The sequence below is a fragment of the Caballeronia sp. ATUFL_F1_KS39 genome (assembly GCF_023630985.1).
Taxonomy (GTDB): Bacteria; Pseudomonadota; Gammaproteobacteria; order Burkholderiales; family Burkholderiaceae; genus Caballeronia; species Caballeronia zhejiangensis.
The window spans coordinates 57,672-171,326 of the sequence record NZ_JALQDZ010000035.1 but is presented as its reverse complement, the minus strand read 5'-3'; the positions used below and the strand labels follow the sequence as shown (position 1 = coordinate 171,326).

107 protein-coding genes and 1 pseudogene (2 of these 108 running past the window's edge) are annotated in these 113,655 nt (G+C 63.8%); 37 read left to right on the top strand and 71 right to left on the bottom strand.

Annotated features, from left to right (window positions below):
* The 7 genes from bcsA to NCR93_RS15860 all read left to right on the top strand — a co-directional run.
* Positions 1-2,130 carry the 3' portion of a UDP-forming cellulose synthase catalytic subunit gene (gene bcsA, locus NCR93_RS15890; RefSeq protein WP_033537141.1) on the top strand. It extends 87 nt beyond the left edge of the window, so 2,130 of the gene's 2,217 nt are visible here — the last part of the coding sequence; the start codon falls outside the window, past its left edge; it ends in the stop codon at positions 2,128-2,130.
* 2 nt (positions 2,131-2,132) lie between these two features.
* Complete coding sequence (bcsB, locus tag NCR93_RS15885) at positions 2,133-4,622, top strand: cellulose biosynthesis cyclic di-GMP-binding regulatory protein BcsB (RefSeq protein ID WP_008353640.1); 2,490 nt, start codon at positions 2,133-2,135, stop codon at positions 4,620-4,622.
* A 1-nt stretch (position 4,623) separates the two neighbouring features.
* A complete protein-coding gene (bcsZ, locus tag NCR93_RS15880; RefSeq protein WP_175979199.1) occupies positions 4,624-5,766 on the top strand; it encodes a cellulose synthase complex periplasmic endoglucanase BcsZ in 1,143 nt (380 codons plus the stop codon).
* On the top strand, positions 5,760-10,265 hold the full coding sequence (locus NCR93_RS15875) for a cellulose synthase subunit BcsC-related outer membrane protein (protein ID WP_175979198.1): 4,506 nt from the start codon (positions 5,760-5,762) through the stop codon (positions 10,263-10,265). Before bcsZ ends, NCR93_RS15875 begins: the two co-directional genes overlap by 7 nt.
* A 70-nt stretch (positions 10,266-10,335) precedes the next feature.
* Positions 10,336-11,289, top strand: coding sequence for a LysR family transcriptional regulator (locus NCR93_RS15870; RefSeq protein WP_175979197.1), 954 nt, complete (start codon positions 10,336-10,338; stop codon positions 11,287-11,289).
* A gap of 401 nt (positions 11,290-11,690) precedes the next feature.
* Complete coding sequence (locus NCR93_RS15865; protein WP_175979196.1) at positions 11,691-13,904, top strand: TonB-dependent receptor; 2,214 nt, start codon at positions 11,691-11,693, stop codon at positions 13,902-13,904.
* A gap of 63 nt (positions 13,905-13,967) precedes the next feature.
* Entirely contained in the window at positions 13,968-14,651 is a 684-nt protein-coding gene (locus NCR93_RS15860) for a Fe2+-dependent dioxygenase (protein WP_008353646.1), read from the top strand.
* Between the two features lies 1 nt (position 14,652).
* On the opposite strand, the gene NCR93_RS15855 is transcribed toward NCR93_RS15860, so the two are convergent.
* Positions 14,653-15,612: a LysR family transcriptional regulator gene (locus tag NCR93_RS15855; protein ID WP_033537142.1), complete on the bottom strand. Its 960-nt coding sequence runs from the start codon at positions 15,610-15,612 to the stop codon at positions 14,653-14,655.
* 133 nt (positions 15,613-15,745) lie between these two features.
* Between NCR93_RS15855 and NCR93_RS15850 the strand changes: the two genes are divergently transcribed.
* The 3 genes from NCR93_RS15850 to NCR93_RS15840 all read left to right on the top strand — a co-directional run bounded on the left by NCR93_RS15850 (position 15,746) and on the right by NCR93_RS15840 (position 20,070).
* On the top strand, positions 15,746-17,824 hold the full coding sequence (locus NCR93_RS15850) for an FUSC family protein (RefSeq protein ID WP_239295026.1): 2,079 nt from the start codon (positions 15,746-15,748) through the stop codon (positions 17,822-17,824).
* A gap of 269 nt (positions 17,825-18,093) precedes the next feature.
* Positions 18,094-19,590: a succinyl-CoA:acetate CoA-transferase ScpC gene (scpC, locus tag NCR93_RS15845; protein WP_175979195.1), complete on the top strand. Its 1,497-nt coding sequence runs from the start codon at positions 18,094-18,096 to the stop codon at positions 19,588-19,590.
* A 123-nt stretch (positions 19,591-19,713) separates the two neighbouring features.
* Positions 19,714-20,070: a host attachment protein gene (locus tag NCR93_RS15840; RefSeq protein WP_175979194.1), complete on the top strand. Its 357-nt coding sequence runs from the start codon at positions 19,714-19,716 to the stop codon at positions 20,068-20,070.
* 51 nt (positions 20,071-20,121) lie between these two features.
* Here NCR93_RS15840 and NCR93_RS15835 read toward each other — a convergent pair whose 3' ends face one another.
* The 5 genes from NCR93_RS15835 to NCR93_RS15815 form a co-directional block, all read right to left on the bottom strand.
* On the bottom strand, positions 20,122-21,510 hold the full coding sequence (locus NCR93_RS15835; protein ID WP_175979193.1) for an FAD-binding oxidoreductase: 1,389 nt from the start codon (positions 21,508-21,510) through the stop codon (positions 20,122-20,124).
* Between the two features lie 408 nt (positions 21,511-21,918).
* Entirely contained in the window at positions 21,919-22,593 is a 675-nt protein-coding gene (locus NCR93_RS15830; RefSeq protein WP_175979192.1) for a DUF799 domain-containing protein, read from the bottom strand.
* A gap of 9 nt (positions 22,594-22,602) precedes the next feature.
* Positions 22,603-22,965: a DUF4810 domain-containing protein gene (locus NCR93_RS15825; RefSeq protein WP_008353656.1), complete on the bottom strand. Its 363-nt coding sequence runs from the start codon at positions 22,963-22,965 to the stop codon at positions 22,603-22,605.
* A gap of 28 nt (positions 22,966-22,993) precedes the next feature.
* Entirely contained in the window at positions 22,994-23,677 is a 684-nt protein-coding gene (locus tag NCR93_RS15820; protein WP_175979191.1) for a CsgG/HfaB family protein, read from the bottom strand.
* Positions 23,678-23,862: 185 nt separating this feature from the next.
* A complete protein-coding gene (locus tag NCR93_RS15815; RefSeq protein ID WP_175979190.1) occupies positions 23,863-28,728 on the bottom strand; it encodes an NAD-glutamate dehydrogenase in 4,866 nt (1,621 codons plus the stop codon).
* A 221-nt stretch (positions 28,729-28,949) separates the two neighbouring features.
* Here NCR93_RS15815 and NCR93_RS15810 point away from each other — a divergent pair, with 221 nt between their 5' ends.
* A complete protein-coding gene (locus NCR93_RS15810; RefSeq protein WP_175979189.1) occupies positions 28,950-29,375 on the top strand; it encodes a cupin domain-containing protein in 426 nt (141 codons plus the stop codon).
* Here NCR93_RS15810 and NCR93_RS15805 read toward each other — a convergent pair.
* Both NCR93_RS15805 and NCR93_RS15800 read right to left on the bottom strand, forming a co-directional pair.
* Entirely contained in the window at positions 29,372-29,866 is a 495-nt protein-coding gene (locus NCR93_RS15805; RefSeq protein ID WP_175979188.1) for an LEA/WHy family protein, read from the bottom strand. The genes NCR93_RS15810 and NCR93_RS15805 overlap by 4 nt on opposite strands.
* A gap of 27 nt (positions 29,867-29,893) precedes the next feature.
* A complete protein-coding gene (locus tag NCR93_RS15800; protein WP_008353661.1) occupies positions 29,894-30,409 on the bottom strand; it encodes a metal-dependent hydrolase in 516 nt (171 codons plus the stop codon).
* A gap of 252 nt (positions 30,410-30,661) precedes the next feature.
* Between NCR93_RS15800 and NCR93_RS15795 the strand changes: the two genes are divergently transcribed.
* Complete coding sequence (locus tag NCR93_RS15795) at positions 30,662-31,168, top strand: M48 metallopeptidase family protein (RefSeq protein ID WP_008353662.1); 507 nt, start codon at positions 30,662-30,664, stop codon at positions 31,166-31,168.
* A 16-nt stretch (positions 31,169-31,184) separates the two neighbouring features.
* Here NCR93_RS15795 and NCR93_RS15790 read toward each other — a convergent pair whose 3' ends face one another.
* From NCR93_RS15790 to nthA, 5 genes are read right to left on the bottom strand one after another with little or no spacing between them, the layout of a single operon-like run.
* Positions 31,185-31,886 carry a 4'-phosphopantetheinyl transferase family protein gene (locus NCR93_RS15790; RefSeq protein WP_175979187.1) on the bottom strand — a complete coding sequence of 234 codons (702 nt, stop codon included), beginning with the start codon at positions 31,884-31,886 and terminating at the stop codon, positions 31,185-31,187.
* Positions 31,883-32,269 (bottom strand): tautomerase family protein, encoded by a 387-nt coding sequence (locus NCR93_RS15785; RefSeq protein ID WP_008353665.1) that lies wholly within the window; start codon positions 32,267-32,269, stop codon positions 31,883-31,885. Before NCR93_RS15785 ends, NCR93_RS15790 begins: the two co-directional genes overlap by 4 nt.
* Positions 32,270-32,291: 22 nt before the next feature.
* Complete coding sequence (locus NCR93_RS15780; protein WP_175979186.1) at positions 32,292-33,089, bottom strand: nitrile hydratase accessory protein; 798 nt, start codon at positions 33,087-33,089, stop codon at positions 32,292-32,294.
* Positions 33,086-33,748, bottom strand: coding sequence for a nitrile hydratase subunit beta (nthB, locus tag NCR93_RS15775; RefSeq protein ID WP_250532259.1), 663 nt, complete (start codon positions 33,746-33,748; stop codon positions 33,086-33,088). Before nthB ends, NCR93_RS15780 begins: the two co-directional genes overlap by 4 nt.
* Positions 33,745-34,404 (bottom strand): nitrile hydratase subunit alpha, encoded by a 660-nt coding sequence (gene nthA, locus NCR93_RS15770; protein WP_175979184.1) that lies wholly within the window; start codon positions 34,402-34,404, stop codon positions 33,745-33,747. Before nthA ends, nthB begins: the two co-directional genes overlap by 4 nt.
* Before the next feature lie 124 nt (positions 34,405-34,528).
* Between nthA and NCR93_RS15765 the strand changes: the two genes are divergently transcribed.
* A complete protein-coding gene (locus NCR93_RS15765) occupies positions 34,529-34,723 on the top strand; it encodes a DUF1059 domain-containing protein (protein WP_008353669.1) in 195 nt (64 codons plus the stop codon).
* A gap of 16 nt (positions 34,724-34,739) precedes the next feature.
* Here NCR93_RS15765 and NCR93_RS15760 read toward each other — a convergent pair whose 3' ends face one another.
* The 5 genes and pseudogenes from NCR93_RS15760 to NCR93_RS15740 all read right to left on the bottom strand — a co-directional run bounded on the left by NCR93_RS15760 (position 34,740) and on the right by NCR93_RS15740 (position 38,627).
* On the bottom strand, positions 34,740-35,633 hold the full coding sequence (locus NCR93_RS15760; RefSeq protein WP_372492554.1) for a GNAT family N-acetyltransferase: 894 nt from the start codon (positions 35,631-35,633) through the stop codon (positions 34,740-34,742).
* Between the two features lie 139 nt (positions 35,634-35,772).
* On the bottom strand, positions 35,773-36,012 hold the full coding sequence (locus tag NCR93_RS15755) for a hypothetical protein (protein WP_008353671.1): 240 nt from the start codon (positions 36,010-36,012) through the stop codon (positions 35,773-35,775).
* A gap of 299 nt (positions 36,013-36,311) precedes the next feature.
* Positions 36,312-36,818 carry a cupin domain-containing protein gene (locus NCR93_RS15750; RefSeq protein WP_175979183.1) on the bottom strand — a complete coding sequence of 169 codons (507 nt, stop codon included), beginning with the start codon at positions 36,816-36,818 and terminating at the stop codon, positions 36,312-36,314.
* A 23-nt stretch (positions 36,819-36,841) separates the two neighbouring features.
* A complete protein-coding gene (locus NCR93_RS15745; protein ID WP_175979182.1) occupies positions 36,842-37,636 on the bottom strand; it encodes an alpha/beta fold hydrolase in 795 nt (264 codons plus the stop codon).
* A pseudogene (locus NCR93_RS15740) lies at positions 37,633-38,627 on the bottom strand (M14 family zinc carboxypeptidase). The gene NCR93_RS15745 and the pseudogene NCR93_RS15740 overlap by 4 nt, the downstream one beginning before the upstream one ends.
* 251 nt (positions 38,628-38,878) lie before the next feature.
* Between NCR93_RS15740 and NCR93_RS15735 the strand changes: the two are divergent.
* Positions 38,879-39,130, top strand: a complete 252-nt coding sequence (locus tag NCR93_RS15735; RefSeq protein ID WP_033537146.1) for a DUF4148 domain-containing protein — start codon at positions 38,879-38,881, stop codon at positions 39,128-39,130.
* 11 nt (positions 39,131-39,141) lie between these two features.
* Here NCR93_RS15735 and NCR93_RS15730 read toward each other — a convergent pair whose 3' ends face one another.
* The 4 genes from NCR93_RS15730 to NCR93_RS15715 all read right to left on the bottom strand — a co-directional run bounded on the left by NCR93_RS15730 (position 39,142) and on the right by NCR93_RS15715 (position 42,096).
* Positions 39,142-40,323 (bottom strand): acyl-CoA dehydrogenase family protein, encoded by a 1,182-nt coding sequence (locus NCR93_RS15730; RefSeq protein ID WP_175979181.1) that lies wholly within the window; start codon positions 40,321-40,323, stop codon positions 39,142-39,144.
* Positions 40,324-40,404: 81 nt separating this feature from the next.
* Entirely contained in the window at positions 40,405-40,785 is a 381-nt protein-coding gene (locus NCR93_RS15725; RefSeq protein ID WP_008353680.1) for a nucleotide pyrophosphohydrolase, read from the bottom strand.
* Positions 40,786-40,858: 73 nt separating this feature from the next.
* Positions 40,859-41,839 (bottom strand): 2-dehydropantoate 2-reductase, encoded by a 981-nt coding sequence (locus NCR93_RS15720; protein ID WP_175979180.1) that lies wholly within the window; start codon positions 41,837-41,839, stop codon positions 40,859-40,861.
* A gap of 68 nt (positions 41,840-41,907) precedes the next feature.
* Positions 41,908-42,096, bottom strand: a complete 189-nt coding sequence (locus NCR93_RS15715; protein ID WP_008353682.1) for a DUF2970 domain-containing protein — start codon at positions 42,094-42,096, stop codon at positions 41,908-41,910.
* Between the two features lie 318 nt (positions 42,097-42,414).
* Between NCR93_RS15715 and NCR93_RS15710 the strand changes: the two genes are divergently transcribed.
* The 5 genes from NCR93_RS15710 (at position 42,415) to NCR93_RS15690 (ending at position 45,367) form a co-directional block, all read left to right on the top strand.
* The gene (locus NCR93_RS15710; RefSeq protein ID WP_175979179.1) at positions 42,415-42,849 is read left to right on the top strand and encodes an Hsp20/alpha crystallin family protein; all 435 of its coding nucleotides are present in this window, start codon (positions 42,415-42,417) and stop codon (positions 42,847-42,849) included.
* A 13-nt stretch (positions 42,850-42,862) separates the two neighbouring features.
* Entirely contained in the window at positions 42,863-43,267 is a 405-nt protein-coding gene (locus tag NCR93_RS15705; RefSeq protein WP_175979178.1) for an Hsp20/alpha crystallin family protein, read from the top strand.
* 179 nt (positions 43,268-43,446) lie between these two features.
* A complete protein-coding gene (locus NCR93_RS15700) occupies positions 43,447-44,193 on the top strand; it encodes an ABC transporter substrate-binding protein (protein ID WP_249798641.1) in 747 nt (248 codons plus the stop codon).
* 126 nt (positions 44,194-44,319) lie between these two features.
* Entirely contained in the window at positions 44,320-44,916 is a 597-nt protein-coding gene (locus NCR93_RS15695) for an H-NS histone family protein (RefSeq protein ID WP_008353686.1), read from the top strand.
* A gap of 190 nt (positions 44,917-45,106) precedes the next feature.
* The gene (locus NCR93_RS15690) at positions 45,107-45,367 is read left to right on the top strand and encodes a hypothetical protein (RefSeq protein WP_008353687.1); all 261 of its coding nucleotides are present in this window, start codon (positions 45,107-45,109) and stop codon (positions 45,365-45,367) included.
* 45 nt (positions 45,368-45,412) lie between these two features.
* On the opposite strand, the gene NCR93_RS15685 is transcribed toward NCR93_RS15690, so the two are convergent.
* The gene (locus tag NCR93_RS15685) at positions 45,413-46,828 is read right to left on the bottom strand and encodes an aminotransferase-like domain-containing protein (RefSeq protein ID WP_175979176.1); all 1,416 of its coding nucleotides are present in this window, start codon (positions 46,826-46,828) and stop codon (positions 45,413-45,415) included.
* A 148-nt stretch (positions 46,829-46,976) separates the two neighbouring features.
* On the opposite strand from NCR93_RS15685, the gene aptA reads away from it, so the two are divergent.
* Complete coding sequence (aptA, locus tag NCR93_RS15680; RefSeq protein ID WP_175979175.1) at positions 46,977-48,305, top strand: omega-aminotransferase AptA; 1,329 nt, start codon at positions 46,977-46,979, stop codon at positions 48,303-48,305.
* A 54-nt stretch (positions 48,306-48,359) separates the two neighbouring features.
* Here aptA and NCR93_RS15675 read toward each other — a convergent pair whose 3' ends face one another.
* The 5 genes from NCR93_RS15675 to NCR93_RS15655 all read right to left on the bottom strand — a co-directional run bounded on the left by NCR93_RS15675 (position 48,360) and on the right by NCR93_RS15655 (position 54,069).
* The gene (locus NCR93_RS15675) at positions 48,360-48,809 is read right to left on the bottom strand and encodes a PaaI family thioesterase (protein ID WP_008353692.1); all 450 of its coding nucleotides are present in this window, start codon (positions 48,807-48,809) and stop codon (positions 48,360-48,362) included.
* Positions 48,806-50,269 carry an efflux transporter outer membrane subunit gene (locus tag NCR93_RS15670; RefSeq protein ID WP_175979174.1) on the bottom strand — a complete coding sequence of 488 codons (1,464 nt, stop codon included), beginning with the start codon at positions 50,267-50,269 and terminating at the stop codon, positions 48,806-48,808. The genes NCR93_RS15675 and NCR93_RS15670 overlap by 4 nt, the downstream gene beginning before the upstream one ends.
* A 27-nt stretch (positions 50,270-50,296) precedes the next feature.
* Positions 50,297-51,871 carry a DHA2 family efflux MFS transporter permease subunit gene (locus tag NCR93_RS15665; RefSeq protein ID WP_175979173.1) on the bottom strand — a complete coding sequence of 525 codons (1,575 nt, stop codon included), beginning with the start codon at positions 51,869-51,871 and terminating at the stop codon, positions 50,297-50,299.
* Between the two features lie 11 nt (positions 51,872-51,882).
* Complete coding sequence (locus tag NCR93_RS15660; RefSeq protein WP_175979172.1) at positions 51,883-52,974, bottom strand: HlyD family secretion protein; 1,092 nt, start codon at positions 52,972-52,974, stop codon at positions 51,883-51,885.
* 156 nt (positions 52,975-53,130) lie between these two features.
* Positions 53,131-54,069, bottom strand: a complete 939-nt coding sequence (locus tag NCR93_RS15655; RefSeq protein WP_175979560.1) for a LysR family transcriptional regulator — start codon at positions 54,067-54,069, stop codon at positions 53,131-53,133.
* A gap of 175 nt (positions 54,070-54,244) precedes the next feature.
* On the opposite strand from NCR93_RS15655, the gene NCR93_RS15650 reads away from it, so the two are divergent.
* On the top strand, positions 54,245-54,781 hold the full coding sequence (locus NCR93_RS15650; RefSeq protein ID WP_008353697.1) for a carboxymuconolactone decarboxylase family protein: 537 nt from the start codon (positions 54,245-54,247) through the stop codon (positions 54,779-54,781).
* Here the strand turns inward: NCR93_RS15650 and NCR93_RS15645 are convergent.
* The 3 genes from NCR93_RS15645 to NCR93_RS15635 form a co-directional block, all read right to left on the bottom strand.
* Positions 54,778-55,551 (bottom strand): slipin family protein, encoded by a 774-nt coding sequence (locus NCR93_RS15645; RefSeq protein ID WP_175979171.1) that lies wholly within the window; start codon positions 55,549-55,551, stop codon positions 54,778-54,780. The two genes, NCR93_RS15650 and NCR93_RS15645, sit on opposite strands and share 4 nt — an antisense overlap.
* Before the next feature lie 25 nt (positions 55,552-55,576).
* Positions 55,577-56,959, bottom strand: coding sequence for an NfeD family protein (locus NCR93_RS15640; protein ID WP_372492556.1), 1,383 nt, complete (start codon positions 56,957-56,959; stop codon positions 55,577-55,579).
* Between the two features lie 76 nt (positions 56,960-57,035).
* Positions 57,036-57,518, bottom strand: a complete 483-nt coding sequence (locus tag NCR93_RS15635; RefSeq protein WP_175979170.1) for a BON domain-containing protein — start codon at positions 57,516-57,518, stop codon at positions 57,036-57,038.
* Positions 57,519-57,642: 124 nt separating this feature from the next.
* On the opposite strand from NCR93_RS15635, the gene NCR93_RS15630 reads away from it, so the two are divergent.
* Both NCR93_RS15630 and NCR93_RS15625 read left to right on the top strand, forming a co-directional pair.
* Positions 57,643-58,062 (top strand): secondary thiamine-phosphate synthase enzyme YjbQ, encoded by a 420-nt coding sequence (locus NCR93_RS15630; RefSeq protein ID WP_008353705.1) that lies wholly within the window; start codon positions 57,643-57,645, stop codon positions 58,060-58,062.
* A 39-nt stretch (positions 58,063-58,101) separates the two neighbouring features.
* Positions 58,102-59,385, top strand: a complete 1,284-nt coding sequence (locus NCR93_RS15625; RefSeq protein ID WP_033537153.1) for an aspartate carbamoyltransferase — start codon at positions 58,102-58,104, stop codon at positions 59,383-59,385.
* A 148-nt stretch (positions 59,386-59,533) separates the two neighbouring features.
* On the opposite strand, the gene NCR93_RS15620 is transcribed toward NCR93_RS15625, so the two are convergent.
* The 9 genes from NCR93_RS15620 to NCR93_RS15580 form a co-directional block, all read right to left on the bottom strand.
* Positions 59,534-59,785, bottom strand: coding sequence for a hypothetical protein (locus NCR93_RS15620; RefSeq protein WP_175979168.1), 252 nt, complete (start codon positions 59,783-59,785; stop codon positions 59,534-59,536).
* 30 nt (positions 59,786-59,815) lie between these two features.
* Positions 59,816-59,995 carry a hypothetical protein gene (locus NCR93_RS15615; RefSeq protein ID WP_008353711.1) on the bottom strand — a complete coding sequence of 60 codons (180 nt, stop codon included), beginning with the start codon at positions 59,993-59,995 and terminating at the stop codon, positions 59,816-59,818.
* On the bottom strand, positions 59,979-60,254 hold the full coding sequence (locus tag NCR93_RS15610) for a BrnT family toxin (protein WP_175979167.1): 276 nt from the start codon (positions 60,252-60,254) through the stop codon (positions 59,979-59,981). The genes NCR93_RS15615 and NCR93_RS15610 overlap by 17 nt, the downstream gene beginning before the upstream one ends.
* Positions 60,255-60,363: 109 nt before the next feature.
* On the bottom strand, positions 60,364-61,128 hold the full coding sequence (locus tag NCR93_RS15605; RefSeq protein WP_239295030.1) for a CDP-diacylglycerol diphosphatase: 765 nt from the start codon (positions 61,126-61,128) through the stop codon (positions 60,364-60,366).
* 129 nt (positions 61,129-61,257) lie between these two features.
* Positions 61,258-62,721, bottom strand: a complete 1,464-nt coding sequence (gene hydA, locus NCR93_RS15600; RefSeq protein WP_175979165.1) for a dihydropyrimidinase — start codon at positions 62,719-62,721, stop codon at positions 61,258-61,260.
* A 746-nt stretch (positions 62,722-63,467) separates the two neighbouring features.
* On the bottom strand, positions 63,468-64,955 hold the full coding sequence (locus tag NCR93_RS15595) for an NCS1 family nucleobase:cation symporter-1 (RefSeq protein ID WP_175979164.1): 1,488 nt from the start codon (positions 64,953-64,955) through the stop codon (positions 63,468-63,470).
* A 73-nt stretch (positions 64,956-65,028) separates the two neighbouring features.
* Positions 65,029-66,315, bottom strand: coding sequence for an NAD-dependent dihydropyrimidine dehydrogenase subunit PreA (gene preA / locus NCR93_RS15590; RefSeq protein ID WP_175979163.1), 1,287 nt, complete (start codon positions 66,313-66,315; stop codon positions 65,029-65,031).
* 21 nt (positions 66,316-66,336) lie between these two features.
* A complete protein-coding gene (locus tag NCR93_RS15585) occupies positions 66,337-67,671 on the bottom strand; it encodes an NAD(P)-dependent oxidoreductase (RefSeq protein WP_175979162.1) in 1,335 nt (444 codons plus the stop codon).
* Between the two features lie 87 nt (positions 67,672-67,758).
* Positions 67,759-69,039: a Zn-dependent hydrolase gene (locus tag NCR93_RS15580; protein ID WP_008353719.1), complete on the bottom strand. Its 1,281-nt coding sequence runs from the start codon at positions 69,037-69,039 to the stop codon at positions 67,759-67,761.
* Positions 69,040-69,420: 381 nt separating this feature from the next.
* Between NCR93_RS15580 and NCR93_RS15575 the strand changes: the two genes are divergently transcribed.
* Positions 69,421-70,143, top strand: coding sequence for a TetR/AcrR family transcriptional regulator (locus NCR93_RS15575; RefSeq protein WP_075583504.1), 723 nt, complete (start codon positions 69,421-69,423; stop codon positions 70,141-70,143).
* Between the two features lie 178 nt (positions 70,144-70,321).
* On the opposite strand, the gene NCR93_RS15570 is transcribed toward NCR93_RS15575, so the two are convergent.
* From NCR93_RS15570 to NCR93_RS15490, 17 genes are all read right to left on the bottom strand, one after another.
* Positions 70,322-70,645, bottom strand: a complete 324-nt coding sequence (locus NCR93_RS15570) for a DUF4148 domain-containing protein (protein ID WP_033536343.1) — start codon at positions 70,643-70,645, stop codon at positions 70,322-70,324.
* Positions 70,646-70,963: 318 nt separating this feature from the next.
* On the bottom strand, positions 70,964-71,770 hold the full coding sequence (gene hutG / locus NCR93_RS15565) for an N-formylglutamate deformylase (protein WP_175979161.1): 807 nt from the start codon (positions 71,768-71,770) through the stop codon (positions 70,964-70,966).
* A gap of 8 nt (positions 71,771-71,778) precedes the next feature.
* The gene (locus NCR93_RS15560) at positions 71,779-73,158 is read right to left on the bottom strand and encodes a formimidoylglutamate deiminase (RefSeq protein WP_175979160.1); all 1,380 of its coding nucleotides are present in this window, start codon (positions 73,156-73,158) and stop codon (positions 71,779-71,781) included.
* Positions 73,159-73,189: 31 nt separating this feature from the next.
* Entirely contained in the window at positions 73,190-73,762 is a 573-nt protein-coding gene (locus NCR93_RS15555; RefSeq protein ID WP_175979159.1) for a HutD/Ves family protein, read from the bottom strand.
* Positions 73,763-73,764: 2 nt separating this feature from the next.
* Complete coding sequence (hutC, locus tag NCR93_RS15550; RefSeq protein WP_008353725.1) at positions 73,765-74,460, bottom strand: histidine utilization transcriptional repressor HutC; 696 nt, start codon at positions 74,458-74,460, stop codon at positions 73,765-73,767.
* Positions 74,457-75,986 (bottom strand): histidine ammonia-lyase, encoded by a 1,530-nt coding sequence (gene hutH, locus NCR93_RS15545; protein ID WP_008353726.1) that lies wholly within the window; start codon positions 75,984-75,986, stop codon positions 74,457-74,459. Before hutH ends, hutC begins: the two co-directional genes overlap by 4 nt.
* A gap of 122 nt (positions 75,987-76,108) precedes the next feature.
* Complete coding sequence (locus NCR93_RS15540; protein ID WP_008353727.1) at positions 76,109-76,588, bottom strand: GNAT family N-acetyltransferase; 480 nt, start codon at positions 76,586-76,588, stop codon at positions 76,109-76,111.
* Positions 76,589-76,756: 168 nt separating this feature from the next.
* Positions 76,757-77,134, bottom strand: a complete 378-nt coding sequence (gene crcB / locus NCR93_RS15535; protein ID WP_008353729.1) for a fluoride efflux transporter CrcB — start codon at positions 77,132-77,134, stop codon at positions 76,757-76,759.
* 33 nt (positions 77,135-77,167) lie between these two features.
* On the bottom strand, positions 77,168-77,416 hold the full coding sequence (locus NCR93_RS15530; protein ID WP_033536342.1) for a hypothetical protein: 249 nt from the start codon (positions 77,414-77,416) through the stop codon (positions 77,168-77,170).
* A 57-nt stretch (positions 77,417-77,473) separates the two neighbouring features.
* The gene (locus NCR93_RS15525) at positions 77,474-78,292 is read right to left on the bottom strand and encodes a M55 family metallopeptidase (RefSeq protein WP_175979158.1); all 819 of its coding nucleotides are present in this window, start codon (positions 78,290-78,292) and stop codon (positions 77,474-77,476) included.
* Positions 78,289-79,299, bottom strand: coding sequence for a DmpA family aminopeptidase (locus tag NCR93_RS15520; RefSeq protein WP_175979157.1), 1,011 nt, complete (start codon positions 79,297-79,299; stop codon positions 78,289-78,291). The genes NCR93_RS15525 and NCR93_RS15520 overlap by 4 nt, the downstream gene beginning before the upstream one ends.
* Complete coding sequence (gene gsiD / locus NCR93_RS15515; RefSeq protein WP_175979156.1) at positions 79,296-80,186, bottom strand: glutathione ABC transporter permease GsiD; 891 nt, start codon at positions 80,184-80,186, stop codon at positions 79,296-79,298. The genes NCR93_RS15520 and gsiD overlap by 4 nt, the downstream gene beginning before the upstream one ends.
* Before the next feature lie 7 nt (positions 80,187-80,193).
* Positions 80,194-81,114 carry a glutathione ABC transporter permease GsiC gene (gsiC, locus tag NCR93_RS15510; protein ID WP_008353734.1) on the bottom strand — a complete coding sequence of 307 codons (921 nt, stop codon included), beginning with the start codon at positions 81,112-81,114 and terminating at the stop codon, positions 80,194-80,196.
* Positions 81,115-81,160: 46 nt separating this feature from the next.
* On the bottom strand, positions 81,161-82,711 hold the full coding sequence (gene gsiB / locus NCR93_RS15505) for a glutathione ABC transporter substrate-binding protein GsiB (protein WP_008353735.1): 1,551 nt from the start codon (positions 82,709-82,711) through the stop codon (positions 81,161-81,163).
* A 49-nt stretch (positions 82,712-82,760) separates the two neighbouring features.
* On the bottom strand, positions 82,761-84,653 hold the full coding sequence (locus NCR93_RS15500; RefSeq protein WP_175979155.1) for a dipeptide ABC transporter ATP-binding protein: 1,893 nt from the start codon (positions 84,651-84,653) through the stop codon (positions 82,761-82,763).
* Positions 84,650-85,624 carry an isoaspartyl peptidase/L-asparaginase family protein gene (locus tag NCR93_RS15495; RefSeq protein ID WP_175979154.1) on the bottom strand — a complete coding sequence of 325 codons (975 nt, stop codon included), beginning with the start codon at positions 85,622-85,624 and terminating at the stop codon, positions 84,650-84,652. Before NCR93_RS15495 ends, NCR93_RS15500 begins: the two co-directional genes overlap by 4 nt.
* Complete coding sequence (locus NCR93_RS15490) at positions 85,621-86,595, bottom strand: MurR/RpiR family transcriptional regulator (RefSeq protein WP_033536341.1); 975 nt, start codon at positions 86,593-86,595, stop codon at positions 85,621-85,623. The genes NCR93_RS15495 and NCR93_RS15490 overlap by 4 nt, the downstream gene beginning before the upstream one ends.
* 218 nt (positions 86,596-86,813) lie before the next feature.
* Between NCR93_RS15490 and NCR93_RS15485 the strand changes: the two genes are divergently transcribed.
* Together NCR93_RS15485 and NCR93_RS15480 are read left to right on the top strand one after the other, a co-directional pair.
* Positions 86,814-88,079, top strand: coding sequence for a mechanosensitive ion channel family protein (locus tag NCR93_RS15485; RefSeq protein WP_008353740.1), 1,266 nt, complete (start codon positions 86,814-86,816; stop codon positions 88,077-88,079).
* Positions 88,080-88,266: 187 nt separating this feature from the next.
* The gene (locus tag NCR93_RS15480; protein WP_033536340.1) at positions 88,267-89,259 is read left to right on the top strand and encodes a LysR family transcriptional regulator; all 993 of its coding nucleotides are present in this window, start codon (positions 88,267-88,269) and stop codon (positions 89,257-89,259) included.
* 13 nt (positions 89,260-89,272) lie between these two features.
* Here NCR93_RS15480 and NCR93_RS15475 read toward each other — a convergent pair whose 3' ends face one another.
* Positions 89,273-89,569: a YciI-like protein gene (locus NCR93_RS15475; RefSeq protein WP_008353742.1), complete on the bottom strand. Its 297-nt coding sequence runs from the start codon at positions 89,567-89,569 to the stop codon at positions 89,273-89,275.
* A 150-nt stretch (positions 89,570-89,719) separates the two neighbouring features.
* On the opposite strand from NCR93_RS15475, the gene NCR93_RS15470 reads away from it, so the two are divergent.
* Positions 89,720-89,956 (top strand): hypothetical protein, encoded by a 237-nt coding sequence (locus tag NCR93_RS15470; RefSeq protein ID WP_008353743.1) that lies wholly within the window; start codon positions 89,720-89,722, stop codon positions 89,954-89,956.
* 140 nt (positions 89,957-90,096) lie between these two features.
* Complete coding sequence (locus tag NCR93_RS15465; protein ID WP_175979153.1) at positions 90,097-91,911, top strand: OmpA family protein; 1,815 nt, start codon at positions 90,097-90,099, stop codon at positions 91,909-91,911.
* Positions 91,912-92,008: 97 nt separating this feature from the next.
* Here NCR93_RS15465 and NCR93_RS15460 read toward each other — a convergent pair whose 3' ends face one another.
* Entirely contained in the window at positions 92,009-92,497 is a 489-nt protein-coding gene (locus NCR93_RS15460) for a hypothetical protein (RefSeq protein ID WP_175979152.1), read from the bottom strand.
* A gap of 204 nt (positions 92,498-92,701) precedes the next feature.
* Between NCR93_RS15460 and NCR93_RS15455 the strand changes: the two genes are divergently transcribed.
* Positions 92,702-92,953: a GlsB/YeaQ/YmgE family stress response membrane protein gene (locus NCR93_RS15455; protein WP_008353746.1), complete on the top strand. Its 252-nt coding sequence runs from the start codon at positions 92,702-92,704 to the stop codon at positions 92,951-92,953.
* A 65-nt stretch (positions 92,954-93,018) separates the two neighbouring features.
* Here NCR93_RS15455 and hutI read toward each other — a convergent pair whose 3' ends face one another.
* The 3 genes from hutI to NCR93_RS15440 form a co-directional block, all read right to left on the bottom strand.
* Positions 93,019-94,239 carry an imidazolonepropionase gene (gene hutI, locus NCR93_RS15450; protein WP_175979151.1) on the bottom strand — a complete coding sequence of 407 codons (1,221 nt, stop codon included), beginning with the start codon at positions 94,237-94,239 and terminating at the stop codon, positions 93,019-93,021.
* Positions 94,236-95,912 (bottom strand): urocanate hydratase, encoded by a 1,677-nt coding sequence (gene hutU / locus NCR93_RS15445; RefSeq protein ID WP_175979150.1) that lies wholly within the window; start codon positions 95,910-95,912, stop codon positions 94,236-94,238. Before hutU ends, hutI begins: the two co-directional genes overlap by 4 nt.
* A gap of 155 nt (positions 95,913-96,067) precedes the next feature.
* Positions 96,068-96,532, bottom strand: coding sequence for an Lrp/AsnC family transcriptional regulator (locus NCR93_RS15440; protein WP_008353751.1), 465 nt, complete (start codon positions 96,530-96,532; stop codon positions 96,068-96,070).
* Positions 96,533-96,661: 129 nt separating this feature from the next.
* Here NCR93_RS15440 and NCR93_RS15435 point away from each other — a divergent pair, with 129 nt between their 5' ends.
* Positions 96,662-97,285: a LysE family translocator gene (locus tag NCR93_RS15435; protein WP_175979149.1), complete on the top strand. Its 624-nt coding sequence runs from the start codon at positions 96,662-96,664 to the stop codon at positions 97,283-97,285.
* A 1-nt stretch (position 97,286) separates the two neighbouring features.
* On the opposite strand, the gene NCR93_RS15430 is transcribed toward NCR93_RS15435, so the two are convergent.
* A complete protein-coding gene (locus tag NCR93_RS15430; RefSeq protein ID WP_175979148.1) occupies positions 97,287-98,510 on the bottom strand; it encodes an ROK family transcriptional regulator in 1,224 nt (407 codons plus the stop codon).
* A gap of 172 nt (positions 98,511-98,682) precedes the next feature.
* Between NCR93_RS15430 and NCR93_RS15425 the strand changes: the two genes are divergently transcribed.
* Positions 98,683-98,892: a hypothetical protein gene (locus tag NCR93_RS15425; RefSeq protein ID WP_008353754.1), complete on the top strand. Its 210-nt coding sequence runs from the start codon at positions 98,683-98,685 to the stop codon at positions 98,890-98,892.
* Between the two features lie 10 nt (positions 98,893-98,902).
* Here NCR93_RS15425 and NCR93_RS15420 read toward each other — a convergent pair whose 3' ends face one another.
* From NCR93_RS15420 to NCR93_RS15410, 3 genes are all read right to left on the bottom strand, one after another.
* Positions 98,903-101,872: a putative bifunctional diguanylate cyclase/phosphodiesterase gene (locus NCR93_RS15420; RefSeq protein ID WP_008353755.1), complete on the bottom strand. Its 2,970-nt coding sequence runs from the start codon at positions 101,870-101,872 to the stop codon at positions 98,903-98,905.
* Between the two features lie 154 nt (positions 101,873-102,026).
* Complete coding sequence (locus NCR93_RS15415; protein WP_175979147.1) at positions 102,027-102,803, bottom strand: N-acyl amino acid synthase FeeM domain-containing protein; 777 nt, start codon at positions 102,801-102,803, stop codon at positions 102,027-102,029.
* Between the two features lie 554 nt (positions 102,804-103,357).
* Positions 103,358-103,780: a hypothetical protein gene (locus NCR93_RS15410; protein ID WP_008353757.1), complete on the bottom strand. Its 423-nt coding sequence runs from the start codon at positions 103,778-103,780 to the stop codon at positions 103,358-103,360.
* Positions 103,781-104,105: 325 nt separating this feature from the next.
* Between NCR93_RS15410 and NCR93_RS15405 the strand changes: the two genes are divergently transcribed.
* Positions 104,106-105,326, top strand: a complete 1,221-nt coding sequence (locus NCR93_RS15405) for an EAL domain-containing protein (RefSeq protein ID WP_144403698.1) — start codon at positions 104,106-104,108, stop codon at positions 105,324-105,326.
* 4 nt (positions 105,327-105,330) lie between these two features.
* Here the strand turns inward: NCR93_RS15405 and pip are convergent, their stop codons facing one another.
* The gene (gene pip, locus NCR93_RS15400) at positions 105,331-106,329 is read right to left on the bottom strand and encodes a prolyl aminopeptidase (RefSeq protein WP_175979146.1); all 999 of its coding nucleotides are present in this window, start codon (positions 106,327-106,329) and stop codon (positions 105,331-105,333) included.
* A gap of 153 nt (positions 106,330-106,482) precedes the next feature.
* Between pip and NCR93_RS15395 the strand changes: the two genes are divergently transcribed.
* The gene (locus tag NCR93_RS15395; RefSeq protein ID WP_008353761.1) at positions 106,483-107,196 is read left to right on the top strand and encodes a lysophospholipid acyltransferase family protein; all 714 of its coding nucleotides are present in this window, start codon (positions 106,483-106,485) and stop codon (positions 107,194-107,196) included.
* A 7-nt stretch (positions 107,197-107,203) separates the two neighbouring features.
* Here NCR93_RS15395 and NCR93_RS15390 read toward each other — a convergent pair whose 3' ends face one another.
* Together NCR93_RS15390 and pcaQ are read right to left on the bottom strand one after the other, a co-directional pair.
* The gene (locus tag NCR93_RS15390; RefSeq protein WP_235366236.1) at positions 107,204-107,722 is read right to left on the bottom strand and encodes a response regulator transcription factor; all 519 of its coding nucleotides are present in this window, start codon (positions 107,720-107,722) and stop codon (positions 107,204-107,206) included.
* 53 nt (positions 107,723-107,775) lie between these two features.
* Positions 107,776-108,714, bottom strand: coding sequence for a pca operon transcription factor PcaQ (gene pcaQ, locus NCR93_RS15385; protein ID WP_034471860.1), 939 nt, complete (start codon positions 108,712-108,714; stop codon positions 107,776-107,778).
* A gap of 115 nt (positions 108,715-108,829) precedes the next feature.
* Here pcaQ and pcaH point away from each other — a divergent pair, with 115 nt between their 5' ends.
* The 3 genes from pcaH to NCR93_RS15370 all read left to right on the top strand — a co-directional run bounded on the left by pcaH (position 108,830) and on the right by NCR93_RS15370 (position 110,539).
* Complete coding sequence (gene pcaH, locus NCR93_RS15380; protein WP_033536333.1) at positions 108,830-109,531, top strand: protocatechuate 3,4-dioxygenase subunit beta; 702 nt, start codon at positions 108,830-108,832, stop codon at positions 109,529-109,531.
* A gap of 6 nt (positions 109,532-109,537) precedes the next feature.
* Positions 109,538-110,146: a protocatechuate 3,4-dioxygenase subunit alpha gene (gene pcaG, locus NCR93_RS15375; protein WP_008353765.1), complete on the top strand. Its 609-nt coding sequence runs from the start codon at positions 109,538-109,540 to the stop codon at positions 110,144-110,146.
* Between the two features lie 87 nt (positions 110,147-110,233).
* Entirely contained in the window at positions 110,234-110,539 is a 306-nt protein-coding gene (locus NCR93_RS15370) for a DUF2288 domain-containing protein (protein WP_008353766.1), read from the top strand.
* Positions 110,540-110,587: 48 nt separating this feature from the next.
* Here the strand turns inward: NCR93_RS15370 and NCR93_RS15365 are convergent, their stop codons facing one another.
* Positions 110,588-111,676: an AI-2E family transporter gene (locus NCR93_RS15365; protein WP_033536337.1), complete on the bottom strand. Its 1,089-nt coding sequence runs from the start codon at positions 111,674-111,676 to the stop codon at positions 110,588-110,590.
* A gap of 174 nt (positions 111,677-111,850) precedes the next feature.
* Between NCR93_RS15365 and NCR93_RS15360 the strand changes: the two genes are divergently transcribed.
* A complete protein-coding gene (locus tag NCR93_RS15360) occupies positions 111,851-112,378 on the top strand; it encodes an OmpA family protein (protein WP_167561848.1) in 528 nt (175 codons plus the stop codon).
* Here NCR93_RS15360 and NCR93_RS15355 read toward each other — a convergent pair.
* Positions 112,368-113,655, bottom strand: partial view of an acetyl/propionyl/methylcrotonyl-CoA carboxylase subunit alpha gene (locus NCR93_RS15355; protein WP_175979145.1) — the 3' portion only. It continues 716 nt past the right edge of the window; the window shows 1,288 of its 2,004 coding nt (coding positions 717-2,004); its start codon lies beyond the right edge, outside the window; the stop codon is at positions 112,368-112,370. The genes NCR93_RS15360 and NCR93_RS15355 overlap by 11 nt on opposite strands.

Here is a 113,655-nt window from a genome sequence, read left to right as displayed (position 1 = left end):
AGCAGCCGGATCGTCGTGATCCTGCTCACGCTCTTCGCCGCGTTCGCGCTTTACTTCGTCGTCACGGTGCCGCTCGCGTTCGGCCAGCAACTCGCGTTCGCGACGATCTGCTTCGTCTGCGCGCTCGGCTTTCGCCGCCTGCAAGGCCAGTACGCGACGCTCGTGATGATCATGCTGTCGATCGTCGCGTCGGGCCGCTACATGTTCTGGCGGCTCACGGAAACGACTTACTGGGAACGTCCGCTCGACGCCGCGTGGGGCATGTTGCTCGTCGCCGCCGAAGTCTACGCGACCCTCGTGCTCATGCTCGGCTACTTCCAGACCGCGTGGCCGCTGAAGAGAAAGCCCTTGCCGCTGCCGGCCGACCGCAGCCAGTGGCCGACCGTCGACGTATTCATCCCGACGTACAACGAGCCGCTTTCCGTCGTGAAGCCGACGATCTACGCGGCGCTCGCGCTCGACTATCCGTCGGACAAGCTCGCGATCCACGTACTCGACGACGGCCGTCGCCCCGAATTCAAGACGTTCTGCGAGGAAGTGGGCGTCAACTGGACGATCCGCACGCATAACCGTCACGCGAAGGCGGGCAACATCAACGAGGCGCTCAAGATCACGAAGGGCGAATTCCTCGCGATCTTCGATTGCGATCACATCCCGACGCGCTCCTTCCTGCAAATCTGCCTCGGCTGGTTCCTGCGCGACAAGCTGCTGTCGATGCTGCAGACGCCGCACCATTTCTTCTCGCCCGATCCGTTCGAACGCAATCTCGGCACGTTCCGCAAGGTGCCGAACGAAGGCGAACTGTTCTACGGTCTCGTGCAGGACGGCAACGATCTCTGGAACGCGACCTTCTTTTGCGGCTCCTGCGCCGTGCTGCGCCGTTCGATGGTCGAGGAGATCGGCGGCATCGCGGTCGAGACCGTGACCGAAGACGCGCATACGGCGCTCAAGCTGCATCGGCTCGGCTATACGACCGCGTACCTCGCGATTCCGCAGGCCGCGGGTCTTGCCACGGAAAGTCTTTCAGGGCATATCGGGCAGCGCATCCGCTGGGCGCGCGGCATGACGCAGATCTTCCGCATCGACAATCCGCTTACCGGCAAGGGCCTCAAGATCGGCCAGCGGCTGTGTTATCTCAACGGCATGCTGCACTTCTTCTACGGCGTGCCGCGTCTCGTGTTTCTTACCGCGCCGCTGTCGTATCTGTTCTTCGGCGCGCATGTGATCGAAGCGGCGGCGAGCACCATCGCGATCTTCGCGCTGCCGCACATGATGCACGCGAGCATCACCAATTCGCGCATGCAGCGCAGCTTCCGCCATTCGTTCTGGGCCGAAGTGTACGAATCGGTGCTCGCGTCGTACATCACCGCGCCGACGCTGCTCGCCGTCATCAACCCGAAGCTCGGCAAGTTCAACGTGACGGCCAAGGGCGGGCAGATCGCGAAGGATTACTTCGACTGGTCCATCTCGCGGCCGTATCTGTTCCTGCTGCTCCTCAATCTGCTCGGCTTCGTCGCGGGCATCGTGCATATCGCCATCAACTGGCACGTGCGCAGCGAAGTGAACACGACCATCCTCAACCTCTGCTGGACGGTCTACAACATGCTGATTCTCGGCGCATCGGTGGCGGCGGCGAGCGAGCGCAAGCAGGTCCGCGCGACGCATCGCGTCACGATGAAAATGCCCGTCATGCTCAAGTTCTCGACCGGCCGCACGCTCGCCTGCGAGACCATCGATTATTCGGAAGGCGGCGTCGGCGTCGCGTTGCCGAGCAAGATCGAAGTGCCGATGCACGAGCGCGTCACCGTCTCGCTCTTTCGCGGCGACGAGGAATACGCGTTTCCGGCGACGGTCGGCTATACGGAGCCGGGGCGCGTCGGCCTGCGCTTCTCGCAACTCACGCGCGAGCAGGAATACGACTTCGTGAAGACCACTTTCGCGCGCGCGGACGCCTGGACCGGATGGTCGGAGGGACGCCGTCCGGACACGCCGTTGCGCGGCCTGTCGCATGTGCTGCTCGTCGGCACGCGCGGCATCGCGGGACTGTTCGAGCACTTGTACAGCGACCTTCGAACCTGGATGAACAAGCGCCCGGTCGATGTGAAGAAGCTGAAAACCAAAGACCAATAAAAATGGGCATCGGTATGTCGAAGTTGCGCGTTGAAAAAGAAACGGGCGAGCGCGCGCCGCGTTTTTGCGAACGACCCTTTGCACGCGCGCTGGCCGTCTTCGTGGCCTTGCAGACGGCGTTCGCCGCGCCCTTCGCGTCCATCGCGGCGGCGGCCGAAAGCGCTGCGGCAACCGGCGGCGCGCAGCAGGCGACCGGCGTCGGCGCCGTGCCCGCGCCGAGTCCCGCCGTCGTCTACAACCCGGCGTCGATTCAGCAAGCGCCGCTCGCGATGCCCGTGCCCGCGTTTTCCGGCAAGCCCGAGAAGCCGCTCACGTCGCGCATTCCGACGACCGCCGATCCCGGCACGCTGGTTCCGGGCGGCCGCCGTCAGACGCTGACCTTCGCCGATTACGGCGCGCTCGATCCGCTGCAACTGCGCGGCACCGATGGCCAGAACGGCATCGCGTTTTCGGTGCGCGGCGACGAAGTCGTGACCGGCGCGATCCTGCATCTGATCTATAGCTATTCGCCGTCGCTGTTGCCGTCGATTTCGCAGTTGAAGGTGCTCATCAACGGCGAAGTGGCCGCGACGCTGCCGGTGCCGAAAGAACAGGCCGGCACGCTGGTCGCGCGCGACGTGGCGATCGATCCGCGCTTCATCACCGAGTTCAATCACCTCAACGTGCAGTTGATCGGCCACTACACGCAGCAGTGCGAGGATCCGTCGAACTCGACGCTCTGGGCGACCGTCAGCAACGCGAGTTCGCTCGATCTCACGTATGCGTCGATCGCGAACAAGCCCGATCTCGCCGCGCTGCCGACTCCGTTCTTCGACCGGCGCGACGTGCGCCGCCTCGAACTGCCTTTCGTGTTCGCGGGCAAGCCGAGCCTGCCGACGCTCGAAGCCGCCGGCATGGTCGCGTCGTACTTCGGCTCGCTCGCGGGCTATCGCGGCGCGATCTTTCCGGCGCAGACGGACAACGTGCCGCTGTCGGGCAATGCCGTGGTGTTCGCCATCGGCGATGCGAAGATCGCGGGCGTCGACATTCCGGCTGTCTCCGGTCCGACGATCGCGCTCGTCGAACGCGATGCGAACGCGCGCGGGCGTCTCTTGCTCGTGCTCGGCCGCGACGACAACGAGCTGAAGACCGCCGCGAAGGCACTGGGCGTCGGACAGAACACGCTGTCCGGCACGAGCGCGACGATCACGCAGTTCAACGACCTTCAGCCGCGCCGCCCGTACGATGCCCCCAACTGGCTGCCGACCGACCGCCCCGTGCGCTTCGGCGAGCTCGCGGAAGCGCGCGACCTGACCGCCTACGGCTACGACGCCGATGCCGTGCGCGTGAATCTGCGCGTGCCTCCCGATCTCTTCATGTGGCAGACGAAGGGCGTGCCCGTCGATCTCGGCTATCGCTATACGGTGCGGCCCGCGCCGGATCGCTCGTCGCTCAATATCAGCGTCAACAATGGCTTCGTGCAGTCGCTGCGCATTCCGGCCGTATCGACATCGACGTTCGATCTCGGTCACTACTTCAGCCGCGTGATGCCGGACAAGACGGTCGCCGCGCGCCGCGAGATTTATCTGCCGCCGCTGCTCATCACGCCGCGCGCGCAACTGCGTCTTCATTTCTATTACGACATCCCCAAGACGGGCGAATGCCAGGGCCGCGTGCTCGATAACGTCGTCGGCGCGGTCGATCCGAATTCGACCATCGATCTCTCCGGTTTCCCGCACTACATGGCGCTGCCCGATCTGGCCGCGTTCGCCAACGGCGGCTTCCCGTTCACGCGCATGGCCGATCTTTCGCAGACGGCGGTCGTGCTGCCGAACGAGCCGAACTCGGCCGACTACAGCCTGTATCTGCTCGAAATGGGCCGCATGGGCGCATCGACGGGTTATCCGGTGACGGGCGTGACGGTCACGAGCGCGAACGACGTCGACCGCTTCGCCGACAAGGATCTGCTGATCCTCGGTTCGCCCGGACGCCAGCCGCTGCTGCAACGCTGGGCGAAGCAGATGCCCTTTTCCGGCGACGGCGACGCGCGCACGTTCCAGCTTTCCGATGTCGCGTTCAAGCTCGTCGACTGGTGGCATGGCGAGCAAGGCCCGGAACGCTCGCCCGCGCGCGCGGATTTGTCGCTCGTCAGCTCGAACGGCGATGCGCTTCTGACCGGCTTCGAATCGCCGCTCAAGAGCGGGCGCAGCGCGGTGGCGCTCATCAGCGCGGCGGGCCAGTCCGACGCCGATCTTTCCGCCGCCCTGCTCGACAACGACCTGCTGCCGTCGATTCAAGGCGCGATGGCCGTGATCCACGGCCGCACGGTGACGGTCACGTCGAACGGCGAGGCGTACTACGTCGGCCATCTTTCGCCGATGCACTACATGCGCTGGGCGCTGTCGTCGCATCCGATTCTGCTGGTGCTCGCCGGCGTGCTCGCCGCGCTCATCATCGCGGCCCTGTTCTACCGTACGCTGCGCTCGATCGCCGCGCGGCGCCTGAGGGACTGATATGCGGGTATCGACCGCCAAGATTTTCGCTGGTGCAACGATTGCCGCGTCCGTGACGGGCGCAAACGCGGCGCAGCAATGCGACTGGTCCGCGTATCGGCTGTTCGTGGAGCGCGTCGTTCAGGCCGATGGCCGCGTGATCGACCGTTCGACCGAAGCGCAGCAGACGACCTCCGAAGGCCAGTCCTACGCGCTGTTCTTCGCGCTCGTCGCCAACGACCGCGCGACCTTCGACCGGGTGCTCGGCTGGACGCGCACGAACTTGTCGGCCAATCAGTTCGATTCGAATAACGTGCGTCTGCCCGCATGGCAATGGGGCAAGAAACCGGACGGCTCGTTCGGCGTGATGGACCCGAATTCGGCGTCGGACTCGGATGTGTGGATCGCGTACGACCTCTTCCAGGCCGGTCGCCTGTGGAAGGAACCGGCGTACACGAAGCTCGCCTACGCGCTCGCGACGCAGATCGTGAAGCAGGAAACCGTCGACCTGCCCGGCCTCGGACCGATGCTTCTGCCCGGTCCGCAAGGCTTTCGCATCGGCGACGTGACGCGGCTGAATCCGAGCTATCTGCCGCTGCCGGTTTTGCGCGGGCTCGCGCACGACATGCCCGACGGCCCGTGGACGAAGCTCGCGCAGAGCGCCGCGAAAACGATCAAGGTGACGTCGCCGCGCGGCTACGCGCCGGACTGGGCCGCGTATCAGAACGGCCGGTTCGTCGTCGATCCGAAGAACGGCGATGTCGGCAGCTACGACGCGATCCGCGTCTATCTGTGGGCCGGCATGACGTCACCGGGCGATCCGCTCGCGCGTCCGTGGCTCGATGCGCTCGGCGGCATGCGCCAGAGCGTCGCGCAGGCGGGCTTTCCGCCGGAAAAGGTCAACGTGACGACCGGCGCGGCGACGGGCGAAGGTCCGCTGTCTTACTGGGCCGCGCTCGCGCCGTACTTCAAGGCGCTCAACGACGAACGCGGCCTGGGCCTCGCGCGCGCGCATCTCGAAGCGCTGACCGCGCCGCCGGGCGCGGGACGCGAGCCGGTCTATTACGATCGCGTGCTCGGTCTCTTTGGCGGCGGTTTCATCGACGGTCGATATCGCTTCGATGAAAACGGCCGTCTCGTGCCGAACTGGAGAAGCGCATGCTGATCCAGACCAGAAAACGCGTGATCGCGGCGCTGATCTGCGCCGCACCGGCGATGGCCTTCGCGCAGGCCGCCGCCGATCCGCTGAACGTGCTCATCGATCAAGGCAAATACTGGCAGGCGCACAAGCGCGGCGATCTCGCGGAACAGGCGTGGCAGAAAGTGCTGCGCATCAATCCGAAGCAGCCCGATGCGCTTTTCGGCATGGGCATGGTGCTCGCCGATCGCAAGGACGGCAGCGGCGCGCAGCAGTATCTCGCGCAGTTGCGCCAGGTCGCGCCGAGTTATCCGAACATCGACGAACTCGGCCGGCGGCTTGGCGAAACCAGTTCGCGCGATCAGACCGTGAACGACGCGCGGCGTCTCGCGCAAAGCGGACAAAGCGCATCGGCGGTGCAGGAATACAAGCGCGCGATCGACGGCAAGCCCGCGACGCCCGGACTTCAGCTGGAGTATTACCAGGCGCTCGCCGCCACGCCGCAAGGCTGGGACGAAGCGCGGCGCGGCCTCGAACAACTGGCGCGCGAGAATCCCGACGAGCCGCGCTATCAGCTCGCCTATGCGCAGCATCTGACGTATCGGGATACGACGCGGCGCGACGGCATCGCGCGGCTCGCGAAGCTGTCGGGCGACAGCGCTGTCGGCGCCGACGCGAAAAAAAGCTGGCGGCAGGCGCTCTTGTGGCTCGGCGCGCGCGCATCGGATGCGCCGCTTTATCAGGCGTATCTGCAAGTCGCGCCCGATGACGCCGCCGTCAAAGCGCGCTTCGATTCGATGGTGCAGCAGGACAAGTCGGCACGCGAGCGCTCGCAGGCCGACGCCGCCGTCGATGCGCGCGGACGGACCGTCGCGGAAGGTTTCACCGCGCTCGATCGCGGCGACCTCGTGACGGCGCGCGCGCGTTTTTCGTCGGTGCTGGCGAGCAATCCGAACGACGCCGATGCGCTCGGCGGCATGGGCGTCGCGTCGTTGAAGCAGGAGCGTTTTTCCGAAGCGCGCACGTATCTCGAACGCGCGTCGCGGGCCGGCAATGCGGCGCGCTGGAAAGACGCGCTCACGAGCGCGACCTACTGGACCTATACGAGCGATGCCATCGGCGCGCGCAGCAACGGCCAGATCGCGCAAGCGAAGGCGCTGTTCGAACGCGCGATCGCAACCGATCCGTCCGAAGTCACCGCGCAAGTGCTGCTCGGCGAAATGCTGCTCGCGAACGGCGACCCACGCGGCGCGGAAGCGGCGTATCGCATGGCGCTGCGCCGCCAGGCCGACAATCCCGATGCGATTCGCGGACTCGTCGGCGCACTGGCCGCGCAAGGGCGCGGCGACGAAGCGCTCGAGTTCGCCAATCGGCTGAACACGGAACAGCAGGCGAAGGCCGGCGGCATCAACAAGCTGCGCGGCGAAGCGCAGGCGGCACAGGCGCGCGCGGCGGAAGCACGCGGCGATCTCGGTGCGGCGCGCAGTCTCTTCGAAGACGCGCTGCTCAACAATCCCGACGATCCGTGGCTGCGGCTCGATCTCGCGCGCATCTACGTCCGTCAGGGCGCGGTCGGCAATGCGCGCAGCATGATGGACGGCCTGCTCGCCACGCATCCCGACATGACCGACGCGCTCTACGCGAGCGCGCTGCTCTCCGCCGAAACGCAGGACTGGCCGGCCGGGCTCGCGCAACTCGACCGCATTCCGGCCGCGCAACGCACGCCGGCGATGACCGCGTTGCAACATCGCCTGTGGGTGCATCAGCAGGCCGATCTCGCGACGCGCGCCGCTGCGTCCGGTCAGCGTCAGCAGGCGTTCGCGATTCTGCGCCGCGCGGAACCCGTTGCGGCGGGCAATGCGGAATTGATGGGCGCGGTGGCATCGGCCTACGTCAAGGCGGGCGATCCGGCGCGGGCGTTGTCGCTCGTGCGCGGCGCCATCGCCAATGCGCCGAACGATACCGGTCTTCTGCTGCAATACGCGGGCATTCTGTCGGCGACGCAGCAGGAAGCCGAGCTCGGCTCGGTGATGCGCCGCCTGCAATCGATGCCGCTCACGACGCAGCAGCGCGCGGACTTCAACAATCTGAACGTGGGCATCGTCATCGCGCGTGCGGATGTCGTGCGCCGGCAAGGCGATCTCGCCGCCGCCTACGACGTGATCGCGCCGTGGCTCGCCGCGATGCCCGACAACGCCGACCTGCAGGCGGCGCTCGGCCGCATGTACACATCGGCGGGCGATGACCGCAACGCGCTCTCGTGCTATCAAAAAGCGCTGTCGCGCCGTCCGGACGATATCGGCTTGCAGACGGCGGCGATGTCGGCGGCGAGCGGCGTGCGCGATTTCAAGCTCGCTCAGACCTACGCGAATCAGGCCTACGAAGCCGCGCCGAACGATCCGGGCGTGCTCGCCGCGATCGGCCGGATGTATCGCGCGCAAGGCAAGCTCGATCTCGCCGCGCAGTTCCTGCAACGCTCGCTCGTCGCCGCGAATACGCCCGCGCCGGCGGCGTCGGCGCAGGGACGCGGCAATGTCCCGCCCGGCTGGGAAACCGCGATGAGCCGTGTCGGCTCGAATCCGCTGCCCGGCACCAATCCGTTCGAAGGCAAGACGGCCGTCGATACGGCGTCGAACCCGGCGCTCGCATCGGACGCGTCTTATCGTCAGGCCCTTCCTCAAGGTTATTCGCAGCCCGTGCCGAACTATCTGCCGCCTCCTCAGCCCGCGCCGTATTCCGTGCCTTACGTCGCGCCGTCCTCCGCTCCGATGACGATGCCCAACGCCGCGCCGCGTCCGATGCCGAGCGGCGGCTACGGACCCGACGCGTATGGCTCGGGTCAATCGGGCGCGCCGTTGCAGCCGTATCCGGGACAGGATGGCGGGTATCAGCCGGCTTATCCGCAGCCGCAGCAGTATCAACCGCAGCCGTATCAGCAGCAGCCTTACGCCGCGCAGGATCCGTATGCCGAGCCCTGGCCGATGTCGCCCGGCGCGCGCGAGGCGCAAGCCAATGCGTACAACGCGGCGCTGCCCGCCAGCTCGAAGAAAAAGCCGGCGTCATCGCCCAAGACCGCGACGACGCGTCCCGCCGATCCGTACGCCTACGGCGCGCCGCCGCCGCAGCAGCAGCCTTATTACCAGCAGCCGCAACAGTACGCGCCGCAGCCATACGCGCCGCCGCAGTACGCGCAGCAGCAGTACATCCCGCAGCCGCCCGCGGGCTACGCGCAGCCTTATTACCCGTCGCAGGCGCAACCCGCGCAGCGCGCCGCCGCAGCCGCGACGATGAGCACGGGCGGCGTTCCGGCGCCGGTCGCGAATTCGCAGACGGCGGGCGTCGCGGAGGAACTCGCGCAGATCAATCGCGAGCAGGCGAGCACGATTTCCGGCGGCCTCATCTTCCGCAGCCGCGACGGCGAGGACGGCCTCTCGAACCTGACCGATATCGAAGCGCCCATCGAAGGCCGCATCAAGGCCGGCAACGGCCACGTCATCGTGCGCGCGACGCCCGTCACGCTCGACGCCGGCACCGCGAGCAGCGAGCCGAACACGCTCGCGCGCTTCGGCTCCGGCCTCGGCGCGACCGCCACGCCGCCGACCAACAACTACGGCTCGCAGACGGCGACGGGCGTCGGGCTCTCGCTCGGCTACGAGAACCGCAACTTCAAGGGCGATGTCGGCACGACGCCGCTCGGCTTTCGCGAGACCAATGTCGTCGGCGGATTGCAGTATCAGAACGCGATCACCGACAAGGTGTCGTATTCGCTCGCCGTCGCCCGCCGCGCCGTCACCGACAGCCTGCTTTCGTACGCCGGCGCGCGCGATCAGGGCGCGAACCTCGAATGGGGCGGCGTAACATCGACGGGCGCGCGCGCCGACCTCGGCTGGGACGACGGCACGAGCGGCGTCTACGTGAACGCGGCGTATCAGTTCCTCGACGGCAATCAGGTCGCGACCAACAACGCGGTGAAGGGCGGCGGCGGCATCTACACGCGTCTCATCAAGGATGCCGACCAGACGCTGACCGTCGGCGCCAACACCACGCTGATGCACTACGACAAGAACCTGTCGTACTTCACGTATGGCCAAGGCGGCTACTTCAGCCCGCAGCAGTACGTGATCCTGAACTTCCCGGTCGAATACATGGGACGCACGGGACTTTTCACGTACGACCTGAAGGGTTCGATCGGCGTGCAGCATTATCGGCAGGACGCGTCGGACTATTTCCCGACGAACGGCACGTATCAGGCGCGAGCCGCGAGTTCCGGCGCGACGCCGGATGCGGGCGCGGTCTATCCCGGCCAGAGCAAGACGGGCGTGTCGTATTCGCTCAGCGCGACGGGCGAATACCAGCTCGCGCCACAACTCGCGTTCGGCGCGACGGCATCGTTCGGCAACGCGTATCAGTATCGCGAGTGGCTCGCCGCCGTTTATGTGCGCTACAGCTTCACGCGTCAGGGCGGCGCGCAGCCGGTGTTTCCGCCGCAGGCGTTCAGCTCGCCGTATCTGTCGCTGTCGAACTGATGTTCTTGCGCGTGCGCCGCGCTTGCGGCTAGGCTTGATCCACTGCCGCAAGCGGGCCAACATCGTTCGAATGAAAACGCAAAGCGCGCTCGTCGCGAACAACGACCAATTCCTGCGCGACTTGCAGTTGTTCTGCATCGTCGCGCGGCGTTCGAGCTTCATCGCCGCCGCGACCGAGACCGGCATCTCGCCGGCGCACGTCAGCAAGCGCATTGCGATGCTGGAGACGAGTCTCGGCGTCAGGCTCTTCACGCGCACGACGCGCCGCGTGTCCATCACGAGCGACGGCGAAGCGGCGTTCCAATGGGCGCAAAAGATTCTCGACGACGTCCAGGGCATGGCCGACGCCTTCGCCGGCCTCGACGATCCGCGCGGCGTCTTGCGGATCGGCACGAGTCTGCGGCTCGGGCGCGAGCATGTTTCGCCCGCGCTCACCTTGCTACGGCGTCGCCATCCGGGGCTGGAAATCTGGCTCGAACTGCTCGACCGGCGCGTCGATCTCGTCGGCGAGAACTTCGATATCGACATTCGCGTCGGCGAAGTGCTGGAGCCGCATCTGATCGCGCACAAGATCGTCGACAGTTTTCGCGTGCTCGCCGCCGCGCCCGCGTATCTCGAACGGCGCGGCACGCCTAGAACGCTGGCCGAACTGGCGCATCACGATTGCCTGCTGTTTCGCGGGCGCGATCAGCGTTTCGGCGTCTGGCGGCTCGCCGGGCCGAACGGCGAGGAAAGCGTCAAAGTGACCGGGCCGATTGCTTCGAACCACAGCGACATCGTGCGGCAGTGGGCCGAGGAAGGTTTCGGCATCGTGATGTGCTCGATCTGGGACGCCGCCGGCAGTCTTCAAAACGGCCGTCTCGTGCCCGTTCTGCCGGCTTATCGGCAGCGCGCGGACGTGTGGGCGGTGACGTCGGCGCGCTCGTCGCATTCGGCGAAGATTCGCGTGTGCATCGAGTTTCTCAGACAGCAATTGACGAGCGGACCTTACTCGCTCGTTACATCGGGCGTCGCGGGGTTCTGAAGCGCTTCGTCGTAGCGTCGTTCTTCATCGCCTGCTGCTCGCCCGCTCGATCCCGTCCAGCAAGCCTTCAGCGGCGCCGCCCAAGCGCTAAAGCCAACCTTACAGAATCTTACGTTGCGCCGCCGTCACAAAAAGGGGCAAAAAGACCCGTCGCGAAACTAGGATATTTCCAAATGTTTCTGAGACATGTAATGATACTGATTCGCATTTAACACCATCGCGCCGATAGGTTGACTCAATGAAGCCCGTCGAGCGCGACGTGCGCTCTCAGGGCGCCGCCGCCGGTTCTTTCTCGACGACGTCGCCCGCCTTCGCCTCGATCTCGGATCGGTCAACGTCGGCAGTCGAAAACCCGCTTCGCTGCCGATTTGAATTTCACTAACAAGCATCGGGAAAACGACATGTTGAGAAAGACGCCGCTTGCTGCGGCATTGGTGACTATTGCCGCCGTGCCCATGGCCGCGCCGCTTTACGCCCAGACCGCCCCGCAATCCGCACAAGCCGCACCGCAAGACACGCCCTCCGCCGCCGCACCCGAAACCGCGACCCTGCCCGCCGTCAAGGTGACGGGTCAGGCCGACGCGCCCGACTTCCAGCCGGAGATGTCGAGCGTCGGCGCAAAGGTGCCGACCGCGCTGCGCGACATTCCGCAAGCCGTCGTCGTGGTGCCGAAGGCGGTGCTGCAATCGCAGGCCGTGAGCTCTTTCTCCGATGCGCTGCGCAACGTGCCCGGCGTCACGCTCGGCGCGGCCGAAGGCGGCCAGATCGGCAATAACATCAACCTGCGCGGCTTCTCGGCGCGCACCGACATCTATCTCGACGGCTTCCGCGATCGCGGCCAGTACTATCGCGATACGTTCAATCTGGAATCGATCGACGTGCTGTACGGGCCGTCGTCGCTGTACTTCGGGCGCGGTTCGACGGGCGGCGTCATCAATCAGGTCAGCAAGCAGCCGACGCTGAATCCGCGCGCCGATGTCTCGCTGCAAGCCGGCACGCACGACCGCTATCGCACGACGGTCGATATCAATCAGCCGATGACGGATACCTCCGCGTTCCGCATCAACGCGTTCGGCCAGTCGATGGGCTCGACGCGCGACGAGATGATCAACAAGGACTACGGCATCGCGCCCGAAGTGAAATTCGGCATCGGCACGCCGACGCAGGTGACGTTGTCGGCGCTGATCCAGCACAACCGCGATCAGCCCGACTACGGCATTCCGCCGTTGAACGGCCATCCCGCGCCCGTCGATACGAAGACCTTCTACGGCTTCACCGACGACCGCACGATTCAGGATGTGCAGACGGTGAACGCGCGCATCGAACATCGCTTCGACGACATGTTCACGCTGCGCAACCAGACGCAGTTCAGCCACTACAGCACCGAAGCGCGCGCGACCAACGCGGCGGCCGTGCTGACGGGCCCGCTCGGCACGTCGCCCGCGCTCTCGAACGGCAATTACACGACGCTGCCGCTCTCGTCGCTCTTCGTGCGTCTGCAAGGCAAGGACCGCACCATCAACGATCACTCGGTCTACAACACGACCGACGTTCAAGGCAAGTTCGCGACCGGCCCCTTGAAGCACGACATGCTCGCGGGCGTCGATCTGAGTCACGAAACGTATAGCAACCAGACCTTCACGGCGACCACGCCGGGTCTGCCGTCGAACACGCTCGCCATCGTGCCGCTCGTGGATCCGGCGTATGTGCCGCGTCCGGCGAACTATCGCGAAGTGGCGACCAATCTCGCGGAGTCGAGCGCGAACGGCATCGGCGTCTATTTGAACGACACCATCTCGATCGGCGAGCACTGGAAGTGGATCGGCGGCGTGCGCTGGGACCGCTATGAAGCGGCGATCAACAACTCGATCAATCAGCCCGGCTACGCGACACAGACGAACTATTTCACGAGCGTGCGCACAGGCGTCGTATGGCAGCCGACGGACTGGCAGTCGTACTACGTCTCGTACGGCACGTCGTTCGATCCGTCGCTCGAAGCGCTCACGCTCACCAACGGCCAGCAAAACCTGCCGCCCGAGCACAACAAGTCCTATGAAATCGGCTCGAAGTGGGATCTGCTGAACGGCGGCCTGTCGATCACGCAATCGCTCTTCAACATCGAGAAGACCAATGCGCGCACGCTCGCTTCGGACGGCAGCTATTCACTCGATGGCGACGTGCGCGTGCGCGGCTATCAGCTCGGCATCGCCGGCCACATCACGCGGCAATGGCAGATGTTCGGCGGCTACACGTACATGGATGGCACCATCCTGAAGGCATTCGACGGCACGCAAGGCAACACGCCCGCCAACACGCCGAAGCACATGTTGACGCTGTGGACGACGTACGACTTCACGCCCGTATGGCAGATCGGCGGCGGGCCTTCGTATGTATCGTCGCGCTACGCGGCGAACAACAATCTCGTTCAAGCGGGCGGCTACGTGCGCTGGGACGCGATGGCCGCATATCATCAGAAGCGCTACGATATCCAGTTCAACGTGCAGAACCTGTTCGACAAGAAGTACTACGACGCCCTGATTCCGTCCGATGGCGGACGCGCGGTGCCGGGTCTCGGCCGCACGTTCATCGCGACGTTGAATTACCGCTTCCGTTGATGTGATGTGATGCGAATGCGCGCGCCATGCGACTCATGGCGCGCGCTCGCGAAGGCAATAACAATGATCCTCTCGATACCGAACGTGCTCTCCCCCGAGGACGCCGCCGCAATGCGCGCGCGTCTCGAAGCAAGCGACTCCTGGGTCGATGGCCGCGCGACCGCCGGCTATCAGGGCGCGCCGGTCAAGCGCAACATGCAGATCGCGGAAGGCTCGCCGATCGCGCTCGAACTCGGCGACGCGCTCGTCGGCGTGCTGGAGCGTCATCCGCTTTTCATCAGCGCGGTGCTGCCCAATCGCGTGTATCCGCCGCTTTTCAATCGCTATGAAGGCGGCATGCATTTCGGCAGTCATGTCGATGGCGCGATCCGCATCGTGCCGGGGCATGGCGCGCGCGTGCGTACCGATGTATCGATCACGCTCTTTCTCACGCCGCCCGACGAATACGACGGCGGCGAGCTCATCATCGAAGACACGTACGGCGTGCAGGAAGTGAAGCTGCCCGCGGGACATGCGATCGTCTATCCCGCGACGAGCCTGCATCAGGTGCGGCCCGTCACGCGCGGCGCACGCGTGTCGAGTTTCTTCTGGGCGCAAAGCCTCGTGCGCGACGATGCGCAACGCGCGCTGCTCTTCGATCTCGACAACTCCATTCAACGCCTGAATGCGACCAACGGCGACGAAAGCGCGAAACGCACGCTCGTCGGCTGCTATCACAACCTGTTGCGCATGTGGAGCGATACGTGATTCACGCGGCGCGCAGAACCTTCGATGGCGTTCGGCCCACTTCCGCGAGCAACGCTTCATCGCGCGCGATCACGTCGGGAAGATGCGCGCGCAGGAATTCGACCCACGTACGCGTCTTCGCATCGACGAACTTGCGCGACGCATAGAGCGCGTAGAGATTCGTGCGCTGCAGCGTGTGCTGCGGTAGCACGCGCACGAGCGAGCCATTGCGCAAGCCTTCGATCGCAGCATAGAGCGGCAACATGCCGATGCCCATGCCTTCGCGAATCGCGACGACGAGCGATTCCGCGATGTTCACCTGCACCGTTCCGCTGATCTGCATCGTCTCCCGGCCTTCCGGCCCTTCGAGCGTCCACTCGCGCGCGGGAAACGCGGGCGTCTGCAGCGTGAGGCAATCGTGTTGCGCGAGATCGGCGGGCACGTCGGGCGCGCCGCGCGAACGTATGTATTCCGGCGACGCGCACAGAATGCTGAAGGTCTCGCCCAGCTTGTGCGAAATCACTTCAGAATCCGACAGCGCGCCCGCCGACACCACCGCTACGTCGCTGCTGCCTTCGAAGAGATCGGGCATGCGCTGCGATAGCGTGAGTTCGACTTTCACATCGGGATAGAGCGCGCGATATCGCGCGATCGCAGGCAATATGTAATGTTGTCCGACGCTCGCGAAACTGGACATGCGCAACGTGCCCGTCGGATGCTCATACGCGCAGCTTGCTTCTTCTTCGGCGCCGTCGATATCGGCGAGAATCTGCCGCACGCGCTTCAGATAACGCTCGCCCGCCGATGTCAGCGCGAGACGCCGCGTGGAGCGGTTCATCAGGCGCGTGCGCAAATGGGCTTCGAGTTCGGATACGGCGCGCGACATCGCGCCGGTCGTCGAGTTCATCGACTGAGCCGCAGCCGTAAAGCTGCCGGCTTCGATCACGCGAGTGAAAACCCGCATGTTCTGTAGGGTGTCCATCAAACCGTCACATTCACTTCGGAAGCGCTATTGTCCGCCTTGGCGCGCGATCGATTGTTGTTGAATCAGGAAAGAATGTTCCCTGATTTGCACATTAATCCGCCCGGTCCGCTTGCCTACAATCGGCGCCTTCATGACGAGAGGACTATCGGCGGTCAGCATGTCGCTCCAGCAAGCACGCCTGTCGATGCGCGACTGGCTCGTCACCGATGGCCACGTCTGGCTGCATCTCGCAAAGACCTTGCTGGCCGCGTTCATCGCGATGAGCATTGCGATGCGGCTGGAATTGCCGCAGCCGCGCGTCGCGATGACGACCACCTTCGTCCTGATGCAGCCGTTCTCCGGCATGGTGCTCGCGAAGAGCGTCTATCGTTTCGCGGGCACGGCGCTCGGCATGATCGCCGCGCTCGCGCTCGGCGCCGTGTTCGTGCAACAGCCCGAGCTCCATGCGCTCGCGCTGACGATATGGGTCGCGGCGTGCACCGCGCTCGCCGTGCGTTACCGGCACTTTCGCTGGTATGGCTTCGTGCTCGCGGGCTATACGGCTGCGCTGATCGGCATTCCCGCCGTCACCGATCCGAACAGCCTGCTCATTGCAACGCTCACGCGCGGTGCGGAAGTGATGCTCGGCATCGTGTGTTCGAGCGTGGTGAGCGCGCTCGTGTTTCCGCGTCATGCGAGCGCGACGCTCACGCAGTCGCTCGATGCGCGCCGGATGCGTTTCGCCGCATTCGCCGCCGACGTATTGCGCGGACGTCTTTCGCGTATCGCGCGCGAACGCCGCTTCGCCGATTTCGTCGATGAGATCGTCGGCTTCGAAGCGACGCGTGGTTTCGCCACGTATGAGTCGCCCGCGATGCGTCAGGGCAACGGCAAGCTGGCGCAACTGAACAGCGCCTTCATGGACGCATGCGCGCGCCTGCATGCGCTCGATCAATCGATGAAGCGCCTGCGCGCGAGCGATGCACTCGCGCCCTTCTTCGAAGAGCTTGCGCAGAACTTCGAACGCGAAGCGCTGAAGGAACATCTGGAGCGCTACAAAGCGACGCTGCCGAAACGCCTGCGCGATGCACAACGCGCGCTCCCTCACACCGATCACGCGACGCAACTCGATTTCACGACATCGGCGGAGCTGCTGTATCGCTTCATCGCCGATACGATTCGCTATCTGTCGATTCCGAACCATCGCACGGCGCCGCGATACGACGCGCGGACCAGCCGCTTCGTCGTCGTCGCGACCTTCATGCGTACAGGCATCGTGATCGCGGCGACGGCCTGGTTCTGGATCGTGACGGCGTGGCCGAGCGGAGGCTACGCCGTCATCGGCGCGACGCTCGCGTGCGCGTTGTCGTCGGCATTGGCGCGGCCTTCGAAATTCATCGCGCAGATGGCCGCGGGTGCGGCGCTCGCGATCGTCATCGGATATGCATATCTGTGTCGCGTGTATCCGGCGATCGACGGCCTGGCGCTCCTGTGCGCGATGCTCGCGCCGCCGCTCGCGGCAGGCGCTTTTCTCGCGATGCGTCCGTCGAGCGCGGGCTATGGCATCGGCTTCTGCGTGTTCTTCTGCCTGCTCGCCGCGCCCGACAATCGCATCGTCTACGATCCGGGCCTGTTGCTGAACAACGGCGTTGCCGTTCTCGTCGCGATGCTCGGCGCGGCCATCGCGTGCGCGGTCATCGTGCCGCCACGCACGCGTTGGCTCGTCGGCAAGACGCTCGCGCAATTGCGCGCGCAAGCGGCGCTCGCATGCGAAGGCAAGCTCGCGGGACTCGGCGAGCGCTTCCATTCGGGCACGCACGATCTGATGTCGCAATTGCGCGCCTTGCTCACGCGACGCTCGCGTGAACATCGGCATGCGCTTCTGTGGATGCTCGTCACGCTCGAAGTCGGACAAGCGATGATCGATCTTCGGCGCGACTCCCGCGCGCTGCATACGGCGTGCTTTCCCGATGCATTGCGCATCGCGTGGAGCACGTCGCTCGCGCGTGTGTTGCGCGATATCGCCGTGCTCTTCCGTACGCCGGATAGCAGGACGCTACGTCGCGCGATAGCTTCGGTCGTCGCGTCGATCGTGATCGCAGAAGACATGCTCGAACGCACGCGCGACGAACGCAACGCGCGGCGCGAGGTGCAGCGCGTGCTCGCGTGCCTGCACTTCGTCCGCACGGCGCTGGTGGATCCGGATGCGCCCTTCGACGCGCATCGCTGAACGCATCCTTCCTCGCCATGCAAAGCTGACTTCCTGGTCCGGCGATTAATCCACGGCGTCGCGCGTCTTATAGTCGAATCGATTTTTCGCCAGCGCGCTCTTTTGCCGCACTTTCATGGCGCGTGCGAACGCGCTTGCGTGCATCGATTTGGACAAAGCGCAATGTCGCACGGCATTGGAACAATGTCTTTCAACGTTGCGATTTCGACGGCAAACCGCGCTACCTATAATCGCCTTCGGTTAAACGAAGCTCTTGAAGATAGACGTCGATGTACGAAGATCGTATTCGCTGTGCCGCGTTGCGCGGAAAAATCACCACGGCCGCCGAAGCGGCTCAACTCGTTCGCGACGGCATGATCGTCGGCGCAAGCGGCTTTACGCGCGCGGGTGACGCGAAAGCCGTGCCGCTCGAAATCGCGCGCCGCGCCCGCGAGGAAGACGAACCGTTGCGTATCACGCTCATGACGGGCGCATCGCTCGGTCATGACACGGACCGCATCCTGACCGAAGCCGGTGCGATTGCGCGACGCCTGCCATTTCAGGTCGACACGACCTTGCGCCGCGCGATCAACCGCGGCGACGTAATGTTCGTCGATCAACACCTGTCGGAGACGGTCGAACTGCTGCGCGCGAATCGCCTCGGCAAGCTCGACCTCGCGATCGTCGAAGCAGCCGCGATCACCGAGAGCGGCGGCATCGTGCCGACGACCTCGGTCGGCAATACCGCGAGCTTCGCGATCCTCGCCGAACGCGTGATCGTCGAGATCAATCTGGCGCAGCCGCTCTCGCTCGAAGGCCTGCACGACATCTGGATTCCCGAGCGCCGTCCCGCGCGCGAAGCGCTGCCGATCGTGCGCCCGCATGACCGGATCGGCGCGGCCGCCATCGAGATTCCGATCGAGAAGATCGCCGCGATCGTCATCACCGACAAGCCGGACAGCGCATCCACCGTGTTGCCCGCCGACCAGGACACGGCGTTGATCGCCGGTCATCTCATCGAGTTCTTTCAGCATGAAGTCTCGCGCGGGCGTCTGCCGAAACAGTTGCCGCCGTTGCAGGCCGGCATCGGCACCATTGCGAACGCTGTGCTGTCGGGGTTCGCGGCGTCGCCGTTCGAAGCGCTGACGATCTATTCCGAAGTGCTGCAAGACTCGACCTTCGATCTGCTCGACTCAGGCAAGGCGACGTTCGCATCGGGCGCGTCGATCACGCTGTCCGCGCAACGGCAGGAGAAAGTGTTCAACGAGATCGAACGCTATCGCGACCGGCTCGTGCTGCGGCCGCAGGAAGTGAGCAATCATCCTGAAGTGATTCGGCGCCTCGGTCTCATCGCGATCAACACGGCGCTCGAAGCCGACATCTACGGCAACGTGAATTCGACGCACGTCGGCGGCACGCACATGATGAACGGCATCGGCGGCTCGGGCGACTTCGCGCGCAATGCGGCGTATGCGGTGTTCGCGACGAAATCGGTCGCGAAGGACGGCCGTATCTCGAGCATCGTGCCGATGGTGCCCCATTGCGACCACAACGAACACGATGTCGATATCGTCGTGACCGAACGCGGGCTCGCCAACCTCACCGGCCTCGCGCCACGCGAACGCGCGATGAGCGTGATCGAGCACTGCGCGCATCCGCTCTATCGCGATCTTTTGCGCGACTATTACCGCGATGCAGCAGCGCTCGGCGGACATACGCCGCATCGCCTCGATCAGGCGTTTTCGTTCCACACGCGCTTCGCAGCGAGCGGTTCGATGCTGCCTTGATGCACATTCGCGCGCGCGTTGCTGCGCCGCGAAAACGAATGCGGGGCGACAACGAAGCCGCTAAACGAAGATTAGGCGCACAATGGCGGGAGCCCGCTTGGGCTGGCGAACAGGAGGAGCATCATGACCGCCATCACCTGGGTTCTCGCCGCCGACGGCAGCCGTGCCCGGATCTTCGAAACGCAGGGATTGAAGCTGGATTTGCGGCAAGTCGAGGACCTCAGGAACCCCGCGCCGCGCGCGACCGAAACGGCAGAAATGGATCGTGAGAAGTTCGCGCGGACCGTCGCGGATTATCTCGAACGGAGCCGCTTGCATCAACGATTCGACCGGCTGCGTCTCGCGGTCGAGCCAAAATTTTTGGGCCTCTTGCGTCAATATCTGAGCGTCGAAACGCTCAAGCTCGTCTACGAAGAAGCCGATAACGACGCGTCGAAGTTCGGCACGCGCGATATCGGCCGTCAACTGAACCGGCCCTGAACGACGCTTGCGGTGCGTCGTGTTTCATCGCGAAACACGACGCACCTGCCGTCACGCCGCCGGCGTGATGTTCTGATTGCTGCGGAACAGGTTATCCGGATCGTAGCGCCGCTTCACTTCGGCGAGCCGCTCGTAATTCGGACCATACGCCGCTCTCACACGGTCTCCTTCTTCTCCCGTCATGAAGTTCACGTAGACGCTGCCGATTGCATGCGGCGTCATCGCGGAGAACATGTCGCGCGCCCACTTCGTGCACTTGTCGTCGTCCGCGACCTCGCTCCAGCGGCCGTGAATGTTGATCGTGTAGATCGAATCGCGATTCGCATATGCGGTTGCATCGACGGGCACGCGATTCGTCTGGCCGCCCATCGCGCCGATGAAGACCTCGCACTGCGTCGACGGAAGCGACTTCACCGCATTCGTCAGGATGTCGAAGGTTGCGTCGTTCAGACTCGCGAAGTTGTGCGATTTCCAGTAGTTGCGCTCACCCGGCGTGAGCAGCGGATCGAATGCCTTCTGCCATGCTGCGAACGGCATCGCGCCGAGATGTTCGCCATAGGGCGTGCCGAAGCTGCGTACGGGCGCGAGCGCCCTTTCGCCGTTTTCGACCGGGCCGACATAGCAACTCGCCAACACGACCACGGGCTTGCCGTGCGCGTCCTCGGGAAGAAACGGCAGCGGCGGCGCGAGACGCAGCACGGCCCACACGGTGAGCTCGTCGGGACATTGCGCGACGAACTCGCGATACTTCGGCAGAACCTCATTCGCCTGTTCGAGCGGAAAGACGACGAGGCCGCCGTATATCTGCGGACCGACTTCATGCAGCTGATATTCGAAGAGCGTCACGACGCCGAAGTTGCCGCCGCCGCCGCGCAATGCCCAGAAGAGATCGGGCTCGCTGTCCGCGCTCACGCGGCGCCAGGTGCCGTCGGCCGTGACGATCTCCGCTGCGACGAGATTGTCGACTGTCACGCCGAACTTGCGGCTGATCCAGCCGAAGCCGCCACCGAGCGTGAGACCGGCGACGCCCGTCGTCGAGTTGATGCCGAGCGGTGTCGCGAGGCCGAATGCCTGCGCTTCGTGATCGAAGTCGGAGAGCAGCGCGCCGGGCTCGACATAGGCGCGCTTCGCTTGCGGATCGATACGCACGGACTTCAGCGCGGAGAGATCGATCATCAAGGCGTCGTCGCTGACTGCGCTGCCCGCGATGTTGTGCGATCCGCCGCGAATCGAAACGAGTACGCCCTGCTCGCGCGCGAACGCTAGCGCGGCGATGACGTCGGCCGCGCCGGCGCAACGCACGATGAGCGCGGGGCGCCTGTCGATAGTCGCGTTCCAGACCTTGCGCGCTTCGTCGTAATCGGAATCCGACGGTGTGATGAGCCTGCCTCGCACCGACGCCTTGAGGGTGTCGATCGCTTCGCCTGAAATGTTGCTCATTGTGAGACCTCGCTGCTATATGAAGCGCCGCGACGTGTCCGACCCTGCCAGTTGGTACGCGAAAGCGCAAGGAACCCGCCATCGGATCGTGCGTGGCATGTCGATCGGATGCACGTCGGAGAAATCACGAGAACGGGGATGAATTGCAACAAGCGGACGCTTCGGCCCGCCTGTTGATTTAATGCCTTGATTTACGCGATGTAAAGTCTCCGAGCAGTTAAATCGTGCATGTGATCTAGCATGTATCGGACAAAGTTGCCGATGCGGCGAGCGAGTGCATTCAGTGCTTCATGAGCTTGGTGTGTATTCCTCATTTAGCGATCATCTATTAAGGAAACGACGGTTTAATCGGCGAAAAAAAACGCGCCGATGATTCGGCGCGTTGTCGCTTCTCGCGTTATGTCCCGGTCAGTCCGTTCCGTATTTCGGCGAGCGTGGCCCATACAGCAGACCGTTCGATCCACCCGTTGCCAGCAAGCGCTGACTAGTGAGTCCCGCAACGGCCCATGACTTGTCGCTGGTGACATTCACGACATGCGTGACAGCAGCTTGCGCAAGCGCGCCAATGAGACCGGACCCGACGCTCACGTTCGTGCCGACCTCGTTGCCATTCGCCGTGGCCGAACCGCTCCAAAGCGTTTCGCCTGAGCGCAGATCGACGAGCTTCGCCGCGGCCGTGACCTGAGTCGTGCTCGCGACCACTTGATACGACGAGCCGTATGCGGTGATCTTCGTGTACAACGCTGCGTCCGCGCCGAAAATGCTGCGCAGCTTCGCCGCCGAAACGTCCTGAATGTCGTTTGCAGTCGTCAGACCGTTGTGCCTGAAGGTCTCTTCCATCTCGGCGACCGGCACGACGTAGTAACCGCCCTCGGCGAGCGGCATCGTCATCTGGGACAGCATGCCGTAGGTCGCGCCGACATCCTTCGAGTCGTTGACAGGCGGAAGAACGAGAATCGAACGCGGCTTGCTGTTGCGGAACGCCGTGTAGTCCGTCTGGCTCGGCGAGCGCGAAGCGCATGCGGTCATCGTCAAGAGGACCGACAGCACCGCGATGAGTTTGCGGGAAATATTGAAAGTCATGGTCGGTGCTTACTGAAGTTTGCTCAACAGAAAATCCATATACGTAGACGACTCGGGAAAGCGCTCCTTTTCCTCGGTCAATTGCTGACGAGCCTCGGCGCCCTTGCCCACGGTCGCGTACAACATGCCGAGATGCGCGCGAAAGCCCGGAGGCAATGTCTTGTCCTTTGCGAAGACCTTCTCGCGGGCCGCTTCGAGTGCGGCGATCTGGTCGGACGGACTCGTTTGTCCCTTGAAGTATTCGTAGACCTGCGGCTGATAGCCGTCCCATTGATAAAGCGACGTGGTCTGTGTTGCGCAACCCGTCAGCAGCGAGCACGCCACCGCGACCGGCAGCGCGAAGCCGGTCAGTTTGTGAATCTTGACGATCATGTTGTTGTTCGGATGAAAACGAGTGGAATTACTTTGCGGCCGGCAGGGCGCCGGCATCGACTTGTTCGGCCAGGTGATTGACCGCTTCGCTGATCGCAAGATCGAGCACCTTGCCATTGAGCGTGGAGTCATAGCTCGACGTTCCGCCGAAGCCGATCACTTCGCGGCTCGACAAACTGAATTCACCGGCGCCCTGGCTCGACGTCACGATCTCGGACGTGGCGATATCGACGATATTGAGGCTGACCTTCGCATAGGCCACCTGAGTCTTCCCGCGTCCGAGAATGCCGAACAATTGCTGATCGCCGACATCCTTGCGGCCGAACTCCGTCACGTCGCCGGTGATGATGTAATTCGCGCCTCGAATCGACTGCGCCTTGTTCGCGAACCCGGCTTCCTGTTTCGTTTCGCCAAGGTTGTCGCGATCCAGCACGGTGAAGCGTCGGCTTTGCTGCAAGGCCGTGGCGAGGATGGTCTTCGCCTGACTGCCGAGGCGATCGACGCCATCCGAGAACACGCCACGCATGTAATTCGAGCGATTGTCGAACTTGCCGATGGCCACGGGCACGGGCTTGCCCGCGAACGGCTTCTGGGAACTCGCGACGGCGGGAACCGCAACCGAGTGCGACGCCTCGGTCGCGCATCCGCCAAACAGAACTGCAACGGACGCGACCGCAACCGCGATCGCCAGGCGCCCTTTGATAACGCTCATGAATTGCCTCCAAAACGTCGAATCTTGAAAACACCTGCCGTCAGACAGGTGCTTTCGAAAAATCGACAATTATTTGGCAATTCAAATCTTTCAAAAAGAAGGACAGTTCCTAAAAATGAGTGCCGAGGGGAACGCCTGAGACGATTTGTTGAGAATTGATAAAAGGCCGCCAATCCCCACGGTCCCTACGCTCTCTCCAGCACCGCCATCTCCCTCACGACCACCAGCAGCATCGACAAACTCGCGCCGCCGCTCGCCCGCAATTCGGCCAGCAAGCGCGTGTACCGATCCAGCGCGTCCTGCCGTTTCGCGCGCCAGCTCTCGACGATCACATCCGGCGCATCGATGCCGCGCGACTGTTCGAGCGCGCTCACCGTCAGCGCGCGCTTCAATCGCGCGAGCTCTTCCAGCGCCGCCGCGCGCGCGAGCAAGTCCCAGTGCGTCGTGATCGGCAGTGCCATCGCCCGTTCGGCGATGCCGCGATAATCGAGCAACGTGCCGATGCCGAAATACACGCTCGCCACCAGTTCCAGGCCGCGCCCGGAACACGCCGCCACTTCCGCGCTGTCGAGCACGGCGGTCGCGATCTCGCCGCTCGCGACGCGCGCCGCGAGACTGCTCTCGACGCCCGCATCCTCCAGATCGCGCCGCCGCGCGTACCACGCGTCGAGCTGCGTCGCGGGCAAGAGCGCCGGCAGTTGCGGCGCGAGTCGAAGCGCCGCCTCGCGGCAACGCGCGAGCAAACCCTTCGCCTCGTTCGAGCCCGATCCGTTGTGCTTCAGATGACGCAGGAACCACAGCGACGTATCGTCGAGCAGACGCACGACATCGACGAACATGCGCGCCTGCACTTCATCCGCGACGATGTTGTCGAGTCCGTCGATGCTGCGCCACAAATCGTCGAGATCGAAGACATCGCGCGACATCAGCGCCGCGCGCACGATATCGCTCGGGCGCGCATCGGTCTCTTCCATCAGCCGATGCACGAACGTACAGCCCACACGATTCACGAGCGCGTTCGTCAGATGCGTCGCGAGAATCTCGCGCTTCAGCGGATGGCGCTGCATCGTCTCGCTATAGCGCTGCTGCAAGGGCTTCGGGAAATACTCGGGCAGCATGTCCGCGACGAGCGCGTCTTCGGGCACGTCCGATTCGAGCAGTTCGTCGTAGAGCCACATCTTGCCGTACGCGAGCAGCACCGCGCGTTCTGGCGACGTCAGCCCCGACTTCGCCGCCGCGCGCTCGTTGATGTCGTCGTCGTTCGGCAGGAACTCGATACGCCGCTTCAGGCGCCCGCCGCGTTCGAGGAAGCGCATCATGCGGGCTTCCGCGTCGAGCGTTTCGGCGACATGGCGCTTTGCGATCGACAGCGCCTGCGTCTGCGCATAGTTGTCCTTCAGCACGAGCAGGCCGACTTCATCGGTCATTTCGGCGAGCAGCGCGTTGCGTTGCTTCTCGGTCATCTCGCCATCCGCGACGACGAGGCCGAGCAGAATCTTGATGTTGACCTCGTGATCCGAACAGTCGACGCCCGCCGAGTTATCGATGGCATCCGTATTGATGCGGCCGCCCTTCTGCGCGAACTCGATGCGCCCCAGTTGCGTGAGCCCGAGATTGCCGCCTTCCGCGACGACCTTCACGCGCAGTTCCGCGCCGTTCACGCGCACGCCATCATTCGTTCGATCGCCGACTTGCTGATGCGTCTCCGCGCTCGACTTCACATACGTCCCGACGCCGCCGTTATAGAGCAGATCCGCCTCGGCCAGCAGGATCGCGCGGATCAGTTCGTTCGGCGCGAGCACCGATGCGCTGATGCCGAGCGCCGCCTGCACTTGCGGCGAGATCGGAATCGACTTCGCCGTGCGCGGATAGACGCCGCCGCCCGTCGAGATCAATGCGGGATCGTAGTCGGCCCAGCTGGAGCGCGGCAGCGCGAAAAGACGCGCGCGCTCATCGAAGCTCGTGGCCGCATCGGGCGTCGGATCGAGAAACACATGCCGATGATCGAACGCCGCAATCAGCCTGATATGGCGCGACAGCAGCATGCCGTTGCCGAAGACGTCGCCGGACATGTCGCCGATGCCGACCACGGTGAAATCGGTCGTCTGCGTATCGAAGTTCATCTCGCGGAAATGCCGCTTCACCGATTCCCACGCACCGCGCGCCGTGATGCCCATCTTCTTGTGGTCGTAGCCGACCGACCCGCCGGACGCGAAGGCATCGTCGAGCCAGAAGCCGTATTCGTGCGCGATCGCGTTCGCGTAGTCGGAGAACGTGGCCGTGCCCTTGTCGGCGGCGACGACGAGATACGGATCGTCGGGATCGTGGCGCACGACATCGGGCGGCGGCACGATGCCATCGGGCGTGCGGTTGTCGGTCACGTCGAGCAGGCCGCGCAGGAACATCTGATAACACGCGATGCCTTCATTGAGAAACGCTTCCCGATCCGATACGGGCGGCGGATTCTTCACGACAAAGCCGCCTTTCGATCCGACCGGCACGATTACCGTGTTCTTCACCATCTGCGCTTTCATGAGGCCGAGCACTTCGGTGCGGAAATCCTCGCGCCGGTCCGACCAGCGCAGCCCGCCGCGCGCAACGCGTCCGCCGCGCAAATGCACGCCCTCGACGCGCGGCGCATAGACCCAGATTTCGAACATCGGCTTCGGCTCGGGCAAGCCCGGCACTTTCGACGGATCGAGCTTGAACGACACATACGGACGCGGCTGGCCTTGCGCATCGCGATGGAAATGATTGGTTCGCACCGTCGCCGTGATGACGCCCAGAAACTGACGCAGGATGCGGTCTTCGTCGAGATTCGGCACCTTGTCGAGCGCGGCTTCGATATCGGCGAGCACGCGTTCGGCGGCCTTGTCGCGATCTTCCGCCGAGCCGCCGCGCGCCGGATCGAAACGCACCATGAAGAGTTGCAGCAGCTTCTTCGCGATCAGCGGATTGCCGATCAGCGCGCGCTCGATATACGCATCGCTGAAGGTCGAGCCAACCTGCCGCAGATATTTCGCATAGGCGCGCATGATCGTCACGTCGCGCGCGCCGAACTCCGCGCGCAGAACGAGACGGTTGTAGTCGTCGTTCTCGATCTCGCCCGACCACACGCTCGCGAACGCGTTTTCGAAGAGCGGCTTCACGCGGTCGATATCGAATTCCACGTCGTCCTGCAACTCCAGCCCGAAATCGTGGATCCACGCATTCGGCGCGCCGGTCGGCTCGATCAGATACGGCCGCTCTTCATCGACACGCACGCCGAGATGCTCCAGCATCGGCAGGCTGTGCGACAGCGCGATCGGATCGCCGACGCGATACACCTTGAAGCGAAACGCGCGGCGTCCGGCTTCGATCGGCCGGTACAGGCTCATCGACAAGCCGCCGGGCCGCGTATGCGTCGCCTCGATCAATTCGATGTCGCGCACCGCCGTGCGCGCCGGATAGTCCTCGCGATAACCCGCCGGGAACGAATCGGCATAACGCTGCAGGAGCCGGTTGCCCGCTTCCTCGCCGTGACTGTCGATGAGCGCATCGGCGAGATCGTCCTGCCAGCGGCGCGCGACCTGCACGACGCGCGCTTCGAGTTCGCGGGTATCGACTTCGGGCATCGCGCCTCTGTCCGCACGCACGACGATATGAATGCGCGCGAGCGGCGATTCGGACAGGAGCGGCGTGAACTCGATGCTCTTGCCGTTGAACGCTTCCATCAACACACGGCTGATGCGGCGGCGCAAGTCGGTGTTGAACTTGTCGCGCGGCACGAAGACGAGGCACGACACGAAGCGGTCGAAGCGGTCGCGCCGCACGAAAAGCCGCGTGCGCTGATGTTCCTGCAAACGCAGCACGCCGATGGCGATATCGAAGAGCACGTCTTCATCGGCCTGGAACAGTTCGTCGCGCGGATATTGTTCGAGCACCGTGATAAGCGACTTCGCCAGATGCCCCTTCGCGAGAAAGCCCGCGCGCCGCACGATGTTCGCGCATTTGCGGCGCACGATCGGGATCTCGGACGTGGGCACGAGATACGCCGTCGACGTATAGAGACCGAGGAAGCGCCGTTCGCCGATCACCTTGCCATCCGGCGACGTGCGCTTCACGCCGACATAGTCGAGATAGCCCGGCCGATGCACCGTCGCGCGCGAATTCGCCTTCGTGAGAAAGATCGGCGCCGCGCCTTCGATGATCGCGGCCGCGCCCGGCGGCAGCGGCGTCACGTCCCCGTCGGACGGCGCGCGCAAGGTTTCGCGCAAAATGCCGAGGCCCGAGCCGGCCACGCCGCGCAGCGCGAAGCCGCCTTCATGCTCGACGAGTTCGTAATCGCGGCAGCCGAGGAACGTGAAGTGATCGGCGACCATCCATTCGAGGAACGCGCGGGACTCGATGCCGTCGGGCGTCGTATCGCGCGCCTTCAGATCGTCTATCGCTACACGCGCGGCCTCGGTGACTTTCGGCCAGTCTTCGACCGCCGCGCGCACGTCGCCGAGCACGCGCGCGATGTTCTCGCGCACTTCGTCGAGACGCTCGCCGTCGCCGCAGCGATTGACTTCGAAATGGATGAACGATTCGAGCTCGGAGTTGCCGTCGCCCGCTTCGGCATGACCCTGACCGATGCGCTCGATCTCGCCCGTATGCGCGCCCTTGCTCGCGCGCCAGACGCGAAACACCGGATGAATCGCCGAATGCAGCGCGAGCCCCAGGCGGTTGAGTTCCATCGTCACCGAATCGACGAGAAACGGCATGTCGTCGTTGACGATCTCGACGACCGTGTGATCCGAATGCCAGCCGTGCTGCTCCAGATTCGGGTTGTAGACGCGCAGCACCTCGCGCCCCGGCACGAACTTCTGCGCGGTCTGCCAGTGCGCCATCGCGGCGCCGTAGAGATCGGCGACATCGCGGCTCGCGATATCCTCGACATCGACCTGCTCGTAGTAATAGCGAAGCAGCGGCTCGATGACCTTGAAGCTTGGCTCCGGCAATCGCCCTCTCGCGAACTCGAGAAGATCGTTGATGAGATGTTCGACCCGCGCTTCGTTCTTGACCAGCATGGTGTCCTCCCGAGGCTTTCGGTTGCGGTGCGATTGCGGCTCGCGCTTCGAATCAAGGAGATTATGCGCCGCCCCGGCGCATCGCTCGCGGGTCGGGCATGTGCGGTTGCACAAAGACGGTGCGCGCATTCCGGCTACGTTAGCCGCATCGCATGACCTTTGCGCGACATCGGCTTTCGACTATTGTCGATAGCTGAAGAGCGGCTCACGGAGGCATCGCCATGCAGGATTTCACTGAAGAGACAGCGCAGCAGACGGTCGTCACGGTGCGTCCGAAAGAGCAACTCGCGACGGTTCAGCATCTGCCGTATTTCGTCGGGCTGTCGGCGAAGACGGCGGGCACGCGCGGACTCGCGATGCATATCGTCGTCGTGCCGCCGGGCGGACGCGGCGAGCCGCACATCCACGTTGGCTACGAGACCGGCATCTACATACTCGAAGGACGCATCGAGACGCGCTATGGGCCGGGACTGGCGGAATCGGTCATCAACGAGCCGGGCGACTTCGTATTCATTCCGCCGGGCGTGCCGCATCAGCCGGTCAATCTGAGCGCGACGCAAGCAGCGCGCGCCGTGATCGCCCGCAACGACGCCAACGAGGCGGATCGCGTCGTGTCTTACGATCCGTGGGAGCCGTCCGCGCCCTAGTAGCCGGGCGCGCCCATGCCCGGCAGATCGACGTAACCGCTGTCGGCGAAGCGCGCGCCGCCGAACGCGCCGCCCGCGAGTTTGCCGCGCACCGCATACGACACCTTGCTGACGGTGTCGCCGCTCGCGAAGCCGAACGCCTGGCGCGCCATCGAGAATGCCGATACCGTCACCGGCACGGACAGCACCGTTTCGCCGAAACGCGGCACCGTTCCGCGCTGATCGCTGACGCCGCTCGCGAATGCGCGGCCGTTGAGATCGAGATCGAGCGCGACGCCATCGAAGTCGATCGGCGCGTCGTTCGGGTTCTGAATGCGCAGCTTCACGGCGAAACGCATCTCCAGCCCTTGCCCTTCGAGCGGCTCGATGCCCGCGACGCTCACGCGCATCGCGTCGCGATTGAAGAAGCCCGCGCAGCCGCCGAGCGCGAGCATCGCGAGAAAGGCGGCAAGGAAGAAAGCGAAGCGATTGCGCATGGGATTCGGTTGCATGAGAACGTGACTCCTCGCAATGTCGTGCTAGATATGTAGTGCGTTCAGCAGCATGCGGCCATAGACATGATGAAACCAGACATCGTCGACGACGAAAAGCGCTGCAGCCCACGCAGCCGCGACGATGATCAGATCGCAATGGCCGCTCGTCCATAGATTGAGCGAATGGCGCGCGGCGATCCAAGGCACGCCGAGCGGGTTCGGCCAGTCCGCGAAGAGATGCATGAGCCCGCCGCACGCGAAGCCGAACGCGACGGGCGCCGCCGGATGCCGGCCGAGAAAGTGATACGAAAGCGCGAGCAGCGCAACCCAGCCGATGCCCCAGTGCGTGAGCGTGCGATGCGTGATCCAGAGCTTGCGCGCGCGCGTCCACCACGCGACTTCGAGCCAGTCCGGCGCGGTCGCCCCGGCGACGCCCGCGAGCAGCGCGAAAACGCCCGCGAGCATGTTCGCGCCGCCCGCCGTGGCCGGATGCGTCACGATCGCCGCCGCGATGATGCCTGCCGCCCATCCCGTCGCATGATGAGCCTTGCTCGATGCCATGAAGAAACCGCCTTTGTCGCCCTTGCCCGAAGAGGGCGCATGTTCGCACGGTCGCTGGGGTCGAAACCGGCCTGAAACATAAACTTACGCAATTGCGTGCGTCGAAACACGCTTGTGCGAACGGCGTCGGCGAGGCCGCGCGGCGTTGACTAAAATGATTGCTGAATCGCTGCGCAAATCACGCTGCGGACGCTGCCCGATGCGTCCCACGCCCGCCTGCGCACGCAGGCATTTTTATCGAATTTGGCCGTCATGCAACACCTGAAATACCTGAGCGCCTACCCGAACGTGCTGCAGGACAAGGTTCGCCGACTGATCGCCCAGCAACAACTGGGTTCGTATCTCGACGCGCGCTATCCGAACAGGCACGCCGTACAGTCCGATCGCGCGCTCTATGAATATTGCTCAGATCTGAAGCAGGAATTCCTGCGCGTCGCGCCTGCAATCGACAAAGTCTTCTACGACAGCAAGCTCGACGTGCTGCGTCACGCGCTCGGCCTGCACACCGCCATCTCGCGCGTGCAGGGCGCGAAGCTCAAGGCGAAGAAGGAAATCCGCATTGCGTCGCTTTTCAGGGACACCGCGCCCGAGTTTCTTCGGATGATCGTCGTGCATGAACTCGCGCATCTGAAGGAAAGCGATCACAACAAGGCCTTCTATCGCCTGTGCGAGTTGATGCAGCCCGGCTACCATCAGATCGAATTCGACTTGCGGCTGTATCTCACGCATCGCGACTTGCTGCGCACGAAAGTGGCGTGAGCGTCGCTGCGACGCATCAATAGGACCAGGCTAGCGCCGCAGCGTATCCGTCGGGCGCGGTGAGCGAAATAGCGTCGAACGCGCCCGCGCCGCGCGTCACCGCATAGCGAACGTCCCTGCGCGGAAGAACTGAAAAGCCGTGCATCGCGACATCCGTGCTGCCGATGCCATCGCCGTGCGCCTTCAGCACCGCCTCTTTCGCCGTCCAGCAGTCGAAGAACGCGCGGTTTCGGGCGGCATCGTCGGGCAAGGCTTCGATTTCGCGCCGGTCGATATCCCCGAGCACCGCGGGCGCGAGATCGCGCCAATCGAACGTCGCGCGCGCTTCCTCGATATCGGCGCCCACGCGCCTTTCTCGCGACATCGCGATCAAGCCATAGCCGCCCGAATGCGACACGTTGAAATCCGGCGCGTTCCGGTGAACGAGAAACGGCCTGCCGCGATCGCCGGCATCGAACGCGAGACGCGCGGGATCGTCGCCCGTTTCGGCCGCGAGCAGATGCCGCAGCGCGCAACGCACCGCGCCGAAACGCGCGCCATCCGCGTGACGCAGAAAACGCGCGGCGCGCGCGCGTTCATCCGCGTTCATCACGGCGTAGGCGGCGCTGTCGAGCGGCATCGAAAAATCGATATGAAGCAGCCACGCGCGCACGTCACCGGGCGCGTGATCGGGAAGCGGCATCGGGCGGACATCGAAGGGAATCGTTGCTTCGGTCATTTGGGAGCGTACTGCGCCTCGCCGTTGCCGAAGGACCAGTTCTCCTTCTTCACTTCGACGAGGCTGATGAAAACATCCTCGCGCCGCAGCTTGAGACGTTCGTGCAAGCCATCGGCGACCGCCTTGTAGAACGCGCTCTTTTTCGCGAGGTCGCGGCCTTCGTTGAGCGTGACCTGGATCACGACGCAATCGTCCGTGCGGCTGATGCCGAGATACGTGCGATCGACGATGAAGTCCGTCGCGCCGTGCTCCGCGACGATCTGAAACCGATCGTTCTCGGGCACGTCGAGTGTCGAGCGCATCGCGTCGTACACGACATCGCCGATAGTCGTGCGATACGCGCTGTCCTTGCCTTTCTGCAGATCGATGCGAACGAGCGGCATGGGTTTCTCCTGTTGGTTAGTTTCAGCGATGATCCGGATGCAGCAGCAATTCCGGCACGCCCGCGCGGTCGACATACACGACGGCGTTCTGCGCGAATTGCGTCATCAGCGTATCGGCGGTGTCGCGGGTCGCGCCGAGCGCGAAGAGGCTCGCTTCGGCCACCCAGACATGCTGCGGATCGACGCCCGCGCCCGCCAGCGCCTGCAATCCCATCTGTCCGACGCGTTCGATCAGCGCCCGCTGGCGCAGCGCATTTTCTTGCGGCGTGAGCACATGACCGAACGGATTGAACGCCGTGACGAACACCGCGCTTGCGACGCCATGCTTTTCGAGCAAGGCAACGACATCGCGATTCCCGACGCCGATCTTCATGTCGATGTCCGGCTGCGCTTCGATCCGATAGATCGCCGCGCGATACGCATCGAGCGTCGCGGCGGGCAATGCGCGCGTAAGCACGATCGGCTGGCCATGCGGCGTGGCGCGCGCGGCCTCGTGCCATTCGTCGCGCCGCTGCGCAAGCATCGCGTCGCTCACGCATCCCTTTTCGGCAGTGAGGCGTTCGAGCGCGCTGAGCCAATGCGCGTAATACGTGTCGCCGTGATCGGGATCGCCCGCCGCCTGCGCGTCCTCGATCGCGATGCTCAACGCGTGCGCCCACTCCTTCCAGGTGAACACGCCGCGCTCGTGCAACGCGAGCGCCATCGCGAACGCCTGCGCTTCCCACGGCGCGCGAAACACGGGACCGTCGCCATCGAAAGGCAGTTCGGGCAACGCGGCGCGCAGTTCTTTCAGCTTCGATTCAGCGTCGGTCGAGGTCATTCGAGATACGGCTCCCAGCAATCGACACACACCGACGACGCGGTCGTGTCCGCGCCCCACAAGTCTTTCGCCTCGAAACGCACGGTGTAGAGCCATTGCGGATGCTCGCCGTGACCGAGCGCGTTTTCATCGGGAAAGACGTGCGTGCCGCGCACCGCGACGACGCGCCCGAGCTTGCCGCGGCAATAGCGCGGCAGACGCGTGTGCGTCGGCGGATTCATCAGTTTCGTGCGGACTTCATCACTGATGGAAAAGCGCGCCGCCGACGTAGCCGGACGATCGACCGGCGCACCGCGCAACAGCGCGGCGCTTACGTCCTCCGCTTTCAGCACGCGCACGTTCGGCTTCGCGGCGGATTGCGAACGGCCGCTCGCGATCTCATCGGCGCTCGCGAGTCCCTTCGCCGTCAAGAGTTTCTTCAAGCCTTCGAACCAGATTTCGTAATAGCTGCTGCCGAGATACTGCGCGGGCGGCAGGCTTTCGCGCGCGGCACGGGACGTGTCGATGTTCCATTGGCCCGTCGCGCCCATCGCGAGCGTGACGGCCAGCACGCGGCGCTCCCATTCCGCGTGAAACGGCGATGCGCCCGGCGCGTCGCAGGCATCGATTTCGATGGGGCCGAACGCCTGCATGCCGCCCATGTCGTGCGCCGCGTTCATGCCGATGCTCCCGTTGCCTGCGACGGCGCGAGCGCGACGCCCGTGCCGATCATCGAATCGCGTGTGACGAGATCGGCGAGCGCGTCTTCGTCGAGATGATCGGTGTCGGCGGGACGCATCGGCACGACGAGATAGCGCACTTCGGCGGTCGAATCCCATACGCGCAACTCGACCTGTTCCGGCAATTCGACGCCGAAATCCCGCAGCACGCCGCGCGGATCGATCACCGCACGCGAGCGATACGGCGCCGACTTGTACCAGACCGGCGGCAGCCCGAGCACCGACCACGGGTAGCACGAGCATAGCGTGCAGACGACCATGTTATGTACGTCCTCCGTGTTCTCGAGCGCGACCATGTGCTCGCCTTGCCGGCCGGTGAAACCGAGCGAGGCGATGGCGGCGGTGGCATCGCCCAAAAGCCATGTGCGAAACGCGGGATCGCTCCACGCCTTCGCGACGACGCGCGCGCCATTGCGCGGCCCGACCTTGTGCTCGTAGGTTTCGATGAAGACGTCTAGCGCTCGCGGATCGATATACCCTTTTTCGACCAGCAGCGATTCGAGCGCGCGCACGCGCAGGTCCATCTCCGGCAATTCACTGCCGGCGTGATCGTGATCGTGGTCGTGGTCGTGATGGTGCGGATGATCGTGGCTCATGAGCGGGCTCGCGCGTGGCACAGACGTCACACGTTACCGGAGTGTGCGCGCGCGCGCAAACCTCGTCACCGTGACGCGGCGCGCCGCCTATACTGGATTCAGCGTCTCATGCGAGGAGGATGCCATGACACGCAAGTACATCGATTGTCGCGAGTGCCCGAGCGACGTGAAATGCAGCGTCGTCCTGTCCGCCGACAGCGAGGACGAGTTGATGGAAGCGGCCGTGCAGCATGCCGTCGCCGTCCATCAGCACACGGATTCGCCCGAACTGCGCTCGCAACTGAAGACCTTCTTTCACGACGGCACGCCGCCGGCCTGACCGGTCTTTGGCGTTCTCAGCCGAGCTCGAAGGTCGTTACACCGAAGACACGCGCGAGCGGCACGTCCGGGGCCGCACGCGTGTACATGCGCGCCGTTTCGAAGACGCTCGTCATGTCGTGTTCGACCGCCAGCGCCACCGCCGCAGGATTGATTTCGGGCACGTCGAGGAACACGGTCTCGCCGGGCAGCACGGAAACGAGCCCACGATACAGCGCGCGCGCCGTGCTCAGATCGTCGGCGAAGAGCGGACCGATCTTGTGGCCCGCGCCGCAACGCCGGATCACGGCGAGGCCGCTCACCGCGTCGCCATCGAGCGCGGCGAGTGCGCGCGCGTGCGCCTGCGGTTGCGACAGCCACGCTCGCAGGAACGCGGTGCGCTCGCACGCGAACACGCGGGTGTCGTAATCGAGAAGCCGCGCGAAGGGGATGTTCAGCGCATCGGTGATCGTGGCTCCAGCGGCAGGATCTTCATCCGCCGATGCGATGCCTTCATAGCGCACGTTGCGATACGCCAGCACGAAGCCGGATTTCCGATAGTTGGGCTGCTGCGCGAGCACGCCGTCGAGCCCGATAGTGCGCGCGCCGAGATACGCCATGCCTTCGTTCCACAAGCGCATGCCGAAGCCCTTGCCGCGCCATTCCGGAACCACGATATAGAGGCCGATGAAACCGAACGCATCGCCGTATGCGACCGCCGAGATGCAGCCGACCGGCGCGCCGTCCCACGTGCCGACGAAAAATCCGTGCGGATCGGCGGCGAAGAACGAGCGGGCGTCGTCGAGACCGGGATTCCATCCTTCGGTCGCGGCCCATTCGAGCGCGACGTCGACATCGCGCGGCGTCATGCGGCGTATTGCGAAACGGGGATTGTCGGGTGTCGCGTGCGAGGGACAGGGAACGGACGGCATGGGACGCGCCTTGTCGGAATGCGGATGCGTTCAGTGTCGCGCGTTTCCGGTGCAGGCGAAAGATGCAGCGAGGCGTGGGTGCAACGAGGGGAAAAAAGAACGGTGGGACGATAACGGGGGCGAGCGTGTGCCGCCCCGATCAGGAATACCCTTGACGCCGCTCGCTGCGGCTGAAACTCTGGCGCGAGCGCCAGTCTTCCGAGCGCAGGACGTGTTCGCCGTCCTCGCGTGCCTCTTCCTCGGATCCGAAGCCTTCGTCGCTATACGCGACGACCTTCATTCCGCCTCCCGCCGCTCGCTCGACGGTGATGCCCCAATGCCACCCTCCTTCCTGATGAAAGACGTGCAGCGTCGGTTGCGACGATGTGGTCAGTTCCATATGTGCGGCTCCCTCAGGCTGACGACCGTAATGCTTACCGGCCCGCCCGATGAAACGCTCTGTGCTTGCCGGCGTTTGATTGTTCGTGTCGATGCTCGAATGCGTGCGGCGGCGGCCTGTGCCACCTGCCAGGAACAGCATACGCAATGGGATGCTGCGTTGCAACACGAGATTTCCCCTATGCGTCGCGCGAAACGCACGTCCGTTACATGCGCTAACGGGAAATTCGTGACGGTTACATGGACGAAGCATGGAAGGCAGCGACGACGGTGTTCGCCATCGTCGTGCCTGCTGCATTTCTATTCGCCGTCCCAGTAGTGCAGCGAATCGCTTGCGCGAAACACGGCGCGCAAGCCCTTCACGCCCGGCTCGTCGGCGACGAGCACGGCCTGGCGGCCCGTATCCGGATACTCGACCACTTCGGGCGATTGCATCGTGCTGACCGCAAGGTAGCGCAATGGTTGCGCGCCCGTGTTGACGATCTGATGCGCCGTCGATGCATCGCCCGGCGGGCAGGCGATGACGTCGCCCGCGCGAATCGCATGCGTCTCCTGGCCGATGCGGACTTCGCCCTCGCCTTCCACCACGAAGAACATCTCCTCGTTCACACGATGATGATGAAACGGAAACGCGCGCTTGCCCGCTTCGAGCACGATGAGGCTATAGCCGAGTTTCCTCGCGCCGAGCATGCCGCCGATACGCGCGATGCGCGGCGCGTAACGTTCGGCGGCGGCGCCCGTCGGCGCGAATTGCGGCGGCAGCGGGTGCGGTTCGAGCGCATCGAGATTGATGATGGGCGGTTTCATATTGACCTTGAAACAAATGGGTGTCATGCACTCGTCACGGAAACGTCACGCGTGCGCTTGCGCTCGTCGAGCCACGCGGCGATGGCTGCGCACGTCCAGTTGGCATCGTCGTGAGGCAGATCGTGGCCCGCCCACGGATGCACCGCGTGCGAGGCACGCCATTGCGCCGCGATGCGCAGCGAGCATATCGGATCGACGAGCCGGTCCGCCGCCGACGATAGCAGCAATACGGGACATGGCGGTGCATCGACGCGCGCGCGAAAGCGCGCCGCCGCCGCGAGTTGACGCAGCGCGTTCGCCGCGCTCGCGCCATGCGTGCGCCGAAGATGCGCCCAGTGCGCGATATCCGCGCCACGCGTGTCGATACGACTGCACGTCAGCGCGTGGATGAGCGTTTCGCATCGCTCGGGCAGCGTCCACGTCATCGCGATTCGCGCGAGCATCGGCCACGCATTGGGACGCAGGCGTTCGGACACGCGCGCGAACGGGCGCATGCTGGTGTTGATCAGCACGAGCCGCTCGATCTCGCCGGGATGATGTTCGGCCCACGCAGTGGCGACCATCGCGCCGAGCGACATCGCAAGCACGCGGCACGGCATGCGTATGTTCAGCGCGGCGGCGCGCTCGCGAACGAACGCCATCATCCTGACGACGGAAAGCGGCGCCCCATGCGCGCGTTCGACGCCATTGCCCGGCAGATCGATGCATATCGCGCGCTCGCCCGCGCCTGCGAGCCCATGCGCGGCGAGCGCCGCATCGAACGCGCCCCAGTGACGCGCTTCACGCGTGAGGCCGCGCAGAAGGATCCACTGGCTCATCGCAGGGCCGTGCGTTGCCAGTGCTCGCGCGCGCGCCGCAGCACGTCCTCGCGGAATTCGCCGCTCGGTAGCCAGCGACGCGACGAGAACGCCGCGCGCGTGAGGAAATCGAAGAAGTTCGGATGACGCCGCAGCACGCGCCTCGTCCGGTGCGCCTTGATCGGATTGAAGATGCCGAGGCGTGAGAAAAGCTGCATCGGATTCTTTCGAATCCAGCGCCACGAGCCGAGTTCGAGCGTCATCGGAAGGAAGATGTTGGGTGCGCGCGAGCGGTCATACGCGAAATCCCACAGATCGCCGTGCAGCAGGTATTGATGACTCTGCGGCTCGAACGCATAGCCATGATGCGGATACGACTCCTCGAACATCGTCTTCAGCAGAAACATTTCCGGCAGATGCGCCATTTGCCGCTCGGTGCGCGCGTAGGGAAACCAGATGCTGTCGTCCCAGCCGAAGCCCGAATGACAATCGAGCGCGAAGCTCAACGGCCGCGACATCAACTGTTCCTCGACAACGGAAAGCAGCGCCGCGCTCTCCACTTCCATGCGGCCATCGGCCGGGCCGCGATACCACGGCAGCCACGGCCCGATGCGCTGTCCGCCCGCGAGAAACGGCACGCGTCCTTCGGCGCTTTGCGGCGCGTTGCGCATCAGATCGACGCCATTCGGATTCGCGCGGGTGCGCGCGAACATGCCGCCGGGATTGACGATCGGCATGAAGATGAGCCGCACCGCGCGCAGTTGATGATGCAGCGTGTCGTCCCATTCGAGCCGTGCAACAGCGCGCGCATGTATTCGAGGACGAGTTGCGTGCCGATGCATTCGAGCCCATGCACGCCGCCGAAAAAGCCGATGGCGGGCGCTTGCGGATCGTCCGAGCCGATCGCCGCGGTCAGGATCGGAAACATATGCTCGCGTGCGCGCACTTCGCCGATCGTGTGCCACGCGAAGCGCGCGCCGCCCGCGACGCGAATCGCTTTCAGTTCGTCCATCTCCGGAAAACTGCTGCTGATGGCAACGCTCGACGTGCTCATGACTGGGGCCTGTTTGTCGTGTATTCGTTGGCTCAGGCTATGTTCTATGAATCGCCGGAACGCCCCGCCCGAAGAAATCGAGTATAGGGCGGTTCGTCAGCACACGACATATGAAACGCGACGCGCCGAACGCGAACAACGTGTTCTGCGCGTTTTCGTTCCGTCACCTAGAATGAAATCGCCGTGCTACGCGGTGTGAGGTATTCGTCATGACATCCATTTCCCGCATCATCCTCGGCGCGCTCGCTTTGTGCTGCGCCGCGTCCGCGCTCGCGCAACCGCCGGCGCAAACCACCGATCCGAACGCGCCGAAAACGCGCGACCAGGTCCGGCAGGAATTTCTGCTGTGGCGCTCGGTCGGCTACGATCCGAACGACTGGCTGGACTACCCGGACAACGCGATGCGCGCGAGCCGCATCATCGCGCAACGGCAGGCTCGCGGCGAAACCCGCGTGCAGTAAGCGCGCATTCGTCAGGCCGATTCGCCGCGCGGCTTCGGCCCGCGCAGGATGCGCCGCGCGATGCTCCATCGATGCACTTCCGACGGACCGTCGTAGATACGGAACGCGCGCATATCCGCGAAAATCCGCGCGACGACGGTTTCGTGCGTGACGCCCTGCCCGCCGAGCACCTGCACCGAGCGGTCGACGACCCGCCACAGCGCCTCCGACGACACCACTTTCGCGATGCTCGATTCGTGCTTGCCGAGCACGCCCTGATCGAGCACCCACGCGCAATGCCTGATGGCGAGACGCGTGACGTGCAGATCCATTTCGTTATCGGCGAGCATGAAGCCGACGCCTTCGTGCTCGCCCAATGCCTTGCCGAACGCCTGACGCTGCCGCGCATGCGCCGTCGCGACATCGTGCGCGCGCCGCGCGGCGCCGAGCCAGCGCATGCAGTGCGTGAGACGCGCCGGCGATAGCCGCACCTGCGCGTAGCGAAATCCTTCGCCCGGCTCGCCCAATACGTTTTCCTTCGGCACGCGCAGGCCCTCGAAGCGCACGACGCCGTGGCCGCCGGGAAAGCACGTATCGAGCGAATCCATCGCGCGCTCGATCACGATGCCGGGGCTCGACATATCGGCGAGGAACATCGTCGCGGGACCGTCGGCGAACTTCGCCATGATGATCGCGACCGCCGCGCCTTCCGCGCCCGTGATGAACCATTTACGTCCGTCGATCACGTAGTCGTCGCCGTCCTGCACGGCGATGGTCTGCAGCATCGCCGGATCGGCGCCCGCACCCGGCGGCGGCTCGGTCATGCAGAAACACGAGCGAATCTCGCCCGCCGCGAGCGGACGCAGCCAGCACTCCTTTTGCTGCGGCGTAGCGATGGCTTCGAGCAGATGCATGTTTCCTTCGTCGGGCGCGGCGATGTTCAGCGCGACCGGACCGAGCGGCGAATAGCCCGCCTCCTCGAACAGAATGGCTTTCGCGACGTGATTCAGGCCCAGGCCGCCGAATTCGGGCGATACGTGGCTCGACAACAGCTTCGCCGCGCGCCCTTTCGCGATCAACTCGGCGCGCAGCGCTTCGTTCGGGCCATGCGGCGTGCAACGCGGATCGCGCTCGAACGGCACGATCTCTTCAGCGATGAAAGCGCGCACGCGCGCCTGCAGATCGGTCAACTCCGGAGAAAGCGAAAAGTCCATCGACAATCCTCTAAGGGAACGGGCTGAACGCCAAGCTTAACCGCGCGGGCGCATCGTGCGCCAGTGGCGTTCGTCCGGGTGTCAGTCGTCGTACTCCGTGTACTTGCGCGCGTCGCCCTTCACTTTGTGCGCCGGATATTTCGACCGGTTCAGCGCCATCTTCTCGATCAGCGCGCGATGCAGATCGACGTCGAGGGAGTCGGCGAGCATCACGAGATAGGCGAGCACGTCCGCCATTTCGTGGCGAATGGCTTGCAGCTTCGATTCGTCGAGTTCGGTTCTGTCGCCGGTGGCGAGCCACGTGAACGGTTCGAGCAACTCGCTCGCTTCCACCGACAACGCCGCAGCCAGATTCTTCGGCGAATGAAAGCGGCTCCAGTCCCGCTCGCGGACGAACTCGCGCAGCATGTCGCGCATTGCGACGAGCTCGCTCGCGGTTTCCCGCTGATCCTGTTGCTCCATGGGGTTCCTCTGAAGATGTCGGGTGTGCGCGAAGGTGCTGCCTTCGCCGGACAGAGTGGCGCGGTGAACCGGCTTAGGCCGGATAGAGCCCGAGCGTGCGCGCATGCAGGCGTGCGAGCCCGAGAAGCGCATCGGTGAACGGCGTCGGCACGCCGGTCATCGCGCCCAACTCGCGCACGGACGCGACGAGCGCATCGAGCTCGACCGCCTTGCCCGCCTGAACGTCCTGCAACATCGACGTTTTCATCGCGCCGAGCTTGAGCGTCACGGCGTGGCGATCCTCGGGCTTTTGTTCGATGGGAATGCCGAAGCGCGCGCCGATTTCCTTCGCTTCGAGCATCACGTTCGTGACGAAGCCGCGCACGAGATCGTCGCTGAGAATGCGGTCGGTGGTCGCGCCGGTGATCGCGCTGATGGGGTTCATCGTCATGTTGCCCCATAGCTTGAACCAGACGTCGCGTTGAATCTGCGCGGAGAGCGTGGCGTCGAAGCCCGCCTTCGAGAAGAGCGAAACGAGCGATTCGGTGCGTGCGGTCGGTGCGCCCGTCGCCTCGCCCAGAATCAGCCCCTTGCCCTGATGATGCCGGATGACGCCCGGCGCTTCTACGAAGCAACTCGCGTGCACCACGCAACCGACCGTCTGCGTGCCCGGAATCGCCGCGGCGATCTTGCCTTGCGGATCGACGGACGAAAGACGTTTGCCGGTGAACGGTTCGCCAAGGCCGTCGCAGAACCACCAGGGCACGCCGTTCATCGCGGTCAGCACGGTGGTTTCATTCGACAGCAGCGGCGCGATATGCGCGGCGACGGATTCCATCGCGGGCGCCTTCACTGCAACCACGACGAGATCCTGCACGCCGAGATCAGCGGGTTCGGCGCTCGCCGCGACCTTCACGACATGCGTGGCGTCCTTTTCGACGAGCCGCAACCCTTCCGTCTTCAGCGCATCGAGCGTCGCGCCGCGCGCGACCACGCTGACATCGCAGCCCGCCTGCGCGAGCTTCACGCCGATCCATCCGCCGATGGCGCCCGCGCCATAAACGCATACTTTCATCGTTCCCGTCCTCGCTCGTGGCAATCATCCGATCGCCATTGTAAGAGCGGGACGGCGCGCTCGTGCGTTCAGTGCGCGATGCCCGTGGCGAGCTTCGCCACCGTCAGCAGCGTCAGGCCGAATGCGCCCGCGAGCATCACGGCGATGACCGGCAATAGCGGCAACCTGACCTGCGCGAAGTCTGCGTTGTGCGAAGCGCGCTTGCGCACGCCGAAAAAGCTCCAAAGCACGATGCGCAACATCTTCAAGAGTTCCATGAGCGGCTCCTTTGCCTGAATCCGTATCGATCTTTCACGCGATGATGATGCCGGCTCCATGAGATGAAAAACAGCAGCAGTTGCGCTGTATTCGACGGTAGCAGAACGACCTGCAAGAAGCGCATTCGGACGGATGTAAGCGCGCTTCGGCTTCTTTCAAGAGCCGCCCGGAGAAAAAAAATTGCGCTTGAAACATAGCGCGGCGGTATTGAAACGATAGCCTTCGCACCTACTTTCGATGCACTGACGGCGATAACCGCGTCGTCGATTCAACTTCCTGTTGCAGGCCGCGCTGGCCGCACTATCGGAGACTGGACCATGAGTGACTTTTATTTCAGCGGCGACGTTTTCTCTGAACTGGACCGCATGCAGCGGCAGATGTCCTCGCTCTTCGGCAATCTTCCTTCGAGCATGCGTTCGAGCCGCGCGGATGCTTTCCCGCGTCTGAACATCGGCAGCACGGACGATGCGATTCATATCGTCGCGTTCGCGCCGGGCGTCGAGCCTGCATCGCTCGATGTGACCGTCGATAAAGGCACGCTCACCATTAGCGGCGAACGCAAGGCGCAGGCAACGGTGGAAGGCGCGCGCACGTATGCGAAAGAGCGCTTCATCGGCAGCTTCCGCCGCGTGATCGAACTGCCGCAAAACGCGGACGCGGACAAGGTCGAAGCGCGCTATGAGAACGGCACGTTGTCCATCACCATCGGCAAGCGCGAAGCATCGAAGCCGCGTGCGATCACCATTCAGTAAGAGGAAGCACATCATGACCGAGAACACTCAAGTCGCCGCGCAAAACACGAACGACGCTGCGCGCAAGAACGAAGACTATGCACGCCGCGCAACGGTCACACCCGCGGTCGATATCGTCGAGGATAGCAATGGCATCACGCTGTGGGCCGATCTGCCCGGCGTCTCGCGCGAGAAGCTCGACGTGAAGGTGCACGATGCGCGCCTCACCATCGAAGCCGAAGCAGCATTGCCTGTGCCGGGCACGGTGCGCGTGCATCATGCCGAACTGCGCGCGCCGCGTTTCGTACGCGCCTTCACGGTGAGCGAAGACTTCGACACGACGAAGATCGACGCGAATCTCAGCAATGGCGTGCTGAGACTCACGATTCCGCGTCGCGAGCAAGCGCGTCCGCGCCGCGTCGAAGTACGCGCGGGTTAAGCATCGGAAAAGTAATCAGTTTTGCCTCGAGCGGCCGCGATTTTTCGCGGCCGCTTTTTCTTTTGCACTGCGCGCACGCCTCTATAATCTTCAACGGCGGTTTAATTCGCCAACCATTCGAATACTCATAGAAAGAAGGGACTATCGTGAAGAGGCTGGTAACGGTGTTGTTGGGTTCGATGCTTGCCGTATCGATCGGAGCGCATGCAAAAGAGTGGTCGACTATCCGCTTCGGCGTCGATGCGAGTTATCCGCCTTTCGAATCGAAAGCGCCCGACGGCACGCTGGTCGGCTTCGATATCGATGTCGGCAATGAACTATGCCGGCGTCTCAACGCGAAATGCGTATGGGTCGAAAATGCATTCGACGGCATGATTCCCGGCCTCAAATCGCGCAAGTTCGACGGCGTGCTCTCCACGATGTCGATGACGCCCGCGCGCGTCAAGCAGATCGCGTTCTCCAGCAAGCTCTTTCACGTGCCCACGCGCCTCGTCGCCAAACGCGTTTCGAACATCCAGCCGACGGCGGAATCGCTCGCGGGAAAAGCTGTCGGCGTCGAGCAAGGCTCGATGCAGGAAACGTATGCGAAGGTGCATTGGGGCGCGAAAGGCGTGAAGGTCGTGTCCTATGCGGATCAGGATCAGGTTTATCAGGATCTGCTCGCCGGACGGCTCGATGCATCGCTGCAAAACGCGGTGCAAGCCGAACGCGGCTTTCTCGAGACGCCGCGCGGCAAGCCCTACGGTTTCGCGGGCGGCGCGCTGGAAGACAGTGCGATCTTCGGTCCGGGCACGGCAATCGGCCTGCGCAAGGAAGATACGGACCTGAAGGATAAGCTCGACGGCGCCATCGCCGCGATGATCAAGGATGGCACGTATAAGCGCATCGAACAGAAGTACTTCGACTTCGATATCTACGGCGAGTGATTTGGAATACGTTGCCCGCGAACGATCCATCCAATGCGGATAACTTCGTGCGCGGGCGGCGAGGTTATCCCGCTTGCTTCGCTCCCGCCTAGACTCACATACATAACCGACAACAAGGAGACAACGATGGCGACGCTCAAGCAGATGCAGGCGAAGTTGAAGAAGCTCCAGGCGCAGACCGAGAAGCTGATCGCGAAACGCGCGCAAGCCGTACTCGACGATATTCGCGCGCTGATGGAAAGGCACGGCCTCACGACCGCGGATATCGACCGTCACGGCAAGAAGGCCAAACGCGCGGGCAAGCCGCAGGTCGCGTACCCCGCGCCCGCCGGCCGTCACGAAGCGATGACCAAGCTCGCGAAGAAGGGAAAGCTGCCCGCGAAGTATCGCAATCCGAAGACGGGTGAAACGTGGAGCGGCTGGGCGCGCCCGCCCGCGTGGATCGCGAACGTGAAGGATCGCAGCAAGTTTCTGATCGATGCGGAAAGTGCGGAGAACGCGGTCAAACCGAAGGCTGTAGCGAGGAAAGCGGCGGCGAAAAAAACTGCTGCGAAGAAGAAAGCAGCGGCGCCGGCAGCAAGGAAATCCGTCGCGGCGAAACCGGCAGTGGAACCGGCGGTGAAGCGCAGCGCGCCCCGCAAACGCGCGGCAAAAGCCGCATTGCCGGAACAAGGCGGTGCCGAAACATCGCCATCCACGACAACGGGCGATGCTTCCGTATGAAACCCTGACGTCATCCCATTGTTTGAGATCGACGAAAACTCAATTGGCTTTTCGTGCGATTAAAAAAAGGCTCAGTCCTTCTACACTGCGTTCACATGTCGGGGGCGTTTCGTAGCAACGATTCGCTTCTCCGATTGCAGTTGTCGCTTCAGACAACCGCATCTCCTCATATCTTCGTTGGAGCGTCCTCGTGAACAAGCGACTCGTAGTGGGCTTTGCTATTGCATTGAGTTCTCTTTTCGCCGGCTCGGCATTTGCAAGCGGTTATGGACCGGCGCCGCATTATCGTCCCGATGTCGGAGCGCCGGCTTCGCAGCATGGCGTCAGCGCGCAGACCTTCGCTGCGGAAGAAGCCGCACAAGGACGCGGCGATTTCGGCAATACGGAACGCACCGCGCAGATTCAACGCGGGCAAGTTTCGGCTTCCGCTTCTTCGCAAGTGGCGCAATAAATATCCGATTAACGGACACGATGATGCGAGTTTGTCGTGTCCGTTTTAAAAGCCTTTTATCGTTCTTTCCAGAAATGTCCAAAGCGCATCGTCCACGGAATAAGGGACGTTGAATCGAAAACATGCGCTTTGAGCATCGTCCGGACGGAAATAAGAGCCGGGCGCGAGCCATATGCCGTGCTGCAATGCGCGTGTCGCGACGTCGCTTCCATCCGCCGGATCGATCGGCAACGCGCCCCACAGGAAAAGCCCCGCGCGCGGACGCCGGAACAACTCGACGCCCAGCGCATCCATGCGTTCTTCGACGAGCGCATGCGCATCCTTGAGCTTTTCCACGACGAATTCGACATGCCGCGCGTAGCGCCCTTCCGTCAGCACTTTCTCGACGATGCGCTCCGTCGCCTCCGATGACGTCAGCCCGACCGCCATCTTCGTGCGCGCCAGTTCGCGCAATACGTCGCGCTCGGCGATGACATAACCGCAGCGCAACGCGGGCGTGATCGTCTTCGCGAAACCGCCGACGTAGAGCACGCGGCTGAGCCCTTCCATGGCGGCGAGCAAGGGCGCGCCGGGCGCGGCGAGCTCGCGGTTCACATCGTCCTCGACGACCCACAGGCCGTGCCGCTCCGCAATCTGCATCAGCCGAAACGCCGACGCCATGCCGAAGGTCGCGCCCGTCGGATTCTGCAAGGTCGTGTTGAGAAAGACCGCTTTCGGTCGATGCTCGACGACGATGCGCTCGAACACGTCGGTATCGACACCGGCCGCCGTGCGTGGCACGCCATGCACCTGCAAACCCGCGAGCCGCAGAATCTGCAGCAGATTGCAGTAGCCCGGATCTTCGACGACGACCGCATCGCCCGGACGCAGCAGCGTGCGCACGATGAGATCGAGCGCCTGCGTCGCGCCCGCGGTCAGCAGCACGTTCGATGCGGCGTCGATCGGCAAGCCGTGGCGGTCCATCTGCTCCGCGATCCGCTCGCGCAGCGGCGCGAAGCCGTACGGATGCCCGTAATCCGCGATGCGCGCCGCCGGTACGCGGCTCACCGCGCGCAACGCGTGCTGCAGACCGCTCTCGTTGACCCATTCGTTCGGCAGCCAGCCGCAGCCCGATTTGATCGGCACGGAATGATCGGCGAATACGTCCGACAAAAGCCACGTCGCGGTGAGGCTCGGCGGCTGCCATTCGACGGCGCGCACGCGCTCGCTGCGCCCGCGTATTGCCACGCGATAACCCGATCCGCGCCGCGCGGTGACGAGGCCCATCGACACGAGCCTGCCATACGCTTCCGTCACCGTGAATGTGCTGAGACTTTCGGCTTCGGCAAGACGCCGCACCGATGGCAGAAGCGCGCCCTCGCGCAACGTCTGCTCCTCGATCGCCGAGGAGAACGCGCGCACGATTTGTTCGACGAGCGTCGGCGCCTGCCGCGCGCCGCGCTCCAGCTTGAGTTCGATCATGGCGTCGAGAATAACGCGGAGAAAGTCCGCCGGCCAATACAGTTTGCAGCATTCTGCCAGCACAGTTGGCAGCGCAGTGAAGCAACTGTCTATGCCTTGCAATTTTGCCGGGGAATACAGTGGCCGTACTTCTTCAGGAGACCCCGTGATGACCGCTCGCCCCGTGATCGAAGACCTCTCGTCGTTCTGGATGCCGTTCACCGCCAATCGCCAGTTCAAGGCCGCGCCGCGCATGCTCGACAGCGCCAAGGGCATGTACTACCGCTCGACCGATGGCCGCGAAGTGCTCGACGGCACGGCCGGACTGTGGTGCGTGAACGCAGGCCATTGCCGCGACGAGATCGTCGATGCGGTGCAAAAGGCACTTTCGACGCTCGATTTCGCGCCGACCTTCCAGATGGGCCATCCGCTCGCATTCGAAGCGGCGACCAAAGTCGCGAGCCTGATGCCCGAAGGCCTCGACCGCATCTTCTTCACGAACTCGGGCTCCGAGTCGGTCGATACGGCGCTCAAGATCGCGCTGGCGTATCACCGCGCGCGCGGCGAAGGCCAGCGCACGCGTCTGATCGGCCGTGAGCGCGGCTATCACGGCGTCGGCTTCGGCGGCATTTCGGTCGGCGGCATCGCGCCGAATCGCAAGACGTTCTCGGGCGCGCTGCTGCCGTCGGTCGATCATCTGCCGCATACGCACGATCTCGCGCACAACGCATTCACGAAAGGCCAGCCCGCGTGGGGCGATCATCTCGCCGATGACCTCGAGCGCATCGTCGCGCTGCACGATCCGTCGACGATCGCCGCCGTGATCGTCGAGCCGCTCGCCGGGTCGACCGGCGTGCTCGTGCCGCCGCAAGGCTATCTGCAAAAGCTGCGCGATATCTGCACGAAGTACGGCATTCTTCTGATCTTCGACGAAGTCATCACCGGCTTCGGACGTTTGGGTAAAGCGACGGCCAGTGAATACTTCGGCGTAACGCCCGACCTCATCACGATGGCCAAGGCCATCAACAACGCGACCATTCCGATGGGCGCCGTCGCCGCGCATCGCAACGTGCACGACACGGTCGTCAACGCGGGCGCGGCCAACGCCATCGAACTGTTCCATGGCTACACCTATTCGGCGCACCCGGTCGCGACCGCAGCGGCCATCGCGACGCTCGATCTGTATCAGCGCGACAAGCTGTTCGAGCGCGCGGCATCGAAGGCCGCGAAGTTCGAAAGCGCCGCACACGGGCTGCGCGATGCGCCGTTCGTGAAGGACATTCGCAATCTTGGCCTCGTCGCGGGCATCGAGCTCGATCCGCGCGAAGGCGCACCCGGCGCGCGCGCGTATGAAGTGTTCGTCAAGTGCTTCGAGGCGGGCGTGCTCGTGCGCTACACCGGCGATATCCTCGCGTTCTCACCGCCGCTCATCATCGAAGACGATCAGATCGATCAGATCTTCGCGACGGTGCGAAAGGCGCTGGAAAGCGTGAAATAAGCGGCTTTTGCGGTTGCTCGCGGCCCGGCTTCCTGCGATGGAAAGCCGGGCTTTTTATCGCTCCATGACAAGCAACGTAGATGTCGCCGATGCGAACAATCTGCCGCTCGCGTCCTTGAGCGTCGCTTCGGCGAACGCGGCGCGCCGTCCGATCGACAGCACGCGTCCTTCCGCGCGCAACACGCCCGAGTCGCGCGTGAGCGCCTTGTGATACGCGACCTTCAGTTCGAGCGTCGTGTACGCCTGCGTCGCGGTCAGGCATGAATGCACCGAGCAGCCGCACGCGGAATCGAGCAGCGTCGCCGCATAGCCGCCGTGCACGGTGCCGATCGGGTTATACGCGTGATCGCCGGGGACGCCCGCGAACACTGCCCTGCCCGCTTCCACTTCGATGAAATCGAAATCCAGCGATACCAGAATGCCCGGCTTGCGCCCGCTTGCGATCAATCTGCGCAATTGCGCGAGACCGTCGAGGCCGGCGGCGGTTTCTTCGATCAAACTCATTTCGGCGTCTCCGTTTTATCGCTGGCGGTCTTGATCGCATCGTCGTCGCCGGTCGCGCTCCAACCGCCGCCGAGCGAGCGATAAAGCGCCACCGCGGCAAGCGCGTGTTCGCGCTTCGATTGATTCAGCGCATCGGCATCGCGCAGATACGATTGTTGCGCGTCGAGCACATCGAGAAAGCTGGCCGCGCCGCCCTTGTACAACTGCGTCGACAGCGTGAGCGATTGACCGGATGCCGAGAGCGCTTCGGTGAGACGCGCGGTCGATTCGGTCGTGCTGACGAGATCGCTGCGCGTATCCTCGACATCCTTCAGCGCTTCGAGCATCGTCTGACGCAGATGCAGTTCCGACTCGCGCATCCGGCTCTCGTTCTGCTCGATCTCCGCCGTGATGCGTCCGGCGTTGAAGATCGGGCTCGTCGCGTTGAGCGCGGCGGAAAAGAGGTTATCGGTCAGCGTCGGCAAGCCGAGATACGACGAGGCGAGCAAGCCATCCGACAAGCGCAGCGAGAACTTCGGATAACGCTCGGCACGCGCGACGCCCACTTCCGCCGCGCGCTGCTGAACGGTCGCATACGCGACGAGCACATCGGGGCGGCGCAACAGGGCATCGGACGGCAACATCTGCGGCGCGCCGCTGGCGGGAACGGGAATCACGGGCGCGTCGCCCGCATCCGCGAGCATCAGCCTGTCGATGGATTCCGGCGTGCGGCCCGAATACACCGCGATCAGACTCAGCTGATGCTGGATCGTCGATTGCGTGCGCGGGATGCGCGATTGCAGGTCGCTCAACTGATTCTGCGCACGCGCGACATCGAGTTGAGTCGACAGACCGTATTGCAGGCGTCGTTGCGTGAGTTTCAACGCGCGTTCGCGAATCTGCAGATTGTCTTGCAGGATCTTCGATTCCGCCTGCGCCCAGCGAAGGTCGACATACGCAGCGGCCGTGTCCGCGGCGAGCGCGAGCCTGATCTGATCCGCGGCGTGTTCGCGGCCGACGAGCTGCGCCTGCGATGCCAGCAGTTCCAGCCGCTCGCCGCCGAACACGTCCGGCGTCCAGCTCAGCGCGAGGCCGAAGCCCGCCTGCTTCACATAGCCGAGCGGCGGCGGCGTGTTCTGCCGCGTGTACGCGCCGCCCGCGCTCGCATCCAGTTGCGGGAGCAAGGCCGCGCGGCGTTGCGTCGTGAGCGCTTGCGCCTGCTTCACGCGCTCGACGGCGGCTTGAACATCGAGGTTATCGTTCAGCACCGACGCGACGAGTTCATGCATCACCGGATCGTTGAACTGATTCCACCATGCAGCGGGATCGACGGCCTGTCTCGGCACATCGACGCTCCAGTCCGTGGGCGCGGTCGCGTTGACCGTCGCGGGAAGATCGGCGTGCGTGGCGGGCTGCACCGCGCACGCGGCGAGCGTCAGCGCGGTCACGCCGGAAAGTATTGCGACGAGAAGTTTCTTCATGATCGAAGCATCCAGGTAAGGCCCGGTTCAATGCGCGTCGGACGAAGGCGGCGCGCTCGTGATCGGCTTGGCGAACATCACCGTCATCAGGCCGAAGAGGAAACACAGCGCGAGCACGTAGAAGCAATCGGCGAAGGTCAGCACGAGCGCCTCGCGCATCACGAGCGCGTGCAGCGATGCCAGCCCCGCTTGCGACGCGTTCAACGCATCGCCGGCGACGGAAGCGAGATGCGCCGAACTGCGCGCGATCATGTCGTCGACGACCGGCCGGCCAATCGTCACGCTCTCGTTCAGATGCAGGTAATGCAGATTGAGGCGATCGTTGAGCATCGTCGCGCTCACCGCGATGCCGATTGCGCCGCCGAGATTGCGCATCAGATTGAACAGCCCGCTCGCCGATTTGAGCCGCGATGGCGGAAGCGAACCGAGCGCCATCGTCACGATGGGCGGTACCGCGAATTGCTGGCCGATGCCGCGCAGCGCCTGCGGCAGCAGGAACTGTTGCCAGCCCCAGTCGTGCGTCAGCGGCGTATAGAAGTAACAGCCCGCGCCGAAGCAGATCAGACCGAATGCGAGCAGCACGCGCATGTCGATGAAGCGCGACGCGAACCCGTACACGCCGATGGAAAGCAGTTGAAAACAGCCGACGGAAAGCAGCGCGAGACCCGTATGCAGCGAATCGAAGCCACGCACGCGCGCGAGGAACACGGGCGTCAGAAACACCGACACGAAGATGCCGATGCCCGTCACGAACGAAAGCAGACTGCCGATCGCGAAGTTGCGCACCGCGAGCGCACGCAGATCGACGATCGGATCCTTCGCCGTGAACGCATGCACGAGGAACAGGAAGCCACAGATCCCCGAAATCCACGCACAGACGATGATGACGTCGTCGCCGAACCAGTTCTTGCGCGGCCCTTCTTCGAGCACGTATTCCAGACAGCCGAGAAAGCCCGACATCAGCACGATGCCGATGTAATCGCCCTTCTTCAGCAGCGAAACATTGGGCTCGTCGACGTGCACGTACTTCGGCACGAGCAACGCGACGACGAGACCCGGCACCACGTTCAGATAGAAGAGCCAGTGCCACGACCATTGATCGGTGATCCATCCGCCGATCACCGGTCCGACTGCGGGCGCGAGCGACGCCAGCGCGCCGATAGTTGTAGATGCAATCAATCGCTGCTTGCCGGGGAACAGCACGAAGGCGGTCGTGAAGACGGTCGGGATCATCGCGGCGCCGAGCGCGCCTTGCAGTCCGCGAAAGAGGATCATCGAATTGATGTCCCACGCCATGCCGCACAACATGCTCGTGAGCGTGAAGCCGATTGCCGATGCGACGAACAGCCAGCGCGTGGAGAACACTTTCGAGAGCCAGCCCGACATCGGAATGACGAGAATTTCGGCAATCAGATACGACGTCTGCACCCACGACAGCTCGTCCTGGCTCGCCGACAATCCGCCGCCGATATCCTTGAGCGACGACGCGACGATCTGAATATCGAGCGTCGCCATGAAGAAGCCGAGGCACATCAGCGCGAAGGCGAACACGCGTTGCCGTATCGGCTGGCTCGCGGGATCGGAAGGAATGGTGTGTGTCATCGCCGCGCTCCTCAGCCGTTCGACTGCTTCGCGAGATGCACCTTCACCGTCGCCGACAAGCCCGGACGCAGCACCGTTTCCATGCCCTTCGGCACATCGAGGCGGATGCGAACCGGCACCCGCTGCACGATCTTCGTGAAGTTGCCCGTCGCGTTCTCGGCGGGCAGCACGCTGAAGGTCGCGCCGGTCGCGGGCGCGAGACTTTCGACGTGACCGGTGAGCGGCACGCTCGATGCGTCGAGTTCGACGTCGGCTTCGTCGCCCGCGCGCATCTTCTTCAACTGATCTTCCTTGAAGTTCGCATCGACCCAAAGGCCCGTCGACGGAACGATGGTCAGCAGCGATGTGCCCACGTTCGCGAGCACGCCCACGCGCGCCGTGCGATTGCCGACATAGCCTTCGACCGGCGAGCGGATCGTCGTGTATTCGACGTTCAGCTCCGCGACACGACGTGCCGCTTCCGCTGTCGCGACGCGCGCCTGCGCATCGGCGATCTGCGCTTCGATCACGCTTAACTGACGCTTGGCCGCGACGAGCGACGCGCCGCTGCGATCCACCGCCGCCTGCGCCTTCGTGTAGTCCGCGTCCGCGCGCTCGACGATCTGGTTCGACACCGCATCGTCCTTCACGAGTTCGCGATAGCGCGAACGGTCCTGCCCGGTGCGCGTGAGTTCCGCCGACGACGCGCGCACTTCCGCCTGCTGCTGGTTGATGACGGCCGCCTGCAGCGCGTCCTTCGCCTGCAACTCGACCACCGCCGCGCGCGCGCCCGACAATTCGGCGTCGGCTTGAGCGAGGCGCGCATCGTAATCGCGGGCGTCGAGGCGGATCAGCACTTGCCCCGCCTTAACGGGCTGATTGTCCTGCACGAGCACGTCGGTGACGAAACCGTTCACCTTCGGCGCAAGCACGGTGACATCGCCGCCGACGTAGGCATCGTCGGTCGTCTGAATGAAGCGCAGCACGAGCGCCCAGTACGTGGCCGCCGCGATCAGCACGAGCCCGACCAGGCCAAGCGCGAGCAGCATCCAGGGAATCTTGCGCGCGGGCCGCGCGAGCGCCGGCGCCGCTACCGAAGGAATATTCGTCGTAGGAGTCGTCATTTGCGATAAGTGCATATGCACAATTAAGTTTGAAGGAAGGCCTGAATCCATTGCCCGTCATAGCCCGGAAGACTAGTTGTGCATATGCACCAAGTCAACCGTCACGGCGCGCATGAATGAATGACGCAGACGGAAAGAATCGCGCCGAGCCTTGTGCTACAAGGCGCGAAGACGGTTTGCCGGCGCGTCGGGACGCAGGCTCTCGTCGGCGCAGAAGCGCACGGCATGCTCGACGAACGCGCGCACCTTGGCCGGCAACAGCGCGCGCGTGCTGTACGCGATCCGGATTTCGATCGCGGAATCGACGCGCTCGTAGGCGTCGAGCAGCGTGATGAGCCGCCCCGACGCGACCTCGTCGGCCACGAGCGCCGTCGGCAACACGCCGATGCCGAAGCCCTGCAAGGCCATCTCGCGATTGAACACCGCACTGTTCGACGTGATGTCGTGACTGAGCGGCACGCGCAGTTCCTCGCCGCCGATGCGGAACGTGAGCGCCGGCTTGCGGATCGACGGCGACATCGGCACGAACACATGATCGGCGAGTTCGGACGGATGGCGCGGCGCGGGACGTTGCGCGAGATACGCGGGGCTCGCGACGAGCACGAGCGGAATGGTTTCCAGCAGGCGCGTGACGGCGGTATCGGTCGATAGCATGAAAGGCAGCACGATGGCGAGATCGTAGCCTTCGCCGACGAGATCGATGGGTCGCTCCGTCAGCGTCACGTCGAGGCGCACATGCGGATGCGCGCGCCTGAAGCTCGCGACGAGCGGCGCGTAGCGGCTCATCATCACGGTCGTGTGCGAGACGAGCCGCAACAGGCCGGTCGCTTCGCTCGCGCGGTTCGACGCGCGCTCTTCCATCGCCTGCAATTCGTCGAGCAGACGCGAGCAGTCGGCGAAGAAGCGCTCGGCGGTTTCCGTCAGCGAGATCTGCCGCGTCGTGCGATTGAAGAGCCGGCTGCCGAGGCGGTCTTCGAGGCCGGCGATGGCACGCGATACGACGGGCGGCGACAAGCCGAGTATGTCGGCCGCACGCGCGAAGCTCTTCGCTTCGACCACCGTGCAAAACACCTTCAGGCTCGTCAGATAGTCCATGTGCGCGTTCGCGATGCGTGCGGAAGCCCCGATCATGGCACGAAGCCGCCGCATTCACACGATGAGACGATCGCGCGGTTTTACGAGCCGCGCGAGCATTCACGCGAAAGACGCACGCGCCTAAAGTTCAACCCATGCCATCCACATGGCCAACCACCGAACGAAGGAGCACACCATGTCACGTCTTTCCCAAATCAACGTCAACGAAGCAACGGGCGTCACCGCCGATCTTTTCGCCGCGATCAAGAAGGCCGCGGGCAAGGTGCCGAACGCTTACGCGACCATCGGCACGCATAGCCCGGCCGCGCTCGGCGCAGCGCTCAACGGCGATGCGATTCTCGCGAAGAGCAGCCTCGACAAGGCCGATGTCGAAGCGATCAAGCTCGCCGTCAGCGAACTCGCGGGCTGTGATTACTGTGCCGCCGCGCATACGCTCGTCGGCAAGATGGTCGGGCTGTCGCAGAAGGAAACGCAGCAAATTCGCGCGGGCGAAGCGACCGGCAATGCAAAGCGCGATGCGCTCGTGCGCTTCGTGCGGCATGTCGCGGGCACGACCGGCACGATCGACGCGGCGCGTCTTACCGAAGTGCGCGAAGCGGGCTATTCGGAAGCGCAAGTCATCGACACGCTGTTTGCGATGAGCGTCATCAATTTCACGAACCTCGTGAACCGCGTGAACGACACGGTGATCGACTTCCCTGCTCTCGTCTAAGTTTGCGTCGAGCCTTTGGTCAGCCGGTCGATGACGGAACTCACGAGATCGACCGGCACCGGAAAGACGATCGTCGAGTTCTTGTCGCCGGCGATCGACGTGAGCGTTTGCAGATAGCGCAACTGCATCGCCTGCGGCTGCTGCGCGAGCATCTGCGCAGCTTGCAGCAGCTTCTCCGATGCCTGCAATTCGCCTTCCGCATGGATGATCTTCGCGCGCCGCTCGCGCTCCGCTTCGGCCTGGCGGGCGATCGCGCGGATCATCGTTTCGTTGATGTCGACGTCCTTGATCTCGACGTTCGATACCTTGATGCCCCATGCGTCCGTCTGCGAATCGAGCACGCGCTGGATGTCGGTATTGAGGCGCTCGCGCTCGGACAGCAGCTCGTCGAGCTCGTGCTTGCCGAGAATCGCGCGCAACGTGGTTTGTGCGAGCTGGCTCGTTGCTTCGAGAAAACGCGCGACCTGAATCACCGCCTTCTCCGGATCGACGACGCGAAAGTACACGACCGCATTCACCTTCACCGACACGTTGTCGCGCGTGATGACGTCCTGCGGCGGCACGTCGAACACGACGGTGCGCAAGTCCATTCGCACGACCTGCTGCACGACCGGAATGATGAGCACGAGCCCCGGCCCTTTCACCTTCCAGAAGCGCCCGAGCATGAACACGACGCCGCGCTCGTACTCGCGAAAAATACGCACCGCCGACGCGACGATGAAGATGACGAACGCAATGACAATGCCGCTGAAACCGAAGGTAAGCCCCATTTTTCAAGCCTCGTTGTCGATGTGTTCAGGAATGGCCCGCCTCGCGTTCGCCTTCGAGCGGCTCGACGGTCAGCGTGAGACCGTGGCGCGACATCACCCGCACGCGCGCGCCTTCTTGCGGCAACGCTCGCGGCGCGTCCGCCTGCACGCGCCAGCGTTCGCCCTGCACGCGCGCCCAACCGCTGCCGGATTCGTGCGCCAGCATCACGCCGATGGTGCCGAGCATCGCTTCGCCGCCGCTCACGACGGGCCGCTTGCGCGCTTTCAACGCGACGCCCGACACGGTGAACACGAAGAGCGCCGTGAAGAGCGCGAGCCCGGCAACGAGCCCGACCGGAATGCCGAAGCCGGGGACGTCGGTATCGATCAGCATGAGCGCGCCGATCGCGAACGCGATGATTCCGCCGATGCCGAGCGAGCCGAATGTCGGCAGAAACATTTCCGCGACGAGAAAGCCCATGCCGAGCACGATCAATCCGAGTCCGACGAAACTGATCGGCAATAGTTGCAAAGCGAACAATCCGACGAGCAGGCAGATCGCGCCCGCGACGCCCGGCAGCACCATGCCCGGATTCGCGAACTCGAAGAAGAGGCCGTACATGCCGATCATCATCAGGATGAGCGCGACGCTCGGGTCGGTGATCGTCGCGAGAAAGCGGCTGCGCCAGTCGGGTTGCAGCACGACGAGCGGCGCCTGTTTCGTCGCGAGAACGCGATCGCCGCTCGCGGTTTTGACATGACGGCCGTCGAGTTTCGCGAGCAGGTCGGGAACGTCGTTGGCGGTCACGTCGATGACCTTCTGCTCCAGCGCTTCCGTCGCCGATAACGCGACCGCCTCGCGCACCGCGCGCTCGGCCCATTGCACGTTGCGTCCGCGCAATTGCGCGAGGCCGCGGATGTAGGCGGCGGCGTCCTGCATCTGCTTGCGCGTTTCGGTCGACTGCGCGTCTGCGTTCGACGCCGCCTTGCCCTCGCGCTCCGATCCGCCGATGCCAAGCTGCACCGGCGACGCCGCGCCCAGATTCGTGCCGGGCGCCATCGCGGCGATATGGCTCGCGTACGTGATGTACGTGCCCGCGCTCGCAGCGCGCGCCCCGCTCGGCGCGATGAACGCGGCCACCGGCACCGGCGACGCGAGCATCGCCTGAATGATCGAGCGCATCGAGAGATCGAGGCCGCCGGGCGTGTCGAGTTCGAGCACGACGAGTTGCGCGTGCTCGTCTGCGGCGCGGGCGAGCGAGCGCACGACGTAATCCGCGCTCGCCGGCCCGATCGCGCCCTTCAGCGGAATCACGACGACGGGCGCCGCCACGGCGGCTACGGCGCTCATCGGCACGAGGGCGAACGCCATCAGCAGCAGCGCGTGGCGCACGCGTCTGCACAGCCAGTCAGCGAAGTTCGTTTTCATCGGCGAAAGCCGGACGCGCATATGCGCGGCGGTTCCTCGTGTTTGGTCTCTCTTTTAGCTTAGGTCAATTGCGAGATCACGGCCGGCGCGTCGTTCGGTCGATGACCTTTTCAACATCGGCCGTTTCGCCGAGCTCTTTCACGAAGCGCGCCGTGTCGAAGTCGCCCGACACGCAGCCGTCGAGATAGATGAAGCGGCGCTGCAACGTGAGCCACAAACTCGTTTTCTCGCGCCACTGCAGCGAGGCGTTGAGCGAATTCAGGCGCCGCGTCACGCTCTCGGCGATTTCCTTGTCGTAGTCGTAGCTGTTGGCGAGCCGGCAGCGCCCCGCGATCCAGCAGCTATTGCCGCGTTCGATGCGGTAATGCGCTTCGTCGAGCCATTCCTGATGCGTTTCGAACGGGCCGCGCGGAGCGGCGCAATCGGCGATGGCGCTCGAAACGTGCAGAAACGGATCGTTGCCGCGGTTCTCGCGCTTTTCTTCGGAGTGTGTCCCGTACGGGGCCGCGGCGAGCACAGCCGCCAGCGCGAGCGTTCCGTAAGCCGCGTTTCGTGTCATCGTGCGCGCCTTTCATGGAGCCATCGTCCAGACAGCATAGTTCATCGCGTCGAATCGAACGCCACGCGGGAAGCCGGTAAACTCACGATGTGGCGCACCGCCCATTCCTCGCACCGAGACCGACATGAAACAGGCACTCCACCATCTGACGGTCGCGACAGGCTCGCGCGGCCTGCACGAAGTCACCCGCGACGTCGATCACTGGATCGACCTTCAGGACATCCGCACTGGCTTGCTCACGCTGTTTTGCCGGCATACGTCGGCATCGTTGCTGATTCAGGAGAACGCCGACCCCGACGTGCGCGTGGATCTCGAACGCTATTTCGAGTCGGTCGCGCCGGAAGCGCCCGGCCGCTACGTGCACGACACCGAAGGCCCCGACGACATGCCCGCGCATCTGCGCACCGCGCTGACCACGGTGCAGCTTTCGATTCCCGTCGAGGCCGGCCGGATGGTGCTCGGCACTTGGCAGGGCATCTACGTGTTCGAGCACCGGACGGCGCAGCATCAGCGCGAACTCGTCTTGCATCTGATCGGCGAGTGACCTAGTATACGCACCGCGTATATTTCGGGAGCGGTGACGGTGACTCAGGAACTTCAGCAGCAGACGATTCTTCGCGATGCGATGCGGCGTCTGAACATGACGCGCGACGCGTTCGCATCGCGCATCGGCGTGTCGCGGCGTGCGTTGGACACATGGTTGCTGCCGGACGAATCGCCGGAGTCGCGCGCGATGCCGGAGATCGCCGCGCGCTATGTCGGCGAGATTCTCGGCGGTTTGCCGGAAGGTGGCCCATATACGCAAAGCGCACATTTGACCATCGACTTCGAAGGCCGGCCGCAATTGCTTTCGATCGACCAGTTTTCGCGCGACTCGGCTGAAGCGCTGTTCCGCACGGCCGACATGATGCAGCCCATCGCGCGGCGCAAAAAAATCACGCGCGTGCTCGAAGGCGCGGTGCTTGCGAACCTGTTCTTCGAGGCCAGCACGCGCACGCGCGTGAGTTTCGGCGCGGCGTTCGCGCGCCTCGGCGGCTCCGTGTGCGACACGACCGGCTTCACCTTTTCGTCGATGGCGAAAGGCGAGTCGATCTACGACACGAGCCGCGTCATCAGCGGATACGCCGACGCGATTGTCGTGCGGCATCCGGAGCAAGGCTCCGTCGCGGAATTCGCGCGCGCGACGAACATTCCCGTCATCAATGCCGGCGACGGCCCCGGCGAGCATCCGAGTCAGGCGCTGCTCGATCTGTATACGATCCAGCGCGAGTTTTCGCGTCTCGGAAAGATCGTCGATGGCGCGCATATCGCGATGGTCGGCGATCTCAAGTACGGCCGCACCGTGCATTCGCTCGCCAAGCTGCTCTCGCTTTACAAAGGACTGAAATTTACGCTCGTGTCGCCGGGTTCGCTGGAGATGCCGGCGCATATCATCGAGCGCATCGCGCGCGGCGATCATGTGATCGAACAGACGAGCGACTTGCGCGCGGGACTCGCGGGCGCCGACGTGGTCTACGCGACGCGCATTCAGAAAGAGCGTTTCGCCGATGAGTCCATCGAAGGCTATACGCCGGATTTCCAGATCAACCAGGCGCTCGTCGACGATGTATGCGGACGCGACACGCTCATCATGCATCCGCTGCCGCGCGACAGCCGCCCCGGTGCGAACGATCTCGCCACCGACCTGAATCACGACTCGCGCCTCGCGATCTTCCGTCAGACCGACAACGGCATTGCGGTTCGCATGGCGATTTTCGCGGTGCTGCTCGGCGTCGAGCATCAGGTGCGTCACTCGATGCGCGATGCGGCATGGAAGTCGCCTGCTTCCATCGGTCCGGACGATGCGGTCTTTCATGGCTTCGATTGATACGTTTTTTACACGCGGCGCACATGTCTTTGCGTGACGTTGACGCGAGCCGCCGTATCCTTCTACACAAGGGAAACGTGATGGAGCAACGGCCATGGATATGTCGCTTGCGTGGGCGGTCAGCCGTCGAAAATTGCAGGATGATGGGTTAGGTGCATGTCAACGTGTGCGGGTTCTGGCGCTTGCGCATTTCGCGGATAGCGAAGCGTCGCGGGAACGCATACGCGCGTTGTTTCATTCGCCGCTTGGCATCTACGTGAGTCAGGCGCAGCGTGAAGGCTGCGAACTGCGGCTCGAATTCGATACTGCTAGCGAAGACCTTGCGTTCACCTTGCGAACGTTGAAGCGCGTCTTGCCGGAAGCGCGTGTCGAAGGGATCGCGCCGCGTGTGTTTGCGCATCGGATGATCACGCGCGACGCGGGGTGAGGGTCATGCGGCCGGAAGCTCGCCAGACATCGACTGCCGACGATGATAAGCGGCGGATGATTCCAGTCGCTCAAACTCTTCGTAGGACAGATTCCACGTATCCGGATCGAGTTCGATGCCGCGCTGAATCGCCGCCTCTTCCTCGGGCGTAGGAAGGATGAATCCTTTATACGTTTGTTGCATACCGATTTATCTCTGTTCTGTTGGCGCGGCGCAAACTGATGATGCGCCGCGTTTCGTTTCTCTGCGTGAACACTACGCAAAACATGAGGCCTCGAATAGGCGCGAAACCGACTTCGCGTACGTCTCCATAGTCGCGACGACCATCAACCTTCGGCGCGACATCGGCCCACGCAATCTCCCTCGCAAGCTCCAGCGACACACCATGCTGAAGCCGATTGATCGCGTCCTTCAACGGGTCAAACGTGATGTCGAAGTGCATTCATTGTGGTTCCCAGAAGTAGAAGTGACAAGGCGCGAAAGTTCTGATTTGCGGATTGCGATTCATCCGAGCTCCGAACGATTCGCGTCACTTCATTCTTCTGAAAACCTCACGGCTTTTCTATAGACCGGTTGGCCAACGAGCACGTATGATCCTGCAGCTCTTCGGATGACGCCCAGTTGCCTGGCTGAACGTGATCGTTGAGAAGAAAGAACGCATGCACGCCATCGCCACGCACGGCGCCGACGAGCAGCAGCGTCTGTTCGCCCATGGTCTGGCCGCGGCTTGCGGCATAGGGCGCGACGAGCTTGAAGGGATCCGTATGCGCGAGATCAGCATCATCGATACGCATCGCGCTGTACACATGGCCGCGCAATCTCACCGGCAGCGGCTTCCACGCCGTGCCGATGCCCGGTCCCAGTTCGCGCAGCGTCTGGGCGACATCCGACGCGAGACAGTCGATATGAATGTGCAATTGATTCTGCGTGCGCCCGCTTGCCGAGTTGATCGCGAGCGAAATTTCGTCGCGCGGCAGCGTCCGGCGCAACGCGCGAAAGACATAGCCGCGCGCATTCCATGCGTCGCGAAAGTAATTCGGCGCGTGGGGCTCGAGCAGTTCGGGACTTTCGATGCCGCTCACGCGCGCGGTCGGAATCAGCAGATATTGCGCGACGCCGACGATATCCTTCAGCACCGCATAGCCGCCCGCCAGATTCACGTCCGCGCATTTCTGCCGGACCTGCGCGCCCTCGGCGGCGGGCTCGCAGTAGTCGTGGACGATTTCCCACAGCGCGTTGGGATTTGCCGCGCACGCGAGCGGCAGACAGAGCAAACCTGGCGCGGCGAGGCGGCGTAGCTTCTTTGTGATTTTCATCGGCATGATCGGGCGGCGCAAAAAATCGATAGCCTGCCGGATTATGCTTGCAGGCGCGTGACCACGCCGCGAAACGTGACAAAACTCCGCGTCGAATGCAACGCGGAGCTTCGTCGACCGATGCCCAAATCAAGCCGATTCAGCGCGATTCACCGGATGCGGTTCCTTCAGCTTGTTGGCGACGCGCGCCGCCTCGAAGTACGACGCGTTCGGCGGACGCTTCAGATACTGTCCCGCGCCGCGTTCCGCGCGCAGATCGCCGTCGGTCCACGCGAGCGCGCCGCGCGTGAGCGTGTGCGTCGCGACGCCCTGCACTTGCATGCCTTCGAAGACGTTGAAATCGACCTTTTGATGATGCGTCTTTACGGAGATCGTGCGCGTCGCGTTCGGATCCCATACGACGAGATCTGCGTCCGCGCCTATCTGCACCGCCCCCTTTCGCGGATAGAGATTGAAGATTTGCGCCGCGTTCGTCGATGTCACGCGCACGAATTCGTTCGGCGTGAGACGTCCCATGTTGACGCCGTGATGCCACAGCACCGACATGCGATCTTCCACGCCGCCGCAACCGTTGGGGATCTTCGTGAAGTCCTCGCGGCCCATCGCCTTCTGCGATGCGCAGAACACGCAATGATCCGTCGCCGTCGTATGAAGCTGTCCCGATTGCAGCCCGCGCCACAATGCTTCGCGGTGCTCGCTCGTGCGAAACGGCGGGCTCATCACGTGCGCGGCGGCGCGCGTCCAGTCGGGATCGCGATACACCGATTCATCGATCACCAGATGGCCCGGCAACACTTCACCGAACACGCGCAGTCCTTCGTTGCGCGCCTTGGCGATGACATCGACTGCATCTTTCGCCGACACATGCACGATATAGAGCGGCACGCCGAGCACTTGCGCGATGCGGATCGCGCGATTGGCCGCCTCGCCTTCCACTTCGGGCGGACGCGACAACGGATGCGCCTCCGGTCCTCTGAAGCCTTTCGCAAGTAGTTGCTTCTGCAACTGAAAGACGAGCTCGCCGTTTTCCGCGTGCACGGTCGGCAGCGCGCCGAGTTCAAGCGAGCGCGTGAAGCTGTTTACCAGCACTTCGTCGTCGGCCATGATTGCGTTTTTGTAGGCCATGAAGTGCTTGAAGCTCGACACACCGTGTTTGTGAACCAGCAGGCCCATGTCGCGATGCACCGACTCGTCCCACCACGTCACCGCGACGTGAAAGCCGTAGTCCGCCGATGCTTTCTCAGCCCAGCCGCGCCATTCTTTGAACGCATCCATGAGTGGTTGCTTCGGGCTCGGAATCACGAAGTCGATGATACTCGTCGTGCCGCCTGACAATCCCGCTGCGGTGCCGGTATAAAAATCGTCGCTCGCGGTGGTGCCCATGAAGGGCAGTTCCATGTGCGTGTGCGGATCGATGCCGCCCGGCATGACGTACTGACCGCCGGCGTCTACAGTGTGCGTATCGGACGGTGCCTCTATGTCGAGGCCTATCGCCAGGATCGTGCCACCGGCTTGCGGGTCTGCGCAGAGAACATCGGCGCGGTAGGTGCGGTCAGCGTCGATGATGGTGCCGCCGCGGATCAATGTTGGCATTGAAGTGTCCCTCCGGGGGGGGGTTGTCGTTGCGTTGCGTTGCGTTGCTTGTTCGCTTCCGCTCTCGTGAAATCCTTTGTTCGTGTCGGTCTATTAGCACTGCCCCTGTGCGGGGCGGCACTCACTTTCTTTGCTGCTGCAAAGAAAGTAAGCAAAGAAAGCAGCTCCCGATACGCCCGCGGTCACACGCAATTTGGGTAGTCCTCTCGTCCATCGTGGGCTGCCTAAAGAGTGCCCTCATAGGCCCCATCGGGCTTGGCTCGCGCACGGTCCGTCTCATCGCACCACACACCAAACCGGTTCAGCACCAAATAGCTCCAGCCCGCTTCGCGGCCGAACGGCCAATCGGGTCCGCGAGTGCTTCTCTACTTACCCTTCCCTCTGACCACGCCGCGTGTTCCTCACGTTGGTTTCCCTTGCAGACCCGGCGGCAGCGCGTAGCGCTGTGCCGAAGCTGTTTCGTGCTGATCCAGCGCCCTTGGAAAACTAGCTTGTCAGACCGTGCGCGATCCAAGCCCGGTTAGTCCTTCGATGGCACTCTTTAGGCGAGTGCCATCTGCGACGAGAGGACTACCCAAACTGCGTGTGACCGCGGGCCTTAACGAGCTGCTTTCTTTGGTTACTTTCTTTGCAGCAGCAAAGAAAGTGACTGCCGCCCCGCACAGGGGCAACGCTCATAGACCACAAAGAAAACGGGATCCGGCGAAGCAAAAGCAAAAGCAAAAGCGAAAGCGAAAGCAAAAAACTCAAGCACTCAAAACCCTGGCCCGCGCGCCACCGCGCAACTTCATCCACGATCCATACACAACGGCAGCCAGCACGAGACCAACGAACCACGCATACGTATAGAGCGTATTGAAAAACGCGGGCACGTTAGGAAAGGAACCCGGAAACGCAGTGTGCAAAAAACCCGGCAGATTCGGCAGCACGCCGACCAAAAGCGCCACCACCGCCGCCACATTCCATCCGCCGCTATACGAATACTCACCGTCTTCATCGAAGAGTTCGCGCTGATCGAGCCGCGTGCCGCGAATCAAAAAGTAATCGACCATCAGAATGCCCGCGACCGGACCGAGCAGCGCCGAATAGCCCACGAGCCACGTGAAGATGTAACCCTGCGTAGTCGCGAGAATCTTCCAAGGCATCATGACGATGGCTATCGTCGCCGTAATCATGCCGCCCGCGCGATACGAAATCCCCTTCGGCCAAAGGCTCGAAAAATCGTAAGCCGGTCCAACAAGATTGGCCGCCAGATTGCAGCACATCGTATCGAGCGTGAGGATGATCAGTGCCACGCCCACACCGATGCCCGTCATGCGGCTCGTGAGATCGATCGGATCCCAGATCGCCTTCCCGTAGATCACGACCGTCGCCGACGTGACGACAACCGAGATCACCGAGAGCAGCGCCATCGGCACAGGCAGGCCGATCGATTGCCCGATCACCTGATCGCGTTGCGTGCGCGCGAAGCGCGTGAAGTCGGGAATGTTCAGCGCGAGCGTCGCCCAGAAGCCGACCATCGCCGTGAGCCCCGGCCAGAACGTGGCCCAGAAAAGCCCCTCCTTCTTGCCGCCCGCGACGAACTGCGACGGCGCCGAAAGCATGGAACCGATGCCGCCCGCCTTGCTCGTCGCCCACCACACGAGCGCGATGCACATCACAACCTTGATCGGCGCAGACCAGCTTTCGAGCCAGCGAATCGAATCGGTGCCGTGCCAGATGAAGTAGAGCTGCAAGGCCCAGAACACGAGAAAGCACGCAAGTTGTCCGAGCGAGATATCGATGAGCGGCAGCGCCGCGCCATGCAATGCGTTTCCCGTCAGGATATTCAAGAGCGTATAGATGGCGCTGCCGCCCAGCCACGTCTGAATGCCGTACCAACCGCACGCGACGATCGCACGCAGCAGCGCCGGCAACTTCGCGCCTTGCGTGCCGAACGACGAGCGCACGAGTACCGCATACGGAATGCCGTGCTTCGCGCCCGCATGGCCGATCAGCAACATCGGCACGAGCACGATCATGTTGCCGAGCAGAACCGTCAACACCGCCTGCCACGGCGACATGCCCTGGTCCGTGAGACCCGCGGCCAGCATGTATGACGCAATGTTCATCACCATGCCGACCCACAGCGCCGCGAAGTGATACCACTTCCACGTGCGCTGTGCGGGGCCGGTCGGTGCGAGGTCATCGTTATACAAGCTGCTCGTCTCGACGTCATGCGCTGTCTGATTCATCGGATGCACTCCGGTTGAGTGTGCGGTTGATCATGGGGATTCAACGACGACGAGCGCTACGTTATGTCTATGTTCATGCCGCTTTCGCGGGTTCTTCCGCATCGATGCGCGCGGGATTGTTCGGATGCGTGGTCCAGTTCGCACATTCGCCCGCATCGACGCGTTCCATCGTGATGCACTGCTCGACAGGACAAACGTGCATGCACAGATTGCAGCCGACGCATTCCGAATCGACCACTTCGAAATGACGCTTGCCGTCCTTCTCCTTCAGGATCGCCTGATGCGATGTGTCCTCGCAAGCGATATGACACAGCCCGCACTGGATGCACTTGTCCTGATCGATGCGCGCCTTGATGTCGTACTTGAGATTGAGATGCTTCCAGTCCGTGACGTTCGGCACGGCGCGCCCGCGAATGTCATCAAGCGTTGCGTAGCCTTTCTCGTCCATCCAGTTCGAGAGGCCATCGGCGAGATCGGACACGATGCGAAAGCCGTAGTGCATCGCGGCCGTGCACACCTGCACGCTGCCCGCGCCAAGCACCATGAATTCCGCCGCATCGCGCCACGATGAAATGCCGCCGATGCCGGAGATAGGCAGATTCGGCGTCTGCGGATCGCGTGCGATTTCGGCGACCATGTTCAGCGCGATCGGCTTCACGGCGGGACCACAATAGCCGCCGTGCGTGCCCTTGCCGTCGACGGTCGGCATCGGCGCCATCTGATCGAGATCGACCGCAACGATCGAGTTGATCGTGTTGATGAGCGACACGCCATCGGCGCCGCCTTTGAACGCGGCGCGCGAACCCATGCGAATATCGCTGATGTTCGGCGTGAGCTTCACGAGGCACGGCAGCTTCGTGCCTTCCTTCACCCAGCGCGTCACCATTTCGACATATTCAGGCACTTGTCCGACGGCCGCGCCCATGCCGCGTTCGCTCATGCCATGCGGACAACCGAAGTTCAGTTCCACCGCATCTGCGCCCGTGTCTTCCACTTGCGTGAGAATCCACTTCCAGTCCTTCTCGTTGCACGGAACCATCAACGAGACGATAAGCGCGCGATCGGGCCAGTCGCGCTTCACCTGTTCGATCTCGCGCAAGTTCACGTCGAGCGGTCTGTCCGTAATCAGTTCGATGTTATTCAGTCCTGCGATTCTTTGTCCGTTCCATTGCACCGCGCCGTAACGCGAACTCACGTTCACGACGTGCGGATCAAGCCCGAGCGTCTTCCACACGACGCCGCCCCAGCCCGCTTCGAAAGCGCGGTTGACGTTGTAGGCTTTGTCGGTCGGCGGCGCAGACGCGAGCCAGAAAGGATTCGGCGACGTGATGCCGGCGATGTTGCAAGTCAGATCGGCCATGTTCGTGGTTCTCCTTTTGGCTCAGGCGGCTTTGATCGCAGTCAGTTCGAACGACGCGTCGATGGACGCGGCCGCCAGCTTGCCGTCCTGTACGGCCTGCACGGTGAGATCGAGTCCTTCATGGGTCGCGCAATCGCCGCCGGCCCAGACTTTCGCGAGCGTCGTCTGACGGTTCTCGTCGGTGACGATGCGCCCGCCATCGAGCGTCAATAACTCGCGATCGATTCCGACGGGAACAAGCGTTTGCCCGATCGCCTTCAGCACCATGTCCGCTTCGATCACGAAGCGCTCGCCGCCGCGTTCGAACTCGACGCCCGTCACCTGCCCGTTATCGCCGACCAATCGCACCGGATTCGCGTGCGTGACGATGCTCACGCCGTTCGTCTGCGCGAACTCACGTTCGGCCCACGTCGCGCTCATGTTCTCGACGCCCCGTCGATACGCCATCGTCACGTTCGTCGCGCCAAGTTTGCGGCTTTGAACGCACGCATCGACCGCCGTGTTGCCGCCGCCGATCACGACGACGCGCCGCCCGACCGGCACGCTCGCGAGATCATCGGCCTCGCGCACTTGCTCGACGAAATCGACCGCGTTCATCACGCCTTCGAGCGCTTCGCCTTCGAGCGCCAGCTCGCGCACGCCAGCAAGGCCGAACGCGATGAACACTGCGTCGTATTGCTTGCGCAACTCGTCGAGCGTGAAGTCGCGGCCGAGCGACCGACCTGTGTTGATCTCGATGCCGCCGATCGAATACAGCCATTCGATTTCGCGCTGCGCATAATCCTCGACGGTCTTGTACGCAGCAATGCCGTATTCGTTGAGTCCGCCTGGCTTCTCGCGCGCATCGAAGATCACCGCGCGATGCCCCGCAAGCGCAAGCCGATATGCACACGCGAGTCCCGCCGGTCCCGCACCGACGATCGCAATGCGGCGCCCGGTTTCCGGCGCGCGTTCGAATAACGCGACGCCTTTGGCCATCGCCCAATCGGTCGCATGACGCTGCAACGCGCCGATCTTCACCGGCTCGTCGCCCTGATGGTTGCGTACGCAACTACCCTCGCAAAGAATCTCCGTCGGGCACACGCGCGCGCACATTCCGCCGAGCGGATTGGCCGACAGGATATCGACGGCCGCGCCCTTCAGATTGCCGTTGCCGATCTTGCGGATGAAGCCTGGAATGTCGATGCTCGTCGGACACGCCTGGACGCACGGCGCGTCGTAGCAGTAGTGGCAGCGGCTCGCGGCGGCAGCGGCGGCGGTGGCGTCGAGGAGCGGCGCGACATCCGCGAATTCGCATGCGAGCTGTTCCTGCGTGAGGCGATGGCTCGCGATATCGCCGGTCGGTTTCATGGTCATGCGCGTTCCTTGTGAGGACGTACGAGTGCCCGCCGTCCGCGTTCGATCGACGCGGACAGTGCTGAACGTAACAACAGAAAACGTCGCTTATGAAGCCGGTTCCGACGCGCGCTCCAGCATTGCGTGCAGCAGCACGTTCGCGCCTGCCTCGATCCATTCCTGCGTCGCGTCTTCGATCTCGTTGTGGCTGATGCCATCGACGCACGGCACGAACACCATCGACGTCGGCGCGACCTGCGCGAGATAGCACGCATCGTGGCCCGCGCCCGACACCATGTCGCGATGCGAATAGCCGAAGCGCTGCGCCGCCGCCCGCACGGAAGCGACGCACGCGGCGTCGAACTTGACGGGCTCGTAGTAGAAGATCTGTTCGAGCGCGGTCTCCAGACCGATCTCGCCCGCGATGCGTGCCACGCCCTCGCGCAACGCGGCATCCATGCGCGCGAGCACGGCATCGTCGGGATGACGGAAATCGACGGTGAAGAAAACGCGGCCCGGAATCACGTTGCGCGAGTTCGGATGCACTTGCATCATGCCGACCGTCGCGCACCCGAGCGGCGCGTTGTCGAGGCCGATGCGGTTCACGAGATCGACCACGCGCGATGCGCCGAGGAGCGCATCCTTGCGGCGCGGCATCGGGGTCGGGCCTGCGTGGGCTTCCTGGCCCGTCAGCGTGATCTCGTACCAGCGCTGACCTTGCGCATCGGTGACGACGCCGATCGTCTTGTCTTCGGCCTCGAGTATCGGCCCTTGCTCGATATGCAGCTCGAACGCCGCGTGCAGCTTGCGGCCGCCGCACGGCACATCGCCCGCATAACCGATGCGCTCGAGTTCTTCGCCGATCGTCTTGCCATCGACGTCCTTGCGCGACAGACCGTAATCGAGCGAGAACACGCCCGCGAACACGCCCGACGCAACCATCGCGGGTGCGAAGCGCGAGCCTTCCTCGTTGGTCCAGATGACGACTTCGATCGGATGCTCGGTTTCGATGCCGCGATCGTTGAGCGAGCGGATCACTTCGAGTCCGCCAAGCACGCCGTAGATGCCGTCGAAGCGCCCGCCCGTAGGCTGTGAATCCGCGTGCGAGCCAGTAACCACCGGCAGCGCGTCGAGATTGCGTCCTGCGCGGCGCATGAACACGTTGCCCATCTGATCGACGCTCACCGTGCAGCCCGCTGCCTTCGCCCAGCTCACGATGAGATCGCGCCCTTCGCGATCGAGATCGGTCAGCGCGAGACGGCAGACACCGCCCTTCGGTGTCGCGCCGATTTTGGCCATCGTCATCAGGCTGTCCCATAGACGCTGACCGTTCACCTTGATGGACGTATCGAGACCAGCTTCTCTGATTGCATCCGTTACGACGTTCATTCGCCTCGCTCCTTACGATCGGACTTCGTATGTGAGTGACTTCGTTTCGTGCATGCCGGACGTTTGCGGTGCGATGCTGCACGCGCCCGGTGCACGTTTTTCTTATGCGATGAATGATGCGAACGACACGCCTCTTCGATAAATCGAGCGCTCTTCAATCCTGTCCAGTTGGACAGGTTGTAGCCGATTAAAATAAGCAAATCAACGTCTTTCGTGTGCGGGCAAACACCGAGCAAATAAAGCGATAAGCGTGCCATTGCGATGCAGCATCGGCAGCTATTGGTTGCAATGGCTTTTTCGACGCGATGCAGCGCCAAACATGCGAATGGCACGAATGACGCGAATCAGGCACGATGCGGCACACGGCCCAAGAATTCGACGATGAAGAACTCGACGATGAGATACGACGACGCGGCGAACGGCATCGCCGGAAACGAAGACACTGCGCCGCCTTCACGGCGTAGCAAGGCGCAAATCCGCGAGAGCAACGAAGCGCAGCTTCTCGCTTGCGCCGAGGAAGTGTTCGCGGAGAAAGGACTCGAAGGCGCGAGCACGGCGATGATCGCCGAACGCGCCGGCTTGCCGAAGGCCAACCTGCATTACTACTTTCCGACAAAGCTCGCGCTCTATCGGCGCGTGCTCGAAGATCTGTTCGAGGACTGGCATCGCGCGGCGGATACCTTCGAATGCAGCGACGATCCCGTGGAAGCGATCGGCGGCTATGTGCGCGCAAAGATGGACCTGTCGCGACGCAGGCCGCTCGGCTCGAAGGTGTGGGCGAGCGAGATCATCCACGGCGCGCATCACATGCAGGACATTCTCAACGAACGCGTGAAGCCCTGGCTCGATACACGCGTCATCGTCATCGAAAGCTGGATCGCGCGCGGCTTGCTCGCGCCGGTCGAGCCGGACACGTTCATGTTCATGATCTGGGCGATCACGCAGCACTATGCCGACTTCGATGCGCAGATACGCGCGTTGAAAGGCAAGCGCGCGCTCACACGCAAGGCCTTCGATGAACAGACGGAAGAAGTCGTGCGACTCGTGATTCGCGCGTGCGGGGCGGTGTCGCCGCGCATGGAAGAGAAAGACGACGCGCAATAAAAAACGCCGGCCGCTCGATGGCGGCCGGCGTTCACTGCTTGCTTCTTGCTTCTTGCTGCTGTACTGCTTTACTACGCACTACTACTGCATTCTCGCAAGTACTGCACTTTCTGATGCTTGCTGCTACTTCAACCGCTACTGCTCAGCACATCTACTGCCCTGCTGCATCAACCTTCGATTAGTGACCGAAGTAGACCGAGTTGCGATCCGACATCGACACGTTGGCGCGTGCGGCCGGAGCAGCTACGCCCGATTGCGAAGTGCCAGCGGTCGAAGGACCATAAGCGTTCGCGCCATTTTCAGCGTTCACGCGTGCTTGAGCGGCCTGCAGATTCTGCGGATAGTTCACGCGGTCTTCCGACGGGTTGTAGCCAGCCTTTTCCAGTTGAACCAGTTCAGCGCGGACTTGAGCGCGAGTCACCGGCGCATTGCTTTGTGCCGAAGCGAAAGTCGGGGCAGCCAAAGCAGCAGCGACGACGAGTGCGGGAACGAATGCCTTGATCATGATGAACCTCCAGTAGTCTTGTTTTGAAATCGAAACCGAATCGGAAGCTTTTTAAGCGTTTTCTGATTTCGTTTCGCTTGAAGACAGTGTAGGAGGCCGGGGACCTAGGGGAAACCCCAATTTCAAGGAAACATAATTGTCCGGACCGCAACAATGCGTTTCGCTCCGTGTTGCGCGGCGTGCGCGGGATCGCGTGGCGGACCCTGCTTAAGTTGCTGTTTTTCCAGCGTAATTTTCACGTCCGCCGCGCGCACGCGAGCTCGCTGCGGATCCGGCCATTGCGCCGACGCCAGCAATTCGTCATCCGGCTGACAGTCAGCAAGCCGCGGTCACATAGGCAAGCGCGGCCGATACGAGCTCGCGCAACAGCGGTTCGATCGCGTTCGCCTTGGCTTCGTCGTAAGCGAATGGCGGCGTTTCTTCCATGTAGCTGACCTGCGTAAGCTCCAGTTGAACCGCGTGAACGCCCTCTTCGGGCCGCCCGTAACGCCGGGTGATATAGCCGCCCTTGAAGCGCCCGTTGGCCACCGTCGTGTACCGGCCGTCGCGCTCGACGATGCTCGCAAGCCGTTCCGCCAGCCCCGGCGCCGCCGACGCGCCATCCGCCGTGCCGAAGTTGAAATCGGTCAGGCGGCCATCGAAAAAGCGCGGCACGACCGAGCGGATCGAATGCGCTTCCCATAGCAGCACGCGGCCGTGCGTCCGCCGCAGCGCATCGAGCTCGCCGGCGAGCGCATCGTGATACGGCTGCCAGTACATCGCGCGGCGCGCATCGATCTGATCGCGCGACGGCTCGTGGCCCGGCTTGTAGAGCGGCGCCTTGTCGAAGGTATCGACCGGACAGAGCCCCGTCGTGTCGCGGCCGGGATAGAGATTCGCGTCGTCGGGCGGGCGGTTCAGATCGACGACATAGCGCGCGTAGTGCGGCGTCAGGATCGATGCGCCCAGATCGCGCGCAAACGCATAGAGGCGTTCGAGATGCCAATCGCAATCCTCGGTGAGCTTGGCGACGGGCGTCATCTCGTCGGCGAGGGCGCAGGGAATCTGCGTGCCGCGGTGCGGAATCGAAATCAGGAGCGGCGCGTTGCCGCGTTCCAGCGTGAAGATCGAAGAGCCGTTCATGTGAGACCTCAATCCAGCAAGCCGCGCAAGGCGGCGCGATAACGCGCGAGCGCTTCGTCTTCGTCGGCGTGACGGCGCGCGTTGATCACCTTGCGGCCGGAGACGAAGACATCGCGGATCGGCGTCTCGCCATGCTCGCAAAACACCGCGCTCGACATCCACGCGTCGCTCGCATGTCCGCCGATGCCCGGATGCGCGTCGTCGAGCACGAGCCAGTCGGCGCGCAAGCCTTGCGCGAGCGCACCGACAGCGCGTCCCGTCGCGTGCGCGCCGCCATCGAGCGCGGCATCGAAAAGACGATCGGCCGGACGGCTTTGCGTCGGCGACGCCAGCACGTTGCGTTGCTGGCGGCAAAGGCGCTGCCCGTATTCCAGCAGACGCAGCTCCGAGCGCCAGTCGACGCCGACATGACTGTCGGACCCGACGCCGATGCGCCCGCCCGCGTCGAGATAATCGCGCGACGGGAACACGCCGTCGCCGAGATTCGCTTCGGTCGTGAGACACAGACCCGCGACCGCGCCGCTCGCCGCGAGACGCGCGCATTCGTGGGCATCGACGTGCGTCGCGTGCACGAGGCACCAGCGCTCATCGACGTTGAAATGTTCGAGCAGCCAGTCCACCGGACGATGCCCCGTAGCCGCGACGCAGGCGTCCACTTCGGCCATCTGTTCGGCGATATGGATATGCACCGGCGCGCGCTCAAAGCGCGCATCGATTCCCTCGATGAGCGCCGCGAGCGATTCGCCCGACACCGCGCGCAACGAATGCGGCGCGACGCCGTAACGCCGCGCGCCGTTTTCGGGCCGCGAGCGCGCGAGGGCGTCGATGAGCCCGAGCAGCGAATCGGGCGTATTGAGAAAGCGCCGCTGATCGTCGCGCGGCGCGCTCTTGCCGAAGCCGCTGTATTCGTAGAGCACCGGCAGCATCGTCATGCCGATGCCCGCGCGCTCCGCCGCATCGACGACGCGCTCCGCGAGTTCCGCGCGATTCGCGTACGGCGCGCCATCGGGCGCGTGATGCACGTAGTGAAACTCGCACACCGACGTGTAGCCCGCCTTCAGCATCTCGATGTAAAGCCAGTGCGCGATATCCGCGATCGATTCCGGGCCGATCCGCGCGGCGAAGCGATACATGAGATCGCGCCAGCTCCAGAACGTATCGGCGACGCTCGCGCGATACTCGGTGAGGCCCGCCATCGCACGCTGGAACGCGTGCGAGTGCAGATTCGGCATGCCGGGCAGGATCGGTCCTTTCGCGCGCTCGACGCCCGCGGGCGCCGCGCTGTCCGGCGTGACGCGCACGAGCGTGCCGGCGTCGTCCCATTCGAGCAGCACGTCGCGACGCCAGCCATCGGCGAGGCGCGCGTGCTCCGCGAAGAATGCGTTCATCGCTTGTCTCCGTTGTTATGTCGATGCGCGTCTACATCATGTCGATGCCGATATGCAGCCACGATGCGCCATCCTGAACCGCGCATTCGAGCGCGCTCGCGCCATCGATGCGCGAGGTGTCGCCTGCTTCGAGCGTATGGCATGTGTCGTCGGCGAACTTGATGTCGAGCCGCCCTTGCACGCAGAACAGAAACGTCACGTCGTGTTCGAACGCGAGCGAGCATGACGCGCGCCCGGCGTTCACCGTTGCGCGCGCGCGATCGCGGCGCACCATCAAGTTGAAATCGCGCGTCGGGCCGGCGAGGAGCGTGGCGTGAATCGGCGTCTCGCCGGCAAAGCGCGCGATTGCGAGCGGCGCATCGAGAACATGCACGTCGCCGTGCGCTTCCGTCAGACGCATGCCCGCGCCGTCGAGCAGCACGAGCACGCGATCGACGCCCTCGAACTTCGAGAACGCGCCGTCGGATGCGACGTCGGCGAGCGACAGACGCCACGCGAACGCATCGAGCGACACGCCCTGCGGCCCCGCCGCGATCTCGCGCGTGATGCCGCCGCCGTTCTTCCACGGCGTGGGCGTCAGCGAATCGGCACGAATGATCGTCACGTTCAGAAGTGTCCGGTGAATTGGTAGCGGTCGCCGGGATGCCAGAGATTCGCAACCGACGCCACCGCATCGCGCGACCACGTGCGCCGATGCAGCAGCAGACACGGCTCGTGCTCGGCCATCGCGAGCGCGAGCCGAATTTCCGCCGACGGCACCGATGCCTCGATCCGATACTCGACGCGCTGCAGCGGCGCGGCGGTCATCAGATACTGGTTCGGCGTGATCGTCGTGAAATCCTGGCGCGCGTATTCCGGCGCCAGCGCGGGATTCACGTAACGTTCTTCCATCTGTACCGGCTCGTCGTTTTCGAAATGCAGCACGCGCGAATGAAACACCGGGCTGCCGAGCGCGAGATGCATTTCGGCGGCGAGCGCTTCATCGACGATCGACGCGCCCAAATGCAGCACCTGCGCGCGATACGTGTGACCGCGCGCGACGATTTCATCCGAAATGCTGCGAATCTCGACGAGCGTCGACGCGTATTTCGGCTGCGCGACGAAGGTGCCCGCGCCCTGCACGCGCGTCAGCACCTGTTCGGCGGTCAGTTCGCGCAGCGCGCGGTTCACGGTCATGCGCGCGACCTTGAATTCGCGCGCAAGCTCGTTTTCGGAAGGCACCTGGTCGCCCTCCTTCCACTCGCCGATATGAATGCGCTGGAGAATGTAGTCCTTGATCTCCTGATACGCGGGCGTGCTCATTCAGCTTGTTCCGACGCGAACGAGAACGGGCTGTGCCGCGCGATCGCGCCTTGCTGCACGAGCGTCGCGATCGCGGCGATGTCGGGCGCGAAGTAATGGTCGAGGTCGTAGTGCGGCACGTGCGCGCGCAGCGTCTTCATCACTTCGGCGAGCGGCGCGCTCGTCTGATGCGGCGCGCGCAGATCGACGCCTTGCGCCGCCGCGAGCAGTTCGATCGCGAGGATGTTCGCGGTGTTGCTGGCGATGTCGCCGAGCTTGCGCGCGGCGAACGTCGCCATCGAGACGTGATCTTCCTGATTCGCGGACGTCGGCAGCGAATCGACCGACGCCGGATGCGCGAGCGTCTTGTTCTCCGATGCGAGCGCGGCCGCCGTCACGTGCGCGATCATGAAGCCGGAGTTGACGCCGCCATCGCGCACCAGGAACGGCGGCAGGCCCGAGAGCGTCGCGTCGATCAAAAGCGCGATGCGGCGTTCCGCGAGCGCGCCGATTTCGGCTGCGGCGAGCGCGAGATTGTCGGCGGCGAATGCGACCGGCTCGGCGTGGAAGTTGCCGCCCGAGAGCACTTCGCCCGTATCGGGGAAGATCAGCGGGTTGTCGGAGACGGCGTTCGATTCGATCAGCAGGACATCCGCCGCGTGGCGCATCTGGTCGAGGCACGCGCCCATCACCTGCGGCTGGCAGCGCAGGCTGTACGGGTCCTGCACCTTGTCGCAATCCGCGTGCGACAGGTTGATGCCGGAGCCTTTCAGCAGCGTGCGATACGCCGATGCGGCTTCCATCTGCCCGCGATGACCGCGCAGTTCATGGATGCGCGCATCGAACGGAACGACCGAGCCGGCGGCTGCATCGACGGACAGCGCGCCCGCGACGAGCGCGGTGCGGAACAGATCTTCGATCGCGAAAAGGTTGTAAAGCGCGAGCGCCGCCGACGCCTGCGTGCCGTTCAGCAGCGCGAGACCTTCCTTCGCCTGCAGCGTGAGCGGCTTGAGGCCCGCGACCGCCAGACCGTCGAGCGCACTGGCGCGCTCACCGCGAATCGTGACTTCGCCGATGCCGAGCAGCACCGTCGACATATGCGCGAGCGGCGCGAGGTCGCCCGATGCGCCGACCGAACCCTTGATCGGGATGATCGGCAGGACGTCGGCGTTGAAGAGCGTGATGAGCGCGTCGATGACTTCGCGGCGGATGCCCGAATGGCCGCGCCCGAGACTCGACAGCTTGAGCGCCATCAAAAGCCGCACGACCGGACGCGACATCGGCTCGCCCACGCCCACCGCATGCGACAGCACGAGATTCTTTTGCAGCAGTTCCAGCTGATCGGCCGGAATGTGCGTATTGGCGAGCCGCCCGAAGCCCGTATTGATGCCGTAAGCCGGATCGCCCTTCGCGGCGATCGCGGCGACTGCGCGCGCGCTGGCATCGATCGCGTCGAAGCTGGCCGGATCGAGCAGAAGCGGGTCCGAGCCCCGCGCGATGCGGCGCAGTTGCGGCAGCGTCAGTTTTCCGGGCGTAAGCGTGATCATGGTTCGTCCTGTCTATACAAGTTAGACTCAAGTCTAATCGCGCAGAAAGGACGAAACAAGGGGTTATCCGGGATTTCACTAGGCTCGCCCCGGAAGATCGACGCGTGTTGTCTATACAGATTTCACAGATCCAGCACTTTCTCCATCACGAACTGGACAAAGCGCTGCTGCCGCACGACGACGGCGCGCGCCAGCAGCATCGTGAAACCGCAATATTCGAAGAAAGGCCGCCCCGTGACGCTCGAATAGGTATGCAGCGTCGTCAGGCCGAGCACCTCCGCTTCGGCCTCGATGCGCGCGAGCAGCGACGTCGCCACGCTTTTGCGCTGATGTATCGGATCGACGAACATCATGTCGATGAGACCGTTCTTCTCGAGATCGGCGAAGCCCGCGAGTTCGCCGTCGACAAGTCCGACCCAAGTCGGGCGGCTCAAGCGCGCGAGTTCCCATTCGTCGCGATCGGCTTGCGACCAGGCTGCGATCTGCGCTTCGTTATAGTCGGCCGATGCCGTTTCGCGAACGGCGCGTTGGAACAGATCGATTACACCGTCGAGATCGCTCGCACGATACGGTCTGACTTCGATGAGCGGCAGGCCTGGCATTTCATCACCTTCGTTACTGTCAAAAGAAAAAACCGCTGCCGAAGCAGCGAGGGTCTAGCGTTCAAAACGCGGGAAAAAAAACTTTACGGAAATGAGTGGAATCGGCGCGCGCAAACGTTCAAATCGATAAAAAGACGGATGCCGATGCCGCGCCGCCGATCGGGTCCTTCAGGAAGCGACGGCCACCGTCGCGATGCCGAGCGCGGTCATCACGAGCGACGCGCCAACGTGAATCGCGATCTCCCCGAGCGCCCAGCCGAGCCGCCCTTGCTGCAGATGCGCGACCACTTCGGCCGAGAACGTGGAAAACGTGGACAGGCCGCCCATCAATCCGGTGATGATGAACAGGCGCCATTCCACCGAAATATCGGGAAAGCGCGCGAAAAAAGCGACTGCGACGCCGATGATGTAGCCCGCAATGACGTTCGCCGCAAAGGTGCCGAGCGGCAAGTTCGGAAAAATCGCATTCAGGCGCAAGCCGAGGACCCATCTGAGCAACGAACCCAGCCCGCCGCCGAGCCCCACGGCGATGATCGACAGATACATGAAATGTGTTAAATCAGTTCGAAGAAAACTGCGTTATGCCCCGCGGGCGAGCCGCTCGATCAGCGCGCCACGGCTCGTCTCGACGATCCAGCCGCCCTTGTGCCGCACATGCGCCGCCCATGTGCCGTCGCGCCGCTCTTCCCAGCAACCGGCATCGTGACCGTCGATGAAGAGCGAGCCGCGCACGACAAGTTGCGGATCGGCGGGATCGAGGACTTCGTCGTCGTTATGTTCAAGCTTCACGGTGTGCATGAGCGTCGTCTGCAAGCAAGTCGAAACCATGAGCGGTCTCGCGAAAGACGCCATTCTAACGATACTCGAAGCGCCTGGTTCAACCACTCACCGTATCATGAAAGACATTGCCGAAAGGCAATTGAGTATCCGCACGACATGCTCCATCGAAGGCGCATCGAAAGCGAGCGTCACGGCATCGATGCGTTCGAGCGTCGGCCATTGGCAGAAGAGATCGGCGAATGCGCTCGTTTGCGCGCGCAACTCGCAGCGGTGTTCCGTGATCGCCGGACGGCGGGCATGTCCGGAAGACGTTTCGATCGTTTCGCGCGCGGCGAGCCGGATCGCCTCGCACGCTGCGGCGGGCGTTTCGGTGACACCGCTCGAATAGCCGTGCGCCGTCTTCACGCAGAGAAAGCGCGCGCCTGGGAATGCGGGCAGCGTTTCGGCGCCGAACACGTCGTCGCCGGTCAGCAGCGCGACGCGTGCGCCGCGTTCCTCGGCAAGCCGCCCATAGAGTCCGGCCTCGCCCACTTCCTCGCCGTCGAGCATGACGCGCGCAAAGGCCGCGCTGTTGATCGTATGCGCGAGAATGCCGCGGCTTTGCGCGCGCGCGTGATAGCCGATCATGAACACGATTTCCGGCGATGCTTCCAGTCCCGCCATCATGCCGAGCGTGCGCGGCTTGCCGAGCACGAGCCGCGCGCGTTGATCGATGAGATCGGGCAACAGATTGCGAAAGCCGCCATGCGAATCGTTGATCCAGACTTGCGTCGCGCCGCCATCGAATGCACCTTGCGCGGCCGCATCGGCTTCGCGCGACATCCAGCGGCGCGCCTGTTCGTATTCCGTGTTGCCGGCGCGCGTCTGCTCCGGATGAAACACGCCCGCGATGCCTTCGATATCCACCGAGATCAGCACTTTCATGGTCGTGTTCTCAATGCGTCCTTGAGTGAGATGCGCCGATGACCGTTGCGCCCGGCGACCGTTTCCGCGCTGTAAAGCGCATCGAGGATCGCCTGTTCGGTGGCATCGGCGGCGGCTTGAAACAGCGGATCGAGACGCGCGTCGTTGATGAGCGGCGGCATCGCGATGAAGTCTGCATCGTGCGGCACGGTGTACGCGGTCGTGAAGGCGAGCGAGATGTCGCCGCTGCCGTGTCCGAAGACCGATCCGGTGCGTGCGAGACCGGCGGCGGCGCGCATCGCGAGACGGCGCAACTGACGTGCATCGAGCGGCGCATCGGTGGCGATCAACATGATGATCGATCCTTGCTCGGGCTTCTCATCGACGCTCGATTGGAGTTTGCGACCGAGCGCTTCGCCTTCGACAATCAATTGCTGCAGCTTGCCGAAATTGGCGAGCACGAGCGCGCCCGTCGTATAAGCGTCGCCGCCGATATGCACCACACGCGAAGCCGAACCCATGCCGCCCTTCAGTTCGAAGCACGACATGCCCCGCCCGGCGCCGACCGCGCCGCGCTCGAACTCGACACTGCACGCATCGAGTGCGCTCGTGTAGTGCGCTTCGTGAATCGCGAGCGCCTGCATGTCGTTGAGATAGCCATCGTTGCATTCGAACACGAGCGGATTCACGCTCGGGTCTTCGCGTCCGATGCGCGGATTCGCAGCAATGGCCGCGCGAATCTGCGCATTGGCGAGCGTGCCGACGCCGAACGTGTTGGTCAGCGCGATCGGCGTTTCGATCACGCCGAGCTCGTCGACCTGAACGAGCCCGACGCTCTTGCCGAACCCGTTGATGACGCACGCCGCAGCGGGCACCTTGTCGCGATACACGTCGCCGTCATGCGGACGAATCACCGTGACGCCGGTCTGCACCGCGCCTTGCGCAAGCGTGCAATGACCGACCGTCACGCCCGCGACATCCGCGATCGTGCCGCGCGGCCCCGCGTCGAGCGAGCCGATGTGCTTCATGGACGGTCGAGCTTCGGATCGAGCGCGTCGCGCAGGCCGTCGCCGAGCAGATTGAACGCGAGCACCGTGAAGAAGATCGCGAGACTCGGGAAGATGGCGACATGCGGCGCCATCGCCATGTCGGCGCGCGCTTCGTTGAGCATCGCGCCCCACTCGGGCGTCGGCGGCTGCGCGCCGAGTCCGAGAAACGACAGGCTCGCGGCCGTGATGATCGACGTGCCGATCCGCATCGTGAAGTACACGACCACCGATGAAATCGTGCCGGGCAGAATGTGCCGCGCGAGTATCGTCCAGTCCGAGGCGCCGATGCTCTTGGCCGCCTCGATATACGTGAGATGCTTCAGCGCGAGCGTATTGCCGCGCACGAGCCGCGCGAACGCGGGAATGCTGAAGATCGCGACCGCGCACACGACATTCACCATGCCGTTACCGAGAATCGCGACGACGCCGATCGCGAGCAGAATGCCGGGAAACGCGAAGAGCACGTCCGCGATACGCATCACGATGCGGTCCCACCATCCTTCGTAGTAGCCCGCGAGCAAGCCGAAGAACGTGCCGATCACCGCGCCGAGCACGACCGAGAGCAATCCCGCCGTCAACGATATGCGGCTGCCGACGAGTATGCGGCTCAGAATGTCGCGGCCCAGAGCATCGACGCCGAACCAGTGCGCAGCCGAAGGACCGGCGTTGAGGGCGTCGTAGTCGAAGTAGTTTTCCGGGTCATACGGCGCGATGTACGGCGCGATGATCGCGATCACGATCAGCAGCAGCACGAACACGGCCGCGATCATCGCGATGTGTTGCCGCCTGAACTTGCGCCAGAACTCGGTCCACGGCGTGCGGATCTCTTGCGGCGCGGTTGCCGCGCTTTCGGCTGTCACGCTCATCGCGTCCTCACTTGAAGCGAATGGTCGGATTGATGATCGCGTACAGCACGTCCACGATCAGATTGATCACGATGAACTCCAGCGAGAACAGCAGCACCTCTGCCTGAATCACGGGATAGTCGCGCATCTCGACGGCATCGACGAGCAGGCGGCCAAGGCCCGGCCAGTTGAACACCTTCTCGACGACGATCGAGCCGCCGAGCAGAAAGCCGAATTGCAGGCCCATCATCGTGACGACGGGAATCATCGCGTTGCGCAGGCAGTGCTTCACGATGACCATCGGCTCATGCACGCCCTTTGCGCGCGCGGTGCGCACGAAGTCCTCGCCGAGCACTTCGACGAACGACGCGCGCGTGAAGCGCGCCATGACGGCGGCCACCGCCGCGCCCAGCGTGATCGATGGCAGCACGTAGCCTTTCCACGTTCCGTCATCGACGATGGGCAGCCAGCCGAGCTTCACCGAGAAGATTTCCATCAGCAGCATGCCGAGCGCGAAGGCCGGAAACGAGATGCCCGACACCGCGAGCGTCATGCCCAGTCGATCGGGCCAGCGATTGCGCCACACCGCCGACACGATGCCGATGGTCATGCCGAAGATCACGGCCCATACCATGCTCGCGAGCGTGAGCCACAAGGTCGGCATGAAGCGCTCGGCGATTTCCGTCGACACGGGCCGCTTGCTGCGCGTGGACATGCCGAAATCGAAATGCACGACCTTGCCGAAGAAGCTCACGAGCTGTTGCGGCAGCGGCTTGTCGAGGCCGAGATCGGCGCGCACGAGCGCGACCGTGGCTTCGTCGGCTTCCGCGCCTGCTGCGAGACGCGCGGGATCGCCCGGCAGCATGTGCACGAAGAAGAACACCAGCACTGCGACGATGAAGAGTGTCGGCAGCAATCCGAACAGGCGTTTGGCGATGAAGTTGAGCATCGTGTTCGTCAGATAAGGCCGGGCGATGAAGCCCGGCCGTCGTCCATCACTTGATTGCGATTTCGTCGAAGTTGAACGAGCCGTCCGGCATTACGTATGCGCCCGACAAGCGCTTGCTGCGCGCATACACGACCTTTTCCGTGACGAGGAAGATCCACGGTGCATCGGCCCAGATGCGTTTTTGCGCATCGGCGTAGAGCTTCGCTTTCTCGTTGCGATCGGTCGTCGCGAGCGCTTTTTGCAGATCGTCATCGACTTGATCGTTCTTGTAGTACGCCGTGTTGAAGAGCTTCGGCGGGAACGAGCCGCCGCTCAGGAGCGGCGAGATCGCCCAGTCCGCTTCGCCCGTCGACGACGACCAGCCGATGTAGAGCATGCGTACCGGCGCGGTCTTCGGATCGGGCGCGCTCTCGATGCGCTGCACGCGCTGCCCCGCTTCGAGCGCTTCGACCGATGCCTTCACGCCCACTTGCGCGAGTTGCTGCTGCACGAACTGGATGATCTTCTGCGCGGTCGTATGGTTATAGCCGGACCACAACACGGTTTCGAAGCCGTTCGGATAACCGGCTTCCTTCAACAGCTCGCGCGCCTTCGCGGGATCGTATTTCCACGGTCCGAGCTTCGGCGTCGCGTAGTCGACGCCCGGCGGCACGACGCCTTCGGACGGCACGGCATAACCCGCGAACGCGACCTTGACGAGCGCTTCCTTGTTGATCGCGTAGTTCATCGCCTCGCGCACCTTCGGATTGTCGAAGGGCTTCTGCAGCGTATTCATGCTGACGTAGCGCTGAATGATCGAAGGCGCCGCGATCAGATCGACCTTCGGACTCGACTTGAGCGTCGCGGCCTGCTCGAACGGAATCGAGAACGCGAAGTCCGCTTCGCCCGTTTGCATGAGCGCGGCGCGCGTGTTGTTATCGACCACGGGCTTCCAGTCGATCATGTCGATCTTCGGCAAGCCCTTGCGCCAGTAGCCCGCGAACTTCTTCACTTTCAGGTCGTCGGTCTGCTTCCATTCGACGAATTCGAACGGCCCCGTGCCGACCGGATGAAACGCGATGTCCTTGCCGTATTTCTGCAGCGCGGTCGGCGAGATCATCACCGCCGACGGGTGCGCGAGCACGTTGATGAACGCCGAGAACGGAATCTTCAGCGTGATCTTCACCGTGTACGGATCGACCACTTCGGTCTTCTCGATCTTGTTGAAGAGGTTGTAGCGCTTCAGCTTGTTGTCCGGATTCGTCACGCGGTCGAAGACGGCCTTCACCGCATCGGCGTTGAAGTCGGTGCCGTCCTGGAACTTCACGTCCTTGCGCAGATGGATCGTGTACACCTTCGCGTCGGGGCTCGCCTCGTAGCTCGTCGCGAGCACGTTGCGAATCTTCATGTCCTTGTCGAAACCGAACAAGCCTTCGTAGAACGACTTCGCCACGGCTTGCGAGAGCGTGTCGTTGGCGTCGTACGGATCCATCGTCGTGAAGGTCGAGGCGACGGCCATCACGGCGGTGCTTTGCGCGTGCGCAGCGACCGGCGCGAGAACGGTCAATGTGGCGAACGCGCTTGCTGCGAGCATCGCGCGCAATTTGAAGGACGGCATCGTTGGACTCCTTGTTGAAGTGCTTTTCGAGGTGCTCTTCGAATTGCTTTTAGTAAGCGCCGCCAACGTGATGCTCGGCGACAAAGTGATCAGGTCCGACAGCAACCAGTTTTGCGACGATCGGCTCATCGCCGAGCTTGCGGATCGGGCTTGGAATCTCGTCGGCGACGAGCATGCGCTTCGCGTGCCGACGCGACGGATCGGCGACCGGCACCGCGCTCATCAGCTTGCGCGTGTACGGATGACGCGGCGCTTCGAACACCGCCGCGCGCGGCCCGATCTCGACGATCTGCCCGAGATACATCACCGCCACGCGATGACTCACGCGCTCCACGACCGCCATGTCGTGCGAAATGAAGAGATACGCGACGCCCAGTTCGCGCTGCAAATCCAGCATCAGATTGACGATCTGCGCGCGCACCGAGACATCGAGCGCGGACACGGATTCATCGGCGATCACGACTTTCGGGTTCAACGCGAGCGCGCGCGCAATCGCGATGCGCTGCCTCTGACCGCCCGAGAATTCATGCGGATAACGTTGCGCGGCTTCGGGCGGCAAGCCCACTTTGTCGAGCAGCCAGTCGACCCGCGCCTGTGCTTGTCTTCCGCTCGCGACGCCATGCACGAGCAGCGGTTCCATCACCGAAAAGCCCACGGTCAGACGCGGATTGAGCGACGCGAACGGGTCCTGAAAAATGAACTGGATATTGCGCCTGAGCGCCTGCAACGCGTGACCTTCGAGCTTGCTGATATCGCGTCCATCGAATTCGATGGACCCGCTCTGGCTCTCGACGAGCCTGAGCAGCGAACGTCCCGTCGTCGATTTGCCGCAACCCGATTCGCCGACGAGCGCAAGCGTTTCGCCAGGCCGCAAGTCGAAGCTCACGCGTTCGACCGCGTGCACCGCCGCCGTCGTTCGGCCAAAGAGGCCGCTCTTCACCGGAAAGCGCGTGACCAGATCGCGCACGCGCAGTATCGGTTCCATGGCTTCATCGACGGCGGGCTGCTTCTCCTTCTCGACCGCTTCCGACGGACGCAACGCGCTCGCATCGTCGGGCGCGATGTCGGCGGACTCGACTTCGAGGATCGGGAATTTCGCGGGACGATCGGTGCCGCGCATCGCGCCGAGCGTCGGCACGGCGGCGAGCAGCGCTTTCGTGTACGGATGCTTCGGCGCATGAAACAGCGCGTCCGATGGCGCCTCTTCCACCTTCTCGCCGCGATACATGACGAGCACGCGATCGGCCACTTCCGCGACCACGCCCATGTCGTGCGTGATGAAGATCACGCCCATGTTCATCTCGTCCTGCAAGCCGCGCACGAGTTGCAGGATCTGCGCCTGAATCGTCACGTCGAGCGCGGTCGTCGGCTCATCGGCGATCAAGAGCGCGGGCTTGCACGAGAGCGCCATCGCGATCATCACGCGCTGGCGCATGCCGCCCGACAACTGATGCGGATAGCGCGCGAACACGCGCCTCGCCTCGGGAATCCGCACGAGATCGAGCAGACGCAATGCCTCGGCGCGCGCATCGGAACGGCTCTTGCCTTGATGCAACGCGATCACTTCCGCAATCTGGTCGCCGACCGTGAACACGGGATTGAGCGATGTCATCGGCTCCTGGAAGATCATCGCGATGTCCGCGCCGCGCACGCCGCGCATCGTCGCCGACGATGCTTTCGCGAGATCGAGCACTTGCCCGTTGCGCCGGCGAAACGCGATGCTGCCCGACACGATCTGTCCGCCGCCATGCTCGACGAGACGCATGAGCGCGAGCGACGTGACCGACTTGCCCGAGCCCGATTCGCCGACGATCGCAAGCGTCTCGCCGCGGTCGACGCTAAACGAGATGTTGCGCACCGCTTCGATGGTGCGCGAGCGCGAGCGAAAATTCACGGACAGGCCGTGTACGTCGATGACGCACGCTTCGGGCAGCGTCATCATCGATAGATCGCCGTGACGGGCGCTTCGCCCACGCGCGCGAATCCGCGATACATGCCTTGCGTGTTGAACGGCAACACGACGTTGCCTTTCGCATCGACGGCGACGAGTCCGCCGCGTCCTTCGATGCGCGGCAGCTTGTTCATCACGACATCGTTCGATGCTTCTTCCAGCGACACGCCGCGATATTCCATCTGCGCCGACACGTCATACGCCGCGAGCATGCGGATGAACATCTCGCCCGTGCCCGTCGTGGAGACCGCGCACGTCGCGTCGTTCGCATAGCAGCCCGCGCCGATCAGGGGCGCATCGCCGACGCGACCCGCCTGCTTGTTCGTGATGCCGCCCGTCGACGTCGCCGCCGCGAGATGACCGTTCGAATCGAGCGCGACCGCGCCGACCGTGCCGAACTTCTTGTCGGGATCGATAGGATCGTCCGGGCCGTTATCGAAGGCGAATTTCGTCATCGCATCGTGATCGAGCATGGTGCCGGACGTGCCACGCGCCTTCTGCCATTGCTGAAAGCGCGCTTCCGTGTAGAAGTACGACGGATCGACGAATTCGAGACCCTGCGACTGCGCGAAGGCTTCCGCGCCGGCGCCCGTAAACATGACGTGATCGCTCGCGTCGAGCACGCGGCGCGCGGCGAGCACCGGGTTCTTCACGCGCGTCACGCAACTGATCGCGCCCGCTTCGAGCGTCGCGCCGTCCATCACGGAGGCGTCGAGTTCGTGCGTGCCGGCCGCCGTGAACACCGCGCCGTGCCCCGCGTTGAAGAGCGGACAGTCTTCGAGCAGACGCACGGCTTCGGTGACGGCGTCGAGCGCGCCGCCGCCATCGGCGAGCACGCGCTGAGCCGCGCTGAGAATGTCGGTGAGCGCGGCGAGATAGCGCCCTTCCGTTTCGGCGTTCATCGCGCTGCGCAGGAGCGTGCCCGCGCCGCCGTGAATCGCAATGACTGGTGTGACCTTCATGAGTCGCGCGGTTCCCTGTGAGTGTGTCGTTTCGCGGTCGTGCGGCGCGTCGTATGAGCGGCGCGCGCATCTTTGGCGAGCGCCGGGGCGACGAGCCACGGCAACACGAATTCGGTCAATCCCGATGCCGCCTCCACCGAACGCTTCGCCCGATGCGCGACCGCATCGCACAGCGCTTCGATGACGGCGAGCACGGCGGTATCGCAATTCGCCGCGAGCCTGCGTTCGGCGCGGATCGCGAGCACGAGATCGGCGACCTGCGCGAGCGGCGACGCGGCGCTGTCCGTCAACGCGACCACGCGCAAGCCGTGATCGCGCGCGAGCCGCGCAAGCGTGATGGTGTCGTCGACATAGCGCGGGAACGCGATCGCGACGAGCACATCGCCGCGCGAAGCCGTGAAAAGCCTGCGCGCCGCGTGCGACGGCCCGCCCATCAGCGCGAGCGATTGCACGTTCGCGCAATACGGCGTGAGACCGTGCTCCATCAGGCCGGCGAGAAACGCGCTCGCGCCGTAGCCGATCACGAAGACGCGCGGCGCGGCGAGAATCGTATCGACGATCGCTTCGGCCCTCGCGCCATCGACGGATGTTTGCGCGAGACGCAGATTCGCCGCCGCCTGTGCAAGCGATGCATCGAATACTTCGGCGCCGCTCGCCGGCGATTCGAGCGCGGTGCGCAAGCGCTCGACCGGCGCGATGGTCGCCTCGAAGCCGCGCACGAGCGCCTCGCGAAACGCGGGATAGCCGGAGAATCCGAGCGCACGCGCAAAACGGTTCGCCGTCGCCACCGACGCGCCCACCGCGCCCGCCAGCTCGTCGATACGCATCGTCGCCGAGCGGAACAGGTTCGCGAGCACGAACGCCCCCATGCGCCGATGGATCGGCGTGAGCGTCGGCATGGCCGCCGCGATGCGCGCGGAGATCAGATCGTCGGCGCTCGCCGGCGCACGGACCGATAGTGAACGGGACATGAAATGCGCTGCGCCCTCATGGCGATTGAACGCGATGAAAGTATATTTACTCGAAAATCCGGCCAAAAAAAATTCATTTTCATCGAACTCGGGTTTTCGATAAGGCGCGCCACGGCCCGCAACTCGGCCGCATCCGATGCCTCGAACGCGCACGATCATGCACAATACGGAGCGCGTCGCGATGCAAGATCGCGCGTCTTCAGTCCTCCACGATCCCTATGAATTTCGATTTCCTGCCCGATCCGCTGCCGCATCTGCTCGCCATTCATCCGTGGGCGCAAACAGTCGCGGGTCTCGTCGCGCTCGCGCTGATCGCGCTCTTCGTGCAATGGGTCGTGGCCCGCATCGTGCTCCATGTCGCGCATCGCCTGCTCGTGCTCGCGGGGCATCAGAAGTGGGACCGCGCGTTCATCAAGCATCGCGCTTATCACCGGCTCTGGTATGCGGTGCCGTTCGCGACGGTCGCGCTCGGCATCGACGAAGTGCCGCGCATCGGTCACTGGGCGACGATCATCGGCCGCGTCGCGCACGGCGGCGCGTGGATCTGCATGTTCTTCGCCGCGGGCAGCGCGCTGTCCGCGTGGCAGGACGTTTATGCGGAAAGCAAGGAAGCGCAGACACGCTCGATCAAAGGCTACATCCAGATCGGCAAGCTCGGACTCGCGCTCGTATGCGGCGTGCTCGTCCTGTCGATACTGATCGACCGTTCGCCGCTCTGGATGCTCTCCGGTCTCGGCGCGCTCTCGGCCGTGCTGCTGCTCGTGTTCAAGGACACCTTGCTGTCGCTCGTCGCGAGCACGCAACTGACGTCGAACGACATGCTGCGCATCGGCGACTGGATCGAAATGCCGCAAGCCGCCGCCGATGGCTTCGTGAAGGACATCGCGCTGCACACCGTCAAGGTGCAGAACTGGGACAACACCGTGACCACGGTGCCGACCTACAAGCTCTTTTCGGAGAGCTATCGCAACTATCGGCACATGTTCGAATCGGGCGGGCGGCGCATCAAGCGGACGATGCGTATCGACGCGCAATGCGTGCGCTTTCTCACCGAGGAAGAGACTGCGCGCCTGAAACGCTTTCGCCTGCTGCACGATTATCTGGAACAGAAGCAGACCGAGGTGGAGCAAACCAACCGCAATCTCGGCGAACTCGCGAACGAGCCCGCGAACCGGCGGCGGCTCACGAACATCGGCACGTTCCGCGCGTACGGGCTTGCGTTTTTGCAGCGCCATCCGGAGATTCGCCAGGACATGGCGATCATGGTGCGAATGATGGAGCCGCAATCGGACGGCATCCCTGTCGAGGTTTATTGCTTCACCGCGACGACCGCGTGGACGCAATACGAGCGCATTCAGGGCGACGTCTTCGATCATCTGCTCTCGATCCTTCCCGAGATGGGCCTGCGGCTTTATCAGGCGCCGTCGGGCAGCGACTTCTCGGGCGTCGCGGGCCGCCTGCGCGGCGAAATGCCGATGCTGTGACGCGCGCAGGATTCGCCGTCGAAAAGAATCAGGCAAGAATCCGCCATTTTTGTGTATTCACGTTGACGCTTCCCGTCCGTACGATTCAACCATCGCCGATGCGCCTTTTTTCCGCGGTTTCGCAGCCGCGGTGAAGTCGTTTTTTCTCGCGCATCGCCATTCAATCGTCATAAAAGGAAAACTCAACGTGATCGATCGCGTCCATGCCATGCGTGTCTTTACGCGTGTCGTCGATACGAACAGTTTCACGCGCGCCGCCGAGTCGCTCGGCATGCCGCGCGCGAGTGTTTCGACGACCGTGCAACAACTCGAAGCGCTAGTCGGCGTGCAATTGCTCGCACGCACGACGCGGCGCCTGAATCTCACCGTCGACGGCGCCGCTTATTACGAGCGCTGCGCGCAAATTCTCGCCGATATCGACGAGCTCGAATCCGGTTTCGGCGCGGGCGAAGAGCGCCTGCGCGGACGGCTGCGCGTCGAAATGCCGGATACCGTCGCGACGTCGATCGTCGTGCCCGCGCTGCCGGAGTTCCACGCGCGCTATCCGCAGATCGAACTGTCGATCGGCATCGGCAATCGCAATGTGGATCTCGTCGGCGAAGGCGTCGATTGCAGCGTGCAGCTCGGCGAATTGCCCGATTCCGGATTGATCGCGCGCCGGCTCGGCATGCTCGAACAGGTGACGTGCGCGAGTCCCGCGTATCTGGAGAAGCACGGCACGCCGGAAACGCTCGACGAGCTCGCGCAGCACGTCGCGGTGAACTGTCTTGCGGAGAAAAGCGGGCGCCCGGCCGATTTCGATTTCGCTGTCGACGGCGAAGCCGTCACGATGAAGATGCGCGGTTTCGTTCAGGTCGCGGACGAGCACGCGTACCTCGCGTGCGGCGTCGAAGGGCTCGGGCTCATTCAGCCGCTGCGGATCGCGGCGCAGCCTTATCTGCGCTCGGGACAGTTGCGCGAAGTGCTGCCGCAATGGAAATCGCCGCCGCTCAAGGTGTCGGTGGCGTTCCTGAAGAGCCGTCAGGCGACGCCGCGCGTATCCGCGTTCGTCGACTGGCTCGCGACGCTCTTCGAGCGTTCGCAACAGATCGACGATACGTTGACGAGCCTGTATCGCTCGGCGCAGCGGCGCGGTTCCTCGCGGCGGGACCGGCCGGAGGAAGAAACCGCCGACGCGTGATATTCGCGTCGCGCTATCGCACGGGCGTGGCTGCGTTCGCGCCCACGACCGTGTTCCACTTGCGCACTTCCCAACGCTCCACCAGCCCGTTCGTCACGTAAGGATCGTTCTTCGCGAAATCTTCGGCGGCGGCGGGCGATTCGCTGTGAAACAGCAGCATCGCGCGATCGGTGGGTGCATCGAGCGCCCCGGCGAGCACGATTTCGCCCCGTTCGACCGCCGCCCACGCGAGCGCCAGATGTTCATCGCGAAACTGCGCGCGGCGCTCCAGATAGTCAGACCGAAGTTCGTAAATCAACAGGTAGTGCATCGCCATCTCCTTTGGTGCGAACAGTGCCGGATTTATCAAGCTAGTTTGTCCTATTTCCGAAAATAAAACCAAGAGTTCAATCGGAAGGCTCTGATCGCCTTGCGATCCCGTATCGAAGATCATGAGCGGATACTTGTAAAGGACTCTGCCATGAACCGCGATCAACCTCCCTGCAATATGTGCGCGAAGCACGATTGCCGCTCGTGCGCGTGGACGTCGCCGCTCGACGCTTCGTATCGCACGCTCATCCAGTCTCATTCCATGCTGTCGCTCGTCGCGCTTTCCGTGAAAAGCGCGGAAACCGCGCCCGCCGAACCGTCGTGGCTCGGCATCGCCTGCAAGCGGATTCTCAAATTTTTCTCGCAAATGAGCCCGCTTGCACGCTAAAAAAAGCGTAAGGCAAGTCGCATCGAAGCACCGTTTTTGTAAAGAAGTTTGCACGATTCTTTTTAGGATAACTGTGCATATAGAATCCGCTGCGCTTCTGCGCTTGCGTTAAGCGCTCATGTAGAAAGGAAATTCAGTCGATGAGCATCAATCTGGTCCAGGCGGTCAACGCCGCGATCTCGGAAAACGTCGCGGAGCAGTTGTCGCAGCAGTTCGGCATACCTGGGCAAATGGTCCGGCAACTCGCGGCGCGCATCGCGCCCGGACTCGTCGCCTCGCTCATGGACCGGGCGACGCTCGTGCCCGGCTCGCAGTCGGTCTACGCCGTCATCATGCAGCCGGAGACCAACGCCTACATCGCGGAACAGTTCTCAAAGCTGATCGCCACCACCGGCGGGCTCAAGCAGCTCGAAACCACCGGGCACTCGCTTGCCGCGCTCGCGACGGGCCAGCGTGTCGATGCCCTGACCGACGCCGTCTCGGCAGAAACCGGCGTTCCGACGCAAGCGACGTCGGCGCTCGCCGGCATCGTGGCGGCCGTGCTGTTCGGCGTCATGAAACGCCACTTCCTGCTTGCACAGTGGGGACTGCCGCAGGTGCCCAAGCTCCTGCGCGATCAGGTCGGCGAGATCAATTCGTCGATGTCGAACGCGGTCGCGACGGCCATCGGCGTTGGCAACACCGAAGGCTTCACCAGTTGCATCACGCCGCGCCTCGATACCGTCGCATCGAGCCTCGAACCGCGCATCGACGGCGACGTCGCGGTGGCGCTTGCGCCCGAACCCGTCGTGAAAGCCGTCACGCAAAGCGCCCCGGCGCCCAAGCCCGCGCCGTCCTTGCCCCCCTCGCCGCCGCCGATGCGCGCACCGGTTCGCAAGCCGGCGGAGAAGCGTTCGAACAAGTGGATCTGGCTGCTTTTCGCTGTGTTGGCCGTCATCCTCGCGCTCGTCTATTACCGTGGCTTCACGCATGGCGAAAGCGTCGATCTGAGCGCCGCGCCAGCCACGCAGCCGGTCGCCGATGCGTCGACGCAGGCTTCCTCCGCGACGCCATCGGTCTCGCCGGTCAGCGATGAAACGCCGGCCGTGTCATCCATCGATGCGTCAGCCAACACGGCGGCGGCACCGCAATCGGCCTCGGCAATGAAAGCCGCGCCGGCTTCATGGAAAGACGCGCAGTTGCTGTTCAGCGTCAACTCGGCGGGCGTCCCGGCGATCGAGGCGACGGTCGGCACCGAAGCAGAGAAGAAGCATCTCATCGACGCATTGACGGCTCGCTTCGGCAAAGCCTACACGGCTGATATTTCCGTCGTTGCCGAAACACGCCCGGCAGCCTGGCTTTCGCGTCTGAGCGACTTCTTCCCGCTCATGGCCGTGCCCGGCGCGGAAGCCAAGATCACCGGCTCGAAGGTGGAACTGAGCGGCGCGGCCGCAAACGCGAAGCTCGGCTGGGTCGATAGGATGAGAAGCGCGCTCGGCGGCATGTTCCAGGTCGCGGCGTTCGACGTGGACGGCGCGGTCGCCACGGCGACACGATCCTTTCGCAGCGCGCTAAAGAGCCTGCTCGCCACGGACACGCCTTGCTCCGGCGACAAGCTGACGCGCGTGCTCGACCTTCAGGTTGTTAATTTCGAGCGTTCGAGTGCGCAGGTGCCGGAAAGCGCCTACGCCACGCTCGGCGAGACGGCGCAACTGCTCAAGAACTGCGCAGCCAAGGGTTCGATGGTCAATCTCGAAATCGCGGGTTATTCGGATGCCCAGGGCGGAGCGGCGGCCAAGCTGGAAGTGTCAAAGGAACGCGCTCAGGCGGTCCGAGGCTTCCTCGTGCGTAACGGCGTGCCGCCGCAATCGCTCACGGCAGCGGGCTACGGCGACGCCAATCCGATCGCCGACAACGATACTGCCAGCGGACGTTTCGCGAATCGCCGAATCGAGTTCGTCGTCAGAAAGGGCTGAGCGCCGCTTCGACTCGCAAGATTTCTTCAAACGCCGTCGCACGAAAGCGCGACGGCGTTTCTATTTGTGCCCGCGCCATGCGCGCTCTGCAGCCGATTCAGTTCGGCTTGGCGAAATCGTTCTCGGCCCAGCGTTCGGCGCTCGCCTTGCTGAGCTTGAACGCCGGCGACACACGCGCGAACGCGAGCTGCGCGCCGTACGCATCGAAGGCTTTGAGATTGGCGTAGGGATCGTCTTCATCCGGAACGATCTCCAGCGTGACGGTGATGTCCTCACCCCGCACGTCGATGGTGACGTTCTTGTTCAACATCGCATGACGTTGCTGTTCATGGCGACGCAACACTTCCGACGCCGTCTTGACGAGCGTGCGGAACGCGCCTGCATCGAGCGGCTTCGGATTTTTCTTGTCGCGGCCCATTGTCCACGGGCCGACGAGCGCGGGTTCCGCCTCGCCCGCCTGAATCATCTCGACGGCCCAGCCGTCGTCGTCCTCGTTCTTGATGACGCGCGCGGTCCAGCCGTCGTCGCGCCAGAGGCGGTCTTCGTGGATGGCTTCGTCGGTGGAGGGGAATTCGGAATCGGTCATATCGTAGCAACGCATGCAGAGAGGCAATGCGACGAATTTTACCTTGGGGCGGGACGCGGCATCGTTCGTGCTCCACGGGTTAGCCGAACGGCCAGTGTCATACCCAAACGCATTGCGCCGTGCTACTTTGGATGTACCGGATCGTCCGGAATCCTTCCGCAAACGCAATCAAAACGCCGTAAAACTTAGTCAAGGAGCGACCGCATGCTTGCATTTATCGGTACTTTGATCGTCGGACTCGTCGTCGGTCTCATCGCACGCGCACTGAAGCCGGGCGACGACAGCATGGGCTGGATCATGACCATCGTCCTCGGCATCGCCGGATCGCTGATCGCGGGGTACGTCGGCCGGGCGCTCGGCTGGTATCAGCCGGGACAACCGGCGGGTTGGATCGCCTCGGTGATCGGCGCAATCATCCTGCTCGTCGTCTGGGGAATGATCCGCAAGCGCACGTAACGCCGCGCCTCATCGTTTCTTTTCTTGGTGAAACGCCTCGTTCCGGTTCGGACGAGGCGTTTGTTTCATCGGGCGATGCGCTCGATATCGACCTCCGCACCGCCCCGCACGACGCGGTTCGGGAGCGGGCCACCGAGCCAGTACGAAAGCTCGGCCGGCCTGCCGATGCGCCAGGCGACGAAATCGGCGGTCTTGCCCGCTTCGAGCGATCCGTGCGTCGCGTGCAAGCCGAGCGCCTTTGCCGCATGCAAGGTCACGCCGGCGAGCGCTTCTTCGGGCGTCAGGCGAAAGAGCGTGCAGGCCATGTTGAGCATCATGCGCAGCGAAAGCGCGGGCGACGTTCCCGGATTCAGATCGCTCGCGAGCGCGATCGGCACACGATGCCGCCGCAGTGCGTCGATGGGCGGCAACTGCGTTTCACGCAACATGTAAAACGCGCCCGGCAAAAGCACGGCGACGGTGCCGGATTGCGCCATCGCGATGGCGTCGTCCTCGGTCATGTATTCGAGATGATCCGCCGACAACGCCCGATACCGCGCCGCCAGCGACGATCCATGCAAGGACGACAACTGCTCCGCGTGCACTTTGACTGGCACGCCGAGATCGCGCGCGCATCGGAACACGCGCTCGACTTGCTCCGTGGAGAACGCGATGTGCTCGCAAAACGCATCGACCGCATCGACCAGGCCTTCTTCGACGAGCGCTGGCAGCATCTCATCGCAGATATGGGCGATATAGTCATCCGCGCGATTCGCGTACTCGGGTGGCAACGCGTGCGCGGCGAGGCAGGTCGCGCGCACGGTCAGCGGCAGCGCTTCGCCGAGACGACGCGCGACGGCGAGCATCTTCCGCTCGTTCGCGAGATCGAGCCCGTAGCCTGACTTCACTTCGAGCGTGGTCACGCCTTCGCGCAGCAGGCCGAGCGCGCGCGTTTTCGCCGCTTTGAACAGCGCGTCTTCGCTGGCTTCGCGCGTCGCGCGCACCGTACTCGCGATGCCGCCGCCGCGCGCCGCGATCTCCGCGTAGCTCACGCCTTCGAGCCGCTCCTCGAATTCGCCGCTGCGATCGCCGCCGAAAACCAGATGCGTGTGACAGTCGATCAGACCCGGCGTCACCCACGCGCCATCGAGTTCGACACGTTCGCACTCGCCGATATCCGGCGCGGCCGCGCGCGGTCCGATCCACTCGATGCGCGCGCCATCGGTCAGGATCGCCGCGTCGTCGATGACCGAATACTTGCCGCCGGCCATCGTCGCGGCGTGGCAGTGTTGCCAGAGCTTTTTCATCGCTTGTCGATCATCGGCAGATCGAGGCCTTGATCGCGCGCGCATTCGATCGCGATGTCGTAACCGGCATCGGCATGGCGCATGACGCCCGTCGCCGGATCGTTGTGCAGCACGCGCGCGATGCGTGCATCGGCTTCACGACTCCCGTCGCAGACGATCACGACGCCCGCGTGCTGCGAAAAGCCCATGCCGACGCCGCCGCCGTGGTGGATCGACACCCACGTCGCGCCGCTCGCCGTGTTCAGCAGCGCGTTGAGCAGCGGCCAGTCGGACACGGCGTCCGAGCCGTCCTGCATCGCTTCGGTTTCGCGATTCGGGCTCGCGACGGAGCCGGAATCGAGATGATCGCGGCCGATCACGACCGGCGCCGACAATTCGCCGTTGCGCACCATCTCGTTGAACGCCAGGCCGAGCTTCGCGCGCAGCCCGAGGCCGACCCAGCAGATGCGCGCCGGCAAGCCCTGAAAACTGATCCGCTCACGCGCCATGTCGAGCCAGCGATGCAGATGCGCGTCATCGGCGATGATCTCCTTCACCTTCGCATCGGTCTTGTAGATGTCCTCGGGATTGCCCGAGAGCGCGGCCCAGCGGAACGGCCCGACGCCGCGGCAGAAGAGCGGCCGGATATACGCCGGCACGAAGCCCGGGAAGTCGAACGCGTTCTCGACGCCCTCTTCCTTGGCCATCTGGCGGATGTTGTTGCCGTAGTCGAAGGTCGGCACGCCCTGGTCGCGGAACGCGAGCATCGCGCGGACGTGCTCCGCCATCGATTGCTTCGCGGCCCTCACGGTCGCCGCGGGATCGCTTTGCGCGCGATCGCGATATTGCGCCCACGTCCAGCCTTTCGGCAGATAGCCATTGAGCGGATCGTGCGCGCTGGTCTGATCGGTGACCAAGTCCGGCCGAACGCCGCGACGCACGAGTTCGGGCAGCACGTCCGCCGCGTTCGCGCACAGTGCGATGGAGATCGCGCGGCCTTCGGACGTGTAGCGCCGGATGCGCGCGAGGGCGTCGTCGAGATCGGTCGCCTGTTCGTCGACGTAACGCGTCTTCAGACGGAAATCGATGCGGCTCTGCTGACATTCGATGTTCAGCGAACACGCGAGCGCGAGCGTCGCCGCGAGCGGCTGCGCGCCGCCCATGCCGCCGAGACCGGCGGTAAGCACCCAGCGGCCTTTGAGATCGCCGCCGTAATGCTGTCGCCCGGCCTCGACGAAGGTTTCATACGTGCCCTGCACGATGCCCTGACTGCCGATATAGATCCAGCTTCCAGCGGTCATCTGGCCGTACATCGCGAGACCTTTCGCGTCGAGCTCGTTGAAGTGCTCCCAGTTCGCCCAGTGCGGCACGAGGTTCGAATTCGCGATCAGCACGCGCGGCGCGTTTTCGTGCGTCTTGAACACGCCGACTGGCTTGCCCGACTGGACGAGCAGCGTCTCGTCCGCTTCCAGACGCTTCAGCGTTTCGACGATCTTGTCGTAGCACGCCCAGTCGCGCGCCGCCCGGCCGATGCCGCCGTACACGACCAGTTCCTTCGGATTCTCGGCCACTTCGGGATCGAGATTGTTCATCAACATGCGCAGCGGCGCTTCGGTCAGCCAGCTCTTTGCGCTGAGTTGCGTGCCGCGCGGCGCGCGGATCTCGGTGTCGCGAAAACGGGAAGTCGAAGTCACGGATTGCTCCTGCGCATCAAGAAGTGAGTGTGGACAGACGCGAACGACAACCCGCGTCGAGTTCACTTCATCTTCTTGTATATACAACTTACGTTGTATTAGGGGAATCCCGAGGCTTCCCATTCGAGCGATGTCGCTCCTTGTCTAGACAATCTTCACGGCAGGGGAAGCCCGCTGTCGCGTTTGACTTCACGCAGCGAGAGCATCGATTCCACGGCGGTGACGCCCGGCAAAGTCCGCAGCACGTCGCGCATGAAGATGCCGTATTCGTCGAGATCGCGCGCGATGATCTGAAGCAGATAATCCGCCGTCCCTGAAATGTTGTGGCACGACACGATGCGGGCAATGCCCTGAATTTCGCGCTCGAAGCGATCCGAGAGCGCGCGGTCGTGCACGCTGAAGCGCACCTGCGCGAACGCGACGACGCCCAGTTCCAGCGCCTTGCGCGACAGCACGGCGCGATAGCCGTCGATGAATCCCTCGCTTTCGAGACGCCTGAGACGGCGCGCGCACGGCGTTTCGCTCAGGCCGACGCGCTCGGCCAGTTTCGCGACGGGCATGCGGCCGTCGTGTTGGAGCGCAGCAAGCATCGCGCGATCGATGCGGTCGATTTCAGTCATGGTGCTATCCCCTTTAAACTCTTCTAATTTTAGAGGAAAGCTGCAAACCGACTCGCAAAATCGCCTCAAAAGACCATAAATCGCTCTTTCCGAAGTGGCACGATAAAGCCTTCTGAACAGGAGCGCATCATGGTTTCGGCACACTTGCTTTGGGTTTTCGTCGGCGCGCTCGCGGTCGTCTACGCGCTGCCCGGACCGGACATGGCGCTCGTGCTGCAGACGAGCGGCACGCGCGGATTCCGCCACGGACTCGCCGTCGCCGCCGGTCTCGCCACGGCACGCGCGACGCACGTCACGCTGTCGGCGCTCGGCGTTGCAGCGCTTTTGCGCAGCGCGCCGTGGCTTTACGACGGCGTGCGTATCGCGGGTGGCCTATATCTCTCGTACGTGGCGATCCAGATCTTCCGCTCGCCCGCTTTCGGACTCGAAGCCGCATCCGGACACACTGCATCCACGCTGCGCTCTGCCTACACGAAAGGCATTCTGAGCAGCATCCTCAATCCGAAGGCGCTGCTGTTCTGCTCCGTGCTGCTGCCGCAATTCGTGCGGCCGGAGACGGGGCCGGTCTGGTCGCAAGTGGTGGAATTGGGCGTCGTGCTGGTCGTTGTCGGCGTCGCGTTCGACCTGACGCTCGCGGCGGGCGCGGTGCGTATTTCCGGCTGGCTGCGCCGTCATCCGAAAGCGCAGACGGTGCAGCGCTGGACGTTCTCCGCGGCGCTGCTCGCATTCGCGGCGCGCCTTTCGCTCGAATGATTCAGACGTCGAGCGGCTTCAGAAAGAGCTCGTGCTTCGGCGCGAAGTGCGCGTAAAGCGGCAGGATCGCGCCGCCCATCGCGCGGGCGTCGGGGCCGATCTGCCCTTCGACGAGACGCGGCCGCGTCATGCCTTGCCAGTCGAAGTTGCCGAGCGCCGCATCGGTGCGGCCAATGACTTCGCGCAGCAGATTCCGGTCGATTTCACCGTCGATCACCACGGCTTCGAGATCGAGCAATGCAGCCGACGACGCGATGCCCGTCGCGATCGCGGGACACGTCTCGCGCATCCACGCTTCCGACAGCGCGCGCCACTCCGGCGACCACGCGCGCTCATCGTGCGCCGCGGCGGCCGGCGCGCCCGCCGCGGCGAGCGCCTTTTCCAGCACGTACACCGACGCCGTGTTGAGCAACTGCCCGGCGCGCTTGCCTTTGCCTCCGCCGACGAGCGGCAGCGATCCGATCGCGCCCGCATTCCCGCCCGGTCCCGCGTGCAATCGGCCATCGATGACAAGCCCGCCGCCGATGAACGTCCCGATGAACACATACAGGAAATCGCGCAGCCCGCGCCCCTGGCCCATCACGAGTTCGGCGGCGCACGCGGCGGTCGTGTCCTTCGCGAATTCGACCGGCAGCGCGGTCATCGCTTCGATGCGCGCGCGGATGTCGATGTCGTCCCACGCCGCGAGCGCGTCGGGCGGCGTGTCGAAGAAATCGCGCCAGCCGCCGATCCACAACGGCGCCGCGACACCGATGCCCGCGATCTTGCGCGCGTCGTCGCCGAGCGCGGCGGTGACGCGCGCGAGCCGCTCTTCCAGCGCGGGAAACAGCGTATGCGGATCCGGATACGGATACTCCAGCGTTTCGCGCGTGCGCACGTTGCCGGCGAAGTCCATCGACAGCACGTCGAGGCTGCGCCGCCCCACTTTCACACCGATGGAAAACGCGCCGTCCGCGCGCAGCGAAATCGGCACCGACGGTTGCCCGATGCGCCCGCGCACGCGCGAACGCGGCTCTTTAGCGAGCAGGCCGTCTTCGATCAGATGATCGACGATCAGCGAAACCGTCTGCATCGACAGGCGCGTCATGCGCGCGACATCGGCCTTCGGCAGCGCGCCATGCAGGCGGATTGCCTGCAAGACGATGCGCTCGTTGAACTGGCGCATGCCCAGTTGATTCGAGCCGATGGAGTGCATCGAAGCTTTGTGCGCGGGCCGCTCAGACATCGGCGCGTGCCTCGTGGCGCGAGCGTGCGCGCCGTGAGCGATTCATGTGTTTGTCCCCGCTGGATTAATTCGAGTCCTTTTATTTAAACATCCGCGCCGAATTTTTTCCGGATTTTTAGTCGGTTATGTTCGGGAGAGCGTCATCGCCGATCAACCTCGTCTTATCGAAAACATGAGCACCCTGGAAGCCCTTCACGCGATCGTCAACGACGAAAACGCGCCGCAAATCATTCGCGATCACATCGTCGATTCTTTGCAGTTCGCGCTGCGCAACCATCCCGGCTATTTCACGCGCAAGGAGATTCAATGGCTCGCGCAATGGGAAGACACGCGCATTCCCATCGCGGCGGCGAAGATTTTGAACGAGATGAAGACGGCTTGACGCGCGCCGCTCAGTGCGTGCCCGAGGCGCGCGCGTGCCATTCGTAGTCGAAGACGGTCGCCTGCACCGGCTCCGACAGGCTTTCGACGAAACCGATGACTTCCGGATCCTTGACGAAGCTCGCAGCCGAGCTCGCCGCGAGAATCGCCGAGCTGTCCTGCGGCCGCGCGACGAGGAAACCCTGCACATAGTCCACGCCGATCTCCTGCAGCGCGCGCAAGGTATCGATGTCCTCGACCCACTCCGCGACGCTGCGCATGCCGAGATTGCGCGCCAGCGCGACGATCGCCTCGACGATGGCGATATCGGCCGGATGCGCGCACATCGAGCGCACGAATTCGCCGTCGATCTTGAGCGCATCGGCGGATAGCGCCTTCAGATATTTGAACGACGTGTAGCCGGCGCCGAAGTCGTCGAGCGCGATCTTGCCGCCCATGTCGTGCACGCGCGCGATGAAACGCTGCGTGTTCTCCAGATCGTGCAGCGCGACGCTTTCCGTGATTTCGAGGCACAGGTAATGCACGATCGACTGATGCCGCGCGAAGAGCGCGAAGATATCCTCCATGAACTGCTCGTCGTTCAGCGAACCGCCTGAAAGATTCACGCAAATGAACTGCGTGTTGCCGAGCTGATGCCGATGCGCTTCGATCCAGTCCAGCAGCGTCGAGATGACCCAGCGATCGATCGCCGCAATGTTGCCCGATTCCTCCGCCGCGACGATCACCTTGCCCGCAGGCAGCGTTGCGCCATCGGGCGCGCGCATGCGCAGCAGCACTTCGAAGTTGAGCGATTCGGTCGGCTTGGTGAGCGACATGATCGGCTGCATCACGAGGAAAAGTCCCGGCGGCAGGCGATTGCGCCCGAGCGTCTCGACGAGCTTCAGTTCCTCCGCGCGCTCCTCGAACGCCGCCGCGCCCTTGCGGTACGTGACGAGATGCGTATGCGCGACCTTTTTCGCTTCCCGGCACGCGCGATCCGCGTGTGAGAGCGCGTCCTGCACGCGCACGCCCTGCGAGCATTCGACGAGACCGATCGACGCCTTCACCTGAAACGCGCGATTGCCGACCTGATACGGCGCATCCGACAAAATGGAGATGAGTTCGCGGCATTGCGCGATGGCGTCTTCGATCGACGTGTCGTGCATCACGCAGACGAATTCGTCGCCGCCGATGCGTCCGACCGGATAACTGCGCGCGAAGTGCGCGCGCGTGCGGGCCGCGACCTGGCGCAGCACTTCGTCGCCGCTGCGATGGCCGAAGAGATCATTGACGAGCTTGAAGCGGTCGAGATCGACATAGGCCAGTGCCCACGGCAGCGTCTCTTCGCTTTGCGCGGCAATCGCCTTCTCGACGCCGCGCCGGTTGAGCGAGCCCGTCAGCGAATCGTGCTCGGCGAGAAAGCGCAGGCGCTCGACGGCCTTCGACCGTTCGGTCGTGTCCTGCAGCGAGCCTTCGATCCAGCCGTTCGAGCGGATTGCCTTCAACAGATAGCGGCGCTCGGCGGTGCCGCGTTCGGGCGAGCCGCCCATTTCGAGTTCGCCGTCGCTGCCCTTCGACGCGAGCGCCTGCAGCGCGCCCCACGCGCCGGCTTCGAAGTAGTCGTTCCAGTGCCGCACCTTGTAGTCGGCCTTTTGCAGATCGAGCATCGCGCGCAACGCCGGATTGGCGCGCACGAAGTGACCGTCGGAATCGAGCGTGAAGAGGCCGATCGGCGTGACTTCGTAGGTGTTGCGCAGTTCCATCTGCGCCTGGCGGCGGAAATCGCGTTCCGCGCGCATCTGCTCGGCGATCGCGAACGCCGCCATCATGCTCGACGACAGCGCGGCCATCACCGTATTGACGCCGCCGACGAGCACCTTCAGCCCGAAGGCCGCGCCGAGCACTTCCGAGAACGTGGAGAAAAGCACGATCGCGAGCGACGCGACATACCACAGCACGGTGCGCGAACGCGCCATCCACACGAGCCGCGCGAGGAAGAACAACAGCACGCATATGCCGAAACCCGCGATGACCCAGAGCGTCGGAATGAAAAGCTCGTACGGCAACGCGATCGCGGCGGCGAGCAGCACAATGCCGACGTACTGAATGACGCGCAGCAGCCAGCGATAACCGACCACGCGCAACTCGCGCCGGAAAAGCTGTTGAAAGAGCGCGGCCGTCAACAGGTAATAGGCCGCGAAGGTGATTTGCCGCAATGGCTGAATGTATTCGGTCGGCAATACGCGGCCGAGCCATTGCATGTCCCAGCCCATCGCATTTGCGCAGAGGCGCAGATTGCCGACGAGCCATACCGCGAAAATCACATACGTCCATTCGTGATTGATGAGCGCCGTCACGAAGACGAATACCGCGAGCGTCAGCAAACCGCCGGCGATCAATCCGGAGCTTTCCTGAAAATCGAGCGCCGAATTACGGAGGCCTTGCCATTCCCATGTAAATGCGTTGATTTGCGCGGGTCCGGAAAATGTGCCCCGGCAGAGAATGTTTTCCGGTTCTTTCAATCGCCCGACGTGAATCGAGAAACCGGCTTTAACCGCGCGCATCTGGCCGCTGACGGATTCGCGGCTCGCCTCGCCGAGCGGCGCAAGCGTGTCCGCGTTCCAGCAGGCAAGCGTTTGCGCGTGACGCGACGGCAATTCGACGACCGTCGATGAATGCGCGCTCATGCTTGGCGTGGTGAAACTGAACCAGACCGGCTTTTCCGAAAGACGCGTGCTGTAGCGCGATACCGGCGTGACGCCTCGAAGCGCCACGAGCGCGTCGCCGGGATTCATGATCGCGGCTTTATCGGCGACGACGCGCAGTTGGAGCGGAACCGCGCCGCGCGTTTCGTATTGACGCGGAAGGAAATAGAGCGTGGCGATCGTACCGAGCAAAATCAGAAAAGGCACGGCGTAAACGGCGACCGCGTACAGCGCGTCGTCGATCCACGAGCCCGTGCGTCTGAATCTCGATAAGGAAGCTGGAATAACCGACGCCATTCTTGGAAAAACCCCCGTTTGCGCCCAGCGCGAAATGCGCCGGCGCAGACAGCGGCGGAGGCCGAAGCCCCGCGCGCCGCCGCTTTTGGCCAACCGGACCGCTCTTGGTCCGGTTATTCGCTATTACCGTCCTAAATACGATCGTCCGTTTCTTTTACCTGCCGTAAGCCATCAACGGAGCGTCTGGGCATCGTACCGGTTCCCAGTCAAAAGATAAATCTACAGAATGCAAATCGATGTCCGGGTGATGCGTGTTCACCATGTAATTGAAGAGCGGATGACGGGCTTCTTCCCAGCGCTGGCGCGCCGCTGCGACGTCCTTCGCGAGCACGCGATGCGGCAGCCCGCCGACATGCGACATCGGCAGGAATTCATTGACGCCGAAAACATCCTTGAAGAGCATCGCCTCATACTCCCGATCCAGCGGCGTGCGCGCCGTGATCACCATGTAGTCGATCCCGTGCAGTTCGCAGAACATCCAGAGCGCCTTGCACAGCGCCACTTTCACCACCCGCCCCACCATGCCGCCCGCGACGCCGAGACGCGTCGCTTCCGCGAGGCGGCTCGTCGCCAGATGATCCGGCAGACGCACCGACTGCTCGACGGCGAGCGGGCCGTACGCATTGGTCTGAATACGCATCGTCCCGAGCGGTGCGCCGTCGAGTTTCGATTCCGCGAGAAGCACCGCCGTGCCGCGATCGCGGTCCGACGGCTCGATCGTCATCTTTTCGGCGAATTCGGGCAGATGCCGCCCGTAGGCCGAACGTCTGATGCTCACGGCTTTCTGCAGTCCGCCATCGTCTTCGACGATACGGATAGTAAACGGCATGCGCTCCGTTTTCTGAAGCGCGGGGACGACCGTGAGAGTCGGGCGTACCGCCGATTCGGTCTGGTTAGCGGCGGCATTGTTGGCAAGGTTCAGACGTTCCATTTGTAAACCCCATTTTTTCTTGGCGATTGGAAAGGTGCCGCGTGTTGAGGACGTTTATTGGAGGGTTCCTTACACGGGCGGGTCGAGCCTCTCACGAAGTCGAAAAAGGGGGTGCGCGCTTGCCGCTGTTTCTCAGCAACTTTTGGGCTAATTCAGTGGAAGAAAGCTTCTAATCGGCGAGAAAGCCAATCGTCGGCCGCAGCCGCAAACCGAAATATGCATATGCCAGGAAGGTATATGCGCGCCCGATGAGGGTGAAAGAACGAGGGTAAGCAGCCACCGGCCGACGCGAGAGGCATTCAGGAGAATAGCGTTCGGCGAACAGTCGCGGAGCATCGCGTAAACGCTGGAAAACATTTAATAAAAGGGGTTCGGTAACGTTTGCTTACATTTTTCTTCGCAGATTCTGCGAAACCAAAAAAATGCAAAGTTTGGGATTGCCGAAAGGCGGTCGGGGAGGACGAAAAAAAGCGGGCGTCCTTCCGAAAGGACGCCCGCTGTATCACGACATAATCGTGTCGGCAGTATGAAACGCGTTGAAGCGAATTAGAAAATCAGTCCTCTTCGTCTAGCCAGGGGATATCCACGTCGGTAATGAAAGCGACCATCGCGAGCGGACGGCCTTCCTGCCGCCCGATATTGCCGTCGGCGCGTTGCCACTCGCAGCGGAAAATCGTCGCGGGCGTGTCGGCGAGCAGCGTGATGGTGCGGATTTCGTCCGGATCGTTATCCTCGACCGGACCGTCGAGCGACACGAGCAATTGCTGCGGCCAGACGCCGTCGGCCGGATCGTAGATCTTGTCGCCGTCGTGGATGACGACGTGCGCCTCGACGCCGATCGTCGCCGACGCCTCGACGATCATCTTGCCGAGCGCGCGCAGCACCGCGGTGGCGCGGCCCGAGTTGGCCTGGCGGATCGCGAGATCGCCGCGCGTCAGCGCCTGCTCGAGTTTGGGGTTGGTTTTCTGTTGCGCCATCTATCTCTCTCAAGGGGTTCGTTGCGACTTTCGACGGGCACGGCCCGGCTTAAGTTGCACGCGGATCGTAGCATCGCACCAACAAAGATAGGTCGCGCGGGCGTCGGCGGCAAACCGGAGACGACAAAGCCCGCTCGACGCATGGACGGATCGCGCTCAAGTTTGCACGCGACCAGCCGATATTGCGCTCATCCCCACCGAAACGCGTGACTGCCGTGCCGTTCATCGACCTGACTGCTCCTTTGTGCGTTCGTCCGCCGGCGCTCGCTTCCCGCATGCCGTCTCCGGGCACCGCCGTGCGGCCGCCGCGACAGCGTCCCTGAACGTGCTGACCGGACATACGGAGATCGTCGACGGCATCACGCTGCGCACGCATCTGCAACCGATCTACAGCCTGCCGCACCAGCGCGAGGTGGGCTACGAGGCGCTGTTGCGCGGCGAAGCCGAAGACCGCGCGCTAGTCGGACCGTTCGATCTCTTCGCGCGCGCGATCGTCGCGGGCAAGCTGACCGAGCTCGACCGCATGAGCCATCTCACGCATCTGCGCAACGCGGCGCCGATGCTGCCCGCCGCGCACTGGCTCTTCGTCAACATCAATCCGGCGACCTTCACCGATCCCGGCTATGCCGCGCGGCTCGCGGCGGCAACGCGCGCATCCGGTCTCGCGCCCGAGCAACTGGTGATCGAAGTGCTCGAATCCGGCGGCACGGACGTCGCGGAAATCGCGCGCGCGACGCGTTCCTTTCGCGCGCAAGGCTTTCTCGTCGCGGTCGACGATTTCGGTGCGGGGCATTCCAACATCGACCGGCTGCTGACGCTGCGGCCGGACATCGTCAAGCTCGATCGCAGTCTCGTGCGGGCGAAAAGCGCTCACATGCGCGACGCGTTGCTGCCGAAGCTCGTCGATCTGCTGCACGAGTCGGGCATGTTCGTGGTCGCCGAAGGCATCGAGACGCACAAGGATCTGATGCTGGCGGCGCGCTCGAACGTCGATTTCGTCCAGGGCTATCTGCTCGGCATGCCGTCGGTGCGGCTCGCCGAGCGCGGCGCGGTCACGCCGCTTTTCGAAGACGTGTTCGACACGCTCGCGCAGATGCGCCGCACCGAGCGCCTCGCGGGCGATCTGCTTCTGCTGCCCTATCGCGCGGGACTCACGCAGGCGGCGCGGCGTTTCGCGTCGGGCGCGACGGCCGAAGCCTCTTGCGCCGACCTGCTCGCGCAGCCGTGCACGCTGAGTTGCTTTTTCCTCGATCAGGGCGGCCGCGAGTTCATGCCCGGCCTGGCGGGCGCCGCCGCGAGATCGCCGACCGCGCGGTTCGCGCCGATCGCCGATCCGTCGACGGGCCGCTGGGACAATCGTCCGTATTTCGTCGATGCGCACGCGAAGCCGCAGCAGGTCGTCGCGAGCACGCCGTATCTCTCGGTGACGGGCACGTCGCTATGTGTGACGCTGACGATCGCGACGCAGCGCAACGCCAAACCGGTCGTGATCGGCGTCGATCTCGACTGGCGTCGCCTGAGCGAAGCGGCGCCCGCGATTCTCTGACTGTTCAGCGTCTCAGGCGGTCGCGCGCTTCGTCCGCGCGAATCGCATCGGCGAGCGCCGCCGCGCCCGCGCGCAGCGCCGCGACATTGCCGGGCTCGAAAGTCCAGTGTCCCGCCGCATTCACGACGGTCAGTTCCGCGCCCGGCCAGTGAGCCGCGAGGTCGAGCGCCTGATCGGCCGGACACACCATGTCGAAGCGGCCATGCACGATCCGGCAAGGCAGATGCGCAATCCGCGCGATGAGCGGCAAGAGCGGGATCGGCGGCAGCTCGTTCGCCATGTAGTGCCGTTCGAGCAACGCCATCGAGATCGCCGCCGCGTTCGCTTCCGCGCTCGGACGTTTCTCTTCCTCGGCCGGTTCCTTCTCGGGCTTGTTGACGACGGAAAGCGTCGTCTCGTACTGCGTCCACGCGCGCGCGAGCCGCGTGCCGGCTTCGTCGAAGCGCGCGAGCGGCGCTTCGGTCATCCGCAAAATGTCCTGCCCGTTCGCGGGACGCTGGCCGCACGCCGCCTCGATGGCATCGAGGAACGCGCGATGCGCTTCCGGAAACACGCGCCGCACGTCCCATAGAAACCAGTCGATGTCCTCGCGCCGCGCGAGAAAGATGCCGCGCAGCAGAAAGCCCGTGCAGCGCTCGGGATGCGCGACGCCATACGCGAGCCCGAGCGTCGTGCCCCACGAGCCGCCGAAAATCGCCCATTGCTCGATCTGTAACGCGACGCGCAGCTTTTCCATATCGCCGACGAGCGCATCGATGCCGTTCGCTTCCAGCTTGCCGAACGGCGTGGACTTGCCGCAGCCGCGCTGATCGAAGAACACGACGCGCCATTTGTCCTGCTCCAGCACCTCGGCCCATTTGACGTTCATCGCGCCGCCGGGGCCGCCGTGCACGACGAGCATCACCGGCGCGTCGCGCGGGCCCTGCGCGCGCCAGTAGATCGAATGACCGTCGCCCACGTCGAGCATGCCTTCGTCGAACTGCACCGGCGTCTGATTTTCCATTGCGCTGTTTCCTTGCTGTGTGTTTCGTCGGGGTCCATTGTTGCATCGCTTCGATGACGCCGCATGACGCGAAACGCCGATCCAAGGCGTTTCACCCGATACGCTATGCTTGCGGATTCCCGCCGTTCATCCCACTGTCATTCACGAATCCCGATGCGACGCACCCTCGTCAAGTGGCTTTTTGCAACCTATCTGCTGGGCAGCGGCATCGTCTGGTCGATTCTGATCCTGCCGCTCTTTCCGTTCGTCGGCCGCAACGGACGTTACCGGCTCGCGAAGCTCTGGTGCCGCGCGATGGTCGTGATGATGCGCGTCATCACCGGCGTGACGTGCTCGATCGAAGGTCTGGAGCATCTGCCCGACGGGCCGTGCATCATCCTGTCGCGTCACGAATCGACGTGGGAAACGCTTTCGTTCATGGCGCTCTTTCCGCGACGCATCAGCTTCGTGTTCAAGCACGAACTCATGAACATTCCGTTTTTCGGCTGGGTGCTGCGCGGGCTCGACATGGTGAGCCTCGACCGCGGCTCGATCCGTCAGGCGCATACGGCCGTGACGCGCGAATGCGCCGCGCGGCTGAAAAAGGGCGATTCCGTCGTGATCTTTCCGGAAGGCACGCGCGTCGCGCACGATGCGCCGCTCAAGCTGGCGTCGGGCGGCGTGCGTCTCGCGTGCGCGACGAAGGTGCCGGTCGTACCTGTCGTCCACGACGCGGGCAAGGTCTGGCCGGCGAAAGGGTGGCCGGATCGCGGCGGGCATATCCGCGTGATCGTCACGCCCTGCCTGCCGCTCGACTGCCAGATTCCGCAGGAATTGAACCGCCTCGCGCAGTCGCAAATGGACGATGCGCTCGCCGTGTTGCGCTAGACGGCGCTCAATACGGCGGACGTTTCTTTGCGGCGCACAAGCGGTTCACCGCGGCGATCAGCGTCCCCACGTCGACGGGCTTGCGCAAATAGCCGTCGTAGCTGACGAACGCCGGCGGGTTCGGATGCCCCGAAATCATCAGGAAAGGAATGTGCGCGAGCGACGCGTCGTTCTTCATCGTCTGGCAGAGCAGCGCGCCGCCCAAGCCCGGCATCATCCAGTCCGATACGACGATGTCCACGCTCTGTTCGCCGAGTATCGATAACGCCTTGTTGCCGTCGAACGCGCATAAGACATTGCAATCCTCGCCTTGCATAGAGAGGGTCCAGGCTTCGATGGTGGCGGGGTCGTCGTCGACGAGCAGTACAGTCTTCATCTTGCGAACTTGTTCGAGTGCGGCGCGTTTGTGCGGCGGGAGGTGCAGGACAAAGGCTGCCGGCAACATCGGTAGTGACTGCCGCCAAGGCCGATGGTTGCCGTCACCGCTTATCTGCAGCTTTTTGTCATAGTATTTCTTTCGCGCCAAATCTGCGCGGTAAATGCTGCTTCAGCAACTTGCGCGCCGCCCGGCGTCGGCGGTCATTTGCTCCCGGCGCGCGAGCGGCCGGCGTCGCGCAGTGCGTCGACGAGCGCCTCTTCCACCGGCGTGCGCGCGGCGTCGTTGCGGCGGATCAGGCCGATGGGCTCGTCGGTGCCCGCGAAGGGCATGGGCAGCGCGGCGAGCAGTCCGAGGCCGATGTCCTGCTCGACCGCGCCGGCCGGCACGAACCACACGGCGTCGTTGTTCATCGCGAGCGCGCGCCCAAGCGACACCGACAACGTTTCGACGAGCGCCGTCAGCGCGTGCGCGCCGAACGCGGTCAGCACGCTTTCCGCCGATTGACGGATCAGCGTGCCGAAAGGCGGCACGACGATCACGAAGCGCGCGAGCAGCGCGGGCGTGAGCGGCGTTTCGAGCGTCAGCGGATGCTCGCGGCGCACGACCACCGCGAGCGGCTCGCGATAAATCTGCTCGAAGGACAGCCCGTGCATCGCTTCCGGCTCGGACAAGCGTCCGACGACGAGATCGACGTCGCCCGCCTTCAGCTTTTCCAGCAAGAGCGCGTTGGAATCGGTCCAGACGGACAGCGACACCGCCGGCCACTGCTGCCGGAACGATGTCAGCGCGGGCGAAAGCAGCACCGGCGCGACCGTCGGCAGAACGCCTATCGAAATGGATCCCGGCACGTCGCCACGTTCCCGCAGAAGCATGTCGACGCCCTCGCGCAGCGACGCCACGCACGCGCTCGCGTGCGGCGCGAAGAGCCGGCCCTCGCGCGTAGGCACCGCGCCGCGCCGCCCACGCTCGAACAGCCGCACGCCTAGAATGGATTCGAGCTCGCCAATCGTTTTGGAAACGGCGGGCTGCGTGATCGACAGACTATCGGCGGCGCGCTGCACGCTGCCGAGTTGCGTGACGGCCAGAAAACACTGGAGATGCCGGAACTTGACGCGGGTGTTGGTGAAATCGGTATCCATGACGATCCGTTATGCAAGATGGCACGAAACATCATTTTCCATAACTTGTGTCGTTCTATAAAGTAGCCGTCAGAAACATCCTATTCAACTTCCACAAATACAGGAGACAGTCGACATGACCTCCCCCATCCTCACACCGCGTGACTGGGAATCCCATCCCGCGTATCTGTCGCCGGGTTACCGGTCGTCGGTCCTGCGCAGCCCCGGTTTGCCGCTCATTCCGCTGAAGGAAAATCTGCGCAACCGCCGCGTGCCGGTCTACGGTGCTGAAGACTTGGGCGTGCTCGACAACGACCTCACCCGTAACGCCGCGAAAAACGGCGAACCGCTCGGCGAGCGGATCATCGTGACGGGCCGTGTGCTCGACGAAGGCGGCCGTCCGGTGCGCAACACGCTCGTGGAAGTGTGGCAGGCGAACGCCGCCGGCCGCTACGTGCACAAGGCGGACCAGCACGATGCGCCGCTCGATCCGAATTTCCTCGGCGCGGGCCGCTGCCTGACCGACGACGAAGGCCGCTATCGCTTCATGACGATCAAGCCGGGCGCGTATCCGTGGGGCAACCACCCGAACGCGTGGCGTCCGCAGCACATCCACTTCTCGCTCTTCGGCGAATATTTCGGCTCGCGCCTCGTCACGCAGATGTATTTCCCCGGCGATCCGCTGCTCGATCTCGATCCGATCTACCAAGGCATTCCCGAGCACGCTCGCAAGCGTCTGGTTTCGGCCTTTTCGATCGACACGACGCAGGAAAACTACGCGCTTGGCTACGAATTCGACATCGTGCTGCGCGGCCCGGACCAAACGCCGACGGAGTAACCGAACATGACCACGCTGAAACAGACCCCTTCGCAGACCGTCGGACCGTACTTCGCTTACGGCCTCGTTCCCGAGCAGTACAACTTCGATCTGAAGAGCCTCTTCACCGCATCGGCGGCGGATCGTGAAGTGCCGGGCGAGCATATCGCCGTCGTCGGCAACGTGTTCGACGCGGAAGGCAAGCCCGTCAACGACGCGCTGATCGAAATCGCCCAAGCCGATGCGAACGGCCGCTACGTGCAGAGCGCGCAGGAAGCGCGGGAGTCGGGCTTTCGCGGTTTCGCGCGCTGCGGCACGGGCACGGATCCGAAGCTGCGCTTCATCTTCGATACGGTGAAGCCGGGCGCAACCGCCGACGATTCCGCGCCGCACCTCGATGTCATCGTGCTGATGCGCGGCATGCTGCTGCACACCTACACGCGCATCTACTTCGAGGACGAAACCGAAGCCAACGCGAAGGACACCGTGCTGCAGAGCGTGCCGGCGGAGCGCCGTCATACGCTTGTCGCGAAGCGCGAAGCGGGCGCGTCGGCCAAGCCGGGTTCGTCGGGCACGATCTATCGCTTCGACATCCATCTGCGCGGCCCGAACGAGACGGTTTTCTTCGATCTGTAAAGTTTCTCGCAGCAGTCGTTTGAAACGAGGGCGTCCGGCACTGCGCTATAGTGTCGGACGCCTTTCGTTTTTCTCCGCACTCTTTCCATGTCCGACGCTCCCACGCCCAGCCCGCTCTACGTCAAGCTTCTCGCCGAAACCGCCCAGATCGGCTGGTCCGAGCTGGAGCGCTTTTTCGCGCAAGGCAAGCTCATCTGGGTGAAGGGCGATCTCGATCTCGTAAGCGTCGCGGAAGCCATCGCCAACGACGACAAGCAGCAGGTCACGCAATGGCTTTCGGCAGGACTCGTCGAACGCATGCAGGCCGAGACCGCCGCCGATGTCGCCGCGCGCGATCCGCAACTGTGGGCGGTGGTGCTGTCGCCGTGGGTGTGCGTCCAGGAACGCGGGTGAACGGATGCAGTCGCGCTGCCTCGCGACACCGCAGTAGGCGCTGAAGCGCTAACTGCGGTTGTCGACGTAATCCGTCCACAGCACGACGAGAATCGTCATCAGCGCCGGGCCGATGAAAAGGCCGATCAGCCCGAACGTCTCCGCGCCGCCGAGAATGCCGAACAGCACGAGCAGAAACGGCAGCCGCGCCGATCCGCCGATCAGCACCGGCCGCACGAAGTGCTCCGCCACGAACACCACGATCAGCCCGAACACGGCGACGCACGCCGCCGCGATGGTCGAGCCTTGCGCGAGCAGCCATAGCGCCGAGCCGAGAAAGACGATCGGCGCGCAGAACGGCAGCATCGCCGCGACGGCCGTCAGCATGCCCAGCAGCGTCGCATGCGGCACGCCCGTCACCGCATAGGCGACGCCGAGCAGCGCGCCCTCCCCCAAGCCGACGACCACGAGCCCCACGACCGTGCTGCGCACCGATTCGGCCATCCGGCGAACGATCGCGGCGCCATCCGGGCCGAACGCGCGGCGCGAACCCGCGAGCAGTTGCTCGCCGAGCTTCGAACCCGCGAGAAACACGAAGAAGAGCGTCATCAGCATGAAGCCGAAGATGACGAAACCATGCACGACGCGCCCGCCGAAGTGCCGCGTCATCGCGACGACCGTCGCGCTATGCAGGTTCTTCACTGCGGGCGATGCTTCGAGCGGCGTCGCGAGATTCTCCTGCCACCAGCGCGCGACTTGTTGCGAACCCATCGGCAGATGCTCGATGAACGCGGGCATCGGAAGGCCGGTGCGCAGCACTTCGTGGAACCAGTGGAGCATGTCGCGCGCTTCGCTCACCGTCTGCGCCGCGACGATGAAAAACGGCACGACGAAAAGCAGGCCGATGGCCGCGGTCAGCCCGACAGCAAGCACGTTGTGATGCCGTCTGAACATGGGCCGGCGTTCGAGCCAGCCGAAAGCCGGCCACAGCGCAATCGCGATCACGCTCGCCCAGACGACCGCCGGAATGAAGGTACGCGCCGTATAGAGCGCGACCAGAACGAGCACGGCATAGAGCGCGGCGGAAGCGGTGCGCTGCATCTTTCGCGTGCGCTCGGATGAGTCCGGGGTCGGGTCGTTGCGCGGCTGGATCGGCATGGATGATGAGGCTCTGTTCGTGAGATCGATGACCGGCGAAACATGAAAGCTCGCCAGCATTGTAATCACGCACGAATCATTCCACTCGATGCGCGCAGTCAGGCAACGTTATTTACAGAAGGCACCTTTCGCGCTCCCTATAATCGAGATTCGATTTCGATGCAGGACTATGCAATGAAGGCAATGGCTTCGCGCGCAACGGTGGGCGCATGTGTGTCGCTCGCGCTGCTCGCCGGATGTTCAAGCGGGCTCAATCGGTCGAAGGAAGACCGGTTGAACGCGCAATACGGCATCACGATGTTGCCGGTCAAGGGAGGCGTGGAGATGCGCTTGCCGAACACGCCGCTCTTCGATACCGATGAATCGACGCTTCGCCGCAGCGATTCGCCGATGCTCGATCGCGCGGCGCAAGTGTTGAAGCGCAGCATGCGGCCCGTGCTGATCGAAGGCCATACCGACAACGAAGGCTCGCTCGCCTATAACCGCGCACTGTCGGCGGCGCGCGCCGATGCCGTCGCGCAGGCGTTGATCGCGCGCGGCGTGCCCGCCGAACGCATCACGACGAAGGGCATGGCGTATCTGCGGCCCATCGCGACGAACGACACCCGTGAAGGGCGCGCACTGAATCGCCGCGTGGAAATTCTCGTGCGCGCCGAGAGCGAAGAGACGCTGCTCGGCGCGCCCGCCAAGGTCAAGCGCTAGCGGCCTGCTCGACTTCCAGCACGAGCAATTGCGAGCCGTCGGCGACCTGATCGCCGACCTCGAACAGAATCTCGCCGATCTTGCCCGTCGCCGGAGCCACGATCGTGTGCTCCATCTTCATCGCTTCCATCACCATCAGCGGCGCGCCCTTCGTCACGGATGCGCCCGTTTCCACGAGCACCGCGATCACCTTGCCGGGCATCGGCGCGGTGAGACGGCCTTCGTGCTCGGCATCGCCCGCGTGCGCCATCAGGTTCTGCCATTCGAACTGGAACGCCGCGCCTTCGTGGAAGACGTGGAAGACGTCGCCGTCGGTGAAGACGTGGCCTTTGATCAGCGCATCGTCGAGTTGCACCGCGAACGATGTCTCGCCGCTATGCGACCAGTCGAAGCGCGCGCTGGCATCGTCGAGACGCAGGCGCATCTCGCCGTTCTTCGTGAACACGACCTTGAGCGTTTCGTCGGTATCGAGCGCGCGCCAGTTCAAATCCTGGCTGTAGCCGCCCGCCATGCGCCAGTGCGACAGCGCATCCCACGGCGAATGTCCGTGCGCCTCGCCGCCCTCGCGCGTGAGCAGCGCGGCGCATGCGAGCGCGAGCCCCTTCTTGCGCGAGACGTGCGTCGGCGCGAAGAGCGCATCGTGATGACGCTCGATCAGGCCCGTATCGAGATCAGCCGACGCGAACGGCTCGCTCTTCACGATGCGCTGCAGGAACTCGACGTTCGTCGACAAGCCGACGATCTCGCATTCCGCCAGCGCGCGCGCCATGCGGGCGAGCGCGTCGCGACGGTCGCGCCCATGCACGATCAGCTTCGCGATCATCGGATCGTAGAACGGCGTGATGGCATCGCCCTGACGCACGCCGCTATCGACGCGCACGTCGCCATCGATCGAAAACTCAACCGCGTGCGGCATGCGCACGTGCTTGAGCGTGCCCGTCGACGGCAGAAAGCCGCGCGACGGATTCTCCGCGTAGATGCGCGCCTCGATCGCGTGGCCATGCACCTTCAGCTCGTTTTGCTTCAACGGCAGCGGCTCGCCCGCCGCCACGCGCAGTTGCCACTCGACGAGATCGAGGCCCGTGACCATCTCTGTCACCGGATGCTCGACCTGCAGGCGCGTGTTCATCTCCATGAAGTAGAACTGGCCGTCCTGCGTCATGATGAATTCGACCGTGCCCGCGCCGACGTAATTCACGGCGCGCGCCGCCGCGACCGCAGCCTCGCCCATCGCGCGACGGGTTTCGTCGTTGAGGCCGGGCGCGGGCGCTTCTTCC

Bases quoted from the DNA above. Each gene is read 5' to 3' on its own strand.
- NCR93_RS15810 (WP_175979189.1), top strand. From the start codon at position 28,950: ATGCAGGATTTCACTGAAGAGACAGCGCAGCAGACGGTCGTCACGGTG.
- NCR93_RS15840 (WP_175979194.1), top strand. From the start codon at position 19,714: ATGACCGCCATCACCTGGGTTCTCGCCGCCGACGGCAGCCGTGCCCGG.
- NCR93_RS15815 (WP_175979190.1), bottom strand. From the start codon at position 28,728: ATGCTGGTCAAGAACGAAGCGCGGGTCGAACATCTCATCAACGATCTT.
- NCR93_RS15705 (WP_175979178.1), top strand. From the start codon at position 42,863: ATGACCGAGAACACTCAAGTCGCCGCGCAAAACACGAACGACGCTGCG.
- NCR93_RS15440 (WP_008353751.1), bottom strand. From the start codon at position 96,532: ATGACTGAAATCGACCGCATCGATCGCGCGATGCTTGCTGCGCTCCAA.
- NCR93_RS15495 (WP_175979154.1), bottom strand. From the start codon at position 85,624: ATGAAGGTCACACCAGTCATTGCGATTCACGGCGGCGCGGGCACGCTC.
- NCR93_RS15755 (WP_008353671.1), bottom strand. From the start codon at position 36,012: ATGGAACTGACCACATCGTCGCAACCGACGCTGCACGTCTTTCATCAG.
- NCR93_RS15560 (WP_175979160.1), bottom strand. From the start codon at position 73,158: ATGAACGCATTCTTCGCGGAGCACGCGCGCCTCGCCGATGGCTGGCGT.
- aptA (WP_175979175.1), top strand. From the start codon at position 46,977: ATGACCGCTCGCCCCGTGATCGAAGACCTCTCGTCGTTCTGGATGCCG.
- hutG (WP_175979161.1), bottom strand. From the start codon at position 71,770: ATGAACGGCTCTTCGATCTTCACGCTGGAACGCGGCAACGCGCCGCTC.
- NCR93_RS15520 (WP_175979157.1), bottom strand. From the start codon at position 79,299: ATGAAGCACATCGGCTCGCTCGACGCGGGGCCGCGCGGCACGATCGCG.
- NCR93_RS15425 (WP_008353754.1), top strand. From the start codon at position 98,683: ATGAGCACCCTGGAAGCCCTTCACGCGATCGTCAACGACGAAAACGCG.
- crcB (WP_008353729.1), bottom strand. From the start codon at position 77,134: ATGTATCTGTCGATCATCGCCGTGGGGCTCGGCGGCGGGCTGGGTTCG.
- NCR93_RS15360 (WP_167561848.1), top strand. From the start codon at position 111,851: ATGAAGGCAATGGCTTCGCGCGCAACGGTGGGCGCATGTGTGTCGCTC.
- NCR93_RS15780 (WP_175979186.1), bottom strand. From the start codon at position 33,089: ATGACCTCGACCGACGCTGAATCGAAGCTGAAAGAACTGCGCGCCGCG.
- NCR93_RS15785 (WP_008353665.1), bottom strand. From the start codon at position 32,269: ATGCCGCTCGTTCGCATCGATCTGCAGAAAGGCAAGGACAGCGCGTAT.
- NCR93_RS15850 (WP_239295026.1), top strand. From the start codon at position 15,746: ATGACGAGAGGACTATCGGCGGTCAGCATGTCGCTCCAGCAAGCACGC.
- NCR93_RS15750 (WP_175979183.1), bottom strand. From the start codon at position 36,818: ATGAAACCGCCCATCATCAATCTCGATGCGCTCGAACCGCACCCGCTG.
- NCR93_RS15490 (WP_033536341.1), bottom strand. From the start codon at position 86,595: ATGTCCCGTTCACTATCGGTCCGTGCGCCGGCGAGCGCCGACGATCTG.
- NCR93_RS15805 (WP_175979188.1), bottom strand. From the start codon at position 29,866: ATGCAACCGAATCCCATGCGCAATCGCTTCGCTTTCTTCCTTGCCGCC.
- NCR93_RS15855 (WP_033537142.1), bottom strand. From the start codon at position 15,612: ATGGACACCCTACAGAACATGCGGGTTTTCACTCGCGTGATCGAAGCC.
- gsiD (WP_175979156.1), bottom strand. From the start codon at position 80,186: ATGAGCGTGACAGCCGAAAGCGCGGCAACCGCGCCGCAAGAGATCCGC.
- NCR93_RS15670 (WP_175979174.1), bottom strand. From the start codon at position 50,269: ATGAAGAAACTTCTCGTCGCAATACTTTCCGGCGTGACCGCGCTGACG.
- pcaG (WP_008353765.1), top strand. From the start codon at position 109,538: ATGACCACGCTGAAACAGACCCCTTCGCAGACCGTCGGACCGTACTTC.
- NCR93_RS15585 (WP_175979162.1), bottom strand. From the start codon at position 67,671: ATGACCATGAAACCGACCGGCGATATCGCGAGCCATCGCCTCACGCAG.
- NCR93_RS15635 (WP_175979170.1), bottom strand. From the start codon at position 57,518: ATGACACGAAACGCGGCTTACGGAACGCTCGCGCTGGCGGCTGTGCTC.
- NCR93_RS15715 (WP_008353682.1), bottom strand. From the start codon at position 42,096: ATGGAACTCTTGAAGATGTTGCGCATCGTGCTTTGGAGCTTTTTCGGC.
- NCR93_RS15485 (WP_008353740.1), top strand. From the start codon at position 86,814: ATGAATTTCGATTTCCTGCCCGATCCGCTGCCGCATCTGCTCGCCATT.
- NCR93_RS15615 (WP_008353711.1), bottom strand. From the start codon at position 59,995: ATGCAACAAACGTATAAAGGATTCATCCTTCCTACGCCCGAGGAAGAG.
- NCR93_RS15370 (WP_008353766.1), top strand. From the start codon at position 110,234: ATGTCCGACGCTCCCACGCCCAGCCCGCTCTACGTCAAGCTTCTCGCC.
- pip (WP_175979146.1), bottom strand. From the start codon at position 106,329: ATGGAAAATCAGACGCCGGTGCAGTTCGACGAAGGCATGCTCGACGTG.
- NCR93_RS15610 (WP_175979167.1), bottom strand. From the start codon at position 60,254: ATGCACTTCGACATCACGTTTGACCCGTTGAAGGACGCGATCAATCGG.
- pcaQ (WP_034471860.1), bottom strand. From the start codon at position 108,714: ATGGATACCGATTTCACCAACACCCGCGTCAAGTTCCGGCATCTCCAG.
- NCR93_RS15645 (WP_175979171.1), bottom strand. From the start codon at position 55,551: ATGGGGCTTACCTTCGGTTTCAGCGGCATTGTCATTGCGTTCGTCATC.
- hydA (WP_175979165.1), bottom strand. From the start codon at position 62,721: ATGCCAACATTGATCCGCGGCGGCACCATCATCGACGCTGACCGCACC.
- NCR93_RS15710 (WP_175979179.1), top strand. From the start codon at position 42,415: ATGAGTGACTTTTATTTCAGCGGCGACGTTTTCTCTGAACTGGACCGC.
- NCR93_RS15525 (WP_175979158.1), bottom strand. From the start codon at position 78,292: ATGAAAGTGCTGATCTCGGTGGATATCGAAGGCATCGCGGGCGTGTTT.
- NCR93_RS15725 (WP_008353680.1), bottom strand. From the start codon at position 40,785: ATGGAGCAACAGGATCAGCGGGAAACCGCGAGCGAGCTCGTCGCAATG.
- NCR93_RS15420 (WP_008353755.1), bottom strand. From the start codon at position 101,872: ATGGCGTCGGTTATTCCAGCTTCCTTATCGAGATTCAGACGCACGGGC.
- NCR93_RS15465 (WP_175979153.1), top strand. From the start codon at position 90,097: ATGAGCATCAATCTGGTCCAGGCGGTCAACGCCGCGATCTCGGAAAAC.
- NCR93_RS15470 (WP_008353743.1), top strand. From the start codon at position 89,720: ATGAACCGCGATCAACCTCCCTGCAATATGTGCGCGAAGCACGATTGC.
- NCR93_RS15695 (WP_008353686.1), top strand. From the start codon at position 44,320: ATGGCGACGCTCAAGCAGATGCAGGCGAAGTTGAAGAAGCTCCAGGCG.
- NCR93_RS15830 (WP_175979192.1), bottom strand. From the start codon at position 22,593: ATGACTTTCAATATTTCCCGCAAACTCATCGCGGTGCTGTCGGTCCTC.
- NCR93_RS15735 (WP_033537146.1), top strand. From the start codon at position 38,879: ATGACATCCATTTCCCGCATCATCCTCGGCGCGCTCGCTTTGTGCTGC.
- NCR93_RS15580 (WP_008353719.1), bottom strand. From the start codon at position 69,039: ATGAACGTCGTAACGGATGCAATCAGAGAAGCTGGTCTCGATACGTCC.
- NCR93_RS15800 (WP_008353661.1), bottom strand. From the start codon at position 30,409: ATGGCATCGAGCAAGGCTCATCATGCGACGGGATGGGCGGCAGGCATC.
- scpC (WP_175979195.1), top strand. From the start codon at position 18,094: ATGTACGAAGATCGTATTCGCTGTGCCGCGTTGCGCGGAAAAATCACC.
- NCR93_RS15860 (WP_008353646.1), top strand. From the start codon at position 13,968: ATGATCCTCTCGATACCGAACGTGCTCTCCCCCGAGGACGCCGCCGCA.
- NCR93_RS15760 (WP_372492554.1), bottom strand. From the start codon at position 35,633: ATGCCGTCCGTTCCCTGTCCCTCGCACGCGACACCCGACAATCCCCGT.
- NCR93_RS15675 (WP_008353692.1), bottom strand. From the start codon at position 48,809: ATGAGTTTGATCGAAGAAACCGCCGCCGGCCTCGACGGTCTCGCGCAA.
- pcaH (WP_033536333.1), top strand. From the start codon at position 108,830: ATGACCTCCCCCATCCTCACACCGCGTGACTGGGAATCCCATCCCGCG.
- NCR93_RS15865 (WP_175979196.1), top strand. From the start codon at position 11,691: ATGTTGAGAAAGACGCCGCTTGCTGCGGCATTGGTGACTATTGCCGCC.
- NCR93_RS15640 (WP_372492556.1), bottom strand. From the start codon at position 56,959: ATGAAAACGAACTTCGCTGACTGGCTGTGCAGACGCGTGCGCCACGCG.
- NCR93_RS15745 (WP_175979182.1), bottom strand. From the start codon at position 37,636: ATGAGCCAGTGGATCCTTCTGCGCGGCCTCACGCGTGAAGCGCGTCAC.
- NCR93_RS15605 (WP_239295030.1), bottom strand. From the start codon at position 61,128: ATGAAAATCACAAAGAAGCTACGCCGCCTCGCCGCGCCAGGTTTGCTC.
- NCR93_RS15620 (WP_175979168.1), bottom strand. From the start codon at position 59,785: ATGCGCAAACACACGCGGCGCGATCCCTTCGACACGCGCTTCCGGCAA.
- NCR93_RS15435 (WP_175979149.1), top strand. From the start codon at position 96,662: ATGGTTTCGGCACACTTGCTTTGGGTTTTCGTCGGCGCGCTCGCGGTC.
- nthB (WP_250532259.1), bottom strand. From the start codon at position 33,748: ATGAACGCGGCGCACGACATGGGCGGCATGCAGGCGTTCGGCCCCATC.
- NCR93_RS15455 (WP_008353746.1), top strand. From the start codon at position 92,702: ATGCTTGCATTTATCGGTACTTTGATCGTCGGACTCGTCGTCGGTCTC.
- NCR93_RS15875 (WP_175979198.1), top strand. From the start codon at position 5,760: ATGCTGATCCAGACCAGAAAACGCGTGATCGCGGCGCTGATCTGCGCC.
- NCR93_RS15825 (WP_008353656.1), bottom strand. From the start codon at position 22,965: ATGATCGTCAAGATTCACAAACTGACCGGCTTCGCGCTGCCGGTCGCG.
- NCR93_RS15415 (WP_175979147.1), bottom strand. From the start codon at position 102,803: ATGGAACGTCTGAACCTTGCCAACAATGCCGCCGCTAACCAGACCGAA.
- NCR93_RS15665 (WP_175979173.1), bottom strand. From the start codon at position 51,871: ATGACACACACCATTCCTTCCGATCCCGCGAGCCAGCCGATACGGCAA.
- NCR93_RS15365 (WP_033536337.1), bottom strand. From the start codon at position 111,676: ATGCCGATCCAGCCGCGCAACGACCCGACCCCGGACTCATCCGAGCGC.
- NCR93_RS15630 (WP_008353705.1), top strand. From the start codon at position 57,643: ATGAAACAGGCACTCCACCATCTGACGGTCGCGACAGGCTCGCGCGGC.
- NCR93_RS15655 (WP_175979560.1), bottom strand. From the start codon at position 54,069: ATGGACTATCTGACGAGCCTGAAGGTGTTTTGCACGGTGGTCGAAGCG.
- NCR93_RS15795 (WP_008353662.1), top strand. From the start codon at position 30,662: ATGCAACACCTGAAATACCTGAGCGCCTACCCGAACGTGCTGCAGGAC.
- NCR93_RS15540 (WP_008353727.1), bottom strand. From the start codon at position 76,588: ATGCCAGGCCTGCCGCTCATCGAAGTCAGACCGTATCGTGCGAGCGAT.
- bcsB (WP_008353640.1), top strand. From the start codon at position 2,133: ATGGGCATCGGTATGTCGAAGTTGCGCGTTGAAAAAGAAACGGGCGAG.
- preA (WP_175979163.1), bottom strand. From the start codon at position 66,315: ATGGCCGATCTGACTTGCAACATCGCCGGCATCACGTCGCCGAATCCT.
- NCR93_RS15790 (WP_175979187.1), bottom strand. From the start codon at position 31,886: ATGACCGAAGCAACGATTCCCTTCGATGTCCGCCCGATGCCGCTTCCC.
- NCR93_RS15870 (WP_175979197.1), top strand. From the start codon at position 10,336: ATGAAAACGCAAAGCGCGCTCGTCGCGAACAACGACCAATTCCTGCGC.
- NCR93_RS15765 (WP_008353669.1), top strand. From the start codon at position 34,529: ATGACACGCAAGTACATCGATTGTCGCGAGTGCCCGAGCGACGTGAAA.
- NCR93_RS15660 (WP_175979172.1), bottom strand. From the start codon at position 52,974: ATGACGACTCCTACGACGAATATTCCTTCGGTAGCGGCGCCGGCGCTC.
- NCR93_RS15395 (WP_008353761.1), top strand. From the start codon at position 106,483: ATGCGACGCACCCTCGTCAAGTGGCTTTTTGCAACCTATCTGCTGGGC.
- NCR93_RS15410 (WP_008353757.1), bottom strand. From the start codon at position 103,780: ATGGCGCAACAGAAAACCAACCCCAAACTCGAGCAGGCGCTGACGCGC.
- gsiC (WP_008353734.1), bottom strand. From the start codon at position 81,114: ATGCTCAACTTCATCGCCAAACGCCTGTTCGGATTGCTGCCGACACTC.
- bcsZ (WP_175979199.1), top strand. From the start codon at position 4,624: ATGCGGGTATCGACCGCCAAGATTTTCGCTGGTGCAACGATTGCCGCG.
- NCR93_RS15650 (WP_008353697.1), top strand. From the start codon at position 54,245: ATGTCACGTCTTTCCCAAATCAACGTCAACGAAGCAACGGGCGTCACC.
- NCR93_RS15475 (WP_008353742.1), bottom strand. From the start codon at position 89,569: ATGCACTACCTGTTGATTTACGAACTTCGGTCTGACTATCTGGAGCGC.
- hutC (WP_008353725.1), bottom strand. From the start codon at position 74,460: ATGAGCACGCCCGCGTATCAGGAGATCAAGGACTACATTCTCCAGCGC.
- NCR93_RS15575 (WP_075583504.1), top strand. From the start codon at position 69,421: ATGAAGAACTCGACGATGAGATACGACGACGCGGCGAACGGCATCGCC.
- NCR93_RS15430 (WP_175979148.1), bottom strand. From the start codon at position 98,510: ATGTCTGAGCGGCCCGCGCACAAAGCTTCGATGCACTCCATCGGCTCG.
- NCR93_RS15720 (WP_175979180.1), bottom strand. From the start codon at position 41,839: ATGAAAGTATGCGTTTATGGCGCGGGCGCCATCGGCGGATGGATCGGC.
- NCR93_RS15700 (WP_249798641.1), top strand. From the start codon at position 43,447: ATGCTTGCCGTATCGATCGGAGCGCATGCAAAAGAGTGGTCGACTATC.
- NCR93_RS15595 (WP_175979164.1), bottom strand. From the start codon at position 64,955: ATGAATCAGACAGCGCATGACGTCGAGACGAGCAGCTTGTATAACGAT.
- hutI (WP_175979151.1), bottom strand. From the start codon at position 94,239: ATGAAAAAGCTCTGGCAACACTGCCACGCCGCGACGATGGCCGGCGGC.
- NCR93_RS15460 (WP_175979152.1), bottom strand. From the start codon at position 92,497: ATGACCGATTCCGAATTCCCCTCCACCGACGAAGCCATCCACGAAGAC.
- NCR93_RS15530 (WP_033536342.1), bottom strand. From the start codon at position 77,416: ATGGTTTCGACTTGCTTGCAGACGACGCTCATGCACACCGTGAAGCTT.
- nthA (WP_175979184.1), bottom strand. From the start codon at position 34,404: ATGAGCCACGATCATCCGCACCATCACGACCACGACCACGATCACGAT.
- gsiB (WP_008353735.1), bottom strand. From the start codon at position 82,711: ATGCCGTCCTTCAAATTGCGCGCGATGCTCGCAGCAAGCGCGTTCGCC.
- NCR93_RS15685 (WP_175979176.1), bottom strand. From the start codon at position 46,828: ATGATCGAACTCAAGCTGGAGCGCGGCGCGCGGCAGGCGCCGACGCTC.
- NCR93_RS15730 (WP_175979181.1), bottom strand. From the start codon at position 40,323: ATGGACTTTTCGCTTTCTCCGGAGTTGACCGATCTGCAGGCGCGCGTG.
- NCR93_RS15820 (WP_175979191.1), bottom strand. From the start codon at position 23,677: ATGAGCGTTATCAAAGGGCGCCTGGCGATCGCGGTTGCGGTCGCGTCC.
- NCR93_RS15835 (WP_175979193.1), bottom strand. From the start codon at position 21,510: ATGAGCAACATTTCAGGCGAAGCGATCGACACCCTCAAGGCGTCGGTG.
- hutH (WP_008353726.1), bottom strand. From the start codon at position 75,986: ATGATCACGCTTACGCCCGGAAAACTGACGCTGCCGCAACTGCGCCGC.
- NCR93_RS15500 (WP_175979155.1), bottom strand. From the start codon at position 84,653: ATGATGACGCTGCCCGAAGCGTGCGTCATCGACGTACACGGCCTGTCC.